Raw genomic sequence first — 114239 nt, 5'->3', positions numbered from 1 at the left:
GCCGCCAGCGCAGACGCCGCCGGCCAAGCCAAGCGCACACGCCACGGGCATCACCAGGGCCGACTTCGAGCTCAAGCCCTTCATGACGCCCTCCAACTGGATCGCCAGCTGGCAGATCCTCAACACCCTGGTGCCACTTGGCCTGCTCTGGTGGGTGGCGGTGTGGAGCCTGCAGCAGGCGCCGTTGCTGCTGCTGCCGGTGATCGCCCTGATGGTGCTGCTGCTGGCCCGCTGCTTCTCGCTGATGCACGACTGCGGCCACAACGCCCTGTTCCGCAGCCGCAGGGTGAACCGCGCCGTTGGTTTTCTGCTCGGCATCGTCTGCGGCATCCCGCAGCTGCCCTGGTCGCGCGGCCATGCCTTTCACCACCGGCACAACGGCAACTGGGAGCGCTATCAGGGGCCGTCGGCCCTGATCACCACCGAGGCCTACGGCGCGCTCAGTCCGTCGCAGCAGCGCTGGTATGGCCGGATTCGCCAGCCGCTGATGCTGTTTCCCGGCGGGTTCTTCTATCTGGTGATCAAGCCCCGCGTGGCCCTGCTGCTGGGTCTGCTGGATGTCGCCCGTCAGGGGTCGACCCGGCACTGGCACAGCCCCGAGGAATGCCGCGATCTGGCCCTCAACAACCTGGCGGTGGTCGGCCTGTGGGTCGGCATGGGCTGGTGGATCGGCGCCGGGCCCTTCTGGCTGATCTATTCACCGGTGATGGCCTGCGCCGCCGCCATCTTCATCTGCATCTTCTTCGTGCAGCACAACTTCCCGGGCTCCTATGCCCATGCCAGCGAGGGCTGGAGCGAAATGGCCGGCTGCCTGGAAGGCACGAGCGATCTGGACCTGCCGGCCCTGTTCAACTGGTTCTCGGCAGACATCGGCTGCCACGCCATCCACCACCTCAGCTCCGCCATCCCCAACTACCGGCTGCGGGCCTGCCAGCAACGCAATCAGCATCTGCTCAACGGCGTCAGGCGCCTGCGGCTGGGCGACATCCCCATCTGCTTCGACTACATCCTCTGGGATCCGGCTGCTGAGCGGCTGGCCACCGTGCCCGCCCCTGCCCAGTGAAGCCACGGCGCAGACGCGTTTTTGTGACAGCCCGATGCAGACCTCGATCGGCACCCACGATGCGTCCTCAGCGGTAGCAGGATGACCCCATAGAAAATCCCAGCGATTCCCGTCGGGTGTTAGGAGTTTACTGAAAAACCCCGCCGCCTCTGCGAAAATAGGGCAACTGCCCCAGGTTTGATGCGAGGTCAGCAGGAGCGCAGCGGCTCCTTGTTCTCCTACGTCTCGATCGAGGAGCGGATCCCGACCAGCCATCCACTCAGGCGGATTCGCAAGCTGGCGGATCAGGCCCTCGATCGACTCAATCCCACCTTCTGCAGGTTGTATGCCTCAGAAGGGAGACCATCGGTGCCGCCAGAGCAGCTGCTGCTGGCCTCGTTGTTGCAGGCGTTCTACGGCATCCGCTCCGAGAGGCTGCTGCTGGAGCAGGTCCACTACAACCTGCTGTTCCGCTGGTTTGTGGGCTTGAGCCCTGACGATGCGATCTGGCATCCGACCACATTCACCAAGAATCGTGATCGGCTCCTCACTGACGACGTCATGGGGCTGTTCCTGGAGAAGCTGATGGGAGCACCCGAGGTCAAACCGCTGCTCAGTGACGAGCACTTTTCGGTGGACGGCACGTTGCTCCAGGCCTGGGCGTCACACGCTTCCTTGGAGCGGATCGATGGCCAGGAGGATCCTCCGCCTCCGCCCACAGGTCCTGGCGAAGGATTCGGTGCTCCCAAAGAGGGAAAGAAGCGCGCCAAAGGGGACTTTCGCGGCATCAAGCTCAGCAACGAGACCCACCGCTCCAGCACCGATCCTGAGGCACGGCTGGCCCGGAAATCGAATGCCCATCCAGCGCAGCTGAGCTATCGGGGCCATGTCCTCATGGACAACCGCCACGACCTGATCGTCGATTGCCGCGTCACCCAGGCCACGGGCACCGGTGAGCGGGATGCCGCCAAAGAGATGGCAGCAGACCTCACCGGTGCCCACCAGAAGACCGTCGGCGCCGACAAGAACTACGACTGTGATGATCCTGGCAACCCCATCATCAGCAGATCTGACTCGAACTACGACCGGCCTGGCCAGCTCAGTGCCTTTCTGCGTGATCTGTCGATCTGCATTGATGGGGCCGATCAACGGAGAAGTGTCGTGACCTGATACGAGCCTGGTCAAGAGGCCCCATCACAGTCCTGTCCGACCTCCCCGCTGATCGCTTCTCCCCACCACCATCTGGCATCGATGGCATCAGCAACCCTGACACAGTCCGTTCATCAGCGGGCGCCTGATGTTGTGATCGGCGTCGACACCCACAAGGACATCCATGTGGCTGTGGCCCTGGCTCCCAACGGCGGCAGGCTCGGCGACTTCCGGATTCCCACAACCCGAAGGGGCTATGACGAGCTGATGACCTGGACTGAGCAATTCGGCTACACGCCGGTCTTTGCCGTCGAGGGCACCGGTTCTTTCGGAGCCGGGCTGTGCCGTGAGCTTGTCGATGCTGGCTACGAGGTCGTCGAGGTGAACCGCCCCGATCGCTCCACCAGGCGCCGCCTCGGCAAGAATGACGCCATCGATGCCGAGGCCGCTGCCCGAGCGTGGATCGCCGGCACGGCCACGGTGACACCCAAGGCAGGCGGCGAAAGGGTGGAAATGATCCGGATGCTCAAGTGCGCCAAGGATTCGGCCACCGGCAGCCGCACCCGGGCGATCAACCAGATCAAAGCGATTCTGGTGACCGCTCCGGCGGCCCTGCGCGAGCGGCTGGAGCCTCTGCACCGCAGCGCCCTGATCCGGGCCTGCTCGGCCCTGAGGCCAGGCCCGCTGGATGCTCCGCTGGCCGCCGCCAAACGGGCACTGCGAACCCTGGCTCGCCGGGTTCTGGCCCTGGAAGTGGAAATCGCAGGGTTGCGGGACGACCTTGATCAGCTCACCCAGGCTGTTTGTCCCGCTCTGCGCCAGACCTTTGGCGTGGGAGTCGACAACGCCGCCACTCTGCTCACCGCGACTGGGGATAACCCGGAGCGCCTGCGCAGCGACGCCAGTTTTGCAGCGCTCTGCGGCGTTAATCCCCTACCAGCAAGCTCTGGTAAGACCCACCGACATCGCCTGAATCGGGGCGGCAACCGTCAGGCCAATGCGGCACTGCACCGGATCGCGGTGGTGCGGCTGCGATGGGACGAGCAGACCCAGGCCTATGCCGAGCGTCGAACAGAGGAGGGGCTCTCGAAAGCGGAGATCCTCCGCTGCCTCAAGCGGTTCATTGCCCGCGAGGTGTTTCGAATCCTCATGGGTGGTCCAGCCGTGCGGTTGAAGAAGGCATGAGCCCCCAGGGGGCAACAGCCCAGGCTCCCGCCAACCAGCCCGCCCGCTCCTCCATTGCGGGCGGGCTGGTTGGCGGATGAAGAGCCGGCCGCCTCTCCGTCACGGCATTGGCGAAAAGCTGCGCCAGGGGGGTTGACGATCTATACGAGCATCACCCGGGGCTTTGTCGCCCAGATGCGGCGGCGTGGCGTGACACCGCACGTGGCGCAGAACACAGCTCGGCCTGGTGGTTCTGCGATCGATGTCCGCACCACTCGCCACAAGGGCTACGCCAAGTCGATCAACGCCCGCCGCGGCATCGAGAAGGTGTTTGGTTGGATCAAGCAGTGGGGCGGGCTGCGCCAATTCAAAGTGCGCGGCACTGAGAACGTCAATGCGGTGTTTGGCCTGCATGTGATCGCCTACAACCTGATCCGGCTGGGCAACCTGCTCAAGCCAGCGATGGCAGCGGCATGACCATGAAAAGGTCGTTGCCCCGAAGTGTGACCAGGCGGCAGGGATCAGACAGACCCAACAGAGCAAAACGCAAAACATCGTGCGTTCTGATCCGCTGATTTGCTGAACCCGGGCCCTTCCGGCGTGTGATCAGTTCTCCGGAAGGAAAAACGCGCCTCGTCAGACGGTTTTTCTGCAAACTCCTAAGAGATCAAAACGGCCCACACCTGGAACGTTCGGCCCCAGGCGCCAACGCCAGCAGCTTCGACCATCTACAGCCATTGGAATGTTGATTGGTTCAGGACCCTCGGGCACTGCTCGGGGGTTTTTGATTTCTCCCTATTGGCCATCCCCGCACCCCCGCTGCAGCACTTCCCGTCGCAGAGCATCAAGGTCGTTGGAGCGCGGATCCTGTGGAGCAAAGAGCAGCGCCCAGGCCAGAGGCACTTGCTGGCGATCAAGAGCCGAATCCACGGCACTCAACCAAGCCTTGGCATCACCACCGAGCCGAGTCACCAAGGACTGGTTGGCCTCCATCTCGCTGGCGCTGGCACCGGTGAGCTCGATCCGCGCAAAGTCACCGCCTGAGGCGCCGCGGGGCCGCAGCCTTGAGGTCCACATGGGCAACGACGCCCGCTTCATGACGCGCGACCTTGCCAGCGCCTTTGATGTAGCCAATGGGGTGACGCCCGCACCTATCTCTATAGGGGGTTGAGGTGATTTCGCCTAGGGTCGCTGCACTCTCAAAAGGTCGATGCGCCTGATTCAGCTGCTTACGATCGTACTGTTCGCTGCTCCTGCCTTCGCTCAGGACGGGCAGGTCTACTTCCGCAGGAAGGGCAATCAGCCGTTCATCGGACCTAATACCGAGCTGAAGCCAACCAACTGCAAGACCGCAGACGACGGGACCATCAGCTGTGACGTTCAAATCCAGAACCCCGCCGACCCAAGCACCCGCTACAGAATCCAGCAGCAGTAGACACCACCCTGGCGGAGGCCCTGGCCCGCAGCAGCGCGTCCGGTCCAGCGCCTTGCGCTCGATGAGTGAACGACGCCGGCGACTAGATGGGCTCGAGCGGTCATTGCTCTAGGGAAACTCTGATCAAGCCCCGCTCCTCAGTTCAGTGGTCTCAGTCTCGTCTATGAGACCTCTACACGTGATGATTCTGCATCGCTGGCGCTTTAGATCGCTTCATGCGGCCTGAATCATCGTCTTCTGTTCAGGATTTCTGGCTTTTAGGCACACTGAGCCTCTGCACTCATGCTGTTGCTGGTCTTCGTTGCCTGATCTTGTAGAGGTTGGCCAGGGCGAACAGCATCTTGAGCTTGTGATCGTTCTTCTTGATGCCTCGGTAGCGCGTCTTCTGGAAGCCGAATTGTCGTTTGATCACCCGAAAGGGATGTTCCACCTTGGCTCGCAGGTGAGCTTTGGCCGTCTCAAACAAATCCTCCAGCCTTCCCTCCGCCGTATCGGGTAGCGCACGGCGCTGGCCTGGCCTCATGGCGATCCGGAACTGGCACGGACTGTCTGCGAATTCCTCGCGCTTCTCAATGCCGAGATGGCCTGAATCTCCGTAGACCATCTTCTCCTCGCCGTGCAGCCGCTCGGTGGCGGTGTTCAGTTCATGCACATTGGCGGCGGTGCTGACCACGGAGTGGACCAAGCCTGAGGCCGCATCCACTCCGATATGGCAACGCATGCCGAAAAACCACTGGTTCCCCTTGGCCACCGAGTGCATCTCCGGGTCCCGTTCACACTTCTTGTTCTTGGTGGAACTGGGGGCGTGGATGATCGTGGCATCGAGGATCGTCCCCTCCTGCAGCAGGGCGCCTTGATCCTTGAGCGCCTGCTTGACCGCCTCGAAAATCTGCTCGCCGATTCCGTGCTCCTCGAGCAGATGACGAAAATTCAGAATCGTGGTCTCATCTGGAATCCGCTCAGAGACCATGTCGATCCCCACAAAGCGCCTGAAACAGGGGGTGTCGATCAGCATCTCCTCCATCAACGGATCCGACAGCGTGAACCACTGCTGCAGCAAGTGAATGCGCAGCATCACCTCCAACGGAAACGGCGGCCTGCCTCCCTTGGCAGATGGCTGGTGGTAAACCGGACGGATCAGTGCATGGAAGTTATTCCAGGGGATCGTCGCTTCCATCTCGTCGAGGAAGATCTGCCGCCGCGTCTTCTTCTTGGCGTAGACCTGCTCGTAATCGCTGAACCCCAGCTGAAGTGATCCGCTCACCCGGCGCCTATCAGCAAAGATGTCCGCTCAGGGTACTGATCTGAGTACCTCAGAAAGCCTACTCCGGATGGAGGATCATGGGCTTCGAGATCGGATGTTGATCGTCATCGCGCGTTGATCAGGAGCGCAGGCTTGAGCGGCCGGCCCCCGGTCGGAGGCTGAGGCCGGCCCGCCTCTTGCGGGCGGTCCAACCACAACCCCCTGGGGCCTGGGTTTCTGATCTTCAAGCAGCGACAGTGTCCTGCGGTCTGGGATGGTTGACCCGCACGACTGTTGGCTGAGCCCAATCGCGAGGTGGCCTGGCCCAGCGGCGTGGATGTTGCGCACGCGCCTGCTCATAGGTCTGCTGACGGACTCTGCAGATCGCGTCAGCTTCTCCGTAGTGACGTTGATTGGGCGTCACATACTTGATGCCGCTGTGACGATGCTCAGCGTTGTACCAGTCAACAAAACCATCGACCCAGGCACGCACTGAGAGAAGATCCCGGAAACGACGCACTGGATAGCTCTGGTGATATTTCATGGTTCGGAACCATGACTCAACGTAGGCGTTGTCATTGCTCACCCGCGGCCGCGAGAATGACAGGGAGATGCCGAGCTCGGCCAGCTTGGCGGCCAAGGTGTAGGAGCGCATGGGTGCTCCGTTATCGGCGTGCAGGATCGTGGTCGACCCCGAGCTGATCCCTTCATCACGGCAGACACGATCAAAGAAGTGCTTGGCCAGTTCGCCGCATTCACGATCGTGCACCTCAACGCCAAGGATGCGCCGGCTCCACACATCCATCACCATATAAAGGTAGTAGAACTGACCCTTCGCAGGCCCCGGCAACAGGGTGATATCCCAGGCCAGCACTTGATGGATGCCCGTTGCCTCCAGCACGGGTGGCTCTCTTGGCTCCCGCGGTGGGCGGCTCCTGCCGCGATGATTTAACAGGCCTTCCTGGCGCATGATGCGGTAAATCGTTGACTCCGATCCCACGTAGACTCCCTCCTCGGCAAGGATCGCCACGATCTGACCAGGCGTGAGATCGGCAAAGCGTGGATCGTTGACAGTGGACAACACCTGTTGGCGCTCCTCCTCGCTGAAACGATGCATGACATGCCTGGACGCTCCCTTGCGTTGATCGCAGCTGAATCCCTGGGTCCGAATCATCAAGCCCCATCGCCTCAGCGTGCGTGTCGCCAGGCCGAAAAGATCAGCAATGGCCTTGGCCGAAAGGCCACGACTGATGCCTTCCTGTAGAAGCGCGACGATCGCACCGCGATCGCCAGACGGAATCAAGGATCCTCGTCCGGTTGAAAGATCTGGTTGAACTTTTTTGAGAGCATCAACAACGTCGCCGCTTCTGTCAGTGCTTTTTCTTTCTTCTGCAATTCACGCTCCAGCTGGCGATTCCGCCGGACCAGTTCCTGATTCTTGCGTTGCAGTTCCCGCTGATCAGCCATGCTCGGCGCGCTGGGGCCATTGGCATCCTCGGCGGCCTGGCGCCAACGGGCAACCTGCTTGGGGTACAGCCCCCGCTCCCTGCAGAACGACCCGAGCTCGCTTCCGTTCAGTCCTGCGGCCTGGATCACGGCTGCCAGCTTGTCGGCAGCGCTCCACTGCTCCGGCGGCCGGTTCGTGGCAGGCACCAGCTGGCCCTGCTTCTGCCACTGGCTCCGCCAGTTGTAGATGGTCTGCGCCGTGATCCCGGTGTCGCGGGCGATCTCAGCCACGCTCTCAAGGTTCGGAGGGCTCATCCGCAGGCGGACGGCTTCCCGCAGAGCGGCGTCATAGGGCGGTTGCATAGTCGTCGGTTGGGCCCCCAGGTGGACGGGTCAAACCGAGCGGACTTCTTCCTAAGAAACACCAACGGCCAACAGGGATCTCGGCTGACTGACCACACCTCAAGCAGAGGCAACAAGTTGAAAACCAAGGGCAATGGCGCGTCGCTGGAGACCACGAATCTGACGATCCCTTGATTCCTCCTGATATGCGGCAGCACCGGGATCCTGATATACCAAACCATCACGGAGCGTCTTGTAGTAAAGAATGGCAAGCTTTCGGGCAGTAGCAATTAATGCTTTACTCTTTCCGGCACGTGCTGCCAGACGACGTTGAAAAGCACCCAGTGCAGTATTCGTTCTTCCCAGCGGTACGGCAGCCATCCAAAAGGCACTACCTGCTCGCGTAGTGCCCTGTCGTGTTCGTGAAGAAAGTACCTTTCCCCCTGAGATCCTGTTCTGAGGACTGAGTCCCAGCCATGACACAAAATGCTGGGCACTGGGCCAGCGCTTCATGTCCAACCCACACTCACTAATGAGCGTGAGAACTGTTGTTGGTCCTAATCCCGGAAGCCTTAGAAGATTGTGGCCTGACAAGGCTTGAATTAGGTGGGTTGGGTTAAATGCAAAGCCATGTCCGCATATCTTCCAATCCCCAGGTTGACTGCCTGGATCTTGATAGTCCGAGCCGGCAAGCTCTGTCATCAATGATTGTGCCGCAAGCTCGCAGGCCCTGATCTTCTCTGAATAGGTGTCAAAGAGCTCAACTGCGATCTTCAAAGAGAACAAGTGATCGTCTTGGTAGTTCCCCTCAAGAGCAGCCGCAATTGTTGCCGCGCTCTCCTTGCAGCGTCTGTCTCGGAGAGAAGCGAGTCTTTCGGGGTCCCTCTCACCTGAAAGTATGGCATCGATGATTCGCCTACCGGTTAGTCCGCTGATATCTCTGACAACATGATGAAGCTGAAGATTCATAAGCATCAGCGCCTTCTGGATGTGTTGCTGATGAGACGAGCGGTATCGAACAAGTTGATCACGCTGCCGCAGATATGAGCGTAGTTCTGTGATTTTTTGGTCTGGACGAAAGCTTGCTCTCACCAGGCCGTAGCTGTGGAGCTGCTGAAGCCATTGTGCATCGTTGATATCCGTCTTGCGGCCCGGAACATTCTTGGCGTGCCTGGCATTAACAAGAAAGACGTCAATGCCTTTGCCAGAGAGAATCTCGTAAAGCGGAACCCAGTAGATTCCAGTGGACTCCATGGCAATGGTGCTAATTCCAACTGCCAGCAGCCATTCGGCGAGTGCGATTAGATCCTTTGTGAAGCTTGAAAACTTGCGGACGGGATTCGGATCAAGCTCGACAGGAACAGCAACAACGTGGAATCTACTGCCGACATCAATTCCAGCGGAACGAGGGTTAATGACTTTCAGACGAGCTCGGCGCTTGCCTGCTGAAATTGGTTCTCCCATGGCTTAAGGACTCACTAGGTGATCGGGAGGGCATCAGGCAGGATTCGCGCACTAAAATCAGCAAATTCCTAATCGGGATCGGCCGACTAACTCATTGGTCAGTCGAGCCGTCGCCAGGGCAGGGAGCGCAATTCGAATCCCAGGCCACGTTTGCTTTCGGGGTCAGGCCTCCAAAGATGTCATCGGCCATGGCCCGATGTCCTCATGACCAGAGTGGCAAGGGCGCTCTGGCTTGGCCGTGGGTGTTTCGGGCGCGAGGGCGTACGCGCGTACTGGTTCGTTTGCTGACACTGGGGGTGCGCCGTGATCCCGGTGTCGCGGGCGATCTCAGCCACGCTCTCAAGGTTCGGAGGGCTCATCCGCAGGCGGACGGCTTCCCGCAGAGCGGCGTCATAGGGCGGTTGCATAGTCGTCGGTTGGGCCCCCAGGTGGACGGGTCAAACCGAGCGGACTTCTTTGCTGACACTAGGGGGGCAGGACAGTCTCAAGCTTGGACTTGAGGGCAGTTTACTGGGTTTTTCAGGGATTCCTTGACCCTTGAAGTGCGCTCGCCTATCTTTGAGAAATGATTGTGGAGTGCGGCTGGCTGTGTGCTGTTGTCGTTGCAGTCGTTCCGCTAGCCAAGGTCTACCGCACGTGCCCCAAGTCGTCCGTTGGTCATCCCTGTTCGTCGCCGTTACCAGGCTGGTCATCGTCTTGATCCTCTGCCTATGCAGTGTTCCTCTGGCGGCCACTGCAGCCGTTGTTGAACCGATCCCTCCCGACGCCTCGTTGTTGCAGCTGGGTCAGAACCGCAAGCTCGTTGCTCTCGGGAAGTCGATCTTCGAGGATGAGAATCTGTCTTTGAAGCGAAATATGTCGTGTGCCACCTGTCACGCCATTGCCGCAGGGGGGACAGCAGGCTCCGATCTTGGTAATCGACTAGCTGGTGTGCATCAAGGTTCAGCCTTTCAGGGCTTTGAATTCAAGCCTTCGGCCGAGAATGCACTTGGTTTTCGCAATGTGCAGACCAGTGCCTACTCCGCTTTGAGTCCGCCATTGTCACGGTTCTATGAAGGCGGCTCAGCTATTTTCGTTGGGGGCAATTTCTGGGATGGACGCGCCACCGGTTTCATGACTGGACGCGCCAGTCAGGAGCAGGCGACACAACCAGCGATTGGCACCCTGGAAGGTCAGCTACCTGCTCCTGCCTGCATTGTTTACCGCGTTGTGCATCCACCACGCAAGGAACAGTATCCAACCACTTATCAGTCGATCTTTGGTTCGCGCATAGATCTCATCCGCTGGCCCAAGGATATTGAAAGTCAGTGTGAATCAGTCACGGGGAGTGTTCGACTAGATCAAGCGACACGGCACTTTTCGGACGACTCATTGATCCAGGTGGCTTACACCAACATTGCATTGGCGTTGATGGCTTATGAGGGCTCCAGTGAGATGAGCCCATTCAGTTCTCGCTACGATGCTTACATCCAACATAGAGCTTCGCTTTCTGCTAGCGAGAAGCGAGGTCTATCTCTTTTTAATGGCAAGGCAAAGTGTGCCTTGTGCCATTCAGCCCAGACCAATATTAATGGTGTCAAGCCTCTGTTTACAGATTATACGTATGACAATCTCGGAATTCCTCGTAACCCTTCCAATCCGATTTATCGCTCTTCTTGGATTAATAGCCAAGGTGAGGATTGGGTTGACTTAGGACTGGGAGGATTTCTTCTCACGCAGGATAGCTACCGTGAATCCGCTTCTGAAGAGATGGGTAAATTCAAGGTTCCAACTGTCCGTAATGTGGCACGAAAACCGGATCCTCAATTTGTTAGGGCCTACATGCATAATGGTTACTTCAAAACACTAGGGCAGGTTATTGATTTCTACAACACACGCGATGTTAAGCCGCGTTGTGAAAGTTCCTGGACGCCCGTAGAGGATGCAGAAAGGCAGGGTTGCTGGCCAGAGCCGGAATACCCAGAAACAGTCAACAAAACTGAGCTCGGCAACTTGAAGCTCAGTTCTGCTGAACAGACTGATCTCGTTGCTTTCCTTGCAGCACTGTCAGACCAACAGCGTTGATTGATTTTTTTCCTTGGGATCATGCAGTAGGCATTGCTCGTCTGTCCTCAGTATGGAATGGAGCATTGCCAATTGCCCTAGGAGTTTGTTGCCAATAGAGCAGCGAGCCCCTGGTCACGACGAATCCCGGTGAGGTGAGCTCTGAGGTCTACCTCTCCCGCTGAGCTGGTTCATTGGGGCGAGGTTGACTCAGCCCTGGCGGCATTGCCAGGGTCTCTACCCCTCATCCCGTCGCTGCTGCCCAGAGCTGCTGCTGTGATCGCCTGTACCGGAACAACTTGAGCAGGTTGTGGGTGGCAGCGATCAGATGCCATTCACCATCGACCTTCTCCAGGCCCCGCAAGAGAAACCGCCGCAGGCCCCGGCCTTCCTTGATCTGGCCGTTCACCGGCTCCACGATCGCTTTGCGCTGGGCGTAGATCCTGGATCCCTTCTTGCTTCTGATCTTGCGGGCCATGCGGGTTCTGGCGTCGGCATCTCTGGGCAGCGGTCCTCGCTGTGGCGGTGGCGGCTTCCCATGCGGCAGACGGCCGGTGGCGATGTAGGCGTCAATGCCAAGGTCCTCACAGTGACCTGCGTTGTCGTCGCTCCAGTAGCCCGCATCCATCGTCATCACGTCCGGCAGTTCACCGGCGCTGGCGGCGATCCGCTCCAGCATGGGCTCCAGGTGCTCCACGTCCGGTGGCTGGTTGCTGACGCCCACCGCCACGATCACCTGGTGGTCACTGTCGACCGCCAGCTGGCAGTTGTAGCCCTGCAGGTAGGTGCCGCCGGACTGCATGAGGTGGCTGTCGGAATCTGTGAAATTCCGTTGGGTCTTGGCCGTCGGTGTGCCGTCAGCCTTTCTCGCCAGACCACGCCTGGGCATCGCGTCAGAGGCGAGTGGCTCCAGATCTGGTGGCTCGAGGCCAGCGCTCTCGGCGGCCTCGATGGCTTTGTCCCCCGCCGCTGCTGCCTTTGCCGCTGCGGCTTCCGCTTTCCTGTTCAGCTCGGCCTGCTCAGGGGCCGATCCATCCGATTCCTCGGCTGCGGTCGCTTTGGCTCTGGCCTTCTCGGCTTCCTCCTGCCGCTGCCGCGCTGCAGCTGCAGCGGTTTCCGCCTCCATCTCCTTGCGGGCCTGACGGATTTTTGCGAGGCGGCCCTGCTTGTGGCGCAGCTCATCGGGAAGTTCACTGCCCAGGTTTCCTTTGCCGTAGCGCCGGTCTTCCTGGGCATCCAGGATCTCGGCCTTGCGGATCAAGGCGTTGATTTCCTTCTGGAGCTCCTTCTCCGCCCTGAGCATCCGCTCGTGGCTCATCGCCTTGTGCTTGGAGGCATTGGCCTGCACCTTGGTGCCATCGAGGGCCACATGGCCCAGGCTCACCATCCCCGCCTTCTGGCACAGGCGCAGGATCTGAATAAACAGGCCCTTGAGGGCATCAAGGTTGCGCCGGCGGAACTCGCTGATTCGGCTGTGGTCCGGCTGCTGGTTGCCGGTCAGCACGCGGAATGCCAGATCCTCGTAGCAGGCCCGCTCGATCTTCCTGGAGGAGACGATGCCCACGCAGTAGGCGTAAAGCAGCAGCATCGTCATCATGCGTGGATCGAATCCCTTCTCTCCGCGGGGGTCCTTGGCCTGAGCGGGTACGAGGATCGCGGAGAGATCCAGCTCATCCACCAGGTCCAGCAGGAAATACACCTGGTGGTCTTCTGAGAGCCACTCACGCGGTGACGGCGGCAGCAGGGTGGCCTGCTGCGGCTGCCAGGGGCGAAAGGTCTTGCGCTTCTGCATGCCCGAGTGTATCGCCCAGATCCATTGCAGTCACTGGGATCTGGGCAGATTGATGGGCGGCTGTGGAGAGACTGGGTGCTGATCTATGCGCGACAGGCTCCTAGTTATTGCGATATCCTGATGCAAGCAGGCGCATGACGATGATTGGAATGTTTCTATCACAGACTTTGGTGCATTACAAGTTTTTGCTTGCCACGACAGCCTCCAGTCCTCATCTGCAGGGCACGCTTCTTCCTCGTGGCTTTTTTCTCGGCCTTGGGGCGATCTACATGCTGGCACTTGCTGTGGATCGGCTTGCCGCTAACTTGCGCTTACCCGGTGCCGCTGCCATTTTGCTGCTGGGGCTGGTCATCCCCAGTGATTGGTTGACTCAATCTCAGTGGCTTGACGCAGTGCATGTCGAGACCTTGCACAGGGTCAGCCTTGCCCTATTGATTTTTTACGCCGGTCTGAAGACCGACCTGCGCCGGATCCGCGGTCAAGCCAGTACTGGTCTCGCGCTTGGTTGTGGTGGCGTCGCGCTGACTGTTGCTATCACCGCCTTAACGCTACTGATGTTAACCCCGTTGTTGGCCCCTGGCTTGCCCCCAGCCGTTGCCGTGCTTGCGATGACATGCCTTGGAGCAACCGACAGCGGAGCGATCGACGATCTGTTTGTGGCGTTGGCTCATCCCATTCGTGCACGCTTGACTCATCTTTTGCAATTTGAAGTTGCGGTGAGCACCATCGTTACCTTGCTGGGCTTTGGATTCCTGGCTGGTTTGCTGAAAGACCAATCACATGGGGATCACCATGCCGTTCAAGGGCTCTTGGCAATTGGCGCGATGGATCAGTTTGGAGCTGTTGGCCTTCATGTAGTCGCCGGTCTGCTTGCTGGCTTGTTGGTCGGTGCATTAGCACCGCGATTCATCGATGCGATTGTGCGTTCTGAGCCGATGTTGTTGTTGGTTGCAGTTGCGCTTGCCTTCGTTAGTTATGGCTTAGGTCAGATCCTCGGAGGCGGGGGACTAGTGGCGGTATTTGTGGCTGGTGTAATGCTCTCAAATGGTCGTTATCGAATCAATCGTTTTGAGCAGCAGGCTCTAGGAAGGGTGATGCATCCCTTTAATACTGCCGCCGAAATCACTGTTCTACTTTTGCTCGGTTTCTTAGTCAGACCTGAGGCGATTGTTTCGGTGTTGCCGCTTGGCTTTCTCCTTGCGATTGTGGTTCCCATTGCACGACTGCTGACGCTTACCGTGCTGCTACCTTCCAAAGTATTCTCATGGCCCGATCGCTTCGTAGTTGCCGGTTTTGGATTGCGGGCTGCAGTACCTTTAGCAATGGCGCTGTCATTGACTGAAGAGCTCCCGCATATCAGTGGTGTGACAGCCACGATTGCCAATCAGTTGGGTGAGCAAATCCTTGCGATGCTGTATATCGTGGTTCTTTTGGATCTCTTGTTGCAGCCACTGCTGATTCGAATGGGACTAAGATCAGGCTTGAAATTGGATGCTACGAGTTCTCAGTTGTAATTCGGTGATATTAGTCAGTTGCTCTATGAAGTCATATTTTCCACGCATTTGCTTGTATTGCTGTCAGGCCATTGAAAGCTCCTCCTTGCTCACGGTCTACATAGATTACCTCTCTCAAGGTTGTATTAGGATTTCATTTCATGGCAATTCTTACCTGTTGCGTTTTGTGGTAAGCTGCACTCTCTCGTTCACACTGGAAGGATCAACGTCGGCATGGTTCCTCTAACTGCACCCAATGCCAATATTCAGGTCAGAAGATCCAAGCAAGGTTTAGATCTTGTATATCAACAGTCTGCCAAGAATCCATAACCGAGCTGAGAGTAACATCTGGAGCTGGCCCGTAACGATAGTGACATTGCTGGCTGCCGAGAGGATCCCTATAAGTGAGTGCTTACATATATCTGTCGAGCTAGACAGCACAAATGCCCGTGCTCAATGCTGACCACCGCATAATGTCGCTCTAGCACAATGGTTGGAATCCCAAAAGCCACTACCCATCTTGATGGCGTCCAACACCTGTTGTTAGCCCATGTATTACTGCTAGAATGGGTTGAAGCTCGGCTAGTACTACTTTGACAAACCTGATTGCATTATTTAGGACGTGCAGAGCTTTTCTATCATTCATAGGCAACCCTTCAGATACTACAAGCATAATACGAATGTATGAAGGTCTAAAAGATAGCGAGATATCATTGCAGTACTTTCAGCAATTACTTTCTAACCCCGGTGTAAAATCAATGGCCAGTGAGCGATGGACGTATCCTGAAGTGGACGTAGATGAGTTGCTTCAGTTAGGTGATGAAACCTTTGGAAGGCAGTACGCTACTTTCATTTCTGAAAACGGTCTTGATCCAGCGGCAATTGATGAGCTTGGTCAAGTTGATAGCGAAATTGACTATATAACACATCGGCTTAGGCATGTTCATGACATGATGCATGTGATTCTTGGTTTTGCACGAACTGATCTCGCATCGGAAGCTGGGGTCGCCAGCTTTAATATGTCACACATACGAAGCTTCTTTGGAGCAATACTAGCTTTTGGTGGCCTGTTACATTCGCTTAGATGCAAAGACTACTGTGCGTTTGATGACATCCTGCTTGCAACAGCAGCAGGTATTTCAATGGGAATGCAAGCGCGTATGTGCAGTACAGGTTCAATCTATGCCTACAAGTTTGAGGACTATTGGGACAGACCTATTGCAGAGTTACGGCGAGATCTAAACATTACACCTTTCAGTAATCCAACTAGGTCAGAGCCAACCAATGGAGAGTGCCGGCATTTCTAGACTCCAAACCGAAGCAGCAGTATTAGGTTCCGATCAAACCATTACCTCTCCAGAGAGCTCCAATATGCCTGGATACTTGCATCACATCCTTAGAATTCTATCAGCCTGCAGTCGACGGAGTTAGAGGCCCGCCGTGATATAGGAGTTCTTATCTCTGAATAATGCTTGCCATAGATTGGATAAAATGATTATCTGTGCTTTGTTAGTATTGAGACAGGGAGCTCATTGCCATCGAAATATGCATTTATATGCACTCTATTGTAACCCAAGTGCAACGAAATACTGTATGATTGTCATCTCTCCATACTGTTACTATCAATCGCAATTGGTGGGCCGTCAGTCATTTGTTGCAATGTCGATTCTCTGGGCTGCAGCCTATTGAATGATGCACTTCGACTACCGCGTACATGGGGACTCCTGAACAATCCAGATCCATTGCGCCGCAGCTGGTCTCAAGCATGAGAAACCGCTAAAGTGGCCGTGAATCAGGCAATCCGTGATTGCCTTTACTCCTGATCGTTCCATATGTACCGGAGGCACAATAACGGTCAGATCTCAATCAAGGAGTTCCACCTGCCATTTGGCGGCACACTTGATCCCGAGAATCGCTGGGTTCAACTGGAGGGGCTGATCCCATGGGATGAGCTGGAAGAAACCTATGCCCCTCAATTCAGCGCCACAATTGGCGCTCCAGCCAAATCAGTGAGAATGGCCTTTGGTGCTCTCTACATCAAACAGAAGTTAGGGCTCACCGACGAAGAGACAGTCCATCAGATCAGAGAGAACGCCTATATTCAGTTCTTTCTCGGCTTTGCGGGCTACACAGCCAAGGCACCGTTTGATGCCTCGATGATGGTGCACTTTCGCAAGCGTTTCTCTGACGAGGATCTGCGCCTTATCAACGAGCTGGTGGTGCAGCGCGGCAAAGAGATCCTTCTGGAAGCACTTGCTCAGGCAGCAGACGATGACGACCATGATGATCGTGATTCCAGTGGAGGAGGCGCTCAGCTAGAACTTGATGCGTTGATCAAGCCTGCTGACTGGCCAGAAGGAAAGAATTGGGGCACTCTCACGATTGATGCCAGTTGCACTCCAGCCGACATCACCTATCCCAGAGACCTCAAGCTCCTCAACGAGGCTCGCACAACGACCGAGCGAGTCATTGATGATCTGTGCAGTCAGTCATCGGGATTCAGGAGACATCGACCTCGCTACGACCGTGGCCTTGCTCGTGCTCATTTCCTGAGAGTGGCGAAGCAAAAACGACCACGTCGCCGCAAAGTGAAGGCTGCCATTAAACATCAGCTTGGCTATGTGCGGCAGAATCTCAAGGCCATTGATGCTCTGATCGGCTGCGGGGCAAGGCTTTCCGAGCTTAAGAGGCATTGGTGGCAGAAGTTGTTGGCCTGCAGCGAGTTGGAGCGGCAACAGGGCCTTCTGCTCGCCTCTCAGACCAACAGCATTCCAGACCGCCTGGTGAATCTTGTGCAGACCCATATCCGCCCAATGGTGCGAGGCAAAGCACGTGCTGCGGTGGAGTTTGGAGCCAAAATCAGTGTTTCGGTTCAAAACGGCTTTCCGTTCTTGCACCGCATAAGCTGGAACCCCTACAACGAAGGAGAAGACCTTATCGCTCAGGCGGAAAAATACAAGCTGGATACAGGATCTTACCCAGAGCGAATCTGCGCCGACCGGATTTATATCACGGCCAAGAATAGGCATTTCTGCACGAGGAACGGTATTCGCCTCTCCGGCAAGCGATTGGGTCGCCCGCCCAAGGATCCTGATGTCACCACTGCACACAAGCACCAGCTCCGATCTGATCAAGCTCGACGCAATGAAGTGGAAGGCGTCTTTGGCTCTGGAAAGCGCAAGTATTCCCTGGATCTGATCATGGCTCGTCTACCAGCTGGTGCCGAATCCTCCATCTCGATGGCCTTTGTCGTGATGTGCGCGGAAAAGGTCTTGAGGCTGCTGCGCCTCTTTTTTGTCCTTCTTTTTGGGTGGATCTACAGCTTTTTTATGGCCTGGTCAGCGATCAGAGCGCCTGAGGGCATCTGCAGGCCAGGCTTTTGAGATCTGGCCGACTTGATGTCACCGCGCTTGCCAGCCTGATTAACGCGAAGCAAACGGACGAATCCGGCGCCGATGGGCCGAGAATCTTTTTCAGGAGTCCCTACATGCTTTCAGCATTCGAGGCTTACATTCTGGGACCAACAAGGTGCTCACCCTTGCTTCATCTGTGAATTCCAAATGGATCGAATACTACTATGACTCTATAGTTTGATTGTTGACATATGAGCACTTAAATAGATTACGGGTGAGGTATTCCCACTCACACCAGAAATCTCTCCCATCAATCGAGGACGGCTATCCGCTTGAAAGTGCCAGGATAGGTTTATTTTGCTTTCCTTTATTGCTTCGCGAAGCATTTCTGTGGCTCAAACACGAGAACGCAATGCGTGCGTGTGCCAGTTATAGAATGTACGCTAATTGCTGAATCTTCAGAGCCTAAACAATGCTGGACGCCTTACACACATCCATTTATAGCATCAGCGTGTGTATACAACTAGATTCATTGGCACAAGCCGAAGAATCCTGGCTATCAAGGACTCTCCTGCGAAAGCAAGGCTCATCTGTTAGGCCTGAATAGTCGGACGTCACATCATTGCAATATAGAGGGACTCCTGAACAATCCAGATCCATTGCGCCGCAGCTGGTCTCAAGCATGAGAAACCGCTAAAGTGGCCGTGAATCAGGCAATCCGTGATTGCCTTTACTCCTGATCGTTCCATATGTACCGGAGGCACAATAACGGTCAGATCTCAATCAAGGAGTTCCACCTGCCATTTGGCGGCACACTTGATCCCGAGAATTGAGGTGGGTGCCTTTTATTGGACAGTTCCGGCCCCTGACATCGTTAACCCAGGACGGGTGGAACATGGTTCGGCCTCAGTGTAGACCGCGTGGGGAGTTTTGCCTCCAAGGGAACTGTGAGGTCTTACATGGCAATACCGCCACAGGAAGCGGGCCAGGCTGATTTCAGCGTCCCAGCCATCGCTGTATGCCCGTAGGTAGACCTCCTCGTACTTGACAGTCCTCCACAGCCGTTCAACAAGGATGTTGTCGTAGCACCGCTTTCTGCCGGACCAGCTGATCTGGATCCGCTCCCCTTTGAGTCTGGCCACAAAGTCAGCGGACGTGAACTGACAGCCTTGATCGGAGTGGAAGATCTCTGGCCTACGGCCGCCTCCCAAGGCCATCTCCAGGGCCTCCAGACAGAACTTCGTGTCAAGGCTGTTGGAGAGCCTCCAGCTGAGCACATGCCTGGAATGGAGATCCATGATCGCCACCAGATAGAGGAACCCTTTCTGCAGAGGGATGTAGGTGATGTCGGTCGCCCAGACCTGATCCACCGACGTGACCTGCGTGAGGTCCACCAGGCAGGGGAACCGCACGGACGGATCACCTGGAACCGTCGTCCGGGGCTTCTGGTAGATCGCCCGTAATCCCATGCGCCGCATGAGGTTTCGCACTCGATCTCGGCTGATCGGGATACCATCTTGGGCCAGATAGTCCACCATCCGGCGGCTGCCGCTGCAGGGATCCTCCAGGTAGAGAGCATCGATCCTGGCCATGATCCGCAGCGTCGATACACGGACCGGTGTCGGCCGGTAGTACAGCGTGGATCGAGGCAGCCCCAGCAGCGCACACTGCCTGCTGATGCCAGGGCTGCCTAAAAGTGTGATCAGCCCAAGCTCCCTCGGCTGGCCACGCCGCCAAGTGCCAGCATTCCCTTGATGTCGTAGGCCAACTCCCGCAGGCCTTGGCGGATCGAGCGGTAGCCGCCCCGCCGCAGCAAGTTCATCACGATGGTTCGCAGGAAGGCGAACACCGGGGCCCCGATCCGGTTGGCGTAGCGATGAGCGTCCTCACCCAGCTGGACGTCACGGGCCCAGTGCCATTCGTTCTCAATGCTCCAGCGCTGACGGATCAGGCGCAGCAGGGCTTGTGGCGTGGTGCGCACGCTGGTGAGGAACAGGTGGTGCCTGATCTTGCGCTTGCCCTTGCGGGTGAGGGTGCCTGTGATCACCTCAACGATCCAGGCGCTGCCGGGCCAGTTGGCTTTGATGTGCTCCGGTGCCTCTCTGGCTCGCAGTTCCCAGACGGTGTCGCGCCCGTGGCGCTTCTCGTGATCTGTTGCAGTGAAAGGGATGTGACGCTTTCCCTGGAACTGGCAGCCGATCTGGCGGTAGAGGGTCTTCTGGTTCGATTTGACGGTCAGGAGCACGTCGGCCCCCTGGGAGAGGCACCAGCGAAAAACGCCTGCGTCGTGTGCAGGGCATCCGCCTGGATCAACACGCCATCGAGATCCAGGCTGCTGAGCAGCTCTTTCAGCGCCGCACGCTCACTGGATTCGTGGGTGTCATAGGTCGTCTGGGCCAGGGCGACGCCAAGGGCCCGGGCGTACACCGTGACCTGGGCGACAAACCGGTGACTGCCGTCTTCTGTCTCCACGGCAGAGCCGCGCAGGGTCTTGCCATCACACACCAGCTGATCCAGACCCGTTGCCCCGCTTGGGACCTGGCTGATCATCCAGGCCTGCAGCACCTGGCCAAACTCCTGCAGGTGGGCCTTGTTGAACAGGTAGAGGAAGGTGGCATCGGAGGGCCAGCGCTTGAAATTCAGGCCCAGCGCCTGGTTGAGTGCCTCACGGTGCCGCCGGGCAAAGGCCTCCAGATCACGGGAGCTGCGGCAGCCGCTCAGGATCCCGAGCACAGCCACCAGCAGCAGGAACCACTGCGGGTAACGCACCCCGCGGCGGTAACGCCCATCCGGGATGGCCTTGAGGAAGCTGATCAGGTCATCCGGTGCGGGCTGATCGACTCCGGTGGAGCGGGTTTCGGGCATTGGGGGCACTGAGACCCGCCGACCAAACCCAATGCTGGCAGACCTGCCAAGAGCTACCAGGACAGACTTTTAGGCGACCCTGCTGCTGATGCTGAGCTCGGGGTGGTCGTGATCGACCAGCTTGCGCAGTTCACGGGCATCAGAGCAGTTGAGACTTTTTTTTGAGCCACTCCAGCTCCATCTGCAGCCGTCCGATCTGCTGGAACAGCTCCGCCTCCTTGGCCTGCCCCTCCTCCTTGTCCTTGGTCTTCTTGCCTCGGGTGAAGAGCTCGCTGGCACCGTCCAGGAGCTGCCGCTTCCACTGGCTCACCTGGATCGGGTGGATGGCGTGGTCGGCGGCGATCTCCTGGATCGTCTTGCGGCCACTGATCGCCTCCATGGCGACCCTGGCCTTGAACTCGGGGCTGTGGGCGCGGCGCTTGCTCATCGGTGGGAGCCCCTTTCAGGGGCGGTACCCCGCCTCAGAGGTTAACGATGGGGCCTGTCCAGAAAAGCCAGACCACCTCAAATCGCTGGGTTCAACTGGAGGGGCTGATCCCATGGCGGCGCCTATCAGCAAAGATGTCCGCTCAGGGTACTGATCTGAGTACCTCAGAAAGCCTACTCCGGATGGAGGATCATGGGCTTCGAGATCGGATGTTGATCGTCATCGCGCGTTGATCAGGAGCGCAGGCTTGAGCGGCCGGCCCCCGGTCGGAGGCTGAGGCCGGCCCGCCTCTTGCGGGCGGTCCAACCACAACCCCCTGGGGCCTGGGTTTCTGATCTTCAAGCAGCGACAGTGTCCTGCGGTCTGGGATGGTTGACCCGCACGACTGTTGGCTGAGCCCAATCGCGAGGTGGCCTGGCCCAGCGGCGTGGATGTTGCGCACGCGCCTGCTCATAGGTCTGCTGACGGACTCTGCAGATCGCGTCAGCTTCTCCGTAGTGACGTTGATTGGGCGTCACATACTTGATGCCGCTGTGACGATGCTCAGCGTTGTACCAGTCAACAAAACCATCGACCCAGGCACGCACTGAGAGAAGATCCCGGAAACGACGCACTGGATAGCTCTGGTGATATTTCATGGTTCGGAACCATGACTCAACGTAGGCGTTGTCATTGCTCACCCGCGGCCGCGAGAATGACAGGGAGATGCCGAGCTCGGCCAGCTTGGCGGCCAAGGTGTAGGAGCGCATGGGTGCTCCGTTATCGGCGTGCAGGATCGTGGTCGACCCCGAGCTGATCCCTTCATCACGGCAGACACGATCAAAGAAGTGCTTGGCCAGTTCGCCGCATTCACGATCGTGCACCTCAACGCCAAGGATGCGCCGGCTCCACACATCCATCGTATCCGTTCAGGGGCCGTGACGCAGCCGCGCAGCATTCACCGCCCTTGATCGCTGATCACCAAGCGACCACAGACACCACGATCGATGACGGCCGGCTCAGGGATTCGGCAACAGCGATGGCATCTCACCGCCACGATGATGGGCGATCAAGGCCTGCTCCAGGAACTGCCAGATATCACGGCCCTGTTGCCGCAGGCTGGTGGTGACCGTGAGCAACCTGCTGCGGCAGATTGCACCCTGGCGGGATTGGACGCCATGGCTGATCTTGCGCTGAATCACCGAATGGCGCAGGGCACGCTCGGCTGCGTTGTTGGTGGGCTCGATCCCTTCAATCTCCAGGAAGGTCCAGAGGCCATCGCTCACTTGCAGCAACTGATGGCAGGTACGCACCGTCTTGGCCCACGGCGTTCGCTCGCCGCGCTGGCAGCCCAGCTCCACAACCCGCTGCAGCGTGCCCACAAACGCCTGGCGGATCGGCCGACAGCCCTGCTGCAACGTGGACCAGTCGATCGTTCCGTCTTTGTAGCGGTGCCACTGGGCAAACAGCTGCTGCTGCAGGCCCAGCAGCTCCGCTCCAATCTCACCGCTGGCGCCCTGACGGTCAGCGATGGCAGTGAGATCGCGGATCACGTGCGCCCAGCACAGCTGGCGCTGCTCCAGCGGGAGATGGTTGTAGGCGGAGAAGCGATCGCTCACCACAATTCCGCCAAAGGCATTCCCGAGCAGGTCGATCGCGGCGGCAGCCGAGCGGCTCAGGCTCTGCAAGAACACTGTCACCCCCATGGCGGTCACCATGACCCACTCCCAGCCGCGCCGGCCATCGGGGTTGCCCCCATCGGCATTACCGGTGGGGGCACCGGTTTCATCGACATAGACCACCGACTGCTGACGGGCAAACGCAAGGGCCTCCTGCATGGGCTGCTCCAGTGCTGCACTCAAGCGCTGGCGGATAGTGGCCATCGCTCCCCGGCTGATCTGTACCCCCAGCAGCTGATCCAGCAGCGCCTGGGTCTTGCTGAAACTCAACGGGAAGGCACTACCCAGCAGACCCACCAGAGCACTGAGCCGGGGACCGTAATGGCTTACTTCCACCTCCGCCGGTAACGAGGCACAGGTGCTGGTGGAACAGCAGGGGCAGACCAGGCGGTGCAGCCGGTGCTCGATCACCAGAGGCGTGATCGGTGGAATCTCGATCACCTGGTGCCTCAAGGGCTCGGGATCCTGACCCTGTAGCAACGTGCCGCAGCGGCGGCAGGCCTGGGGGTGGTGCTCGACCACCTCATCCACCCGCTCGATCGGCAGCAGCTCCGGCCCAGATCCGGGATGGCCCGGCTGGCCGCCGCGCTTGCGGCCACTGCCCTTGCGTCGTTCGGGCGGCCTAAACCCCTGGCCATCACTGGAGGGAGGCTTGGAAGAATTGCGGGAGCTGCGGCCGATCCGCTCGCGCAGATGGGCCAGTTCGGTCGCCAGGGCGGTGAGCTGGACGCGGAGCTGCACCATCTCCTCCTGTTGAGCCAGGATGAACTCCCTGGCACCAGCTGGCCACGACAACCAGTCCACCTCGGAAATGCCAGCAGGAGGGGCGCCCATCTCAAGCAGTCTCTGCCTGAGATGCAAACGGGAATCAGGACGCCGTCAAGGGTTCAGCAGAGACGATGTTCGCCGCGTGCTGTCCCGACCCCTGAATGCTTACCATCCATCACCATATAAAGGTAGTAGAATTGACCCTTCACAGGCCCCGGCAACAGGGTGATATCCCAGGCCAGCACTTGATGGATGCCCGTTGCCTCCAGCACGGGTGGCTCTCTTGGCTCCCGCGGTGGGCGGCTCCTGCCGCGATGATTTAACAGGCCTTCCTGGCGCATGATGCGGTAAATCGTTGACTCCGATCCCACGTAGACTCCCTCCTCGGCAAGGATCGCCACGATCTGACCAGGCGTGAGATCGGCAAAGCGTGGATCGTTGACAGTGGACAACACCTGTTGGCGCTCCTCCTCGCTGAAACGATGCATGACATGCCTGGACGCTCCCTTGCGTTGATCGCAGCTGAATCCCTGGGTCCGAATCATCAAGCCCCATCGCCTCAGCGTGCGTGTCGCCAGGCCGAAAAGATCAGCAATGGCCTTGGCCGAAAGGCCACGACTGATGCCTTCCTGTAGAAGCGCGACGATCGCACCGCGATCGCCAGACGGAATCAAGGATCCTCGTCCGGTTGAAAGATCTGGTTGAACTTTTTTGAGAGCATCAACAACGTCGCCGCTTCTGTCAGTGCTTTTTCTTTCTTCTGCAATTCACGCTCCAGCTGGCGATTCCGCCGGACCAGTTCCTGATTCTTGCGTTGCAGTTCCCGCTGATCAGCCATGCTCGGCGCGCTGGGGCCATTGGCATCCTCGGCGGCCTGGCGCCAACGGGCAACCTGCTTGGGGTACAGCCCCCGCTCCCTGCAGAACGACCCGAGCTCGCTTCCGTTCAGTCCTGCGGCCTGGATCACGGCTGCCAGCTTGTCGGCAGCGCTCCACTGCTCCGGCGGCCGGTTCGTGGCAGGCACCAGCTGGCCCTGCTTCTGCCACTGGCTCCGCCAGTTGTAGATGGTCTGCGCCGTGATCCCGGTGTCGCGGGCGATCTCAGCCACGCTCTCAAGGTTCGGAGGGCTCATCCGCAGGCGGACGGCTTCCCGCAGAGCGGCGTCATAGGGCGGTTGCATAGTCGTCGGTTGGGCCCCCAGGTGGACGGGTCAAACCGAGCGGACTTCTTCCTAAGAAACACCAACGGCCAACAGGGATCTCGGCTGACTGACCACACCTCAAGCAGAGGCAACAAGTTGAAAACCAAGGGCAATGGCGCGTCGCTGGAGACCACGAATCTGACGATCCCTTGATTCCTCCTGATATGCGGCAGCACCGGGATCCTGATATACCAAACCATCACGGAGCGTCTTGTAGTAAAGAATGGCAAGCTTTCGGGCAGTAGCAATTAATGCTTTACTCTTTCCGGCACGTGCTGCCAGACGACGTTGAAAAGCACCCAGTGCAGTATTCGTTCTTCCCAGCGGTACGGCAGCCATCCAAAAGGCACTACCTGCTCGCGTAGTGCCCTGTCGTGTTCGTGAAGAAAGTACCTTTCCCCCTGAGATCCTGTTCTGAGGACTGAGTCCCAGCCATGACACAAAATGCTGGGCACTGGGCCAGCGCTTCATGTCCAACCCACACTCACTAATGAGCGTGAGAACTGTTGTTGGTCCTAATCCCGGAAGCCTTAGAAGATTGTGGCCTGACAAGGCTTGAATTAGGTGGGTTGGGTTAAATGCAAAGCCATGTCCGCATATCTTCCAATCCCCAGGTTGACTGCCTGGATCTTGATAGTCCGAGCCGGCAAGCTCTGTCATCAATGATTGTGCCGCAAGCTCGCAGGCCCTGATCTTCTCTGAATAGGTGTCAAAGAGCTCAACTGCGATCTTCAAAGAGAACAAGTGATCGTCTTGGTAGTTCCCCTCAAGAGCAGCCGCAATTGTTGCCGCGCTCTCCTTGCAGCGTCTGTCTCGGAGAGAAGCGAGTCTTTCGGGGTCCCTCTCACCTGAAAGTATGGCATCGATGATTCGCCTACCGGTTAGTCCGCTGATATCTCTGACAACATGATGAAGCTGAAGATTCATAAGCATCAGCGCCTTCTGGATGTGTTGCTGATGAGACGAGCGGTATCGAACAAGTTGATCACGCTGCCGCAGATATGAGCGTAGTTCTGTGATTTTTTGGTCTGGACGAAAGCTTGCTCTCACCAGGCCGTAGCTGTGGAGCTGCTGAAGCCATTGTGCATCGTTGATATCCGTCTTGCGGCCCGGAACATTCTTGGCGTGCCTGGCATTAACAAGAAAGACGTCAATGCCTTTGCCAGAGAGAATCTCGTAAAGCGGAACCCAGTAGATTCCAGTGGACTCCATGGCAATGGTGCTAATTCCAACTGCCAGCAGCCATTCGGCGAGTGCGATTAGATCCTTTGTGAAGCTTGAAAACTTGCGGACGGGATTCGGATCAAGCTCGACAGGAACAGCAACAACGTGGAATCTACTGCCGACATCAATTCCAGCGGAACGAGGGTTAATGACTTTCAGACGAGCTCGGCGCTTGCCTGCTGAAATTGGTTCTCCCATGGCTTAAGGACTCACTAGGTGATCGGGAGGGCATCAGGCAGGATTCGCGCACTAAAATCAGCAAATTCCTAATCGGGATCGGCCGACTAACTCATTGGTCAGTCGAGCCGTCGCCAGGGCAGGGAGCGCAATTCGAATCCCAGGCCACGTTTGCTTTCGGGGTCAGGCCTCCAAAGATGTCATCGGCCATGGCCCGATGTCCTCATGACCAGAGTGGCAAGGGCGCTCTGGCTTGGCCGTGGGTGTTTCGGGCGCGAGGGCGTACGCGCGTACTGGTTCGTTTGCTGACACTGGGGGTGGGATGAGCTGGAAGAAACCTATGCCCCTCAATTCAGCGCCACAATTGGCGCTCCAGCCAAATCAGTGAGAATGGCCTTTGGTGCTCTCTACATCAAACAGAAGTTAGGGCTCACCGACGAAGAGACAGTCCATCAGATCAGAGAGAACGCCTATATTCAGTTCTTTCTCGGCTTTGCGGGCTACACAGCTAAGGCACCGTTTGATGCCTCGATGATGGTGCACTTTCGCAAGCGTTTTTCTGACGAGGATCTGCGCCGTATCAACGAGCTGGTGGTGCAGCGCGGCAAAGAGATCCTTCTGGAAGCACTTGCTCAGGCAGCAGACGATGACGACCATGATGATCGTGATTCCAGTGGAGGAGGTGCTCAGCTAGAACTTGATGCGTTGATCAAGCCTGCTGACTGGCCAGAAGGAAAGAATTGGGGCACTCTCACGATTGATGCCAGTTGCACTCCAGCCGACATCACCTATCCCAGAGACCTCAAGCTCCTCAACGAGGCTCGCACAACGACCGAGCGAGTCATTGATGATCTGTGCAGTCAGTCATCGGGATTCAGGAGACATCGACCTCGCTACGACCGTGGCCTTGCTCGTGCTCATTTCCTGAGAGTGGCGAAGCAAAAACGACCACGTCGCCGCAAAGTGAAGGCTGCCATTAAACATCAGCTTGGCTATGTGCGGCAGAATCTCAAGGCCATTGATGCTCTGATCGGCTGCGGGGCAAGGCTTTCCGAGCTTAAGAGGCATTGGTGGCAGAAGTTGTTGGCCTGCAGCGAGTTGGAGCGGCAACAGGGCCTTCTGCTCGCCTCTCAGACCAACAGCATTCCAGACCGCCTGGTGAATCTTGTGCAGACCCATATCCGCCCAATGGTGCGAGGCAAAGCACGTGCTGCGGTGGAGTTTGGAGCCAAAATCAGTGTTTCGGTTCAAAACGGCTTTCCGTTCTTGCACCGCATAAGCTGGAACCCCTACAACGAAGGAGAAGACCTTATCGCTCAGGCGGAAAAATACAAGCTGGATACAGGATCTTACCCAGAGCGAATCTGCGCCGACCGGATTTATATCACGGCCAAGAATAGGCATTTCTGCACGAGGAACGGTATTCGCCTCTCCGGCAAGCGATTGGGTCGCCCGCCCAAGGATCCTGATGTCACCACTGCACACAAGCACCAGCTCCGATCTGATCAAGCTCGACGCAATGAAGTGGAAGGCGTCTTTGGCTCTGGAAAGCGCAAGTATTCCCTGGATCTGATCATGGCTCGTCTACCAGCTGGTGCCGAATCCTCCATCTCGATGGCCTTTGTCGTGATGTGCGCGGAAAAGGTCTTGAGGCTGCTGCGCCTCTTTTTTGTCCTTCTTTTTGGGTGGATCTACAGCTTTTTTATGGCCTGGTCAGCGATCAGAGCGCCTGAGGGCATCTGCAAGCCATGCTTTTGAGATCTGGCCGACTTGATGTCACCGCGCTTGCCAGCCTGATTAACGCGAAGCAAACGGACGAATCCGGCGTCGATGGGCCGAGAATCTTTTTCAGGAGTCCCTATAGAGATGATGACAATATGGAGACATAAAAGAGCATCATTTATGAATCTTACAATGCGAAAACAGGCAACTTGCAGAGTCTGCAGTGGTAACTATTTCGTAAGACGTGCGACTAACAAACTGAGGCTACGAATGTAGTCATAAGCAAGGCCAGGTGACCAAGTGAAAAGCTCTGAGCGTTGTTTTGCGATGATAGCACTCCAAAAATATGACGATAAGTACGTCCTAAGAATTCCGATAGTGAATGGTATCTCACTCAGTGAATCACGAATGCACTCTTCAAATAGTCTTACGGTAACAATTGCACAATTTCGACTATAGAGAGAATAGGAAGAGTCCTTCTTTAGAGTATGCCACACAGAGATGAGATGATCGGGGTTAAAGGCATCAACAACGCAGACGTTGTAAGCAGCCCCGCGTTGTTGAATATCATAATCAAGAGACTGCCATACTCCTGGATAAAACATGCGATGAGAGCTTCCTATAGTTTTACTAGTTGGTCTCTTCTCCTCTGCCAGCCATGAATTCTTATCAGGATAGATACTAGCATAAAAACTGTTGGTTTCGAAAGTTATATGTCCTACATGAAAGTCTCGCCTTCTGAGTGAATAGGCAAACGAATAACGTCCAATCACTGGAAGAACTATATGTGAGCAAGTATCTTCATTGTTCGGAAGCCAGGCACGGATCTTAACTATTTCACATGAACTGCCGTATTCCTCACGGTTGGCGACAAACTTAGAATCTATTGGCTTTTCCTTCCTATTTTGATGGCTCGCACCCACTACCAGAGAGATGCTAAACTGAATCATGCTAGCCCATATAATTAATGATATCTCATAAATCATGCTCTTATTGTGAATAGTAAGCAATATAATCGCCAGAATAAGCTCTACAGTTAGAACAAGGGCAACGCATCGGGTATTTCTTCTAATAACCGCCAAAGAATAGGCTAATAGGACGCAGTTGAGTAGTCGGCAGATTGCATATATAAGCGTGAATGAACCGCTAATATCTGTATTATAGCTAACCAGATCCAGTGAATAGATCACAAAAGCTATTGGTGTAAGAAGTAAAGGTGAGACGCTATAGATCGTGGCTTTGCTTCGCCTAACGTAGACGAGTGTACATAGAATAGCAAAACATGAGAGCAAGATCAGGGATGTAGCTACTGTATGGCGGAGGAGAAGATGAATGGGGTGACTATAATGCTGATCGAACCTAAGAATACCGAGGGCAACTGACGTTGAGAATATGAATACAATCGAACAAGCTACAGAGAAGGTCTTCTGAAATTTCTCTAACCGTTGCTCACCAAACAGTATCCCAATAGTTCTAGCGCTATAATAGCCTAGCATTGTCTAGTGATCCTAAAAATGGTCATTTAAAGTGAGCAAATAGATTAGCCCAAGCCATACGGCTGAGTATGACGCTTTCACGAATGTGAAGCACGTAGAATACACATACGATAGCATGACCTACGGGTGCCTCGCGCTGCAGACTGGCTGGAGAGTTTGCGAAACCATCGTCCCTCTATTAACGATGCACTAATTCCTTGAATACTTATCACTTAAGGAGCGTCTGGGAAGACCGAGCGATAAACGCGACAATGTCCCTGTGATGGCAGGCCGGGACAGAGTTGATGGGTGGCAAGCAGCTCAGCTTCTCGCATTGCGATCTGACCACGGCCAAGATGCAGCCCAGCGTGACAAGTTTCTCTCTGAGATGGAGCCGGTGGTGCCCTGGCAGGCACTGATCGATTTGATTGAGCCTCACTACCCCAAAGCGACAAGAAGGGCGGCCGCCCTCCTTACCCGCTGGCGACGATGCTGCACATTCACTTGCTGCAGCAGTGGTATTCCCTAAGCGATCCGGCGAATGAGGAGGCCCTGATCGAGGTACCCACCATGCGTCACATTGCCGGTATCGAGCTGATCAGCGATCGGATTCCGGATGAAACGACGATCCTGACCTTCCGCCATCTGCTGGAGAAGGATGGCCTAGGCGAGCAGGTTTTTGACACCGTGAAGGCCCACCTCGGTGCGCGTTGCATGACGAGGCGGCAAGGCACGATCGTCGATACCACCTCATCGGCGCGCCTAGTTCAACCAAGAATAAGGCAGGGAAGCCGGATCCGGAGATGCACCAGACGAATAACGCCAACCATTGGTATTTCGGGATGAAAGTCCACGCCAATGTGAACAAGGACTCGGGCCAGATAATCCACCATCCGACGGCTGCCGCTGCAGGGATCCTCCAGATACAAGGAATCGATCCTGGCCATGATCCGTAGCGTTGATTCCGGAACCGGAGTCGGTCGGTAGTAGAGCGTGGATCGCGGTAGGCCTAGCAGGGCACACTGGCGGCTGATGCTGAGCGCAGGATGGTCGTGATCGACCAGCTTTCGCAGTTCATGGGCGTCAGAGCAGCTGAGATTTTTTTTGAGCCACTCCAGCTCCATCTGCAGCCTGCCGATCTGCTGGAACAACTCAGCCTCCTTGGCCTGCCCTTCCTCCTTGTCCTTGCTCTTCCTGCCCCGGGTGAACAGCTCGCTGGCGCCATCGAGCAGCTGCCGCTTCCACTGGCTCACCTGGATCGGATGAACAGCGTGATCGGCAGCGATCTCTTGGATCGTCTTGCGTCCACTGATCGCCTCCATGGCGACCCGGGCCTTGAACTCTGGGCTATGGGTGCGTCGCTTGCTCATCGGTGGGAGCCCCATTCAGGGGCGGTACCCCGCCTCAGAGATTAACGATGGGACCTGTCCAGAAAAACCAGTCCACCTCACGCTCCTGACTCATTTTGTATTTGAGATTTAGGAATTCAGCACATTATCTCGTCAACAACGTTAGTCGGGGAAACAGTTGGTCTGTTGGATAAAATATGCTTAACAGTCCACAGCAGACGCTAATTGCAAAAATCATCGTGGAACGGAGAAGCGGCGACTATATCCGCAATGCCAAGTCGCTCTCGCCAAGCTTCAATAGATTCATCCCAGCCCTCCTCCCAGCGTTGTGCAAGTAGTGGTGCGCAGATCCGTCCGAGCTCAAGACCATAGCTTATTGCAAGACCGACATCAAGTTGACCCTGAACAGAGCCTGTCATGCAGTGTTGCATTAGGTGAGCGCCAATCACCATGGCGCTGCCTGGCCAGCGCAATTGAACAACGTTCACTGCACTTATCGCCGCTTCCCCAGCTACCGTGGGGGGGCAGCCGCAAACCACGTGCCAGACATCGTGTGAGTGTCTAATCCGTTGGTGAAGCCAAATATCATCGCCTTCACTCCCGTCTTGCAGAACAGGGTCGGGTAGAATGCTTCCGCCGGCACTGGCAAGACAGCTCGCATAAGAATATCCCAGGCTGCCCGAAGGTAGCGTCAAAAACTCAGATTGACTCGGCCAATGCCCCCAGTAGCGCTCTTTCATCAGCTCAGCTATTGCTGGATCGCTGCGAAGTGAGGCGCGCGCGGCGTCTGCCGCAGGTGTTTTGTAGCTGCGAGTCAATAGATCGATTCCGCGTTCAGGTTCAGAACGCTCTACCAGAGCTGCTAGATCAGTAGCAAAGTGCAACAGCTCGCGGCGAAGAGAATTACGCATGCGTCAAGGTAACGGATGAACTGGTGTAGCTTGTCCCTCTGAAGGCCATATCACATAATTGCGTGTCACCGGTGCTGGCTTCAAGATGATTCTAACCCAGGGATGGAGACTCATCAAGCATCAAGTCGGTGTTTCATCAGATGAGCCAGTAGACTTACACAGTTCGAGCTGTTAAATGGCTATGCAGCCCCAAGACCATGAGGCACGTGTGATGGAAGCACTTTATTGGTCAGTCATGGCGACAGAAGTTGAAAGTTTGGGTAGAAGTAAAATGCGGTATTTCTACCACATGGCCTTTGAACAATGCAAAACGCGATAACGCCATAAACCCTTATTCGGCCTGTTGGTATTCGCGAGTTCTTCACATCTTCTTCGCGTGAATGCGCTTCATTCTTGCTAGTGAATGATGTCAAGATAATTTCGATTCAGATCTGAAAAACTTGGCATCGGTTCGAATGCACTTATATGTACGAATACCTGCTCCTACCGGATGCGACAAAACAATTTATTTTAGTAATTCTTATTCTAATTCCAAAGGTGGCGTGTCTGTGAATGGTGCAAGCAAGCGCTTCTTTGGTTTGGAGCCGATATTATTACATTTTATCTTTGGTTCTATCAGCTCTGTCGGCACATGACTAGTCGTCACTATTGTAGAAATATTTGGCCTTGCTTGTGCACTCCTCATGGTTAAGCCTCATTACCCTTTAAGAGCGTCCGTCGCATTAAAGGTTTTAAAAACGATCCAATTTTGGTAATTCAGAATGTCCGAAGACAAGCACGCGCCCTCAATAAGCGCTGATATTCTGTTGATGACAGGACTGCATGAGGAGTTGCAATGGCTTAAGAAGGTATTTGACAGTGAATTCCAGCGCATTGCAATCCTTGGAACTTCATACCTTCTGACAAATGTTGCCCATGCTAATCGCAGTGTGACGATTGTTGCGCTCCGACAACAGGAAAAGGGGCTGACCAGTTCTGCGATCACTGCCACCAAGGCAATGTGTCTATGGAAGCCAAAGTTGGCTGTGATGACAGGTATCTGTGCAGGTGTCAAGGGTTCGGTCAACCTTGGTGATCTTGTGGTTGCCAGTCAGTGCTTCGAACACTCAAGTGGTCAGTTATCGGAGGGTGAATTCATTCCAGTACAGAACCGGGTTTCGCCACCTCCATGGGCACTGGATTTTTTGATTTCTCTTACTGATTCTAACGAGTTGCAAGAATTGGTTCGTGTTGGCTTTGGACATCCAATGCCTAGTGAGGCAGAGCCACGTATTCATTACGGCGCAATGGCATGTGGCCCGCAAGTAATTAAGGATCAGTCTTACATTGACAGACTAAAAGCCAAAGAGTATTCGCTTCTTGCTATCGACATGGAATCGTATGGGCTTGCACTTGCCGCATCTATGTGTAGTACCTATTTGCGCCCTGTAATTCCTTTGGTAGTCAAGGGTGTTTGTGATTTTGCCGATTCTGAAAAAACGGATGACTGGCATGATTATTGCTCCTATTCCAGTGCTGCCTTTATCCGTTCGCTCCTAGAGATTGCGATTGCTCGTGACAGGGTCTATAGTTGGATAAAAGACTAATCTACTGTTGAGAAATCCTGTGCAAGTCGATACTCTAATTCTAGGGGGTGTCATCGTCACTATGGACCATCATCGGCGCGTCATTCGAGATGGTGCTATTGCCATCAAGACTGGCCGTATAGTAGACGTGGGAGATCGTCAGGAGCTGCAGTCTTCCTATGAGGCCCTGAATCGTATCGATGCCAGTGGGCGTGCAGTGATACCTGGGCTGATTAATGGGCATGCTCATATTCCAATGACTCTGTTCCGTGGATTGGCGGATGATGAGGATCTTGATGACTGGCTACAACATACGATCTTTCCTGCAGAGGCAATGAATGTGGATGAAGCATTCGTGCGCTGCGGCACACGTCTTGGGCTCGCAGAGCTAATTCGAGGTGGTATCACCACCGTTTGCGATATGTACTACTACGAGTATGCAGTAGCCGAAGAGATAGCGGTCGCGGGATTACGTGGTCTACTTGGTCAGGTTCTTATCGATTTTCCTGCTCCGGATTGTACCGACTACACCGCGGCTATGGACACTCTGCATCGTTTTGTGGAACGTTGGCAAGGTCACCAGTTGATCATACCAGCAATTGCTCCGCATGCCCCTTACACCGGGACTCCTGAAAAAGATTCTCGGCCCATCGGCGCCGGATTCGTCCGTTTGCTTCGCGTTAATCAGGCTGGCAAGCGCGGTGACATCAAGTCGGCCAGATCTCAAAAGCATGGCTTGCAGATGCCCTCAGGCGCTCTGATCGCTGACCAGGCCATAAAAAAGCTGTAGATCCACCAGGGCTGCCTAAAAGTGTGATCAGCCCAAGCTCCCTCGGCTGGCCACGCCGCCAAGTGCCAGCATTCCCTTGATGTCGTAGGCCAACTCCCGCAGGCCTTGGCGGATCGAGCGGTAGCCGCCCCGCCGCAGCAAGTTCATCACGATGGTTCGCAGGAAGGCGAACACCGGGGCCCCGATCCGGTTGGCGTAGCGATGAGCGTCCTCACCCAGCTGGACGTCACGGGCCCAGTGCCATTCGTTCTCAATGCTCCAGCGCTGACGGATCAGGCGCAGCAGGGCTTGTGGCGTGGTGCGCACGCTGGTGAGGAACAGGTGGTGCCTGATCTTGCGCTTGCCCTTGCGGGTGAGGGTGCCTGTGATCACCTCAACGATCCAGGCGCTGCCGGGCCAGTTGGCTTTGATGTGCTCCGGTGCCTCTCTGGCTCGCAGTTCCCAGACGGTGTCGCGCCCGTGGCGCTTCTCGTGATCTGTTGCAGTGAAAGGGATGTGACGCTTTCCCTGGAACTGGCAGCCGATCTGGCGGTAGAGGGTCTTCTGGTTCGATTTGACGGTCAGGAGCACGTCGGCCCCCTGGGAGAGGCACCAGCGAAAAACGCCTGCGTCGTGTGCAGGGCATCCGCCTGGATCAACACGCCATCGAGATCCAGGCTGCTGAGCAGCTCTTTCAGCGCCGCACGCTCACTGGATTCGTGGGTGTCATAGGTCGTCTGGGCCAGGGCGACGCCAAGGGCCCGGGCGTACACCGTGACCTGGGCGACAAACCGGTGACTGCCGTCTTCTGTCTCCACGGCAGAGCCGCGCAGGGTCTTGCCATCACACACCAGCTGATCCAGACCCGTTGCCCCGCTTGGGACCTGGCTGATCATCCAGGCCTGCAGCACCTGGCCAAACTCCTGCAGGTGGGCCTTGTTGAACAGGTAGAGGAAGGTGGCATCGGAGGGCCAGCGCTTGAAATTCAGGCCCAGCGCCTGGTTGAGTGCCTCACGGTGCCGCCGGGCAAAGGCCTCCAGATCACGGGAGCTGCGGCAGCCGCTCAGGATCCCGAGCACAGCCACCAGCAGCAGGAACCACTGCGGGTAACGCACCCCGCGGCGGTAACGCCCATCCGGGATGGCCTTGAGGAAGCTGATCAGGTCATCCGGTGCGGGCTGATCGACTCCGGTGGAGCGGGTTTCGGGCATTGGGGGCACTGAGACCCGCCGACCAAACCCAATGCTGGCAGACCTGCCAAGAGCTACCAGGACAGACTTTTAGGCGACCCTGGTAGATCCACCCAAAAAGAAGGACAAAAAAGAGGCGCAGCAGCCTCAAGACCTTTTCCGCGCACATCACGACAAAGGCCATCGAGATGGAGGATTCGGCACCAGCTGGTAGACGAGCCATGATCAGATCCAGGGAATACTTGCGCTTTCCAGAGCCAAAGACGCCTTCCACTTCATTGCGTCGAGCTTGATCAGATCGGAGCTGGTGCTTGTGTGCAGTGGTGACATCAGGATCCTTGGGCGGGCGACCCAATCGCTTGCCGGAGAGGCGAATACCGTTCCTCGTGCAGAAATGCCTATTCTTGGCCGTGATATAAATCCGGTCGGCGCAGATTCGCTCTGGGTAAGATCCTGTATCCAGCTTGTATTTTTCCGCCTGAGCGATAAGGTCTTCTCCTTCGTTGTAGGGGTTCCAGCTTATGCGGTGCAAGAACGGAAAGCCGTTTTGAACCGAAACACTGATTTTGGCTCCAAACTCCACCGCAGCACGTGCTTTGCCTCGCACCATTGGGCGGATATGGGTCTGCACAAGATTCACCAGGCGGTCTGGAATGCTGTTGGTCTGAGAGGCGAGCAGAAGGCCCTGTTGCCGCTCCAACTCGCTGCAGGCCAACAACTTCTGCCACCAATGCCTCTTAAGCTCGGAAAGCCTTGCCCCGCAGCCGATCAGAGCATCAATGGCCTTGAGATTCTGCCGCACATAGCCAAGCTGATGTTTAATGGCAGCCTTCACTTTGCGGCGACGTGGTCGTTTTTGCTTCGCCACTCTCAGGAAATGAGCACGAGCAAGGCCACGGTCGTAGCGAGGTCGATGTCTCCTGAATCCCGATGACTGACTGCACAGATCATCAATGACTCGCTCGGTCGTTGTGCGAGCCTCGTTGAGGAGCTTGAGGTCTCTGGGATAGGTGATGTCGGCTGGAGTGCAACTGGCATCAATCGTGAGAGTGCCCCAATTCTTTCCTTCTGGCCAGTCAGCAGGCTTGATCAACGCATCAAGTTCTAGCTGAGCGCCTCCTCCACTGGAATCACGATCATCATGGTCGTCATCGTCTGCTGCCTGAGCAAGTGCTTCCAGAAGGATCTCTTTGCCGCGCTGCACCACCAGCTCGTTGATACGGCGCAGATCCTCGTCAGAAAAACGCTTGCGAAAGTGCACCATCATCGAGGCATCAAACGGTGCCTTAGCTGTGTAGCCCGCAAAGCCGAGAAAGAACTGAATATAGGCGTTCTCTCTGATCTGATGGACTGTCTCTTCGTCGGTGAGCCCTAACTTCTGTTTGATGTAGAGAGCGCCAAAGGCCATTCTCACTGATTTGGCTGGAGCGCCAATTGTGGCGCTGAATTGAGGGGCATAGGTTTCTTCCAGCTCATCCCATGGGATCAGCCCCTCCAGTTGAACCCAGCGATTCTCGGGATCAAGTGTGCCGCCAAATGGCAGGTGGAACTCCTTGATTGAGATCTGACCGTTATTGTGCCTCCGGTACATATGGAACGATCAGGAGTAAAGGCAATCACGGATTGCCTGATTCACGGCCACTTTAGCGGTTTCTCATGCTTGAGACCAGCTGCGGCGCAATGGATCTGGATTGTTCAGGAGTCCCTACACCGTTGGGGATGACCATCTGATTGCAGCACACCGTTTCTCTATTGAACACAATTGTCCGCTGATCACCCACCTTGCAGAGAGTCGGCATGAGGTGTTGGAGAGTATCCGACTTAAAGGTCTAAGACCTGTGGAACATCTAGCGCGCCTTGGGGTACTCAGCGAGAACATGGTTGCGGCGCATGTTGTGTGGGCTGAAGACCATGAACTCGATCTATTGGCACACTATGGCGTTGGTGTAGTGCACAACCCTCAATCGAATATGAAACTCGCATCGGGGGTAGCACCGCTGCCGCAGATGTTGTCGCGCAATATGGGTGTCGGTATCGGCACCGACGGATCAGCCTCAAACAACGACCTAAGCCTCTGGGAGGAAATCGACACCGCTGCCAAGTTGCATAAGCTATTCACTTACGACCCCAAGGTGGTTTCAGCCCAGGAAGCGTTTGAGCTCGCCACGATTCGAGGTGCAAGAGCCTTACATATGGATCATATGATTGGCTCTCTGGAGGTGGGTAAGCGTGCAGATCTTGTCGTGCTGCAGATGGATCCCATCGACCAGATTCCCCTTCGAAGCATCTATTCGGCACTGGTCTATGCTACGAAGGCCAACGATGTCTGCGATTTGATGGTCGATGGACGTGTCCTCTTGCGCGATCGCCAGTTAACCACCCTCGATGAGGATCTGATAAGAGAACAAGGGCTTGTGCTTCGACGACAGATTATTGAACGACTTCAGCTCTCTGTCTGACTGCCCAATCTGAGGTGGTCTGGCTTTTCTGGACAGGCCCCATCGTTAACCTCTGAGGCGGGGTACCGCCCCTGAAAGGGGCTCCCACCGATGAGCAAGCGCCGCACCCACAGCCCCGAGTTCAAGGCCAGGGTCGCCATGGAGGCGATCAGTGGCCGCAAGACGATCCAGGAGATCGCCGCCGACCACGCCATCCACCCGATCCAGGTGAGCCAGTGGAAGCGGCAGCTCCTGGACGGTGCCAGCGAGCTCTTCACCCGAGGCAAGAAGACCAAGGACAAGGAGGAGGGGCAGGCCAAGGAGGCGGAGCTGTTCCAGCAGATCGGACGGCTGCAGATGGAGCTGGAGTGGCTCAAAAAAAAGTCTCAACTGCTCTGATGCCCGTGAACTGCGCAAGCTGGTCGATCACGACCACCCCGAGCTCAGCATCAGCAGGCAGTGTGCGCTGCTGGGGCTGCCTCGATCCACGCTGTACTACCGGCCGACACCGGTCCGTGTATCGACGCTGCGGATCATGGCCAGGATCGATGCTCTCTACCTGGAGGATCCCTGCAGCGGCAGCCGCCGGATGGTGGACTATCTGGCCCAAGATGGTATCCCGATCAGCCGAGATCGAGTGCGAAACCTCATGCGGCGCATGGGATTACGGGCGATCTACCAGAAGCCCCGGACGACGGTTCCAGGTGATCCGTCCGTGCGGTTCCCCTACCTGGTGGACCTCACGCAGGTCACGTCGGTGGATCAGGTCTGGGCGACCGACATCACCTACATCCCTCTGCAGAAAGGGTTCCTCTATCTGGTGGCGATCATGGATCTCCATTCCAGGCATGTGCTCAGCTGGAGGCTCTCCAACAGCCTTGACACGAAGTTCTGTCTGGAGGCCCTGGAGATGGCCTTGGGAGGCGGCCGTAGGCCAGAGATCTTCCACTCCGATCAAGGCTGTCAGTTCACGTCCGCTGACTTTGTGGCCAGACTCAAAGGGGAGCGGATCCAGATCAGCTGGTCCGGCAGAAAGCGGTGCTACGACAACATCCTTGTTGAACGGCTGTGGAGGACTGTCAAGTACGAGGAGGTCTACCTACGGGCATACAGCGATGGCTGGGACGCTGAAATCAGCCTGGCCCGCTTCCTGTGGCGGTATTGCCATGTAAGACCTCACAGTTCCCTTGGAGGCAAAACTCCCCACGCGGTCTACACTGAGGCCGAACCATGTTCCACCCGTCCTGGGTTAACGATGTCAGGGGCCGGAACTGTCCAATAAAAGGCACCCACCTCAATCCACACCACACGACTGCTCACCATAGGTGTCCAGACTCAATACTCGCATGACAACAGCTAGTCCTAGACAAGTGTTAGTAATGGGACGTTAGCACTTGTCTTTGCTGACATACTCAAAGTTATTCTGATGCGTCTACGTATAGCCACTCCTTGCTATTCGTGGCGGTAATCCTCGATTAGAACAGACCGTAAGGTCTGCACATCTCACCGGTGGTCTTCCGTTGGATTGTTCGGCCAGGATTCGATTTTGCCGTGGTCTGATCTGGGAATCGTGAGTGTAAGCATTCAGGGGTCGGGACAGCACGCGGCGAACATCGTCTCTGCTGAACCCTTGACGGCGTCCTGATTCCCGTTTGCATCTCAGGCAGAGACTGCTTGAGATGGGCGCCCCTCCTGCTGGCATTTCCGAGGTGGACTGGTTGTCGTGGCCAGCTGGTGCCAGGGAGTTCATTCTGGCTCAACAGGAGGAGATGGTGCAGCTCCGCGTCCAGCTCACCGCCCTGGCGACCGAACTGGCCCATCTGCGCGAGCGGATCGGCCGCAGCTCCCGCAATTCTTCCAAGCCTCCCTCCAGTGATGGCCAGGGGTTTAGGCCGCCCGAACGACGCAAGGGCAGTGGCCGCAAGCGCGGCGGCCAGCCGGGCCATCCCGGATCTGGGCCGGAGCTGCTGCCGATCGAGCGGGTGGATGAGGTGGTCGAGCACCACCCCCAGGCCTGCCGCCGCTGCGGCACGTTGCTACAGGGTCAGGATCCCGAGCCCTTGAGGCACCAGGTGATCGAGATTCCACCGATCACGCCTCTGGTGATCGAGCACCGGCTGCACCGCCTGGTCTGCCCCTGCTGTTCCACCAGCACCTGTGCCTCGTTACCGGCGGAGGTGGAAGTAAGCCATTACGGTCCCCGGCTCAGTGCTCTGGTGGGTCTGCTGGGTAGTGCCTTCCCGTTGAGTTTCAGCAAGACCCAGGCGCTGCTGGATCAGCTGCTGGGGGTACAGATCAGCCGGGGAGCGATGGCCACTATCCGCCAGCGCTTGAGTGCAGCACTGGAGCAGCCCATGCAGGAGGCCCTTGCGTTTGCCCGTCAGCAGTCGGTGGTCTATGTCGATGAAACCGGTGCCCCCACCGGTAATGCCGATGGGGGCAACCCCGATGGCCGGCGCGGCTGGGAGTGGGTCATGGTGACCGCCATGGGGGTGACAGTGTTCTTGCAGAGCCTGAGCCGCTCGGCTGCCGCCGCGATCGACCTGCTCGGGAATGCCTTTGGCGGAATTGTGGTGAGCGATCGCTTCTCCGCCTACAACCATCTCCCGCTGGAGCAGCGCCAGCTGTGCTGGGCGCACGTGATCCGCGATCTCACCGCCATCGCTGACCGTCAGGGCGCCAGCGGTGAGATTGGAGCGGAGCTGCTGGGCCTGCAGCAGCAGCTGTTTGCCCAGTGGCACCGCTACAAAGACGGAACGATCGACTGGTCCACGTTGCAGCAGGGCTGTCGGCCGATCCGCCAGGCGTTTGTGGGCACGCTGCAGCGGGTTGTGGAGCTGGGCTGCCAGCGCGGCGAGCGAACGCCGTGGGCCAAGACGGTGCGTACCTGCCATCAGTTGCTGCAAGTGAGCGATGGCCTCTGGACCTTCCTGGAGATTGAAGGGATCGAGCCCACCAACAACGCAGCCGAGCGTGCCCTGCGCCATTCGGTGATTCAGCGCAAGATCAGCCATGGCGTCCAATCCCGCCAGGGTGCAATCTGCCGCAGCAGGTTGCTCACGGTCACCACCAGCCTGCGGCAACAGGGCCGTGATATCTGGCAGTTCCTGGAGCAGGCCTTGATCGCCCATCATCGTGGCGGTGAGATGCCATCGCTGTTGCCGAATCCCTGAGCCGGCCGTCATCGATCGTGGTGTCTGTGGTCGCTTGGTGATCAGCGATCAAGGGCGGTGAATGCTGCGCGGCTGCGTCACGGCCCCTGAACGGATACTCGTGAGTTAACTGTGGTCAGAGCTTGTGCCTCAATTGGGGTGCAAGAAAGATCTTCATTTTGACCCAGTAATTGGTGTTCCCCTTGGAACGAAGCTTTGACAACTATAGGGTGTCACCGAGACTGGCATTTGAGTATGATGAATACACAGTATCTTGATTTAAGCTCATGGGGGGGCTTAAGTTGATAGACTGGTTCTTGAGACTTGGAATGGGATCAGTGCACGTTGTTGATTTGGTGCAATCCTAAGTCTCTACTTGTTGAGCAGGTGATTGTCTGTCTCGGGGTGTCAAAGATCTGTTGAGTGCACATCAGTCGCCAGCATGATATCAACGGGTTTGTTGCTGTACTGACGCCCCCCTATCCGGCGACAATCTGGTTGAGGGGCGCGCCAAACAGGTTGACCGCTCCTGAGGGGCTCTGCTGAATCCGGTTGCCATGCGCAGGGCACCGGCTCATGCCTGCTCCCCTCACCGCTCAACAGATTGCGCTGTACATGTCCAAACGACGAGCCGGCAGCCGCCAGGAGGTGGCTGCCGCAGCGGCGGGCATTTCGGTGAGCAGTGCCCACCGCATTGATGCTGGCCGCCTCCAACCCAAAGCCGCCAAGCCCCGTGGCCGGCGGCGGCCCGATCCATTGGCTGAGGTCTGGGAGCCCCTGTTGCTGCCGCTTCTGGAGCGCCATCCAGCCCTGACGCCCACCACCCTGCTGGAGCACCTGCAGGAGCAGAAGCCAGATCAAGACTGGAGTTCGCTCAAACGCACCCTGCAGCGGCGGGTGCAGCAGTGGAAGGCCTTGCACGGTCCAGCGCCGGAGGTGATGTTCCCGCTGGCCTACCAGCCTGGAGAGATCGGCTTCTGCGATTTCACCCGGCTGAAACGGGTGGCGATCACCCTGCGCGGCGAACCATTTCCCCACCTGCTGTTCCACTACCGCCTGGCCTGGAGCGGCTGGGCTTATGGGCAACTCATCCATGGTGGCGAGAGCTTTGTCGCCCTTTCAGAAGGGCTGCAGAACGCCCTGGCCGCCTGCGGTGGGGTGCCCAAGGAGCTGCGCACCGATCGACTGTCGGCCGCCAGCCGCAATCGGGATGGCAGCTACGCCCTCGACATCACCCCCCGCCACCAGGCGCTCTGCGCCCACTACGGCCTCAGTGCCAGCCGCAATAACCGCGGCGTGGCTCACGAGAACGGCATCGTCGAGGCGCCCCACGGCCATGTGAAACGTCGGCTGGAGCAGAAGCTGATCCTGCGCGGCAGCTCCGATTTCGAGGAGCCCGCCGAATACGCCCAGCTGCTCGCTGAGGTGTTCCGTGCCCTCAACGCCCCCCGCCAGTGGCGTTACGAGCAGGAGCTGGAGCACCTGGGGCCCCTGCCGGCCTTCCGCTTTGCCGACTACGAGCTGCTCACAGTGCGGGTGCGCAGCACCAGCACGATCGAGGTGCGGCAGGTGATCTACTCCGTGCCGCCCACCCTGATCGGCCGCCAGGTCATGGTGCGGCTGCACCACGACCGGCTGGTGGTGTTCCTGGACAGCGACTGGGTCTGCCAGCTCCCCCGCCTCTATGGCGCCTCTGGTGGCAAGCGGGCCTGGTGCATCGATCTGGAGCACCTGATCGACGCCCTGCGGGCCAAGCCCCGGGCCCTGCTCCATTGCCGCTACCAGCGCTACCTCTTTCCTGATTCCCGCTGGTGGGACTTCTGGCAGCAACTCCTGGTCGGCGGTGACCGTGACGCCGCTGCCCGGCTGATGGTCGAGGCCCTGTATGTGGCGGTGCGGGTGGCCTCCTATGCGCTGGTGCTCGCCTTCCTGGAGCAGGCCCAACGCCGCCAGACCCTTTCGCTGTCGGCTCTGCAGCAGCGATTCCGCGTTCCTCCCCGTTGCCAGAGCCTCCCCGATCCCGCCATCCCCCAACACCTGCTGGCTACCTATGACCACCTCGTCCCCATGCCCGCGCTCTGCGGCGGTGGAAGCGGCGCTGCCGCTCCTGCTCAAACAGCTGAAACTGGCGCGCTTCCGCAGTCACTGGCAGCCGCTGGCCGATCAGGCTGATGCCCAGGGCTGGAGCCCGGGCCAGTTCCTCTACGCCCTCTGTGAGCAGGAACTGGAACAACGGCAGATTGCCCGCCAGCAACGCCTGCTGCGCGGTGCCCATCTCCCGTGGCAGAAAGGTCTCGATGGCTTTGACCACCAGCACCTCGAGCCCCACCACTGGCAGGAGCTCCAAGGCCTGACGCGGCAGACCACCTGGCTCCTGCAGGCGGAGAACCTGCTGCTGTTTGGTCCCAGCGGTGTGGGCAAGACCCACCTGGCCATTGCCATCACGATGGCAATGGCGGCGCAGGACCAGGCCTGCCGCTTCTTCCCGGCCACCACGCTGGTGCAGCTGCTGCAGAAGGCCAAGGCGGCCTACGACCTGCCGGCGATGCTCCAGAAGCTCGATCGCTATGCCCTGCTGGTGATCGACGACATCTCCTACGTGCGCCGCAGCGAACTGGAGACCTCGGTGCTGTTTGAGCTGATCTGCCACCGCTACGAGCGGAAATCCCTGCTGGTGACCAGCAACCAGCCGTTCCGGGAGTGGGACGACATCTTCCCGAGCGGATCGATGACCGTGGCCGCGGTGGACCGGTTGGTGCACCACTGCCACATCATCGGGATCAAGGGCGAGAGCTACCGGCAGAAGGCAGCTGCCGCAAGGGTTTCCAAGGATTCCAGCAACCCGCCAACGTAATTGACGCGGACGTCATGGCCGCCACGATCAACGGCAACACCGGCCCAGCCCGGCAAAACCAAGGCGGCGACACGAAAACTGGCCCTCTCGCCATGAGATTGAGGCCAGAACCACAACTTGATTGACGCGCCACGACAGCCATGGGCACGATCGAGGCCCCATCAGGATTTCAGGCCTGGTGCCGCAGCAAAATTCAACCGGCTCACCGGTCAACCTGATTGGCACAAGCCATCAACCTGATTGACACGGGACACCCCCCCCCCCCTCCCCCCCCGCCTCTGCCAGGAAGTTGTCACCCTTGTGATCAGTACACCCGGGGGCTTGAGGACATGACCAATGCGTCGTTACAGCGAGGCCGTTAAAGCTGATGTGAGGAGGCGGATGAGTCCGCCTCACAGGCAGAGCGTGGCTCAGATCTCAGTGGCGCTGGGCATCCATGTCGTCACCCTCTACAACTGGAGGAAGGCCTGGCGGTTGCAGGGAGAGGTGGTGCCGGCATCCGAGAAGGAACCAGAGGGCTGGAGCGCTGCCGACAAGTTCACGGTGGTGATGGAGACGGCTGGCTTGAACGCCACAAAACTCAGCGCTTACTGCCGAGAGCGAGGACTGTTTCCTGAGCAGGTGGAGCGTTGGCGGCAGGCCGCCCAGGATGCCAATGACAAGCCAGTGCTCACCTTGAAAGAGCAGAAGGAGCTGGAAAAGCTCCGAGCCCAGGATCAACGGGAGATCAAAGCCCTCAAGAAAGAGCTCCAGCGCAAGGAGAAGGCCATGGCGGAGATGGCGGCCTTGCTGGTGCTGCGAAAAAAGTGGGAAGCCTTCTGTTCGGAGGACGCGGAAGGCTGACCAGTGAGGTGGGTGCCTTTTATTGGACAGTTCCGGCCCCTGACATCGTTAACCCAGGACGGGTGGAACATGGTTCGGCCTCAGTGTAGACCGCGTGGGGAGTTTTGCCTCCAAGGGAACTGTGAGGTCTTACATGGCAATACCGCCACAGGAAGCGGGCCAGGCTGATTTCAGCGTCCCAGCCATCGCTGTATGCCCGTAGGTAGACCTCCTCGTACTTGACAGTCCTCCACAGCCGTTCAACAAGGATGTTGTCGTAGCACCGCTTTCTGCCGGACCAGCTGATCTGGATCCGCTCCCCTTTGAGTCTGGCCACAAAGTCAGCGGACGTGAACTGACAGCCTTGATCGGAGTGGAAGATCTCTGGCCTACGGCCGCCTCCCAAGGCCATCTCCAGGGCCTCCAGACAGAACTTCGTGTCAAGGCTGTTGGAGAGCCTCCAGCTGAGCACATGCCTGGAATGGAGATCCATGATCGCCACCAGATAGAGGAACCCTTTCTGCAGAGGGATGTAGGTGATGTCGGTCGCCCAGACCTGATCCACCGACGTGACCTGCGTGAGGTCCACCAGGCAGGGGAACCGCACGGACGGATCACCTGGAACCGTCGTCCGGGGCTTCTGGTAGATCGCCCGTAATCCCATGCGCCGCATGAGGTTTCGCACTCGATCTCGGCTGATCGGGATACCATCTTGGGCCAGATAGTCCACCATCCGGCGGCTGCCGCTGCAGGGATCCTCCAGGTAGAGAGCATCGATCCTGGCCATGATCCGCAGCGTCGATACACGGACCGGTGTCGGCCGGTAGTACAGCGTGGATCGAGGCAGCCCCAGCAGCGCACACTGCCTGCTGATGCTGAGCTCGGGGTGGTCGTGATCGACCAGCTTGCGCAGTTCACGGGCATCAGAGCAGTTGAGACTTTTTTTTGAGCCACTCCAGCTCCATCTGCAGCCGTCCGATCTGCTGGAACAGCTCCGCCTCCTTGGCCTGCCCCTCCTCCTTGTCCTTGGTCTTCTTGCCTCGGGTGAAGAGCTCGCTGGCACCGTCCAGGAGCTGCCGCTTCCACTGGCTCACCTGGATCGGGTGGATGGCGTGGTCGGCGGCGATCTCCTGGATCGTCTTGCGGCCACTGATCGCCTCCATGGCGACCCTGGCCTTGAACTCGGGGCTGTGGGTGCGGCGCTTGCTCATCGGTGGGAGCCCCTTTCAGGGGCGGTACCCCGCCTCAGAGGTTAACGATGGGGCCTGTCCAGAAAAGCCAGACCACCTCAGTGTCGGCCGGTAGTACAGCGTGGATCGAGGCAGCCCCAGCAGCGCACACTGCCTGCTGATGCTGAGCTCGGGGTGGTCGTGATCGACCAGCTTGCGCAGTTCACGGGCATCAGAGCAGTTGAGACTTTTTTTTGAGCCACTCCAGCTCCATCTGCAGCCGTCCGATCTGCTGGAACAGCTCCGCCTCCTTGGCCTGCCCCTCCTCCTTGTCCTTGGTCTTCTTGCCTCGGGTGAAGAGCTCGCTGGCACCGTCCAGGAGCTGCCGCTTCCACTGGCTCACCTGGATCGGGTGGATGGCGTGGTCGGCGGCGATCTCCTGGATCGTCTTGCGGCCACTGATCGCCTCCATGGCGACCCTGGCCTTGAACTCGGGGCTGTGGGTGCGGCGCTTGCTCATCGGTGGGAGCCCCTTTCAGGGGCGGTACCCCGCCTCAGAGGTTAACGATGGGGCCTGTCCAGAAAAGCCAGACCACCTCAGCCATCAGGGCCTTCCGCGTGGAATCCCACCTTGCTGAGTACCGACCCAAAGGGCGCTACCGCTGGCTGGCGGAAGAGGCGCCCTACCTCGCCCACCATCGTCACTACCGACGCGGTCGTCGTCCAGTCCGGCTACGTGTTCGTCGTGAGGCAGCCCTGTCTTTGATGGACCGGGACGATCGGCACTCGGGCGGGAGCGACAGACCTCAGCTGACGACCGGACGCACTGCTGAAACCGCAGGGGATTCGACGATGGTTATCTCAGCCGGCCCAATCTCTCGAGCCCTCTGGATTCAACTTTCAGACCTTGCTTCTACCTCCCGGCCTTTGCAAAGGAATGCCCTAGACGAAGGATTGCTGGCCATGCGCAAAGAGAATGCCATTCACAGACCCGCCCACGCCTCTCAGCCCTACTTCCGCCGGCTCCAACCTGCGCCTTCTCACAACAAGGGAGAAGGACCAAACCTTCTCACAGACCTTCTCACATCCAAGCCTGAGGGCACATGAGACTCACTGCAGTGCAGGCAGTTTGACACATCAATCGAGAAGCTTCCCAAGCTGAACGTCGCCGGTTCGAGTCCGGTCACCCGCTTCTGGTCCAGGCCTGAGATTTGCTGACCCGCCGACGATCATCTTGCTTGGTATTGGCTGGCAGCATGCCAGATCTTGACTGCGGATGACATGGGATGCCCGCCATTGGCGAAACCTTCTCACAGGGTTTCTCACCGCTGGGTCATTTCATGGCCTGATCGACCGTCCTTGATCGGTCAGAATCGCAGCAGTGGGTCGACCGAACCGGTAGCGCCCCTGCGAGTGGTGTAACTCAGGAGGTCCTGTGACCCTTTCAGGAGGGTGATCAGGAGCAGTCAGGGGATGACTGCTTGGGAGCTGATTGCGCAGCTCCATCGTTCCACTATGAACCCTGATCGCTGAATGTGCAACTCAGCGATCGAGGGGATTCGTGTAGATCGAGGAAGGAGTTGGTGCGTTTCAGCTCATGGCTACTGCCGCCCGCTTGGCCGGATCACCATCGGTGGGCTTCAACATTTCCTCGAGCTCGGGGATTTTGGCCATGGTGGCCTCGGAGAAGAAGCGGCGGCGCTCCAGCTGCCATTCCTCCTGCTGCTCCAGCAGCTGACTGCCCACCAACCGCACGATCGCGGCGTCATTGGGGAAGATGCCGACCACGTTGGTGCGGCGTTTGATCTCCTTGTTGAGGCGCTCGAGCGGGTTGGTACTCCAGATCTTGCGCCAGTGCTCCTGGGGGAAGTGCAGGAAGGCCAGCACGTCGTCCCGGGCGGCTTCCATCACGGGCACGGCGCCGGGGAACTGCTTGCGCAGCATCTCGGTGACCTGCTGCCAGTGGGCTCTGACCTGCTCAGGCTTCTGGATCACGAACACCGCTTTCATCGCCGCCGCCACCATGTCCTGGCCAACCTTTGGGACATGACTCAGGAGGTTGCGCAGGAAGTGCACTCGGCACCGCTGCCAGCTGCTGCCCTGGAACATGCGCTTGATCGCGGCTGTCAGCCCCAGGTGGGCATCCGAAATCACCAGCCGCGTGCCAGTCAGGCCACGCTCTTTGAGTGAGCCCAGGAACTGGCGCCAGAAGCCCTCGGCTTCGCTGTCGCCCACGGCGATTCCCAGTACCTCGCGGTAGCCGAGGGCATTGATCCCGATCGCCACCACCACCGCCCGGGAGACCACCTGCAGGTTGCGGCCCAGACGGCCGTGAAGGTAGGTCGCGTCGAGGTAGACGTAGGGGAAGCTGGCATGCTCCAGTGGCCGGCCCAGAAAGGCTTTGACCTGCTCATCAAGGCCCTGGCAGATGCGACTCACTTCCGATTTGGAGATGCCGCAAAGTCGCCGCCCAGAGCCTCCACCAGGGCGTCGACTTTGCGGGTGGAGATTCCGCCGGTGTAGGCCTCCATCACCACGGCGTAGAGGGCCTTGTCGATCCGCCGTCGGGGCGCCAGCCAGTCGGGCAAGAAGCTGCCCTGCCTCAGCTTTGGGATGGCCAGGGTCAGGTCGCCCACCTGGGTGGTGAGCAGTCGCCTGCGGTAGCCGTTGCGGTGCGTAGAGCGCTGATCGGGGCAACGCTCGTGGAGTTGGGCTCCGGTGAGCGCGGAAACCTCGGCCTCCAGCAGGTCCTGAAAGCCCCGACGCACGATCTCCGGGATCAACGCGCCAGCGGTGGTGCCCTCCATGAGCTGTCTCAGCTCGGAGGCGCCACTATGGGAAAGGGTCATGGTCTGTGTTCGGTTTGGTGGTAGTGCTCCGAACAGGGTCACAGACCGGCCCACCCATTGCCATAACAGAGAACTGAGGGAGGCGAGCCGTCAGCCCCGGCTACGCAGGGGCTGCTCCTCCTGAGTTACACCACTCCACGGGACGCTGCTACCGAACCCGAGGTCTGGTAAGCGACCTAAGTTGAGGTAACGCTCTCCGCGTAGCGGTTGGCCCCCGGCATGCCCCAGACCATGTCGGAGATGATTAACCCCTCGAGCGGCTGCTGGTGCTGCTGCTTATGTTCGATGGCCAGGATGCCGACCCAGGAGTGGCTGAGCAGGAGGAAGTTGCTTGCATCGAGGGCAAGGGCCTGGCGCACCTGCTCCACACCTCATCAACGAAGCGCTCGCTCTTTCAGAGATCGGGATGGTTGAGGTGGGTGCTGTGATGCGAACCCAGCTGGTCGTAGCAATGGAGCTCAATGCCCGCCTGAGGCAGAACACTGTCGAACACCTCGAAAGTCTCACAGGTGCAGCCCGGTCCGCCATCGAGCAGCAACAGCTTGATGGTGGGACTGGTGCCGCTGCGCCGCATCCACACCTCAAAGGTGCCGGGGGCGGTGCACACCGGAATCCGGAGCACGCCAGCAGGACTCGGATCGGCATCAAAAGCCATGGACACTCCCGGGGATAGGCAGTGGTTCGGGAAAAGTCTGCGCCTCAACCCTCGAGGCGGAAACCGGCGGGATCCGGCAGGGCTTGCCAGGCCTCGATCTCCAGGGCGTAGGCGGCATGACGCTGGATCGCATCGTCCATGAGCAGCGCCGCCCGGATCAGCATCTCCGGGTTCAAGGAGAAGCCATGCATCGCCAGGCCGGCGGTGATGCTGTGCAGCGCCGCCAGCTGCAGGTCATGGCGTGCCTCGCTGAGCGGATAGTCGCGCACGCCACGCTGCACCAGCTCCCGGTGCCAGGCGAGAAGCAGCTCCTCGTGGTGGCTGCCCAGCCGCTGCACCTAGGGGGGCGGTTTGGCGTTCACGAATGCTCAGGTAGGCCGTGCCTGCTGGCCGTGGCGAATGGCCACGGCCCGATACTCCGACTTGGGGGCATCGGCTCGCAAGGTCGCCAGGTCCCGGTACATGGCCGCAGCCTGCCTGCCAGAGGTGAACGAAAGGAATTCTCCTTCCACCTCGAAGCGCCACCAGTGCCGCTCACCCCCCGGCACATGCAGAAGCGTGCCTGCTTCGATCGGCTGCTCCTGATGCCCCAGGCCGAACACCACCGGCCCCCTGATGACGAAGAACGTTTCATCCCAGGGATGGCAATGGGGTGCCGGTCCGGTGCCATTGTTGCCGCTGGTGTAAAAGGCCTCGAACGCCTGGGCCTCGTCTCCCGAAATCAGGGCCTGGATGTCAAATCCTGCAACCCGGTTGGGCGCTGGCCGTTGCGAGGGCGTAACGATGCGCGCACAGGTCATGGTGATCAGCCCTCTGGTCCGTTGAACCTGGTGCAGCCGGCAGCTGCCGTCAAGCGGATCGGCAGAACGACTCAGGGCGGCATCAGCGTGACGGCCTGGCCGTGACGGCGGTCCGAAGGCACTCGCTGATTTCTAGGGTTCCCGGCGACGAGCCTGGAGCCTGGGTCAATGACCGAACTGCACGCCCGGCTCAGGGCCTTCCTGCGCCACCGGCGGATTCAGCTGAACGTGGTGGCCTCCAACCCCCGCCAGGGGGGCACGATGCTGCTGATCGCCCTGGGCTGCGCCCACTTGGCCGAAGGACACCAGGCGATCGGCCTGGTGAATGAGCCCGGCAATCTCGGGGTGCTGCCCGGCTGTCGTCACGACCAGGCGGATAATCCGCGCCGCGACGTGGATATGGAGCGGCTGTTGCTGATCACAGCCCAGCTGGCCTGGCTGCAGTGGCGCCTGCGGCAGCAGATGCGCACCGGCGGCTGTGAGGTCGGCTGGATCGAACGGCAGCGCGAACTGGCCCAGCGCCTGTGCCAGCCCAGGATCCATGACGCCGAGGGCCGCTACGACCCCGGCTTCGATACGAGGCTGCTGGCCGATGTGGAAGCTCTGCTGCAGAGCCTGGATGGAGGGGATGGCGGCCACCGGATCCCAGCCACCGAGCAACCGCCCCTGATCCTCACGGTCAAGGAGCACACCTACAACCGCAACGAAGCTGAGTTTCTGCGTCTGCTGACGCTGGTGCAGGAGAGCGGCGGCAGCCTGCTGTTCACCACAAGGCGGCCCAGCGACTGTTTCCACTCGTTTCTGCTGCGCCGCACCGTTCACTTTCTGAGCGCGGCCGGCACCATCACCAACCGGGAGATCGCCGCGGTGGTGAGGAGGCTGCTGCCCGCAGGGCCCGAGGCCGCTGATCCGGGGCCCGCGCTGGAGGATCTGGAGCGCTGGGCAACCGCCGGCTTCAGCAGCAGCGGCGACCGGATCGATCGGCAGCGCCTGCTCGCCTTTGTGGGCAAGGCGCCCGGCGACAGCATCGCTGCGGACGATCTCCAGCAGGCGGGCCAGCGGATCTGGGCGCACGGCCTGGACATCATCCAGATCAGCTACGCCAACACGGAGCGCTACCTGCGGCTTGCCCGCGAACGGCTGCCCGCTTCCACCAATCTGGTGGATTTCGACGCGCTGCTGGAGCAGCCGGATGCCACGCTCAGCGCGCTGGCGCGGACGATCCCCTGGATTCAGGCTTTTCGCAGCCGCGACTGGGATCCCGAATGCCTGAGGAACGTCGTGAACATCCCTGAAGCCTTCGTGCTGCCGGGCAGTGAGATCGAGCGCAACGTGTGGTTCAAGGACACTCTCTGCGCCACGGGCATCCGCCCCCGGACGGATCGGCAAGACGGGCTTGAGCTGCTGCAGGTCCTTGACCCTCAGGCCGCGGCCGACCTGGAGCGCGCCCATCAAGCCGTGCTGGCCCTTGGCTGAGGCCCCCGGCTTCCGGACGCTCAGCGCGGCATCAGGGTGACCGTCTGGCCGGTGCGTACCGACTCCACGATCGCCTCGGCGATGCGCAGACCCTCGATTGCCTGGCTCAGGGAAGCGGTGGCCGAGGGGATGCCCGAGCGGGCTGCGGTCACGAAATCGCGCAGTTCCTCCCGCAGGGCGCCCAGCACCCGGCCCTGCCGCTGGGGCCAGAGCAGCCCGTCGGGGCAGTGCTGCCGCTGCTCGCCCCAGATCTGCAGGGGACCATCCAGCAGGCGCAGCTGAGCGGTGCGGCGCGTTCCCACCACGGCCAGCTCGGCATCGATCGTGCCCTGCCACGTCTCCGTGATCACGTTGGCCGGGGCCTGGGCAGGCACGAACCAGCTGGTTTCCACAATCCCCACGCAGCCGCTGGCGAACTGGATCAGCGCGAAGCAGCCCTCAGGGGAAAGGTGGCTCCCGAAGCGCCGCTCCATCGCCATCACGCGGCTGGCCTGGCTGCCGCTGAACCAGAGCAGCAGGTCGATGTCGTGGATCAAGGTTTCAAACACGGTGTGGGCCCGATCGGCCACACCCTCAAACCAGGCGGCGCTGCAGTTGCGCTTCGCCCGCAGCGACACCAGCTCACCGAAGCCCCCCGTCGCCAGCTGCTCCTGCAGCAGGGCATGCTGCAGCTCGTAGCGCAGGATCAGGCCGGTCTGCAGCAGGCTGCCGGAAGCAGTCGCTGCCTGCCGCAGCTGCTCGGCCTCCTGCCAGGAGGCCGCCAGGGGTTTTTCGATGAACACCGGCCGGCCAGTGGCCACGGCCTGAAGGCCCTGGCTGCTGTGCTGTTCATCGGGGGTGACGATCACGAAGGCATCCAGATCCGGATCAGCGAGGAGCTCTTCGGCTGCGCTGTAGCGCCTGGGCACCCGATGCCGATCGGCCACTTCGCACCGCCGTTCGACGTTGGTATCGGCGATGGCCGCCAGTTGCACCTCTGGGAGAGCAGCCAACACCGCCGCGTGGAGCTGGCCGAAGCGGCCGACACCGAGCAGTCCGACCCGCAAGGGCGCAGAAGCGTCGATCACAGAGAGCCGCGGAGATCCGGCACCATCCATCAGCGCCATGCTCCTGGCATTCGCCGGTTGGTGCCCCTGCCGCCTCAGGGTGCGGAGACCGGAACGATGTCGACCACCAGAGCCCGGGCTGGGGTGGTGCCCTGATTGCGCCACCAATGGCTGACACCGGTGGCTTCGAAGACCGCCTCTCCAGGGCCGATCACCCTGGGGGTGAACCCGGGGCCACGCCATTCCGTCATCTGGCCCGCGAGGATGTAGGCCACCCCGGGGCGCTGGTCATGGCGGTGCAGGGTGATGCTGCCTCCTGGGGCAATGGTCAGTTCCCGCAGGCGCAGCTCCCGCCCCAGCAGGGCGCGGAAGTCGTGATCGAGCGGCTGGCCGCCGAGGCGCCTGACCGCCACCCCCACCTGGGCAGTCGGAGCTCCCGGCGCCGGTGCCAGCTGTTCGTGACCTGGAGCCACAACGGGAACCTGCTGGCTGAGGGCCGGAGCGCCGCTGACGACCAGGGCTGCAACGGGCAGAAGCGCGGCGTAGAAGCCGAGCGGGCATGCTGGTTGGATCATCGAACCTGCTTCCAGGCAAAGGGCCGCAATGCCCACTGTGCCGGGACCCGGCAGCCTCGGGACGCAGGCTGCGCCGCCGCTGCGAGTGCCATGACTCCGGGATGCTCTCGTCAGGCCGTATGGAAGCTGGGGGCCAGGCCGTACACCGGCGTATCGATCCCAGCCAGCCGCGCCTTGAGCTGCAGGGCCAGATAGAGGGAGTAGTGACGGCATTGGTGCAGGTTGCCGCCGTGGATCCAGAGGTTCTCCACCTGGGTGGGCTTCCACATGTTGCGCAGTTCCCCCTCCCAGGGGCCCGGATCCTTGGGCGTCTCAGAGCCCAGCCCCCACACCTTGCCCACCTTGTCGGCGACCTCCGGTGAGATCAGCTCCGCCAGGTAGCGGTTCATCGAGCCATAGCCGGTGGCATACTACACCACCAGATCGGCCTCCAGCTCACTGCCGTCATTGAGCACCACCGTCTGGGGCGTGAGCCGTTCGATCTGCACGCCACTGCGCAGCTGGATGCGACCATCGGCCACCAGCTCCGAGGCGCCCACATCGAGGTAGTAACCCGAACCCCGCCGCAGGAACTTCATGAACACACCGGAGTCGTCGGCACCGAAATCGAGCAGGAACCCGGCCTTCTCCAGGCGCGCATAGAGATCGGCGTACTCGACGCGCATCGCGTCGTAGATCGGCTTCTGCCACTGGGGCAGCAGCTTGTAGGGAATGGACGCGATCGTCATGTCCGATTGCTCGGCGGTGATGCCCTGGGCCACGGTGCGCTCCGAATAGACATCGGCGAAGCCGTACTTCTCCAGCGCAGGCACCGGCGCGATCAGCGTCGAGCTGCGCTGCAGCATCGTCACCTGGGCGGCTCCGGCTTCCCAGAGGGCGGCGGCGATGTCGTGGGCGGAGTTGTTGGAGCCCACCACCACGCAGCGCTTACCGCGGTAGGCATCGGGGCCGGGATGGGCATTGGAGTGGTGCTGATCACCGGCGAAGCTCTCCGCCCCCGGCAGCGACGGCATCAGCGGATAGCCCGACACACCCATAGCGAACACCAAGTGGCGGGGGCGAAGCACCACCGGCTGGCCATCGCGCTCGGTGCTCACCTGCCAGCGACCTTCAGCCGGATCGAAGCGGGCACTGCGGACCGGCGAACCACCCCAGACGTTCAGCCCCATCACGCTCACGTAAGCCTCCATCCAGTCGGCCAGCTGATCCTTGGGGGTGTAGAGGGGCCAGCCCTCGGGGAAAGGGAGATAGGGGAAATGGCAGTAGTGAACGGGATCGTGCAGACAGAGGCTCTTGTAACGGCGTCGCCAGTGGTCACCCGGGCGGGGCTGCTTCTCCAGCACCAGGGCCGACACCTCCAGGTGACGGAGACGGGCGGCGAGGCTCAGGCCGGCCTGGCCGCCGCCCACGATCACCACATCCGGTTGCTCCGTCACTCCCAGGGCCTGCCGCTCCCCCTCGCGGCGCTCAGCCCACGACTGCCGCCCGGGATGGACGCCGTGCTGGGCGCCGGCCGGCCGCCGCTCGCGCACCCGCTCCTCGTGGCCCTTCAGTTCATCGAGGGCGGTGAACAGGGTCCAGGCGCGGCCATCGCGCAGGCGCAAGTGGCCGCTGCAGCGCCCCACCCGCGTTTCGAAACCGAACCAGGCCTCCACCCGGCCGCCGGCCTCGCTGGCCTCGCCCCTGAGCTGGAAGCCATGGGGCGCCACATCCGCCAGGCGGGCCGCCAGCATGGCCGCGATGGCCTCGGGCCCCTCCTCGGTGCGGAGGTTCCAGGTGAACGCCACCAGATCGCGCCAGAAGCATTCCGGGCCAAACAGCGCCACCACGGCCTGGGGGTCGCCACCCGCCAAAGCAGCCGCGAACGAACTCAGCCACGCTTCGGCAGTGGTCGTGGGAGACGGGATCGGCGCCATTGAGAACGGAAGCGGGATGGACCAAGCCTGAACCGCCCCGCTGGTGAGATCGCCCGATGCAACCGTTCCACACAGTGGGGAAGGCGACGGATACCGGCTCCATGCCGCGGATACCCTGGCAGGCCTGAGGCCGGGGATCTGGGCACCATCGCCAGCCGCGCCCGATCGAGCATCGCAGGCTTCGGCATTGGCCCTGAGCCCACTCCCCGCACGGTGGCCACGCCGCCGCCGGGGCCGGAGGAGCAGCTGGTGGCCGAAACCCGACGGATCGAGGCGCTCTTCGCCCGAGAGAAACCCTTGGCAGCGGAGACGAGCATGGCGAAACGCCACCGCCCGGACAACCTGGCGCTCAGCCCCACAGCTGCACCAGTACCTCCCGCTGGCGCGGGCCATCAAGCCCCACCAACAGCACCGCCTGGTAACCCCCCAGCCCCAGCCGACCCGCCACCACCGGCAGGCTGAGGTGGTTGCCCAACAGCAGGGCGATCAGGTGGCTGTGGGCGTTGCGCGGCTCATCCGGGGCGATGTCGGGCCGCAGGTGCAGATCGTTGTGCAGCCAGGGCCGATCGGCCGGAACCAGCTCCAGGAAGAAGCGTTCGATATCGGCCAGCAGCCGCTCCTCGTTCTCGTTCACCACCAGTGCCGCCGAAACCCGACGGGTGGTGGTGTGCTGCCCGGCCGCCACCAGCAGGCCGTCACCCAAATCGGCGCGCTCCACCAAGGGCCTGAAGCGCGGCGGTGATGTCGTGGCAGCGGAACGGGCCGGCGGTGACCAGCTGCAGCCGGTGGGTGAGCAGGGTGGCCATGGGATGTCGCTGGTAGGCGGCATCCTCACCGGGGGAAGGCCGCGGCATCGCCGGCACGACGAGCATGGACCAGGGTTATCACAGAGAAACCGGAGAACCGCACGATGTCGCAGACCGTTCGCGTTCCTGGTCGTGCCTGCCTGCTGGGTGAACACTGCGACTGGTGGGGAGGAGCCAGCCTGACGGTGCCCCTGGAGCAGGGCATCCGGGTGAACGCCAATCCCGCCGAACGCGGCCTGCACCTGAAGACAACGCTTGAGGGCCAGACACTGGAGGGGCACTGGCCCATCGATGGCGGCGTCGATCCCGCAGGAGGTGCCCTGCGGTTCGTACCGGCAGCCGCCGCAGCGCTGCGAGCAAGGCAGATTGCCATCCCTGCCGTGCAGCTCACGGTGGAAGCCGATCTCCCCGCCGGGAGGGGGTTGTCGTCATCGGCGGCGTTCTGTGTGGCCGTGCTGGATGCCCTGGTCCGGCACGCCGGCTGCCGCCTGGAGGGTCGGGAGCTGGCGGCGCTGGCCACCCATGTGGAACGGGATCTGCTCGGCGTGGCCTGTGGCCCCCTCGATCCGATCGCCTGCGTGTCGCGCGAACCGATCCTGCTGCGCTGGGGGAACGACGGAGCCGTGTCGATCACAACGATCCAGCCGGCGCAGACCCTGCATCTGGTTGTGGCCTCTTTTGCAGCACCGCGAAACACAGACGCCATCCTGCAGGCGTTGCAAGACCACGCACGCGGCCAGGCAGCGTCAGACCTGGATCCCCAGGCGGTTGCGGCCGTGCGGGCAGCCTTGGCCACCTTTGCCGCTGAAGCCGAACAAGGAGCGGTGGCCCTGCGTGGCGGCGAGGCCACGGGCCTCGGGCGGGCGATGGATCGCTGTCAGCAGGCCTATGACCACATGGCTGCGCTGCTGCCAGCCCTTGCACGCCCCGGCCCTGGCGCGGGCCGTGCAAGGGTTGAAGGCGGGCGGAGCGCTGGGGGCGAAGTTCAGCGGAGCGGGCGGCGATGGCAGCGTGATCGCCCTCTATCAGGACCCCCACGCAGCCCGAGAGGGGCAGGCGTGGATGGGTGGGCTGGAGGGCGTGCAGGCCTGGATCTGCAGGATCCAACGCCGGCCTGGGGCTCATGCAGCGGCAGCAGGCTGACAAAACCAGCGCGCGCATCATCGGCTGGCTCGATCTCAGCCACCCCGTGCCGCAACGGATGTGGGAGCGACGGCTGCGGGGCCATCGGGCCATGGACTATGCGCAGCTTGCAGATCAGCTATCGATGGCAAGAGCCTGGTCGAAACCTTCTCACAGACCTTCTCACATCCAAGGATGAAGGAGCATGAGACTGACTGCGGCACAGTCAGTTCAGCCCATCAATCGAGAAGCTTCCCAAGCTGAACGTCGCCGGTTCGAATCCGGTCACCCGCTTCTAGTCCAGGCCTTGAAAATCTCCCGAGAAGCCAGTCAGGCACTGGCTTTAGGAATTCCAGCGGCTGACCGCGCCTGACAGGCCGTGCCAGGGTGTAGGCCCAAACATCTCACCAAACGTCTCACATGGCGCCGACCCGTGAATGGGAGGGGACGTTCCGAACCGTGCTCCCCATTCCATGGCAATGCGATCAGGTCGATGAAATTCGGGATGCAGTTGTCTATGTGTTTAATGAATTTCAGAAGGGCGTTGATCCGGATCTCTGCGTAACTCGCATCCACCGGCCGCACCATGCTGGAACCGGTGCGAGATCAGCTGCAGAAGCTCTAGTGTGCCGTCCCGGAGATCTGCGAGCAAAGTCGCTGGAGCTTCTCCAGGATTGAATCCGCTGTGGCCGTCCAGTTGAACGGCGCCTTGGTCTTGTTGTAGGCCGCCACGAATTGCTCGATCTTGGAGATCAACTCCTTGACGCTGGAGAAGCTGCCGCGTCGGATCGCCCGCTGGGTGATGATCCCAAACCAACGCTCCACCTGGTTGATCCAGGAGGCGTAGGTCGGTGTGTAGTGCACGTGGAAGCGGGGCCGCTGCGCCAGCCAGGCCCTCACCTTGGCGTGCTTGTGGGTGCAGTAGTTGTCGACGATCAAGTGGACATCAAGCTCCTCGGGGACCGACTTCTCGATCTGGCGCAGGAACCCCAGGAACTCCTGATGCCTATGGCGGGGCTTGCATTGGGTGATCACCTCGCCTGTTGCCACATCCAGAGCAGCGAACAGCGTGGTGGTGCCGTGGCGGATGTAGTCGTGGGTGACGCCCTCCACGTAACCCAGGCCCATGGGCAACAGCGGCTGGGTGCGGTCCAGTGCCTGGATCTGCGTCTTCTCGTCGACGCAGAGCACCATCGCCTTATCCGGAGGGTTCAGGTACAGGCCGACGATGTCGCGGACCTTCTCCACAAAGAACGGGTCGGTGGAGAGCTTGAACGACTTCTGCCGGTGGGGCTGGACCGAGAAAGTCTGCAGCCAGCGGTGAACGGTGGTTTTGGAGATGCCGGTGGCAGCCGCGAGGGAGCGCGCAGACCACTGGGTGCTGCCATCGGTGGGCTTGGTCTGCAGTGCCCGGTTGATCACCTCCGCCACCGTGTCGTCCTCGTAGGTGCGAGGCCTACCCGGCCGCAGCTCGTCATGCAGGCCCTCCAGGCCCAGCTCCCGGTACCGCTTGCGCCACTTGCCAACGGTCATCCCCGTCAGCCCCATCCGTTTGGCGATGGCGGTGTTGGTCTCGCCGGCACCGCAGGCCAGCACGATCTGAGCGCGCTGCACGATCGAATGCGGCAACGACCGGGAATTTGCAAGGGCCCGCAACTGCTGAACCTCGTCCTCGCTGAGGACCAGCGGAGGCATCGGACGACCAAGCGCCACAAGGCACCTCGGGTGACACTCTCGATTCTAGCTGTTATTTCCGGGACGGCATACTAGGAGTTCGCTGAAAAACCCGGCCACCTCTGCGAGAATGGGCCAGCTGTCCAGCCCAGATGCGAGGTCAACGGGAGCGCAGCGGCTCCCTGTTCTCCTACGTGTCGATTGAGGATCGGATCCCGGCCGGCCATCCGCTGCGGCGGATCCGCAAGCTGGCCGATCAGGCCCTCGATCGCCTCAATCCCACCTTCTGTGATCTGTACGCCGCAGAAGGCCGGCCATCAGTGCCGCCGGAGCAACTGCTGCTGGCCTCGTTGCTGCAGGCGTTCTACGGCATCCGCTCGGAGCGGTTGCTGCTCGAGCAGCTCCACTACAACCTGCTGTTCCGCTGGTTTGTGGGGCTGAGCCCAGATGATCCGATCTGGCATCCCACCACATTCACAAAAAACCGGGAGCGGCTGCTGAACGAGCAGGTGATGGGGAAGTTCCTGGAGAAGCTGATGGGTGCTCCGGAGGTCAAGCCGCTGCTCAGTGACGAGCACTTCTCCGTCGATGGCACCTTGCTGCAGGCCTGGGCCTCCCATGCCTCACTGGAGCGGATCGATGGGCAGGACGATCCGCCGCCACCGCCGTCAGGCCCTGGCGAGGGTTTTGGCGCTCCAAAGCCCGGCAAGAAGCGAGCGAAAGGGGATTTCCGCGGCATCAAGCTCAGCAACAAGACCCATCGCTCCAGCGTCGATCCAGACGCGCTGCTGTGCCGGAAGTCCAAGGCCCACCCCGCACTCCCCAGCTACCGGGGGCACGTGCTCATGGACAACCGCCATGCCCTGATCGTCGACTGCCGCGTCACACAAGCGACGGGCACCGGGGAGAGGGATGCCGCCAAAGCGATGGCGGCTGCCGTCCCCGGTGCCCACCAGAAGACCATCGGCGCCGACAAGAACTACGACACCAAGGGCTTTGTCGCCGAGATGCGCCGCATCGCCGTGACACCGCATGTCGCTCAGAACACCAGCCGCCCTGGTGGTTCCGCCATCGATGGGCGCACCACCCGCCACGTGGGCTACGCCAAGTCGATCCATGCCCGCCGCGGCATCGAGAAGGTGTTTGGCTGGATCAAACAGTGGGGAGGTCTGCGCCAGTTCAAGCTGCGCGGCACCGAGAAGGTGAGTGCGGTGTTCGGCCTGAATGTGATCGCCTACAACCTGATCCGCCTGGGCAACCTGCTCAAACCGGCGATGGCGGCGGCGTGACCAGCGGGTTGCCCAGAGGTGTGGTCAGGCGGCCGCGCTCAGAGAGCCCCAATGCGGCAAAACACACCAAAAGGGGAGCTCTGAGCCGCTGAAACCCTGAAAACCAGCCCGATAGGAGCTCCGGCCCAGGTCTCAGGAGGGAAAAACGCGACTTCTCAGGCGGTTTTTCCGCAAACTCCTAGGCTTGTCCACCAGCACTGGTGGTGGCTCAAAGCTCAGCGCTCCTGCCGCAGCCCTCTCGATCGAGGACTGGTCCGAGCTGATCGAAGCCTTTCGCGACTACAAGCTGATCAGCGGTGAGATCAAGGGCTCGACCTGGGAACGGGTCTATCGCCACCACATGAAGCACGTGCTGGGAGCCATGGCGATGCCCGCTCCACCGCAGAACGCCAAGCAGTTGCTTGAGGGGCTGGCAAAGATCTGGGCGGACAAACCGGGAGGCCGCACCCGCCAGATCCAGATGCAATGCACCACTGCCCTGCTGCGCTGGGCCCGTGAGGAGGAGCGGCTGGGCGAGGAATGGGATCCCCCGCAGAATCTTGCGACCTATGTGGGGCGCTCCAGGACCCCACAAGCCATCACAACACCCCTGCAGGTGGAGGACATCCTGGCTCTGGTGGATGCACTCCCTGATCCTCGCTGGCGTTTTGACTTCCAGTTGATGGCGGCCTACGGATTGCGCCCTGAGGAACTGCACCACCTTCAGCTCCGTGATGGCCGCCTCTGGTGCACCTATGAAAAGGTGGCCTCACGCGGCAAGACCAAGCCCCGCACCCCGCGCCCTGAGGCTGCTGCCCTGTGATGACTGGGCTACCCAGTGGCAACTCGCCGAGCAGTACGCCCCCGACCGGCTTCCACCCATGCGAGTGGGCTTCGCAGGAAACGACATCAGGCAGTATCTGCACCGACGCCCTCTCTGGAACAAGCTCCGTCAGGACTACGAGGCCAAGGGCGAGAAACTCCTTCCTTACTCCTGCCGTCACGGCTACGCCCACCGGGCGCACGTGATCTGCGACCTGCCACCCAAGGTCGTGGCCGCGGCGATGGGCCACAGCGTGCAGACCCACCTGGCGGCTTACAGCCGCTGGTGCGGAGATGACGTGGTCGATGACGCCTTCGCCAAGGCGGAGCAGCGTTTTCTGGCGGCATGAGGATCACTGCCTCCGCCTTCTCGAACGCCTGGGCCCAGTCCGGCCCAGCCCCTGAGGGTTGCTCAGGGCCCCATACCGCGATTCAGACTGGACCGAAGAGCTGAGCTGGGTTGTCCATGGCGCATCGCGTGTTGACCGAGATCGCCGTGAGCATCTCGGCGCACAAGAAGAACCCCATGGCCACCGTGGCAGCGGGAGATGGGATGGCCGTGGCTGTGCTCAACCGCAACGAACCAGCGTTCTACTGCGGGACTCCTGAAAAAGATTCTCGGCCCATCGGCGCCGGATTCGTCCGTTTGCTTCGCGTTAATCAGGCTGGCAAGCGCGGTGACATCAAGTCGGCCAGATCTCAAAAGCATGGCTTGCAGATGCCCTCAGGCGCTCTGATCGCTGACCAGGCCATAAAAAAGCTGTAGATCCACCCAAAAAGAAGGACAAAAAAGAGGCGCAGCAGCCTCAAGACCTTTTCCGCGCACATCACGACAAAGGCCATCGAGATGGAGGATTCGGCACCAGCTGGTAGACGAGCCATGATCAGATCCAGGGAATACTTGCGCTTTCCAGAGCCAAAGACGCCTTCCACTTCATTGCGTCGAGCTTGATCAGATCGGAGCTGGTGCTTGTGTGCAGTGGTGACATCAGGATCCTTGGGCGGGCGACCCAATCGCTTGCCGGAGAGGCGAATACCGTTCCTCGTGCAGAAATGCCTATTCTTGGCCGTGATATAAATCCGGTCGGCGCAGATTCGCTCTGGGTAAGATCCTGTATCCAGCTTGTATTTTTCCGCCTGAGCGATAAGGTCTTCTCCTTCGTTGTAGGGGTTCCAGCTTATGCGGTGCAAGAACGGAAAGCCGTTTTGAACCGAAACACTGATTTTGGCTCCAAACTCCACCGCAGCACGTGCTTTGCCTCGCACCATTGGGCGGATATGGGTCTGCACAAGATTCACCAGGCGGTCTGGAATGCTGTTGGTCTGAGAGGCGAGCAGAAGGCCCTGTTGCCGCTCCAACTCGCTGCAGGCCAACAACTTCTGCCACCAATGCCTCTTAAGCTCGGAAAGCCTTGCCCCGCAGCCGATCAGAGCATCAATGGCCTTGAGATTCTGCCGCACATAGCCAAGCTGATGTTTAATGGCAGCCTTCACTTTGCGGCGACGTGGTCGTTTTTGCTTCGCCACTCTCAGGAAATGAGCACGAGCAAGGCCACGGTCGTAGCGAGGTCGATGTCTCCTGAATCCCGATGACTGACTGCACAGATCATCAATGACTCGCTCGGTCGTTGTGCGAGCCTCGTTGAGGAGCTTGAGGTCTCTGGGATAGGTGATGTCGGCTGGAGTGCAACTGGCATCAATCGTGAGAGTGCCCCAATTCTTTCCTTCTGGCCAGTCAGCAGGCTTGATCAACGCATCAAGTTCTAGCTGAGCGCCTCCTCCACTGGAATCACGATCATCATGGTCGTCATCGTCTGCTGCCTGAGCAAGTGCTTCCAGAAGGATCTCTTTGCCGCGCTGCACCACCAGCTCGTTGATACGGCGCAGATCCTCGTCAGAAAAACGCTTGCGAAAGTGCACCATCATCGAGGCATCAAACGGTGCCTTAGCTGTGTAGCCCGCAAAGCCGAGAAAGAACTGAATATAGGCGTTCTCTCTGATCTGATGGACTGTCTCTTCGTCGGTGAGCCCTAACTTCTGTTTGATGTAGAGAGCACCAAAGGCCATTCTCACTGATTTGGCTGGAGCGCCAATTGTGGCGCTGAATTGAGGGGCATAGGTTTCTTCCAGCTCATCCCATGGGATCAGCCCCTCCAGTTGAACCCAGCGATTCTCGGGATCAAGTGTGCCGCCAAATGGCAGGTGGAACTCCTTGATTGAGATCTGACCGTTATTGTGCCTCCGGTACATATGGAACGATCAGGAGTAAAGGCAATCACGGATTGCCTGATTCACGGCCACTTTAGCGGTTTCTCATGCTTGAGACCAGCTGCGGCGCAATGGATCTGGATTGTTCAGGAGTCCCTACTGCGTGCCGGCCAAGACCTACGAGGAACTGATGGACCTGGTGGAAGAGCTGAAGCTGAATCGCCTCGCTGATGCTCGCCTGGCGGATGGGCACGAGCCGGTGCAGGTCAGCCTTGATGCCCTCTGACGTCGGCTTTCCTCTGCAGGCCCTGCCTCGGATTGTTGGCTTACTCCAGTGCCGGCCTCATCCCGAGGGCAGTCGCGGCTTGCTGCATCCGACTATCGAAGCTGGCCAGATGGGTGCAACGGCTGTGCAGCGCCACCGCCAGATGCAAGGCGTCACCCGGGCGCAGGCCGAGCCCCGGATCCTGGAGCAGATCCGCTGCCTGGCGAAAGCGGTCGCGATCGAGGGAGCGAAGTTCCACACCGCCCTGCAGCAGGCGCTCGAACTGCTCCCCAGCGGCCTGGCGTACTTCAGAACTGAGGCCGTGATGGCGCTGCTTGATCCCCAGGGCGCTGTGGGTCTCGGTGATCAGCCAGTCGCTGCTGATCAGGAAGTCGCGGGATTCCGCAAACCAGTCGAGCGCTTGGGCACTGCGTTCTTCCGGGGTCAGCAGAGCCACCACCACGCTGGTGTCGAGATAGATCATCGAGGGCTCAGCGTCACCAGCGTTCACCGCCGCGGCATTCCTCGATCACCGAAGGGGTGAGAGGCATGGTGGCCTGAAGCTGGCGCAGATCAGCGGCCAGGACAGAGCGATCCAGCTTGCGCAGAGGCTCCAGGCTCAGTCGGCCATCAGGGCCAACCACGATCTCGATCTGATCGCCTTCCCGCAGGCCGGCCTGACGCAGGCAATCCGTGGGGAGCCGAACGGCCAGGCTGTTGCCCCAGCGGCGGATCGCCTGCTGGAAGTGCCTACCTGGATCCGGGGAAGAGCCCTGAGGCCCGGAAGAAGTCACAGAATCCCCTCGCTGTAGATACACAGCTCTACATCTGGTGGGTGCTTCCGTTGATGCAGTGGCTCATCGCAGAGGCCGGCCCGCCGAGCCACGGCACAGCTGAGCGGCAGATCGACATCCGCCAGACGATGGAGGGCCATGGCGTAATTCTCAACGACGGAACGGGCGTGTTGCAGTTTTCCCAGCCTGCACTTGGTCGCGATCTCCCAGGCGAAGGCGGTGCTGACGACGAGCGTGTTGTCACTGTCCTCCAGGGAGTTGCGCAACTCCAAGGAGAGCTTCTGAGGCTCCAACAGAGCCCAGAGCAGCACATGGGTGTCGAGCAGCAGCTTCATGAGCCCCAGCGCTCCAGCTCGTCGTCGGGCAGGGGGCCCGAGAACGCCTCATCCACGCTTCCCTGCAGGAATCCGAGTTGCCGGCGCGGGCTGGGATCGAGGGGCACCAGCTGGGCGATGGGCTTGCCATGACGGGCCAGAACGATGCGCTCACCGGCCGCGACCCTGGCAGCAAGTGCTCGAGGGACTGGCGAAGATCTGGGCAGACAAACCCGGGGGACGCACCCGCCAGATCCAGAGGCCCAAGGCCAGCAGCAACTGCTCCGGCGTCTCCGAGGGCCATCCCTCGTAGGTATACAACTGGCAGAAGGTGGAAATATGCCGATCAAGGGCTTGATCAGCCAGCATGCAAATCAGCCACAGCGGATGACTGGCCGAGATCCGCCATGCTCGGGGTACCGCGTGTTATCAGGAAGGCCTCCAGCCAGGAGACTGAAGCACCCACTAGAGGCTACTGACAACCTGATTGGCAAGAAGCAAGTGTGAAGCCTCCTACCCGGCATGTGAACACAAAACCTGGGAAAACACAAAGTAGACTCATAACTTCATCAAGCATATCTTGGAAATGATGACAGAAAACCGTCGCCCAACATCGTGACGGCTCCATCGTTAGAGGCACCATGCCATTAGCGAGCCGCACAATTTCCGGGCTCCCGATCAAACCCTTCGGTTCATGGAGCTGCATAGGGAAAGTCTGCTCCCTCAGCCAGCCAAAGCGGCTGATACTCTCTCTCGTAGATGCACCATGGCTGGGCTCGGTTGAACGCTTCTGCTGTGGTCTGAGTCAACACCCAATAGCAGAACTGTGCCGCCACATCACTTGGAATCAGGTTGATGCGGTTGCCTCGAAAGAAGGGAGCGAGGGGGAACTCTTCAGGATCCGGATCGCGCAGGCTAGCCTGCATGCCAGTGTCCACCTCACCAGGAATCAACTCAGCCACCACGATCCCCGGACCCAGATCATGCCGCAGGCTTTCTGTGACTGCATGCAGCGCCTGCTTACTCATGCAGTAGGCACCCAGACCCGGCAAGGTGGACTGCGCTGATCGACTGGACAAGTTGAGAATCCGGCCGCCTGAAGACATCAGAGGCGCAATAGCGGCAGCCAACTGCGCCGGAGCCACGGCCATAAGGCAGAGCGCCCGCAGCAAATCAGACGCGGACTGGCGTACAAGAGCTCCAAGCGGCTCAACAACTCCTGCTCCATTCACAAGAGCCGCCACCGGTCGGCCATCAAGAGCGAGATTCAGCTGCTCTACAGCAGCGCCAAGCCCTGCCTCGTGGCTGAGGTCCACGCCCAGTGGAATGAGATTCTCGGCATCGGCGCAAGGCTGTCGCGAGAGCGCAACCACCCCCCGTCCGGAGCCAAGGAAAAGCTTAACGAGCTCATGACCGATTCCACGGCTGCCGCCGGTCAGCACAACAATTCCCTCCGGTAGCTGCTTGGGATGATTCAAACGCATCACTGCCAGGAATAAAATTGAGTGTATCGGGAATCTGGAGGAACTTAGTGCTCTGTCTCAGCAGGTTGTTCAGCTGACACAGGGGGGGGGGTGAGGCCGCAAGCGCAGCAGAGGCGCCTGATCACACCGGTTAAACAGGGGCCCACAAGAAGTCCATAGAAATTACATCAAGCCAGCGTATTAATTGCCCTGGCCAGAATCACAATAAACACGACAATCATAGCAATGCCATGCGCAATTTGGAGTAGCTTGATTGACCGTCCCACCAGCAGATGCCCCTCTGGAGGCCCAAAGCAATTGCTTCTCAAGATGGCGAAATAGGCGTAGTCCACGAAGCCCGGCTGCCACCGATCCGACTGCGATAGCTCGCGCTCCAGAGTTTCCTCTGGAAACACGATTCCGTAAGGCATGCTGAGTGTCCCTGACTCAGCATGCCGCTGCTCCCAAAGCAGACCGCGACGACGCGGCAGATTATCGACGAACCAGTACCAGAACAGAAAAATGAGGCAGATGCTCAAATAGAGCATCAACGAATCCATCAGCAACGTATAGGAAGACAGATTGACCCGATAGATCGCCAGATTCTCGGAAAGCAGATTAGCAACAGCCATTCCGGAGGCCAACTGCACCATCCGGCCCAGCTGACGCCTGGCAAGAGCAGCTCCCCGGCGCCAGACTGGGAGCACACGCAGCAGCACTAGACCACAGAACGCCAGAAAAAAGGCTGAAAACACCATCAACAGGCTGCGCTGGATGAGCAGCAGCAACCAGTGGCTATTGTCTTGAACCCGCAGCACATGCTCGATGATGCGCAGCCGCAGCCCCAGGTTGAGGACCACCGCCACCAACAGGGAGATCAGATACGGCAAAGATGAATGAAAGCTAGCGCGCACCCGGACATTAAACGCACCCACCATCCGGCACGGACACCGCTGAATGAGTCAAGTCTAGTTGACTGATCGCGATGCGGCCGCGGTAGTGCATGATCTCAGTTGGCTTCTGCTCAGCCGCCCGGATCTCAACGTCTCAGAACGCGTACCTCTCGGGTCGACAGCCAACCGAATGGCGTCGTCGGCGGCTACATGGACTTTGTCGAAGCCGACGCCATACCTACGCAGCTGACAGCAGACGAATTCTCGGCAAGACTTGCCAAGATGAACACCGTAAATTTTAAGATTGCCGCAATGCATATCCTTTAGGCGTTACAACCACAATCCTGTGCTCTCATCAAAGCAAAACAATGTCACCCGCGAAGCAAGTAGATTCACAACTGGATTACGATCCTTCGCAAGAATGTGCCGACATCCTGATAATGACTGGCCTGCATGAAGAGCTAAAGTGGCTCCAGAGAATATTCGGAGTTGAGTTTACACGCCAAGCACGTCACGGGACATCCTACATGGTCTGCGATGTGAAGCGAGCCCTGCGAAAGGTAAGGATTGTTGCACTCCGTCAGCAAGAAAAAGGGCTGACCAGCGCGGCCATCACCGCCACCAAGGCTATGTGCATTTGGAAGCCGAGATTGGCTTTGATGACCGGCATCTGTGCTGGCGTCAGAGGATCCGTGAATCTGGGAGATCTGGTCATAGTCAGCCAATGTTTTGAGCACTCCAGTGGCCAGCTCAGGGATGGGGAACTGATTCCGGTGCAGAATCGCATCTCAACACCGCCATGGGTTCTTGATTTTCTGACGTCGGTCACGGATACTCACGTTCTGCAGGAGCAGATTCCGGTAGACTTTGGCCACCCGATGCCATCTGATTCGAAACCAATCATTCATTATGGTTCGATGGCTTGCGGCCCACAGGTGATCAAAGACAAATCCTATATCGACCAGCTTAAATGCAAGGAGCATTCTCTGCTGGCCATCGACATGGAGTCTTATGGTCTTGCACTCGCCGCCTCGATGTGTAGCACGTATTCACGCTCCATTATTCCACTGGTCGTAAAAGGCGTCTGCGATTTCGCTGATTCAGAAAAAAAGATGACTGGCATGATTATTGCTCTTATGCCAGCGCTGCGTTTGTGCGTGCTTTGCTAGAACAAGCCATGGGTCGCGATAAGGTCTATAATTGGATTAAAGGTGCTCCTGATCATGAGTAATCAGCAATCCGTCGACACCCTCATTTCAGGTGGCATCGTCGTCACCATGGATATTCATCGACGCGTCATTGCCGATGGGGCCGTGGCCATTAAGGCAGGCAGAATCGTTGCCGTCGGGGAGCGTGCATCCGTCGAAGCGAGCTGCAGCCCCCAGCAGCGCATCGATGCCATCGGGCGCGCCGTCATTCCAGGGCTGATCAATGGCCATGCCCATCTGCCGATGACTCTGTTCCGTGGCCTGGCGGATGACCAGGACCTCGACGACTGGCTGCAACACACGATCTTCCCTGCCGAAGCGATGAACGTGGATGAAGCCTTCGTGCGCTGCGGCACACGCCTCGGACTCGCTGAGCTGATTCGCGGCGGTATCACCACCGTCTGCGACATGTATTACTACGAAATGGCCGTAGCCGAGGAGGTGGCAGCCGCCGGGCTGCGCGGTCTGCTTGGGCAAGCTCTGATTGACTTCCCAGCTCCCGACGCCGCCGACCATGCCACGGCGCTCAACACCATCCATCGCTTCGTGGAGCGCTGGCAGGGTCATGCCCTGATCACTCCGGCGATCGCCCCGCATGCCCCCTACACCGTGGGAGATGAGCATCTGATCGAGGCTCACCGATTCGCCCTTGAACGCGATTGCCCGCTGATCATTCACCTGGCGGAAAGCCGCCATGAGGTTTCAGAGAGCCTGCGGCTCAAGGGGGCCAGACCCGTGGAACATCTGGCGCGCCTCGGGGTGCTCAGCGAGCACATGGTGGCGGCTCATGTCGTCTGGGCAGAAGCCCATGAACTCGATATGCTGGCCCACCATGGCGTCGGCGTGGTGCATAACCCTCAGTCGAACATGAAGCTCGCCTCCGGTGTAGCACCGCTACCGCAGATGCTGTCGCGGGATATGGCGGTTGGACTAGGCACTGATGGCTCGGCCTCCAATAATGATCTTAGCCTCTGGGAGGAAATTGACACGGCAGCCAAGCTGCACAAGTTGATCACGGCTGATCCCAAGGTGGTCTCCGCACAGCAAGCGTTTGAGCTCGCTACGATCCGCGGGGCGAGAGCCCTGCATCTGGAAGCCCAGATCGGCTCTCTGGAAGTGGGCAAGCGGGCGGATGTCGTTGTGCTGGAAATGGAAGCGATCGACCAGGTTCCTCTAAGTAGTATCTATTCGGCTCTGGTCTATGCCACCAAGGCCAATGATGTCTGCGATTTATTAGTGAATGGCCGTGTGTTGATGCGTGATCGCCAGTTAATCACCATCGACGAAGCACAGGTCAGAAATGCTAGCCTTGTTCTTAGACATCAGATCATCGAACGGCTTCAAGCCGTTGCTTGACTGCCCTCTCACAGCCTGTTGATCCTGAAAGTCACTTAGGCGGCCTGAGCCGCCTTATTGCTTCCTTGGCCGGCGATCACATTGGAGCCTTTAATGAATCGAAGGGGTTGCTTCTGAATCAAGCCGTGAAGACTCGCTTCCTAGGTGTTACCAATCGGCTGGAGCCATCGCTGGGGGTGAAAGGTTTGGCCTAAGATCGACACAAAAAGCCAATCTATTCAGGATGTGGGTATCCGCCAAAGACCCACATCGACAAGCGGCAAGAGAATGAAGAGGAAGTGTGCTGGGGAGAACTGCCCGTCTTGTACCCATCGAGCTCATCGAAGCCATCGGCTGGATCGTCCTGCTCGTAGGGCACGAACTCAAACACCTGAACGACGCGTAGCTGGAAGGTCATGCCACAGCCTTTCTCTCCGTCCCAACCGTAGATGTTGAATATGACGACCACGTTGGAGCCGTTGCCGATGGCCGCGCCATCCAAGTGCTGCTTTTTCTGATCGACGATGCGGGGACCCTCGGACAGGGAGCCATGGCGCCGCTGAAACTGAGGCACCTTGACTCGAGACGAACGGTGATCTCGCTCGGCTTCTCCTTGTCGGGCTTCCAGGGGAAGCCCAAGTTTCATTGCCGAGATGCAGAGTGGCCCGAAGAGCTGGGCTGGTTGAAGACGTGGAGCTGAATCGCCTCGCTGATGCTCGCCTGGCGGACGGGCAAGAGCCGTTGCAGGTCAGTCTTGCTGCCCTCTGACTTCGAGTTTCCTCTGGAGGCTCCGCTTCGTATTGTTGATTTACTCCAGTGCTGACATCATCCCGAGGGCAGCTGCAGCCTGCTGCATCCAGCTATCGAAGCTGGGCAGATGGGTGCAGCGGCTGCGCGAGGCCACCGACTGATGAAAGCGGTCGCGATCGAGGGAGCGAAGTTCCACACCGCCCTGCAGCAGGCGCTCGAACTGCTCCCCAGCGGCCTGGCGTACTTCAGAACTGAGGCCGTGATGGCGCTGCTTGATCCCCAGGGCGCTGTGGGTCTCGGTGATCAGCCAGTCGCTGCTGATCAGGAAGTCGCGGGATTCCGCAAACCAGTCGAGCGCTTGGGCACTGCGTTCTTCCGGGGTCAGCAGAGCCACCACCACGCTGGTGTCGAGATAGATCATCGAGGGCTCAGCGTCACCAGCGTTCACCGCCGCGGCATTCCTCGATCACCGAAGGGGTGAGAGGCATGGTGGCCTGAAGCTGGCGCAGATCAGCGGCCAGGACAGAGCGATCCAGCTTGCGCAGAGGCTCCAGGCTCAGGCGGCCATCAGCTCCAACGACGATGTCGATCTGATCGCCTTCCTGCAGTCCGGCCTGACGCAGGCAATCGGCCGGGAGCCTGACCGCCAGGCTGTTCCCCCAGCGGCGGATCGCCTGCGGGAAGTGCTGGCCAGCATCAGCTGAGCGATCCTGAGGCCTGGACTGTGTCAAGGAGCATCTGCGGCCGATCACGGCCGCCTGTAGAGACATGACTCTACGTCCGACTTGTGGCATTCTGGGCTGTAGATGCCGCCGGCTCCAGCCGGTGATCCTGGCTTCCACGTTCTCGAGTTGCCACTGCAGGGGCCCCCGGCCTTGGGTGCAGCCGCAGCTGGCGGAGTGTTTCGCGGCTTATGCCCAGGGCAGCGCATGCCTCGGCGGTCGTCACCCAGACCCGGTGACGACCAGACGGGGTGGGGTCGTCTGGTTCTCCATCAGCCCAGCTCCCGCACCACGTCGACAACGGCCGGGTTCCAGAGGATCTGCTAGCCGCTATGTCCATGCCGCCAGGTGCCAGGGCTGACTGAGCCCAGGATCCCCGCGAGCAAATTGCGTAGATCCTCCAACCGCTACAACATCAAATGTCGTGCCTCCGGGTACTGCCTCGTCTACGAGGTGCGTGAGCACGAGCTGCTGGTGCTGGTTGTGGCGGTTGGCAAGCGGGAGCGTAATGCTGTCTACCGACAAACTGCCCAGCGCTGAGGCCCTGCCTCATGGCCGACTCGATGCACCCCGAGCCGGATCAGCTGCGCCGGGAGAACGCCCGCTTGATTGGGCTTCTGGAGGCCCACGGCATCGCCTGGCGATCCGGCGGCCCTGCCCCAACGGAACCCGCGCCGATTTCGCAGGCAGCACCTGCCAACGGCCCCAGTTCCACGCGGGAGAAGGTGGCGCTGTTCCGGCGCCTGTTCCGCGGTCGCGACGACGTGCATGCCCTGCGCTGGCAGAGCAACAGCAGCGGGCGCTCGGGGTATGGGCCGGCCTGTGCGAATGAATGGAAGCCGGGGATCTGCGAGAAGCCTCGTGTGGCGTGCCGCGACTGCAGCCACCGGGAGCTATTGCCGCTCAGCGATGCGGCGATCTACGGCCATCTGGCCGGAGACCACACCATCGGCCTCTACCCCCTGCTGGAGAACGACCACTGCCACCTGCTGGCCGTCGACTTTGACGAGCAGGACTGGCGTGATGACGCCCGGGCCTTTCTGGGCTCCTGCCGGCAGCTGGGCGTGCCAGCGGCCCTGGAGATCTCCCGTTCCGGAGAGGGCGCCCACGTGTGGGTGTTCTTCGAGGAGGCGGTACCGGCCCGAGAGGCCCGTCAACTCGGGGCAGCCCTGATCAGCCACACCTGCGCTGCGTCATATCAATTGCAGCTGAGCTCCTACGACCGGCTCTTCCCCAATCAGGACAGCATGCCCAAGGGGGGCTTCGGCAACCTGATCGCCCTGCCGCTGCAGAAGGAAGCCCGGCAGCGGGGTTGCAGCGTGTTCGTGAATGACGACCTGCATCCCTATCCCGATCAGTGGGCCTATCTGGCAACCCTGCAGAGGTTGCCTGTGGCGGGGCTGCAGACCTTGATCCAGAGCGCCACGTGCGGTGCCCATCCTCTCGATCTGGCGTTCATCGACGAGGAGGACATGGCGACTCCATGGAAGGCAGCGGTGCCGCTTTCGCGGCTCAGGGGACCGCTGCCCACCTCCCTCACGCTCACCCTGGCTGATCGCCTCTATGTGGAGCGCTTGGGCCTACCGCAGCCACTACTCAATCGCCTGATTCGCCTCGCCGCCTTCGCCAACCCGGCCTTCTTCAAGGCCCAGGCGATGCGACTGTCGGTGTGGGACAAACCGCGGGTGATCGGCTGCGCCGAGAACTTTCCTCAGCACATTGCCCTGCCTCGGGGCTGCCTGGAACCCGTGCAGACCCTGCTGCAGGAGCAGGGGATCAGCTGGGAGCTGGTGGATGAACGTCAGAACGGCTCACCGCTGGAGATGGCGTTCACGGGCCAGCTGCGCGCTGACCAGGAGGCCGCCGTCGAAGCGATGCTGCGCCATGACATCGGCGTGCTGCAGGCACCGACGGCCTTCGGGAAAACGGTGGTGGCGGCAGCGATCCTGGCCCGGCGGGGTGTGAACACCCTGGTGCTGGTGCATCGGGCGGATCTGCTGCGCCAATGGCAGGAGCGGCTCCACACCTTTCTGGATGTCGCTCCCGAGGCGATCGGTTGCATCGGTGGAGGCAAAGCCAAGCCCACCGGCCAACTCGACATCGCCGTGATGCAGTCGCTGGTGCGCAAGGGCGAGGTGAATCCCTTGGTGCAGAGCTACGGGCAGGTGATTGTCGACGAATGCCACCACATCGCGGCGGCGTCCTTTGAGGCCATCCTGCGCCAGGTGAAGGCCCGCTACGTGCTGGGGCTGTCGGCCACCCTGGTGCGCCGCGACGGTCTGCAGCCGATCCTGTTCATGCAGTGCGGCCCCATTCGCCACACCGCCCAGCGGCCTGCCGGAGCGCCCCAGACCCTGGAACTGGTGAGCCGCACCCATCAGCTCGAGGGGCTGCCAACCGATCTGCCGATCCAGGAGCTGATGCGCCGATTAGCGGAGGACCCACGCCGCACCGAGCGGATCGTGGAGGAGGCTCTCGCCTGCTGGGGTGACGGCCGCAATCTGTTGCTCCTGAGCGAGCGCACCGATCACATCACGACGATCGCCGCCGCTCTGGCTGACAGGGTGGCAAACCTGTTCCTGTTGCATGGGCGGCTGAGCGCACGCCAGCGCAGCGCCACCCTGGCCGCGCTGGAAGCGTTACCTCCTGATGCACCCCGCATCGTGCTGGCCACCGGCCGTCTGGTGGGTGAAGGTTTCGACCATCCGCCGCTCAACACGCTGCTGCTGGCCATGCCCGTGTCGTGGCAGGGCACATTGCAGCAATACGCCGGCCGCCTGCATCGGCAGCAGGCTGGCAAAACCAGCGTGCGCATCATCGACTGGCTTGATCTCGGCCATCCGGTACCGCAACGGATGTGGGAGCGGCGGCTGCGGGGCTATCGGGCCATGGGCTATGCGCTGCGTGCAGATCAGCTATCAATGGCAATCACCTCATCGAAAGCTTCTCACGGACCTTCTCACATCCAAGCCTGAGGGCTTGCGAGACTCACCGCAGCGCAGGCAGTTCGGCCAATCCATCGAGAAGCTTCCCAAGCTGAACGTCGCCGGTTCGAGTCCGGTCACCCGCTTACCAGTTCAGGCCTGAAAATTTGTTGTTCCTCAATCGATCATCTCGATTGGCACTCGCTGGCAGCACGCCAGAAGCTGACTGTGAATGACAGGTAATAGCCGCGATTGGTTCAACCTTCTCACAGGGCTTCTCACCTCCGGGTCGTTTCATGGCCTGATTTGACCGTCCTTGATCGCCCCGGGTTGTCGCCGTGGATCGACCGAACCTGAGACCTGACTGGCGACCCAAGATGCGGTTCTGACCCGGACTGACCCTGTGATGGCCCACCGCGTACTCACCGAGACAGCGGTGAGCATCTCGGAACACAAGAAAAACCCCATGGCCACCGTGGCGGCAGGAGAGGGAATGGCCGTCGCGGTGCTCAACCGCAACGAGCCGGCCTTCTACTGCGTGCCGGCCAGGGCTTACGAAGAACTGATGGATCTGGTGGACGACCTGGAGCTGGGCCGCATCGCCGATGCCCGGCTGACGGACGGCCAGGAGCCTGTGCGGGTCAGCCTCGATGCTCTTTGAGCTGGCCTTTCACCCGGAAGCCCTTCGGGAGTGGCGGAAGCTGACGCCAGGAATCCGGGAGCAGTTCATGAACAAGTTGGCCGGGCGGCTGACTGAGCCCAGGATCCCCGCGAGCAAATTGCGTGGATCCTCCAACCGCTACAAGATCAAGTTGCGGGCCGCCGGGTACCGTCTGGTCTACGAGGTGCGTGACCATGAGCTCCTCGTCCTTGTCGTGGCGGTGGGCAAGCGGGAGCACAATGTTGTCGACCAGCGTGCCGATCAGCGCTGAAGCCGACCGACGGACCCGGCCGCGCGCATCACGCCGTGCATGACAGAATGGATGACAGATCATCTGTTCATGTTGCATGCCGGCCTTCAGTCTTCGGCTCCCCCAGGACCTGGAGCGCAGACTGGGCGAGGAAGCCCTCCACTGCGGCCAGCCCCGCTCGGAGCTGATCCGCGAGGCACTGGAGGAGCTGCTGCGCCGCCGGGAGCAGCAGCGCTTCATGGCCGGGCTCGTCGCCGCCGCCGAAGCGCTGGTGAGGGATCCTTCAGCCCGCGCTGAAAGCCTGGATGTGGCGGCAGATTTCCTGCCGGCCGACTGCGAGGCTCTGGCGTTGGCGGAGGAGACGACCTCCCGGGAGCTGACCGGCCAACCGAGCCCCCAACCGTGGTGGCGCTGATGCGTCGGGGTGAGATCTGGGTGGCGCGTCTGAATCCCAACCAGGGCGCGGAGGTGGGAAAGCTGCGTCCCGTCGTGATCCTTCAGGCCGATCCGATCACCCAGGCCGGCCTGGCCACGGTGATCGTGGTGCCGCTCACCACCCAGGACCGGCCTGGCACCCGGGCGCTGCGGGTCCCGATCCGTGCCCGCGACCGCCTGCTCTGCGACTCCTTCGCCATGGCGGATCAGCTCCGCTCCCTGGATCGCTCCCGCCTTGGCGACGGCCCCCTCACCACCCTCGGCGGGGACGAACTGGCGGAGCTGGAGCGAGCGCTACTGGGGGTGCTGGGCATTGGGTTCGCCTGAGTGAGCGCATGCCGTGGCTGACTCCAGTCCCTCCGAGCTGAACCAGCTGCGCCGGGAGAACGCCTTCTTGATTGGGCTTCTGGAGGCCCACGGCATCGCCTGGCGATCCGGCGGCCCTGACCCAACGGAACCCGCGCCGATTTCGCAGGCAGCACCTGCCAACGGCCCCAGTTCTACGCAGGAGAAGGTGGCGCTGTTCCGGCGCCTGTTCCGCGGTCGCGACGACGTGCATGCCCTGCGCTGGCAGAGCAACAGCAGCGGGCGCTCGGGGTATGGGCCGGCCTGTGCGAATGAATGGAAGCCGGGGATCTGCGAGAAGCCTCGTGTGGCGTGCCGCGACTGCAGCCACCGGGAGCTATTGCCGCTCAGCGATGCGGCGATCTACGGCCATCTGGCCGGAGACCACACCATCGGCCTCTACCCCCTGCTGGAGAACGACCACTGCCACCTGCTGGCCGTCGACTTTGACGAGCAGGACTGGCGTGATGACGCCCGGGCCTTTCTGGGCTCCTGCCGGCAGCTGGGCGTGCCAGCGGCCCTGGAGATCTCCCGTTCCGGAGAGGGCGCCCACGTGTGGGTGTTCTTCGAGGAGGCGGTACCGGCCCGAGAGGCCCGTCAACTCGGGGCAGCCCTGATCAGCCACACCTGCGCTGCGTCATATCAATTGCAGCTGAGCTCCTACGACCGGCTCTTCCCCAATCAGGACAGCATGCCCAAGGGGGGCTTCGGCAACCTGATCGCCCTGCCGCTGCAGAAGGAAGCCCGGCAGCGGGGTTGCAGCGTGTTCGTGAATGACGACCTGCATCCCTATCCCGATCAGTGGGCCTATCTGGCAACCCTGCAGAGGTTGCCTGTGGCGGGGCTGCAGACCTTGATCCAGAGCGCCACGTGCGGTGCCCATCCTCTCGATCTGGCGTTCATCGACGAGGAGGACATGGCGACTCCATGGAAGGCAGCGGTGCCGCTTTCGCGGCTCAGGGGACCGCTGCCCACCTCCCTCACGCTCACCCTGGCTGATCGCCTCTATGTGGAGCGCTTGGGCCTACCGCAGCCACTACTCAATCGCCTGATTCGCCTCGCCGCCTTCGCCAACCCGGCCTTCTTCAAGGCCCAGGCGATGCGACTGTCGGTGTGGGACAAACCGCGGGTGATCGGCTGCGCCGAGAACTTTCCTCAGCACATTGCCCTGCCTCGGGGCTGCCTGGAACCCGTGCAGACCCTGCTGCAGGAGCAGGGGATCAGCTGGGAGCTGGTGGATGAACGTCAGAACGGCTCACCGCTGGAGATGGCGTTCACGGGCCAGCTGCGCGCTGACCAGGAGGCCGCCGTCGAAGCGATGCTGCGCCATGACATCGGCGTGCTGCAGGCACCGACGGCCTTCGGGAAAACGGTGGTGGCGGCAGCGATCCTGGCCCGGCGGGGTGTGAACACCCTGGTGCTGGTGCATCGGGCGGATCTGCTGCGCCAATGGCAGGAGCGGCTCCACACCTTTCTGGATGTCGCTCCCGAGGCGATCGGTTGCATCGGTGGAGGCAAAGCCAAGCCCACCGGCCAACTCGACATCGCCGTGATGCAGTCGCTGGTGCGCAAGGGCGAGGTGAATCCCTTGGTGCAGAGCTACGGGCAGGTGATTGTCGACGAATGCCACCACATCGCGGCGGCGTCCTTTGAGGCCATCCTGCGCCAGGTGAAGGCCCGCTACGTGCTGGGGCTGTCGGCCACCCTGGTGCGCCGCGACGGTCTGCAGCCGATCCTGTTCATGCAGTGCGGCCCCATTCGCCACACCGCCCAGCGGCCTGCCGGAGCGCCCCAGACCCTGGAACTGGTGAGCCGCACCCATCAGCTCGAGGGGCTGCCAACCGATCTGCCGATCCAGGAGCTGATGCGCCGCTTGGCGGAAGACCCACGCCGCACCGAGCGGATCGTGGAGGAGGCTCTCGCCTGCTGGGGTGACGGCCACCGTTTGTTGCTCCTGAGCGAGCGCACCGATCACATCACGACGATCGCCACCGCTCTGGCTGGGGAGGTGCCGAACCTATTCCTTTTGCATGGCCGGCTGAGTGCACGCCAGCGCAGCACCACCCTTGCCGCGCTGGAGGCGTTGCCTCTCAACGAACCCCGCATCGTCCTGGCCACAGGCCGTCTGGTGGGAGAAGGATTCGACCATCCGCCACTCAACACTCTGCTGCTGGCGATGCCCGTGTCCTGGAAAGGCACACTGCAGCAATACGCCGGCCGCCTGCATCGGCAACAGAGCGGCAAGACAAGCGTGCGAATCATCGACTGGGTCGATCTCGGCCATCCGATCACGCAACGGATGTGGGAGCGACGGCTGCGGGGCTATCGGGCCATGGGCTACGCGCTGCTTGCAGATCAGCTATCGATGGCAGGCGTCTGAGCGAAAGCTTCTCACAGACCTTCTCACGTCCAAGCCTGAAGGCATAGGAGACCCACAGCGGCGCAAGCGGTTCGGCCGATCAATCGAGAAGCTTCCCAAGCTGAACGTCGCCGGTTCGAGTCCGGTCACCCGCTTTTAGTCAAGAACTGAAAAGCGCCGAAGATCAAGCGTGCGGCCTCTCTCCCATCGGCTGGCAGGAGTCCAGTCGGAGCTTGGCAATGACCGGCAGTGCCAAGGGGTGACATCGACCTTCTCACAAAGCTTCTCTCGCGACTGCGCCATTGATTGGTCAGGCATTCATCTGCGCGGGGTGAACTCATGGTCCGCCCAGCACTGGATCGTCCGGAATCACGACTGGGCGGAGGTTGCCAACTGAATTCGGCCCAACATCATGCCCGGAGGTGATCAGGGCAAGCCGCTTCAGCATCAACGACCGATCGCCTGACGCTGCAATAACAGGGAAAAAATGTCCCAGGACGGTCTCCAGAATCGCTGGAGATCAGCCGGGCGCCACCCATTCGATCCAGACCCGCCTAGCGACCTGTCCAGAGACCTGACTGGAGACCTAGAATGTGGTGCATTGCCTTCCTGCTCCGCTGATGGTCCACCGCGTTCTCGCTGAGACAGCAGTAAGCATCTCGGAGCACAAGAAAAACCCCATGGCCACCGTGGCAGCCGGAGAGGGGATGGCCGTCGCAGTGCTGAACCGCAACGAGCCGGCCTTCTACTGCGTGCCGGCCAGGGCCTACGAAGAGCTGATGGATCTGGTGGACGACCTGGAGCTGGGTCGCCTCGCCGATGCCCGGCTGACGGACGGCCAGGAGCCGGTGCGGGTCAGCCTCGATGCCCTTTGAACTGGCGTTTCATCCCGAGGATCTGCGTGAATGGCGACAGCTGAGCGCGGGGATTCGCGAGCAGTTCAAAAAGAAGCTGGCTGAGCGGCTGGTTGTCCCGCGAATTCCCGCCAGCAAGCTGCGGGACTCCAGTGATCGGTACAAGATCAAGCTCCGCTCCGCCGGCTTCCGCCTGGTCTACGAGGTGCGTGACCACGAGGTGCTGGTGCTGGTTGTGGCGGTGGGCAAGCGGGAGCGCAATGCTGTCTACCGCCAGGCCGATCAGCGCTGAAGCCCTATGGCTGGCTCCATGCCCTCTGATCTGGATCAGCTGCGCCGGGAGAACGCTCGCTTGATTGAGCTGCTGGAGGCCCACGGCATCGCCTGGAGATCCGGCGGACCTGCCCCAACAGAACCCGTGCCGATTTTGGAGGCAGCACCTGCCAACGGTCCCGGTTCCACGCAGGAGAAGGTGGCGCTGTTCCGGCGCCTGTTCCGCGGTCGCGACGACGTGCATGCCCTGCGCTGGAAGAGCAACAGCAGCGGGCGCTCGGGCTATGCACCGGCCTGCGCCAATGAGTGGCGGCCAGGCATCTGCGAGAAGCCACGGATCTCCTGCCGCGACTGCAACCACCGCGAGCTGCTGCCCCTGAGCGATGCAGCGATCTACGGCCATCTGGCCGGAGACCACACCATCGGCCTCTACCCCCTGCTGGACAACGACCATTGCCACCTGCTGGCCGTCGACTTTGACGAGCAGGACTGGCGTGACGACGCCCGGGCCTTTCTGCGCTCGTGCCGGGAGCTGGCGGTGCCGGCAGCGCTGGAGACTCGCCAGCCGGGGGCGGCCCTGATCAGCCACACCTGCAATGCCACGCGTCAGCTGTAGTTGAGCTCCTACGACCGGTTGTTCCCCAACCAGGACACCCTGCCGAAAGGCGGCTTCGGCAACCTGATCGCCCTGCCGCTGCAGAAGGATCCCAGGCAGCGGGGCTGCAGACCGTGATTCAGACCGCCACCAGCGGCGCCCATCCGCTCGATCTCAGCTTCATCGACGAGGAGGACCTGGCGACCCGTCAACCAGGTTGTCGCCGGATAGCCTTGGCAAACCCGGCCTTTTACAAGGCCCAGGCGATGCAGCTCTCGGCGTGGACAAGCCGCGGGTGATCGGCTGTGCGGAGAACTTTCCCCAGCACACACCGGGCCAGACTCAAGGGCAGAGGCAGGACGATCCCATGGCATGGGCCAACCGAACGGGCAGTTTGATCGCCGCTTTCGCACTGTTCTCAGGACTGGCTGGGTGGGCGCAACCGCTCACCACGCCGCAGCAGAAGGAGACGCTGCAGCAGGAGACCCTGCAGCAATCCATCCAGCGGCGCCAGGCCTTCCCCTTCCGTCCCGACTGCAACGGCAACACCCAGGAGATGGCAGCCTGTCTCTGGCAGGAGCGGGACCAGGCCGATCAACGTCTGTTGCCCCTGCTGGGCGGCAGCCTGCCGCTGGAGCGCTGGAGAAGCGTCCGCCATTCAGTGTGTGAGCGCTCGGCCCAGCGGAGTCAGGGGGGCAGCATCCTGCCGATCCTCTGGCTCACGTGTGAAAACGAGCTCAACGCATCCCTGCTCCAACAGCTGACCACCCCCCTCGGCCGCTGATACCGGCCCCGGTTCTTGCCTCCACCACCTGCGCGTACGCAACACCATGGATGAAGCCAGCCTGCGAGCCCTGTTCACCAAGCCCTACGGCACACCAGCCCCGGCAGAAGATCAATGGCGCGCCCTCTATGACGATGATGTGCACTTTCAGGACCCCACCCAGGAGCGCCAGGGGATCGCGTCGTATATCGAGGCTCAGCAGGGTCTGGTGAAACGCTGCGATGACGTTTACCTCACAGCAGGGGCGATCGCGATTCAGGGCAAGACCGCGTTCATCGAATGGGAGATGGGCCTGATGATCAAGGGCATCGAATTCATCTATCCCGGCACAACCCGCCTGTACCTGAACGACGCCGGCAAGATCATCGACCACCGTGACTACTTCGACTTCGTGGGGCCGACCTTTGCGCCGGTGCCTGTGGTGGGCGGCTTCGTCCGCTGGCTGTACCAACGCTTCGTCGACTGAGGGTGGCGCTCAGGCTGCGGCTCCGTCCGGTCCCACGGTGGCTGGCAGGTGGCCTGTCTTCACCCAGATGGTGCAGCCCGAGTCACTCCAGGGCCGATGCGCACTGCCCGGTGGATTGCGCAGCCAGCTGCCGGCCGGATAGGTGCCCTGTTCGTCCTGAAACACGCCCTCCAGCACCAGGATTTCCTCGCCACCAGGATGGCCGTGCGGTTGGAACACCGTGCCGGGCGCCCAGCGAACCAGGGCCACATGCTCCGAGCCGTAGGCGTGCAAGGGCATCACCTCCAGCCCCGGCACCAGGCCAGGCAGCCAGTCGCGGCTGGGGGTGGCGATCCCCACGGTCTGCTGATCGGCCGGGTGCATCTGGTGCAGCTTGACCAGCAGCGTGCAGCCCTCTGCGCTGAAGGGCGCATGGCTGGAGCCGGCGGGGTTGCGCAGGTACGTGCCGACCGGATGGTCGCCGGCCTCGTCGGAGAAGGTACCCTGCAGCACCAGAATCTCCTCGCCACCGCCGTGGCTGTGGCGATCGAAGTGGCTGCCGGGGGCGTAGCGCACGATTGAGGTGGCGCGGGCCACCTCGCCGCCAAGGCGATCGAGCAGGCGCCGCTCGACTCCGGCCAGGGGTGATGGTGTCCAGGGGAGGCTGGTGGTGTCCAGCATCACCCGTTGGCTCAGATCGGCACGGAGCTCCATGGGGTGATTCTGCTCAACGGCGGATCCGCAGCAACTGAATGTGAGGAGGCAACCGCGTCACACCGCCTGGGCTTGCCGCCGGCTGAAGGCAACGACTCCAGCAGCAAGGGCTGCCACCCCCAGGGCGCCACTGGCGACCAGGAACACCAGCGTCTGCAGGGCCAGCAGGAACACCCCCAGAGCCGACGCCGCCTTGATCTGAATCCTGGCCTTGATCAGCAGGGTGAGCAGCAGCAGCACCGTGGCCCGCAGCCCGGCGATCCTGGCGGCAGACAGGGGACAGAGAGGGCAGGGCAGCAGCATGGTGGAAGTGCGATGCTTCAATCCTGGCGAAGCGGTGGATGGGGTGTGGATTCGCTGCTGCCCTACGACGTGCAGTAACTGTCACTTGTATTCGTGATGGCTGAGCCCCATAGCTTCCGATGTCCCCGTTGCGGTGGTCATGACCATGGCTTGGTCTATGGGCGCCTGCTCCAGCGTTACCAGTGCCGATTCGACGGAGCATGACGTTGCAGTTTGAGGTGGTCTGGCTTTTCTGGACAGGTCCCATCGTTAACCTCTGAGGCGGGGCACCGCCCCTGAAAGGGGCTCCCACCGATGAGCAAGCGCCGTACCCACAGCCCCGAGTTCAAGGCCAGGGTCGCCATGGAGGCGATCAGTGGCCTCTATCTGAATCCACCTGACAAGGCGATGGTGCTCTGCGTTGACGAGAAGACGCAGATCCAGGCTCTGGACAGGACTCAGCCGCTGCTGCCCATGGGCCTCGGTTACGTCGAGGGCGTCACCCATGACTACATCCGCCACGGCACCACCACCCTGTTCGCCGCCTTGGACGTGGCCACCGGTGAGGTGATCAGCCAGTGCACGCCCCGGCACCGGCATCAGGAGTTCCTGGGCTTCCTGCGGCAGATCGAGACGTCCGTCCCCGAGGACCTTGATGTCCACCTGATCGTGGACAACTACTGCACGCAGAAGCACACCAAGGTGAGGGCCTGGCTGGCACAACGGCCCCGCTTCCACGTTCACTACACACCCACCTACGCCTCCTGGCTGAACCAGGTGGAGCGCTGGTTCGGGATCATCACCCAGCGGGCGATCCGGCGCGGCAGCTTCTCCAGCGTCAAGGAGCTGATCGCCAAGATCGAGCAGTTCGTGGCGGCCTACAACAAGACCAAGGCCCCGTTCAACTGGACGGCGACAGCAGATTCAATCCTGGAGAAGCTCAAGCGACTTTGCTCGCAAATCTCCGGGACGGCACACTAGGCGTAAGTAAGCATAATTGCAACAATCAACGAGCGAGGGAAGCGCAAAACCGATCAGGCGAGATAGTATAGGCAACAGCATATTTTTCGTCGGCTCATGGAGCGGGTTACATTGATTATGACTGTAAGAGAGCGCTATGAAACCACGCTCAGATCAATCATCGAGACATTGAAGACGCTGCCCCCAGGCTGCAAGCTGATTTTTGCAGATGGTGCAACGCCCAAATATGTTCGGGAGCAGATAAAACCGTACAATAAAGAGGGAGTTCTCGAGGCAATCTACTTCAAGACAAGAAAGTGGCCCAATCAGATCAGGAAAAGAGTAATAGGAAGAATCAAATCAAAGTATGTGATATTTATTGACAATGATGTTATTCCTTCAGAGGGATGGATTGAACATCTGATTGATTGCGCTGAGGTCACAAGTGCAGCAATAGTTGCCCCGCTTTATTTAATTGGCAGAGACCCATCCACCGATACTATTCATATGGCAGGAGGAAGGCTGTCGTATCAAGGATTGGGTCACACAAGATCCCTGTACGAGGAGCATAGGCTCTCAAACTCTTCGTTTTCAAAGCATGCGCCTCATCTTTTGAGAGAAGAGGTTGACTTTGGCGAGCATCACTGCCTCTTTATGCGCACTAAGTTTGCAAAGACTGTTGATGTCTTTTTTGATGGAATTTACGCTGTGCATGAGCATATACATGCATCATTGATGGCCAAAAAGCATGGCATGGCGACATATTTTGAGCCAAAGTCAGTTGTCACTTACTGTGCTTATCAACCTCTTCGAATTCAGGATAGAAAATATTTTGTTGAACGATGGGACCCAGCCAAGGCCGATCACTCACTGGTCAAGTTTTGTGAATATTGGCATCTCGTCGATGATGGACACTGCTTTGAGGGTATCCGTGGCTTTGTCAAGCGCCATCAGCGAATGGGACAGATTTTGAATACAGAGGGCGTAGTACCTGAGTCAAGGGCATTCGTCGCTAAGATCAAGGCAAGTGATGTGGCCAATTCAAGAAGCGAACTTTTTGCTCTTGCTATGAGTTTAGGCCTCACGGAAATTGAGAGACTAAGAATTGATAGGTGTTGTGAGCTGTCTACTGTATTTATGAATGGTGGGTACAGACCATGTGGTCGACCATTCGTGAATCATCTTATTGGTGCGGCCTCAATTCTTGCTTGGCACGGAGTGAGTACTGAAATAATCTGCGCAGGGCTAATGCATTCTTTGTTGCAAGCCTCTCCCCTTAGAGGAGACAATGAGTTCAGCAAGACTGTTGCCGCAAGTATTAGTAGACTTGCGCCGGACTCCGCCCATATAGTTGCTATTTATTCGCAATGGCAGCGCCGACTAAAGAGATATCCCTACAAAGATCCTTTAGAGGTAAAGCGAATTGTAGATGGATTGACTGTTCTGGAGGCCAAGGCGACGATTGTTTTGGCCGCAGACTTTCTGGAGATGTGTTTAAGCGGAGAGTATCTCTATAGTCGCAGAATCAACGAATTTCCCGACGAAGGATTTATTTTGTTTCTTGTTGAAACCTTGAAAGCTCTAGAGATGTTTCAATTTGCCCAGAGTTTAATCGAGATTCGTGCTGATACTGCGAGAACGCTGCGCAAGGCTAGCCCTATTCATTGCGATGCTCGCAATCTTGATCAATTGTATTCGTATAGATATGATGGTGCTACGAAGTCGCCTATGATCGCGCTGGATGTTTAGAATTTAAATTGGGTGCCTACTTAGGGCCTCCTGAGAAAGTAAGAACCAGCCCCAGGTCAGCAAAGTGGGGAGGCCCCGGCCCAACACTGAGTGTTGCTCAGGCTGCAGCCGGTTGATTGCTCAGGAGCCGCTCCTCGCCTCTTCGGATGGATTCAGTGCCGATCAGTAGCTGAAACAAGAAGGCCGGCGCCTATCAGCAAAGATGTCCGCTCAGGGTACTGATCTGAGTACCTCAGAAAGCCTACTCCGGATGGAGGATCATGGGCTTCGAGATCGGATGTTGATCGTCATCGCGCGTTGATCAGGAGCGCAGGCTTGAGCGGCCGGCCCCCGGTCGGAGGCTGAGGCCGGCCCGCCTCTTGCGGGCGGTCCAACCACAACCCCCTGGGGCCTGGGTTTCTGATCTTCAAGCAGCGACAGTGTCCTGCGGTCTGGGATGGTTGACCCGCACGACTGTTGGCTGAGCCCAATCGCGAGGTGGCCTGGCCCAGCGGCGTGGATGTTGCGCACGCGCCTGCTCATAGGTCTGCTGACGGACTCTGCAGATCGCGTCAGCTTCTCCGTAGTGACGTTGATTGGGCGTCACATACTTGATGCCGCTGTGACGATGCTCAGCGTTGTACCAGTCAACAAAACCATCGACCCAGGCACGCACTGAGAGAAGATCCCGGAAACGACGCACTGGATAGCTCTGGTGATATTTCATGGTTCGGAACCATGACTCAACGTAGGCGTTGTCATTGCTCACCCGCGGCCGCGAGAATGACAGGGAGATGCCGAGCTCGGCCAGCTTGGCGGCCAAGGTGTAGGAGCGCATGGGTGCTCCGTTATCGGCGTGCAGGATCGTGGTCGACCCCGAGCTGATCCCTTCATCACGGCAGACACGATCAAAGAAGTGCTTGGCCAGTTCGCCGCATTCACGATCGTGCACCTCAACGCCAAGGATGCGCCGGCTCCACACATCCATCACCATATAAAGGTAGTAGAATTGACCCTTCACAGGCCCCGGCAACAGGGTGATATCCCAGGCCAGCACTTGATGGATGCCCGTTGCCTCCAGCACGGGTGGCTCTCTTGGCTCCCGCGGTGGGCGGCTCCTGCCGCGATGATTTAACAGGCCTTCCTGGCGCATGATGCGGTAAATCGTTGACTCCGATCCCACGTAGACTCCCTCCTCGGCAAGGATCGCCACGATCTGACCAGGCGTGAGATCGGCAAAGCGTGGATCGTTGACAGTGGACAACACCTGTTGGCGCTCCTCCTCGCTGAAACGATGCATGACATGCCTGGACGCTCCCTTGCGTTGATCGCAGCTGAATCCCTGGGTCCGAATCATCAAGCCCCATCGCCTCAGCGTGCGTGTCGCCAGGCCGAAAAGATCAGCAATGGCCTTGGCCGAAAGGCCACGACTGATGCCTTCCTGTAGAAGCGCGACGATCGCACCGCGATCGCCAGACGGAATCAAGGATCCTCGTCCGGTTGAAAGATCTGGTTGAACTTTTTTGAGAGCATCAACAACGTCGCCGCTTCTGTCAGTGCTTTTTCTTTCTTCTGCAATTCACGCTCCAGCTGGCGATTCCGCCGGACCAGTTCCTGATTCTTGCGTTGCAGTTCCCGCTGATCAGCCATGCTCGGCGCGCTGGGGCCATTGGCATCCTCGGCGGCCTGGCGCCAACGGGCAACCTGCTTGGGGTACAGCCCCCGCTCCCTGCAGAACGACCCGAGCTCGCTTCCGTTCAGTCCTGCGGCCTGGATCACGGCTGCCAGCTTGTCGGCAGCGCTCCACTGCTCCGGCGGCCGGTTCGTGGCAGGCACCAGCTGGCCCTGCTTCTGCCACTGGCTCCGCCAGTTGTAGATGGTCTGCGCCGTGATCCCGGTGTCGCGGGCGATCTCAGCCACGCTCTCAAGGTTCGGAGGGCTCATCCGCAGGCGGACGGCTTCCCGCAGAGCGGCGTCATAGGGCGGTTGCATAGTCGTCGGTTGGGCCCCCAGGTGGACGGGTCAAACCGAGCGGACTTCTTTGCTGACACTGGGGGGGCAAAAAGAACCAAAAGAAGCCCCAGCAGCTTCTCGAGGTTCATTACCAGTACAGCCAATGCAATGGCTGATCCTTGGGTGGCAGCGAGCTTCTCACGAATCAAACCCAATCCAAATCGCCGCTTCCCCTGTCCGATTTTGCCTTCTACCGCGTTACGTTGCCGTTGATCATCAAGACACTGTCTCTTCTCTTCTGCCACAAGCTTAGGATCGCTCTTGGGCCGACCAAGGCGAGGTCCACTCAGGCGAATCCCATGACGCTGACAGAAAGCGCGGTTCGCTCGAGTCCGATAGATCTGATCGGCACAGATCACTTCTGGATAATGACCATGACGACGGCGATAGGCTCTTGCTTGAGCCTTTAGATCTTCTCCTTCATTGTAGGGATCGTAGCTCAGGCGATCTAGGTAGGTGAATCCATCACCCGTAACTGAAATTGAGATCTTGGCTCCGAATTCGACATTACATCTGGCTTTGCCACGAACTATGGGCCTGATGTGTGAGGTGGTCTGGCTTTTCTGGACAGGCCCCATCGTTAACCTCTGAGGCGGGGTACCGCCCCTGAAAGGGGCTCCCACCGATGAGCAAGCGCCGCACCCACAGCCCCGAGTTCAAGGCCAGGGTCGCCATGGAGGCGATCAGTGGCCGCAAGACGATCCAGGAGATCGCCGCCGACCACGCCATCCACCCGATCCAGGTGAGCCAGTGGAAGCGGCAGCTCCTGGACGGTGCCAGCGAGCTCTTCACCCGAGGCAAGAAGACCAAGGACAAGGAGGAGGGGCAGGCCAAGGAGGCGGAGCTGTTCCAGCAGATCGGACGGCTGCAGATGGAGCTGGAGTGGCTCAAAAAAAAGTCTCAACTGCTCTGATGCCCGTGAACTGCGCAAGCTGGTCGATCACGACCACCCCGAGCTCAGCATCAGCAGGCAGTGTGCGCTGCTGGGGCTGCCTCGATCCACGCTGTACTACCGGCCGACACCGGTCCGTGTATCGACGCTGCGGATCATGGCCAGGATCGATGCTCTCTACCTGGAGGATCCCTGCAGCGGCAGCCGCCGGATGGTGGACTATCTGGCCCAAGATGGTATCCCGATCAGCCGAGATCGAGTGCGAAACCTCATGCGGCGCATGGGATTACGGGCGATCTACCAGAAGCCCCGGACGACGGTTCCAGGTGATCCGTCCGTGCGGTTCCCCTGCCTGGTGGACCTCACGCAGGTCACGTCGGTGGATCAGGTCTGGGCGACCGACATCACCTACATCCCTCTGCAGAAAGGGTTCCTCTATCTGGTGGCGATCATGGATCTCCATTCCAGGCATGTGCTCAGCTGGAGGCTCTCCAACAGCCTTGACACGAAGTTCTGTCTGGAGGCCCTGGAGATGGCCTTGGGAGGCGGCCGTAGGCCAGAGATCTTCCACTCCGATCAAGGCTGTCAGTTCACGTCCGCTGACTTTGTGGCCAGACTCAAAGGGGAGCGGATCCAGATCAGCTGGTCCGGCAGAAAGCGGTGCTACGACAACATCCTTGTTGAACGGCTGTGGAGGACTGTCAAGTACGAGGAGGTCTACCTACGGGCATACAGCGATGGCTGGGACGCTGAAATCAGCCTGGCCCGCTTCCTGTGGCGGTATTGCCATGTAAGACCTCACAGTTCCCTTGGAGGCAAAACTCCCCACGCGGTCTACACTGAGGCCGAACCATGTTCCACCCGTCCTGGGTTAACGATGTCAGGGGCCGGAACTGTCCAATAAAAGGCACCCACCTCAGTTTCGCACTCGATCTCGGCTGATCGGGATACCATCTTGGGCCAGATAGTCCACCATCCGGCGGCTGCCGCTGCAGGGATCCTCCAGGTAGAGAGCATCGATCCTGGCCATGATCCGCAGCGTCGATACACGGACCGGTGTCGGCCGGTAGTACAGCGTGGATCGAGGCAGCCCCAGCAGCGCACACTGCCTGCTGATGCTGAGCTCGGGGTGGTCGTGATCGACCAGCTTGCGCAGTTCACGGGCATCAGAGCAGTTGAGACTTTTTTTTGAGCCACTCCAGCTCCATCTGCAGCCGTCCGATCTGCTGGAACAGCTCCGCCTCCTTGGCCTGCCCCTCCTCCTTGTCCTTGGTCTTCTTGCCTCGGGTGAAGAGCTCGCTGGCACCGTCCAGGAGCTGCCGCTTCCACTGGCTCACCTGGATCGGGTGGATGGCGTGGTCGGCGGCGATCTCCTGGATCGTCTTGCGGCCACTGATCGCCTCCATGGCGACCCTGGCCTTGAACTCGGGGCTGTGGGTGCGGCGCTTGCTCATCGGTGGGAGCCCCTTTCAGGGGCGGTACCCCGCCTCAGAGGTTAACGATGGGGCCTGTCCAGAAAAGCCAGACCACCTCACCCCACTTTGCTGACCTGGGGCTGGTTCTTACTTTCTCAGGAGGCCCCAGGTAGAGGTACAGCCACACACCCCGCACTGTGGTCGGCAGATAGGTGATGTCCCAGCTCCAAACCTGGTTTTGTCCCGTGTCAATCAGGTTGATGGCCGCTTCAACCAGATTGTCGCCGGATACCTTCCGCCGGTGCGCGGCGCTGGTCAGCCTTCCTCGTCCTCCGAGCAGAAGGCCTCCCACTTTTTTCGCAGCATCAGCAAGGCCGCCGCCTCCGCCAGGGCCTTCTCCTTGCGCTGCAGCTCCATTTTGAGAGCTTTGATCTCCCGCTGGTCCTGGGCTCGGAGCTTTTCGAGCTCCTTCTGCTCGGCCGGCCCGGCCTCCCCAGTAGGGACTCCTGAAAAAGATTCTCGGCCCATCGGCGCCGGATTCGTCCGTTTGCTTCGCGTTAATCAGGCTGGCAAGCGCGGTGACATCAAGTCGGCCAGATCTCAAAAGCATGGCTTGCAGATGCCCTCAGGCGCTCTGATCGCTGACCAGGCCATAAAAAAGCTGTAGATCCACCCAAAAAGAAGGACAAAAAAGAGGCGCAGCAGCCTCAAGACCTTTTCCGCGCACATCACGACAAAGGCCATCGAGATGGAGGATTCGGCACCAGCTGGTAGACGAGCCATGATCAGATCCAGGGAATACTTGCGCTTTCCAGAGCCAAAGACGCCTTCCACTTCATTGCGTCGAGCTTGATCAGATCGGAGCTGGTGCTTGTGTGCAGTGGTGACATCAGGATCCTTGGGCGGGCGACCCAATCGCTTGCCGGAGAGGCGAATACCGTTCCTCGTGCAGAAATGCCTATTCTTGGCCGTGATATAAATCCGGTCGGCGCAGATTCGCTCTGGGTAAGATCCTGTATCCAGCTTGTATTTTTCCGCCTGAGCGATAAGGTCTTCTCCTTCGTTGTAGGGGTTCCAGCTTATGCGGTGCAAGAACGGAAAGCCGTTTTGAACCGAAACACTGATTTTGGCTCCAAACTCCACCGCAGCACGTGCTTTGCCTCGCACCATTGGGCGGATATGGGTCTGCACAAGATTCACCAGGCGGTCTGGAATGCTGTTGGTCTGAGAGGCGAGCAGAAGGCCCTGTTGCCGCTCCAACTCGCTGCAGGCCAACAACTTCTGCCACCAATGCCTCTTAAGCTCGGAAAGCCTTGCCCCGCAGCCGATCAGAGCATCAATGGCCTTGAGATTCTGCCGCACATAGCCAAGCTGATGTTTAATGGCAGCCTTCACTTTGCGGCGACGTGGTCGTTTTTGCTTCGCCACTCTCAGGAAATGAGCACGAGCAAGGCCACGGTCGTAGCGAGGTCGATGTCTCCTGAATCCCGATGACTGACTGCACAGATCATCAATGACTCGCTCGGTCGTTGTGCGAGCCTCGTTGAGGAGCTTGAGGTCTCTGGGATAGGTGATGTCGGCTGGAGTGCAACTGGCATCAATCGTGAGAGTGCCCCAATTCTTTCCTTCTGGCCAGTCAGCAGGCTTGATCAACGCATCAAGTTCTAGCTGAGCGCCTCCTCCACTGGAATCACGATCATCATGGTCGTCATCGTCTGCTGCCTGAGCAAGTGCTTCCAGAAGGATCTCTTTGCCGCGCTGCACCACCAGCTCGTTGATACGGCGCAGATCCTCGTCAGAAAAACGCTTGCGAAAGTGCACCATCATCGAGGCATCAAACGGTGCCTTAGCTGTGTAGCCCGCAAAGCCGAGAAAGAACTGAATATAGGCGTTCTCTCTGATCTGATGGACTGTCTCTTCGTCGGTGAGCCCTAACTTCTGTTTGATGTAGAGAGCACCAAAGGCCATTCTCACTGATTTGGCTGGAGCGCCAATTGTGGCGCTGAATTGAGGGGCATAGGTTTCTTCCAGCTCATCCCATGGGATCAGCCCCTCCAGTTGAACCCAGCGATTCTCGGGATCAAGTGTGCCGCCAAATGGCAGGTGGAACTCCTTGATTGAGATCTGACCGTTATTGTGCCTCCGGTACATATGGAACGATCAGGAGTAAAGGCAATCACGGATTGCCTGATTCACGGCCACTTTAGCGGTTTCTCATGCTTGAGACCAGCTGCGGCGCAATGGATCTGGATTTTTCAGGAGTCCCCCAGTACCAGTGTGGCTAAGGGCTTTGGCATTGGCCATGGGTGTTTCGGCCGCGAGGGCGTGCAGAGCTGTACTGGTTCGTTTCCTGAAACCGGGGGGCCGTCGCCAGGGCAGGGAACGCAATTCGAATCCCAGGCTACGTTTGCTTTCGGGGTCAGGCCTCCAAAGATGTCATCGGCCATGGCCCGATGTCCTCATGACCAGAGTGGCAAGGGCGCTCTGGCCTGGCCGTGGGTGTTTCGGGCGCGAGGGCGTACGCGCGTACTGGTTCGTTTGCTGGGGATTGAATCTGCCGCGTAGCAGCTTCACCCAACATACGGAATAACTAGCCCTCAGATTTCTCTAGACATATTAAAAAATATGATCAACATTATCCCTTACTCGTTCTTCTAGCGAAGAACAAAGAGCGGCCACCCATGCCTGGTGCTCTCTTGCCAGATCAGGGACTCTGACGCCAATCCCTCCTTTGTGGCTAGGGCCAACTATCTTCCAGTACCGCTCATGCAAAGGCTGAAAAAGGGCGTATAGATAGGCGTATTCATCGGCCGTCATGAAGTCAGTTAGATTATAGGAATGTGCACTATGGCTGATGGCTTTTTGAAGGCTATTCTTCTTCCATGGCTCATCATTTACTGTCAACTCAAAAGCAAGGCTGTCATCTATCGACCTCAGCTCATCCTCATAGATAGTAGTCTTGGCATCGCCTAAGCACTCCAGTAGCATAGCCGCTTGATTCTCGTTTCTATTGTTTGCGAATTGTCGAGAATCCAGAAGAAATCTGGCAATCTTAAGAATTGATTCCTCTCGATTACGAACAAATCCTTCGTGACTCACGATAATAAGTCGATTAGGCGGAGCTGCAATTAGGGGATTAAGAATTCGTATTATATATTGAAATGCTAGGGTGTCAATTGTGCGATGCGGCTCTTGCCATGAGCCTGGCTTTTCTTGTGAGATCTTTCTCATCGCACAAATTTGGTCAATAGGGTTGCGCATAGAGAGAATGCACTTAACACTTGGAACGGCCTTGAGCAAGTGATGTGCATATTCGCTTGACGTTATTGTCTTGTCTATGACAAATCCCGATCCCGTGCGGGCAATGAACTCCTTAGCCCTTCTCGATAGAGTTGATTCGACAACCGCGATATATAACTCAGCCAGATTATAGTTCTTTTGCGGGGAGACTATGGGCCGGAGATCTACAACGTGCTTACGGACCCATTCAAACCTTGGATCACTCTTTCCAATGCTGTCAAATCTTTCGAGGAGGTAGCTTCCTTCATGCCTGACCTCTGGATCATGCCCAACTAACTCTGCATACTGACTAATTAAAGAGTGCTCCGGTATGCCTACGAATGGATAGTGAAGGCAAAGACTTCGCTGCAGCACTGAAGTTCCGGATCTTGCTGGGCCCATGATTGCTGCAATACCTATGCTTGGCGCCTCATGAATGATGGGCCCAGCAAATGAAGCTGCTCCGCGTGATTGTTGTTTATATTGCCTAATTATAGCTTCCCACTCTAGTGCTGAGCGCCTCGGCACGATCTTGGCGTTGATTGGCGGACAGCGACCTATCAGATAAAAATGGCCGAGGTACCAGCTTTCAAATAGAACTGTCGCATCTTCTAGCCATGCACAGGAATGATTATGAATTAGATGGTGAAACATAACGCGATCGCAGATCGGCCCATATTTCGATGGCATCTCGCTCCAAATAGAAAGTGCGGAGAAAGCAGGTCGAAAGAGTACCATGCAACTGGTGTCGACATGCGCCTTGTTTGTATCTTCTTCTAGCAGAGTTGGGATTACTTGCCCGTCTGGAAAAAATACATGTCGATAGGTAAATATAACATCCGCTTGTGTTTCTTCTCTGCGCGCAAGTGCTAGCCTGATATGGTCATCTTTGTATAGATTGTCGACATCGAGGTAAGCGATGGCATCATAGCCCTCGTTCATTGCGCAGAGGCTGCCTATCCCTCGAGGAGTATTGCCATTATCGCGATGTCCTTTGCCAAGAATGATGTGCCGGCAGTCCCAGCTATCAAGCTCTGGATTGCCAGGGCCATCGGCAATGAAAAAGTGACTACAAGAACTACTCTGTCTCAGCACGCTTTCATGACAGCGTCGCAAGATTGGTGTTGGCTCGTTGTGATAGGGAGTGATAACTGCAACTCTTGTAGACCGTTGTGATGAGCTATATCCTCTCGCAGGCTGAATAGTTCTCTCTGCAAGAGTCTTCCTAGGACTCAATAGTTGATCCATGCCTTGACTCTTGGCGAATTGTCGGCTCGTCGCTAGTGAGATCTGGTACTCTTCAAGTCTGGCGCTTGAAATAATTTCTTTCAAAAGGCTATCATCTGCTTTCTTCGGCTTGAGACTATATCTAGCATGAGTCAGTTCTCCATTTGGGAATATACTCGATTGATATTCAACGCAGGCAATGGTCTTGATCGGATCAAGCTGCGCCAACGGAAATGAGTGATTCTGCAAAATATACTCTTCTTCATTAGTCGCAGAATCCTGCTGGTCCCCGCGGATTTTGTTTAGGGCAGCCCGTTTGAAGGCTAGTGTATTGGCAGTGACCTGGTTGTGGTTGAAGGGGCCTAGTAGCCAAAGTTCTCGCTTCGGCATATTGATGATGGGTAAAGTGTCTGCGCCAGCTACGTCGTGGTCAGTGTCCATGAGGCGCTTGACTGCGTGCTCAACTCGTGATGGTGGATAATATGCAGTTTCATCCATATGAATAATGATATCTCCATCGCAATGATCGTAACTAATACTTCTTTCCCTGCCTTGGGGCTGCTTGTTTTTGGGTCGGATCAACTTTGTCTTGAGACCCGTATTTGGAGTTGGCGAAAAGATGGGCCCATCAAGATCTGAGTCATCAATGATTACCCATTCTGTAAGGAGTCGTGAATATGTCTGACTGAGAATGCATTTTTCAAGAAGCGGCAATAGGGTCGATCGATTGTGTGCTACAGTAAATAGACTAACTTTGATTTCCTCGCTTCCTTCGTCTGGAAAATTCTTCATTGTCTTATTGTGCCGAAGTCGTTCCGCTGACTGCATTGGCTCGTGTGATCTACCTGTGTAGGCGAAGCCCTTGCTACTGGAGCCAACTCGATTTTCTGATTTGTGCGTGACTGTCTTCTGTTGTTGTCTTGTAGTGCCTGCTGCAGAAACAGGTGTTGAATGGCCGATGATACTGTCTTCTCGGACATCCTGCTTTCGTGTCTTTTCTGATGTTAGAATGTATCCTTGGAAGATGTGCCTCAGTTCTTTTTCGGATATAAGGCGATTAGGGAAGCATCGAGAAGCAGTGTTCGCGCGGATGATATGCAAGCAGATTCCAATATCATCTTGGACAAAGCTGACTGATCCTTTTCTCTGTAAGACTCTTTCGACGAAATGCGAATCCTCTTCCAATTCTTGGTCTGGAAATCGAGTTTGTTCCCAGCATGACTTTCTGTACATGCATGAAAAACCATGCCCTGTTTGGAATGAACGATAGGCTGCAGCTGTAAATCTTTCAAGTCTCTTGCCAACTGGCTCGGTGCCACAGAAATTAAAATGATCGGATTCATGATCTGCTGTATCCCAGTAGCCAAGTCTCCCGCTCGGCTCATGCAGACAAAACCAGCCGGCTAACTTCACGACATCACAGCCACTGGTGCTCATCGCCTTCCACATCATCTCAAGATAATTCGCCGCGTAATAATTGTCTTCATCGAAGTGCGCAATTATATCGCCGTTGCTTCGACTGGCAAGCAGGTTGCGCTTCTCACCGATGCTTAGTCTCCTACTCGTATGCCAATAAAATGCATCACTTCGATGCTCAGTCTTGTCACGAAAAGCAGAGTCAGGGTTGTCGCTGTCATCTAGAACTAGAATCTCCTTATTGGACCAGCTTTGTCGGTCATAAAGCATTAGAAGCTGAGGCAGAGAGTGGGCTCTGTGTCTTGTTGGAACAATGACGGAGATCTTTGGTATTTCTTCGACATTTGTTGCGGGGTCGATTGGCTGCCTGCTGGGGCTGAGGTGCGATGTTTGCTGGTGTGATCTATCCCTACTCATGATCTTCCATTACGATGTCCGGACATTCGCCAGTCTGCCTTGTCGTGGCTGTGGTGTCTTCTGGGCTCGAGAAAGGCTCATTTGCCTCTGACACTCTGAGAGGTCGAATCAGTCTAAATTGTCTCGGTGTGCCACGGCGGCTATCAGGGTGCATCGACACTTCTTCGGCCAAAATGGAAAGAGACTAGCATAGATAAGTTGATTTATACTCTTGTGCAGTGCGTCGTTAGAATGCTCAAGCGGCATGGAAAGCCAAGCTAGTGTCTCAGCTTCGCCATTAGAGGACCAGGAGCCTGTCGCGCATAGATCAGCACCCAGTCTCTCCACAGCCGCCCATCAATCTGCCCTGATCCCAGTGACTGCAATGGATCTGGGCGATACACTCGGGCATGCAGAAGCGCAAGACCTTTCGCCCCTGGCCGCAGAGTCGCCTAAAAGTCTGTCCTGGTAGCTCTTGGCAGGTCTGCCAGCATTGGGTTTGGTCGGCGGGTCTCAGTGCCCCCAATGCCCGAAACCCGCTCCACCGGAGTCGATCAGCCCGCACCGGATGACCTGATCAGCTTCCTCAAGGCCATCCCGGATGGGCGTTACCGCCGCGGGGTGCGTTACCCGCAGTGGTTCCTGCTGCTGGTGGCTGTGCTCGGGATCCTGAGCGGCTGCCGCAGCTCCCGTGATCTGGAGGCCTTTGCCCGGCGGCACCGTGAGGCACTCAACCAGGCGCTGGGCCTGAATTTCAAGCGCTGGCCCTCCGATGCCACCTTCCTCTACCTGTTCAACAAGGCCCACCTGCAGGAGTTTGGCCAGGTGCTGCAGGCCTGGATGATCAGCCAGGTCCCAAGCGGGGCAACGGGTCTGGATCAGCTGGTGTGTGATGGCAAGACCCTGCGCGGCTCTGCCGTGGAGACAGAAGACGGCAGTCACCGGTTTGTCGCCCAGGTCACGGTGTACGCCCGGGCCCTTGGCGTCGCCCTGGCCCAGACGACCTATGACACCCACGAATCCAGTGAGCGTGCGGCGCTGAAAGAGCTGCTCAGCAGCCTGGATCTCGATGGCGTGTTGATCCAGGCGGATGCCCTGCACACGACGCAGGCGTTTTTCGCTGGTGCCTCTCCCAGGGGGCCGACGTGCTCCTGACCGTCAAATCGAACCAGAAGACCCTCTACCGCCAGATCGGCTGCCAGTTCCAGGGAAAGCGTCACATCCCTTTCACTGCAACAGATCACGAGAAGAGCCACGGGCGCGACACCGTCTGGGAACTGCGAGCCAGAGAGGCACCGGAGCACATCAAAGCCAACTGGCCCGGCAGCGCCTGGATCGTTGAGGTGATCACAGGCACCCTCACCCGCAAGGGCAAGCGCAAGATCAGGCACCACCTGTTCCTCACCAGCGTGCGCACCACGCCACAAGCCCTGCTGCGCCTGATCCGTCAGCGCTGGAGCATTGAGAACGAATGGCACTGGGCCCGTGACGTCCAGCTGGGTGAGGACGCTCATCGCTACGCCAACCGGATCGGGGCCCCGGTGTTCGCCTTCCTGCGAACCATCGTGATGAACTTGCTGCGGCGGGGCGGCTACCGCTCGATCCGCCAAGGCCTGCGGGAGTTGGCCTACGACATCAAGGGAATGCTGGCACTTGGCGGCGTGGCCAGCCGAGGGAGCTTGGGCTGATCACACTTTTAGGCAGCCCTGCCCCTGGCCGCGGTAGCGCCCCTTCGAGTGGTGTAACTCAGGAGGTCCTGTGACCCTTTCAGGAGGGTGATCAGGAGCAGTCAGGGGATGACTGCTTGGGAGCTGATTGCGCAGCTCCATCGTTCCACTATGAACCCTGATCGCTGAATGTGCAACTCAGCGATCGAGGGGATTCGTGTAGATCGAGGAAGGAGTTGGTGCGTTTCAGCTCATGGCTACTGCCGCCCGCTTGGCCGGATCACCATCGGTGGGCTCCAACATTGCCTCGAGCTCGGGGATTTTGGCCATGGTGGCCTCGGAGAAGAAGCGGCGGCGCTCCAGCTGCCATTCCTCCTGCTGCTCCAGCAGCTGACTGCCCACCAACCGCACGATCGCGGCATCTTCCCCAATGACGGTGACTTTCAGGGAAGGTGTCACTCCTTGGCTGCCATTCAGGCGGCCTCGATTAAGGGTAGCGCGAGGATCGGATCTGGTTCCTCTGGTGGCTTGTTGATCCACACGTCTTCGGGTTGGCGCCAGCAGCGAGTGGATCGGCTCCAGCGTCTTGGATGAGCCTGGCCCCCCAGTGTCAGCAAACGAACCAGTACGCGCGTACGCCCTCGCGCCCGAAACACCCACGGCCAAGCCAGAGCGCCCTTGCCACTCTGGTCATGAGGACATCGGGCCATGGCCGATGACATCTTTGGAGGCCTGACCCCGAAAGCAAACGTGGCCTGGGATTCGAATTGCGCTCCCTGCCCTGGCGACGGCTCGACTGACCAATGAGTTAGTCGGCCGATCCCGATTAGGAATTTGCTGATTTTAGTGCGCGAATCCTGCCTGATGCCCTCCCGATCACCTAGTGAGTCCTTAAGCCATGGGAGAACCAATTTCAGCAGGCAAGCGCCGAGCTCGTCTGAAAGTCATTAACCCTCGTTCCGCTGGAATTGATGTCGGCAGTAGATTCCACGTTGTTGCTGTTCCTGTCGAGCTTGATCCGAATCCCGTCCGCAAGTTTTCAAGCTTCACAAAGGATCTAATCGCACTCGCCGAATGGCTGCTGGCAGTTGGAATTAGCACCATTGCCATGGAGTCCACTGGAATCTACTGGGTTCCGCTTTACGAGATTCTCTCTGGCAAAGGCATTGACGTCTTTCTTGTTAATGCCAGGCACGCCAAGAATGTTCCGGGCCGCAAGACGGATATCAACGATGCACAATGGCTTCAGCAGCTCCACAGCTACGGCCTGGTGAGAGCAAGCTTTCGTCCAGACCAAAAAATCACAGAACTACGCTCATATCTGCGGCAGCGTGATCAACTTGTTCGATACCGCTCGTCTCATCAGCAACACATCCAGAAGGCGCTGATGCTTATGAATCTTCAGCTTCATCATGTTGTCAGAGATATCAGCGGACTAACCGGTAGGCGAATCATCGATGCCATACTTTCAGGTGAGAGGGACCCCGAAAGACTCGCTTCTCTCCGAGACAGACGCTGCAAGGAGAGCGCGGCAACAATTGCGGCTGCTCTTGAGGGGAACTACCAAGACGATCACTTGTTCTCTTTGAAGATCGCAGTTGAGCTCTTTGACACCTATTCAGAGAAGATCAGGGCCTGCGAGCTTGCGGCACAATCATTGATGACAGAGCTTGCCGGCTCGGACTATCAAGATCCAGGCAGTCAACCTGGGGATTGGAAGATATGCGGACATGGCTTTGCATTTAACCCAACCCACCTAATTCAAGCCTTGTCAGGCCACAATCTTCTAAGGCTTCCGGGATTAGGACCAACAACAGTTCTCACGCTCATTAGTGAGTGTGGGTTGGACATGAAGCGCTGGCCCAGTGCCCAGCATTTTGTGTCATGGCTGGGACTCAGTCCTCAGAACAGGATCTCAGGGGGAAAGGTACTTTCTTCACGAACACGACAGGGCACTACGCGAGCAGGTAGTGCCTTTTGGATGGCTGCCGTACCGCTGGGAAGAACGAATACTGCACTGGGTGCTTTTCAACGTCGTCTGGCAGCACGTGCCGGAAAGAGTAAAGCATTAATTGCTACTGCCCGAAAGCTTGCCATTCTTTACTACAAGACGCTCCGTGATGGTTTGGTATATCAGGATCCCGGTGCTGCCGCATATCAGGAGGAATCAAGGGATCGTCAGATTCGTGGTCTCCAGCGACGCGCCATTGCCCTTGGTTTTCAACTTGTTGCCTCTGCTTGAGGTGTGGTCAGTCAGCCGAGATCCCTGTTGGCCGTTGGTGTTTCTTAGGAAGAAGTCCGCTCGGTTTGACCCGTCCACCTGGGGGCCCAACCGACGACTATGCAACCGCCCTATGACGCCGCTCTGCGGGAAGCCGTCCGCCTGCGGATGAGCCCTCCGAACCTTGAGAGCGTGGCTGAGATCGCCCGCGACACCGGGATCACGGCGCAGACCATCTACAACTGGCGGAGCCAGTGGCAGAAGCAGGGCCAGCTGGTGCCTGCCACGAACCGGCCGCCGGAGCAGTGGAGCGCTGCCGACAAGCTGGCAGCCGTGATCCAGGCCGCAGGACTGAACGGAAGCGAGCTCGGGTCGTTCTGCAGGGAGCGGGGGCTGTACCCCAAGCAGGTTGCCCGTTGGCGCCAGGCCGCCGAGGATGCCAATGGCCCCAGCGCGCCGAGCATGGCTGATCAGCGGGAACTGCAACGCAAGAATCAGGAACTGGTCCGGCGGAATCGCCAGCTGGAGCGTGAATTGCAGAAGAAAGAAAAAGCACTGACAGAAGCGGCGACGTTGTTGATGCTCTCAAAAAAGTTCAACCAGATCTTTCAACCGGACGAGGATCCTTGATTCCGTCTGGCGATCGCGGTGCGATCGTCGCGCTTCTACAGGAAGGCATCAGTCGTGGCCTTTCGGCCAAGGCCATTGCTGATCTTTTCGGCCTGGCGACACGCACGCTGAGGCGATGGGGCTTGATGATTCGGACCCAGGGATTCAGCTGCGATCAACGCAAGGGAGCGTCCAGGCATGTCATGCATCGTTTCAGCGAGGAGGAGCGCCAACAGGTGTTGTCCACTGTCAACGATCCACGCTTTGCCGATCTCACGCCTGGTCAGATCGTGGCGATCCTTGCCGAGGAGGGAGTCTACGTGGGATCGGAGTCAACGATTTACCGCATCATGCGCCAGGAAGGCCTGTTAAATCATCGCGGCAGGAGCCGCCCACCGCGGGAGCCAAGAGAGCCACCCGTGCTGGAGGCAACGGGCATCCATCAAGTGCTGGCCTGGGATATCACCCTGTTGCCGGGGCCTGTGAAGGGTCAGTTCTACTACCTTTATATGGTGATGGATGTGTGGAGCCGGCGCATCCTTGGTGTTGAGGTGCACGATCGTGAATGCGGCGAACTGGCCAAGCACTTCTTTGATCGTGTCTGCCGTGATGAAGGGATCAGCTCGGGGTCGACCACGATCCTGCACGCCGATAACGGAGCACCCATGCGCTCCTACACCTTGGCCGCCAAGCTGGCCGAGCTCGGCATCTCCCTGTCATTCTCGCGGCCGCGGGTGAGCAATGACAACGCCTACGTTGAGTCATGGTTCCGAACCATGAAATATCACCAGAGCTATCCAGTGCGTCGTTTCCGGGATCTTCTCTCAGTGCGTGCCTGGGTCGATGGTTTTGTTGACTGGTACAACGCTGAGCATCGTCACAGCGGCATCAAGTATGTGACGCCCAATCAACGTCACTACGGAGAAGCTGACGCGATCTGCAGAGTCCGTCAGCAGACCTATGAGCAGGCGCGTGCGCAACATCCACGCCGCTGGGCCAGGCCACCTCGCGATTGGGCTCAGCCAACAGTCGTGCGGGTCAACCATCCCAGACCGCAGGACACTGTCGCTGCTTGAAGATCAGAAACCCAGGCCCCAGGGGGTTGTGGTTGGACCGCCCGCAAGAGGCGGGCCGGCCTCAGCCTCCGACCGGGGGCCGGCCGCTCAAGCCTGCGCTCCTGATCAACGCGCGATGACGATCAACATCCGATCTCGAAGCCCATGATCCTCCATCCGGAGTAGGCTTTCTGAGGTACTCAGATCAGTACCCTGAGCGGACATCTTTGCTGATAGGCGCCGGGCGGGCCTTCTCGTAGACATCGGCTCGCTGCTGGCACATTGCGGTGGCAGTACCGCTGTGACGCTGATGAGGCGTGACGAATTTGATGCCGCTGTGGCGGTGCCGGTGGTTGTACCAGTCGACAAACGCCGCCACCCACTCACACGCCCCCTCTTTGCTGGCAAGCGGCCTACTGGGGTAGTCGGGCCGGTACTTGACCGTGCGGAACAGGAATTCTGAGTAGGGATTGTCGTTTGAGACCCTTGGCCTGGAGAAGGATCTGAGCACACCCATCTCCCGATGGGACCTGTCCAGAAAACCAGACCACCTCAACGTGCCGCCAAATGGGACATGGAACTCTTCGATTGAGAGCTGCCCGTTATGGTGTTTTCGGTACATCTGAGGTGGTCTGGCTTTTCTGGACAGGCCCCATCGTTAACCTCTGAGGCGGGGTACCGCCCCTGAAAGGGGCTCCCACCGATGAGCAAGCGCCGCACCCACAGCCCCGAGTTCAAGGCCAGGGTCGCCATGGAGGCGATCAGTGGCCGCAAGACGATCCAGGAGATCGCCGCCGACCACGCCATCCACCCGATCCAGGTGAGCCAGTGGAAGCGGCAGCTCCTGGACGGTGCCAGCGAGCTCTTCACCCGAGGCAAGAAGACCAAGGACAAGGAGGAGGGGCAGGCCAAGGAGGCGGAGCTGTTCCAGCAGATCGGACGGCTGCAGATGGAGCTGGAGTGGCTCAAAAAAAAGTCTCAACTGCTCTGATGCCCGTGAACTGCGCAAGCTGGTCGATCACGACCACCCCGAGCTCAGCATCAGCAGGCAGTGTGCGCTGCTGGGGCTGCCTCGATCCACGCTGTACTACCGGCCGACACCGGTCCGTGTATCGACGCTGCGGATCATGGCCAGGATCGATGCTCTCTACCTGGAGGATCCCTGCAGCGGCAGCCGCCGGATGGTGGACTATCTGGCCCAAGATGGTATCCCGATCAGCCGAGATCGAGTGCGAAACCTCATGCGGCGCATGGGATTACGGGCGATCTACCAGAAGCCCCGGACGACGGTTCCAGGTGATCCGTCCGTGCGGTTCCCCTGCCTGGTGGACCTCACGCAGGTCACGTCGGTGGATCAGGTCTGGGCGACCGACATCACCTACATCCCTCTGCAGAAAGGGTTCCTCTATCTGGTGGCGATCATGGATCTCCATTCCAGGCATGTGCTCAGCTGGAGGCTCTCCAACAGCCTTGACACGAAGTTCTGTCTGGAGGCCCTGGAGATGGCCTTGGGAGGCGGCCGTAGGCCAGAGATCGGCGCCTATCAGCAAAGATGTCCGCTCAGGGTACTGATCTGAGTACCTCAGAAAGCCTACTCCGGATGGAGGATCATGGGCTTCGAGATCGGATGTTGATCGTCATCGCGCGTTGATCAGGAGCGCAGGCTTGAGCGGCCGGCCCCCGGTCGGAGGCTGAGGCCGGCCCGCCTCTTGCGGGCGGTCCAACCACAACCCCCTGGGGCCTGGGTTTCTGATCTTCAAGCAGCGACAGTGTCCTGCGGTCTGGGATGGTTGACCCGCACGACTGTTGGCTGAGCCCAATCGCGAGGTGGCCTGGCCCAGCGGCGTGGATGTTGCGCACGCGCCTGCTCATAGGTCTGCTGACGGACTCTGCAGATCGCGTCAGCTTCTCCGTAGTGACGTTGATTGGGCGTCACATACTTGATGCCGCTGTGACGATGCTCAGCGTTGTACCAGTCAACAAAACCATCGACCCAGGCACGCACTGAGAGAAGATCCCGGAAACGACGCACTGGATAGCTCTGGTGATATTTCATGGTTCGGAACCATGACTCAACGTAGGCGTTGTCATTGCTCACCCGCGGCCGCGAGAATGACAGGGAGATGCCGAGCTCGGCCAGCTTGGCGGCCAAGGTGTAGGAGCGCATGGGTGCTCCGTTATCGGCGTGCAGGATCGTGGTCGACCCCGAGCTGATCCCTTCATCACGGCAGACACGATCAAAGAAGTGCTTGGCCAGTTCGCCGCATTCACGATCGTGCACCTCAACGCCAAGGATGCGCCGGCTCCACACATCCATCACCATATAAAGGTAGTAGAATTGACCCTTCACAGGCCCCGGCAACAGGGTGATATCCCAGGCCAGCACTTGATGGATGCCCGTTGCCTCCAGCACGGGTGGCTCTCTTGGCTCCCGCGGTGGGCGGCTCCTGCCGCGATGATTTAACAGGCCTTCCTGGCGCATGATGCGGTAAATCGTTGACTCCGATCCCACGTAGACTCCCTCCTCGGCAAGGATCGCCACGATCTGACCAGGCGTGAGATCGGCAAAGCGTGGATCGTTGACAGTGGACAACACCTGTTGGCGCTCCTCCTCGCTGAAACGATGCATGACATGCCTGGACGCTCCCTTGCGTTGATCGCAGCTGAATCCCTGGGTCCGAATCATCAAGCCCCATCGCCTCAGCGTGCGTGTCGCCAGGCCGAAAAGATCAGCAATGGCCTTGGCCGAAAGGCCACGACTGATGCCTTCCTGTAGAAGCGCGACGATCGCACCGCGATCGCCAGACGGAATCAAGGATCCTCGTCCGGTTGAAAGATCTGGTTGAACTTTTTTGAGAGCATCAACAACGTCGCCGCTTCTGTCAGTGCTTTTTCTTTCTTCTGCAATTCACGCTCCAGCTGGCGATTCCGCCGGACCAGTTCCTGATTCTTGCGTTGCAGTTCCCGCTGATCAGCCATGCTCGGCGCGCTGGGGCCATTGGCATCCTCGGCGGCCTGGCGCCAACGGGCAACCTGCTTGGGGTACAGCCCCCGCTCCCTGCAGAACGACCCGAGCTCGCTTCCGTTCAGTCCTGCGGCCTGGATCACGGCTGCCAGCTTGTCGGCAGCGCTCCACTGCTCCGGCGGCCGGTTCGTGGCAGGCACCAGCTGGCCCTGCTTCTGCCACTGGCTCCGCCAGTTGTAGATGGTCTGCGCCGTGATCCCGGTGTCGCGGGCGATCTCAGCCACGCTCTCAAGGTTCGGAGGGCTCATCCGCAGGCGGACGGCTTCCCGCAGAGCGGCGTCATAGGGCGGTTGCATAGTCGTCGGTTGGGCCCCCAGGTGGACGGGTCAAACCGAGCGGACTTCTTCCTAAGAAACACCAACGGCCAACAGGGATCTCGGCTGACTGACCACACCTCAAGCAGAGGCAACAAGTTGAAAACCAAGGGCAATGGCGCGTCGCTGGAGACCACGAATCTGACGATCCCTTGATTCCTCCTGATATGCGGCAGCACCGGGATCCTGATATACCAAACCATCACGGAGCGTCTTGTAGTAAAGAATGGCAAGCTTTCGGGCAGTAGCAATTAATGCTTTACTCTTTCCGGCACGTGCTGCCAGACGACGTTGAAAAGCACCCAGTGCAGTATTCGTTCTTCCCAGCGGTACGGCAGCCATCCAAAAGGCACTACCTGCTCGCGTAGTGCCCTGTCGTGTTCGTGAAGAAAGTACCTTTCCCCCTGAGATCCTGTTCTGAGGACTGAGTCCCAGCCATGACACAAAATGCTGGGCACTGGGCCAGCGCTTCATGTCCAACCCACACTCACTAATGAGCGTGAGAACTGTTGTTGGTCCTAATCCCGGAAGCCTTAGAAGATTGTGGCCTGACAAGGCTTGAATTAGGTGGGTTGGGTTAAATGCAAAGCCATGTCCGCATATCTTCCAATCCCCAGGTTGACTGCCTGGATCTTGATAGTCCGAGCCGGCAAGCTCTGTCATCAATGATTGTGCCGCAAGCTCGCAGGCCCTGATCTTCTCTGAATAGGTGTCAAAGAGCTCAACTGCGATCTTCAAAGAGAACAAGTGATCGTCTTGGTAGTTCCCCTCAAGAGCAGCCGCAATTGTTGCCGCGCTCTCCTTGCAGCGTCTGTCTCGGAGAGAAGCGAGTCTTTCGGGGTCCCTCTCACCTGAAAGTATGGCATCGATGATTCGCCTACCGGTTAGTCCGCTGATATCTCTGACAACATGATGAAGCTGAAGATTCATAAGCATCAGCGCCTTCTGGATGTGTTGCTGATGAGACGAGCGGTATCGAACAAGTTGATCACGCTGCCGCAGATATGAGCGTAGTTCTGTGATTTTTTGGTCTGGACGAAAGCTTGCTCTCACCAGGCCGTAGCTGTGGAGCTGCTGAAGCCATTGTGCATCGTTGATATCCGTCTTGCGGCCCGGAACATTCTTGGCGTGCCTGGCATTAACAAGAAAGACGTCAATGCCTTTGCCAGAGAGAATCTCGTAAAGCGGAACCCAGTAGATTCCAGTGGACTCCATGGCAATGGTGCTAATTCCAACTGCCAGCAGCCATTCGGCGAGTGCGATTAGATCCTTTGTGAAGCTTGAAAACTTGCGGACGGGATTCGGATCAAGCTCGACAGGAACAGCAACAACGTGGAATCTACTGCCGACATCAATTCCAGCGGAACGAGGGTTAATGACTTTCAGACGAGCTCGGCGCTTGCCTGCTGAAATTGGTTCTCCCATGGCTTAAGGACTCACTAGGTGATCGGGAGGGCATCAGGCAGGATTCGCGCACTAAAATCAGCAAATTCCTAATCGGGATCGGCCGACTAACTCATTGGTCAGTCGAGCCGTCGCCAGGGCAGGGAGCGCAATTCGAATCCCAGGCCACGTTTGCTTTCGGGGTCAGGCCTCCAAAGATGTCATCGGCCATGGCCCGATGTCCTCATGACCAGAGTGGCAAGGGCGCTCTGGCTTGGCCGTGGGTGTTTCGGGCGCGAGGGCGTACGCGCGTACTGGTTCGTTTGCTGACACTGGGGGCCATGCCGATCACAAACGCTTCACCTGCCGCTGCTTCCTCTACCAGGCGAGAACGATGCGTTATGTCGTCGTGCATGGTCTCCGGACGCATGCGGAGTAGCGCAGCTCGGAGGGTGGTTCCACGATAATGGGAGCAACACGGTGAGCTTCTGATGTTCAGGATTCATACCCACGATTCCTGGGGGATCGTGAATGTCGGGACCTTTCAGTCCCAGGAAGAAGCACGTCAGGCTTTTGCGTCATTGTGCGAAGACCCCTGGTACAAGAGCGCTGGAACTGTCAAGGGTATTGAGCTGGTCCAGGCCTCCGCTGAAGGCGTTCAAAGGCTGGACTGGTACGCACTTAAAGACGTTCGTGATTTGGGAGTTCTTGGGCAACCACCTGCTGAACATCTGCCGTCAAGTCACAGGCATGAATGTCAAGACTCTGTTCAAGGAAGTTCATGGTTTGTCCAGGTCCGCCCTGGCGCAGCGACGAACACCTCGATGGAACACCTTGATGGAGCAGCCCGTGCAAGAGCTGGTGCAATCCTTCACCTCCTGCACCTTGCCCAGAAGCGAGTGGACCCACCACGCCCATCTGAAGATTGGACTGTGGCATGTGCTTCATGCGTCTCCAGTTGAGGCGCTCGAAAAACTCCGTGATGGAATCAGAATCTACAACGCAGCCACCGGCATAGAAAATACTGAAAGCCAGGGATACCACGAAACGATCACGCGGTTCTACGTGTGGATCATTCATGGCTTCCTGCAGAAAACAGATCGCACGCAACCGATCGAGGACCTGGCTGTGGAGCTGATCGCCCGCCATGGCGAACGGTCTTTGCCCTTGCAGTACTACAGCCGTGCTCTTCTCCATTCCACAGCTGCTCGGCTGCGCTGGCAGGCGCCAGACTTACGTCTATTGGAATGAGGTGGCAATTCAGGCTCTGCGCTGATCCTTCTTCTAGGCGCAGTTACTCCGCGTCGAGCAGCTCCGCCAGCGGCACGAACGTATACCCGAGCCGTTGCAGGTCGGGAATGATCCGGCGCAGGGCTCGGAGGGTTCGCCCACTCAGGGCCGGCGTGTCGTGCAGCACCAGGATTCCGCCGGGATGGGCGTTGATCCGCACGAACCAGCGCATGAAACCCAGCGGTGGCCGCAGGGTATCCCAGGGGAAGATCGAGGCCAGCACCAGGCGGTAGCGGCGGCCGCGCAGCCACTCCACCATCGGCCGGTGAAACCATCCCTGTCCGGGTCGGCACCAGCGCCAGGTGAGCCGTTCCGGCAGAGCGGCCCGCTCGATTGCCCGCTGGGTGTCGCGCAGTTGCTGCAGAAAGCCCGGCTCCTCCAGGGTGGCGGTCCGCTCATCCCGCCAGAGGTGGTTGCCGAGGTCGTGGCCCTCCTGCAGGGCCCGGCGCGGAAAGTGCGGATCGCGCTCCAGATGGGAGCCGACCAGGAAGAACGTGGCCGGCACATCCAGCTCCCGAAGCAGATCCAGCAAGGCCCCGGAACCTGGCCCGCTCGGCCCATCGTCGATGGTGAGGGCCAGCCGCCTGCGATCCGCCGCTCCGCAGAACACCACATCCGGATGGCGCCGGGCCAGAACCGTACGGATCAGCAGTGAAGGCAGCAGCAGCCCGAACGCCACCAGATCACTCAGCAGTATCAGGCCCAGGGCCAACAACAGCAGGGGGATCCCATCCATCGGGCATCTCTTCGATGGCCCCAATCTTGAGTCTGTGCGGCCACACCAGCAGTCCGCCAGATCAACGGCGTTTGGCAGCAGGAGATCCCTGCCTGCTCAAGCCGCTGGCGGGTGGGAGCTGGAGCCACACTCCACTCGCAAAGGCAATGCAACTGCATTACCTTTGTATTGGTTCCGCTGGGTGGCCCGATGGCTCCTCTTTCCTCGTCTGCAGCGGCCGCTTCCGCCGTGGACGCTCCCCAGCAGGAGGTGGAATCGACGCTCACCGATCGTTACCAGACCACCGTTCCGCAGCCGGTGCGGCGGGCCCTGGGGCTGCGCAAACGCGACCGCATCCGCTACACCTTCCGCTCCAACGGCGAGGTTGTCCTGGAGCGGGTCAGCCCAGAGCCCGACGACGATCCGGCCCTCGCTCCCTTCCTGGCGCTGTTGGAGCAGGACATCGCCAGCCATCCCGAGCGCCTCAAGCCCATCGCTACTGATCTGGTCGCCCGCCTGCAGGATCTGGTTGGAGGCATCGAGCTGGATCTCGATGCACCGCTGCCGGACGACGACGAGACCGGCGGCTGCGATACCGACTTCGGAAACATCGGCTGCGGCGACACCATCTGATCGTGGGCAAGGCCGATGCAGCGTCCCTGGTGGCCCATGGGTGGCTGGTGGTTGCACACCCGGTGTTCCTGGATCAGCTGGAGGCGCTGATCGCGGAGGTCGAGATGATGCGACGCAAGGACCCCCTCGGATATCGCAGTAAGAACACCAGCAAGCGCCTGGCTGCCATCGCACGGTTGATGCTCCAGGACATTCCTCAGGACCCCAGCCGCAAGGAGTACCAGCAGGGATCAACCCTGGGCGCTGGGCATCGGCACTGGCGCCGGGCCAAGTTCTTTCAGCAGTTCCGTCTGTTCTTTCGCTTTCACAATCGCTCGAAGGTGATCGTGCTGGGCTGGGTGAACGACACAGATACCAAGCGGGCCTACGGCAGCAAGACGGATGCCTACCGGGTGTTCCAGTCGATGGTGGACCGTGGCCATCCGCCAGACGACTGGGAGGAGCTCCTGGAGGAAGCGAGCCAGACCGGCGGGCGTCTGCAGCGGCTCAGCGAGCAGCTGCATTGATCGGACGGTGGAGTGTCAGTGAGGCTGAGCCTCGAGCCTGCGCCGACGCAACACACGGCTGTCATAACTGGTGAATGCAGCCATTCTGATCGGCAATCCATCGTTGAAGGCTTCATCGGCGGCGGAAGAAGGCCGGTCAATCTGGTTCACCTTCCCCAATTCCATCAACGGATTCAGACTGACAGTCATTCCCCCTACAGAGCCGATCAACATCGTTGCTGATTCCAAGCTAGTGGTGAGCAGCACGGGCGCTGTTCTTCGTTAACATCACCTCCTTGGTGTGGCCCTGTAGCGCCCGCCACTGCTCCACCCGCCGCTACAGGGTGCGCTTGCGCTGGTGCCACTCCTGGCCAGGGTGAATCCGCTCCAGATGGAGCAGCAGGGTCTGGGGCTCAAGTTGGGGCGCCTGCTCCAACATCGGCACCAAGACGCTGTCCCAGACGTCCGCGAGGGGATCGGCACGGGTGCGCCAGGTCCGACCCGGCTGCTGGTGGTGGCCTTGGGTGAGGTGGTCTGGCTTTTCTGGACAGGCCCCATCGTTAACCTCTGAGGCGGGGTACCGCCCCTGAAAGGGGCTCCCACCGATGAGCAAGCGCCGCACCCACAGCCCCGAGTTCAAGGCCAGGGTCGCCATGGAGGCGATCAGTGGCCGCAAGACGATCCAGGAGATCGCCGCCGACCACGCCATCCACCCGATCCAGGTGAGCCAGTGGAAGCGGCAGCTCCTGGACGGTGCCAGCGAGCTCTTCACCCGAGGCAAGAAGACCAAGGACAAGGAGGAGGGGCAGGCCAAGGAGGCGGAGCTGTTCCAGCAGATCGGACGGCTGCAGATGGAGCTGGAGTGGCTCAAAAAAAAGTCTCAACTGCTCTGATGCCCGTGAACTGCGCAAGCTGGTCGATCACGACCACCCCGAGCTCAGCATCAGCAGGCAGTGTGCGCTGCTGGGGCTGCCTCGATCCACGCTGTACTACCGGCCGACACCGGTCCGTGTATCGACGCTGCGGATCATGGCCAGGATCGATGCTCTCTACCTGGAGGATCCCTGCAGCGGCAGCCGCCGGATGGTGGACTATCTGGCCCAAGATGGTATCCCGATCAGCCGAGATCGAGTGCGAAACCTCATGCGGCGCATGGGATTACGGGCGATCTACCAGAAGCCCCGGACGACGGTTCCAGGTGATCCGTCCGTGCGGTTCCCCTGCCTGGTGGACCTCACGCAGGTCACGTCGGTGGATCAGGTCTGGGCGACCGACATCACCTACATCCCTCTGCAGAAAGGGTTCCTCTATCTGGTGGCGATCATGGATCTCCATTCCAGGCATGTGCTCAGCTGGAGGCTCTCCAACAGCCTTGACACGAAGTTCTGTCTGGAGGCCCTGGAGATGGCCTTGGGAGGCGGCCGTAGGCCAGAGATCTTCCACTCCGATCAAGGCTGTCAGTTCACGTCCGCTGACTTTGTGGCCAGACTCAAAGGGGAGCGGATCCAGATCAGCTGGTCCGGCAGAAAGCGGTGCTACGACAACATCCTTGTTGAACGGCTGTGGAGGACTGTCAAGTACGAGGAGGTCTACCTACGGGCATACAGCGATGGCTGGGACGCTGAAATCAGCCTGGCCCGCTTCCTGTGGCGGTATTGCCATGTAAGACCTCACAGTTCCCTTGGAGGCAAAACTCCCCACGCGGTCTACACTGAGGCCGAACCATGTTCCACCCGTCCTGGGTTAACGATGTCAGGGGCCGGAACTGTCCAATAAAAGGCACCCACCTCAGGGGTTGCAACTCACCTCGATCGATGCGCTGAGCGCTGCGAACCGAGATGCCAACGGCATCAGCAGCGATCTGCTGTCTGAGCCCCTGGGCTCGCTTGTCCATGTACCGCGCCTTGATCCGCAACGACAGTTGGGCGGGCACCGAGGGGCTCCGGCTGGCGATCGGAGCCCTGTTGTCGCGCCTTGAGACCCGCCGATGGAGTTGCGCGGACCCCCCGCCTACCTAATCGTCGCCGTGCACCGTGGCCTGGATTTAGGCATCGTGACTGATTGCCGCTTGGGGGTTGCATTCGCCGAAGCGAAGATGTCGTCGCCGTATCAGTCACCCCCCCCCTGAACGAGTACCCGAACCATAGATCCCGAGCAGGTTGAACTGAGTTCATCCGAAGATCAATACCTCAGAACTAAGACTTTCCGGGCTTGGCTGTGCCTACTGAGTCGATTAGAGTGTTGATCCTTCCAAGAAGACTGGGTGACCTGAAGTGCTCGTTGATCAGAACGAGGTAATCTCTAGTGGCCCCAATGAGTTGAAGTGCTTTACGGCCGACGCCCTCTGGCCTGCCACTCATTATGCTCTCTTCAACGTAGTCGGTAAGCTTGTGAAGCAATAGGTAAAAGTTCGTCGTGCCTGATCGTTCTGGAGGCAACAAGGAGTTGATTCGAGTGGTCAGAGATGAGATTTGCGACTTTCCATTGGCGATGATGGCCTTCGCGCTGGAAAAGGGAATGGTTCCGGATTCTGTCGCTATCAGAAGCTTGCAGCTCCAGTCTCTACAATCCTGTGGCCTCTGGCTATAAATTGAGCACTTGCATTCTGAGAGTGCACTGCATGGGTGCATAATGCTGAACTTGCTATGGCGATATGGCTTTGCTGGTACCGATAGAGATGTGAGGCAAGAGACCTCTTCCTCAGTTACTACAGTGCGATAGAAGAAAGCACCGCTGCAGCAAAAGCCACAAGTCGAGCAGAGTGATTCAGCCACATCAGTCTGCGATGTTTCAGAATTGGTGTCGATACCGGCCGTCGACCTGGTGTTCATTCTGTTCTGTCAGATCATGCACCCATGCATGCATCCTATGTAATTCTGGTTGGCACTCACTGAGGACCAGTAGATTCATCGGGAGGCCTAGTGCCACGGAGCACCTCTAGCGACACCCCGGATTCTAGTTGTTATTTGCGGGACGGCACACTAGGGCCCCAGGCGGTAACTTTCAGGGAAGGTGTCACTCCTTGGCTGCCATTTAGACGGCCTCGGTTAAGGGTAGCGCGAGGATCGGATCGGGTTCCTCTGGTGGCTTGTTGATCCACACTTCTTCGGGTTGACGCCAGCAGCGGGTGCTTCGGCTCCAGCGTCTTGGATGGGCCTGACGGGCCTTCTCGTAGACATTGGCTCGCTGCTGGCAAATTGCCTTCGCGGCACCGCTGTGACGCTGGTGAGGCGTCACGAATTTGATGCCGCTGTGGCGGTGTTGATGGTTGTACCAGTCGACAAACGCCGACACCCACTCACACGCCTCTTCTTTGCTGGTAAACGGCCGACTGGGGTAGTCGGGCCGGTACTTGAACGTGCGGAACAAGGCTTCCGAGAAGGGATTGTCATTCGAAACCCTGGGCCGAGAGAACGACCGCAGGACACCCAACTCCTCCAGCCGCGCCTCGAGTGTGGCGGCGCGCATGGCATTGCCGTTGTCGGCATGGAGGATCAGCGGCAGGGGGGTGGACTGGTTGGCGCCACATCCCCTTGGGCGGCGGTAACGCTCCTTGAGACAGGCTCGCTGCACCAGATCCGCCGCGATCTCAGCCGATTCCACCTCAGCCATATCCCAGGCCACCACCTTGCGGCTCCAGACGTCGACCACTAGGTAGAGGTAAAGCCACACACCCCGGACTGTGGTCGGCAGATAGGTGATGTCCCAGCTCCAAACCCGGTTTGGGCCATCCGCCCTGAGGCGCGGCACGGAGCGCGGTTCCTGCGGCAACCGGGCCCGCCCACGTCGGTGACACTGCCCTGCCTGGTGCAACACCCGGTAGAAACTGCTCTCGGAGGCGATATAGAGGCCCTGATCCGCCAGCGCTGGCACGATCTGCCCGGGCGGAAGCGAGGCGTACTCCGGTTGGTTGCACGTCAGCAGGATCCGCTGGCGCTCCTCCTCCGTCAGCCGGTGAACGACCAGGCGAGGACTTCCTTTACGGCGGTCCTCGCCGTCCCCATCACCCAGAAAGGCCTTCCGCCATCGTTTGAGGGTACGCAGGCAGATGCCGATCTCACCGCATGCGCTCACCAGGCCGGCTCCAGCCGCATGCGCCTCGCCGATCAGCTCGATCACCTTCCGCCGGTGCGCGGCGCTGGTCAACCTTCCGCGTCCTCCGAGCAGAAGGCATCCCACTTTTTTCGCAGCACCAGCAAGGCCGCCGCCTCCGCCAGGGCCTTCTCCTTGCGCTGCAGCTCCTTCTTGAGTGCTTTGATCTCTCGCTGGTCCTGGGCACGGAGCCTTTCGAGCTCCTTTTGCTCGGCCATCGTCAGCACCGGCTTGGCGTTGGCATCCTGAGCGGTCTGACGCCAGCGGCTCACCTGCTCAGGAAAGAGCCCCCGCTCGCGGCAATAGGCACTGAGCTCAGTGGCGTTCAACCCGGCCGTCTCCAGCACCACCGTGAACTTGTCGGCAGCACTCCAGCCATCTGGTTCCTTCTGAGATGCCGGCACCACCTCTCCCTGCAACCGCCACGTCTTCCTCCATTTGTAGAGGGTGATCACGTGGATGCCCAGCTCTTCTGAAATCCGGGCCACGCTCTGCCTGTGCGGCGGGCTCATCCGCCTTCTCACATCAGCCTTGACGGCCTCGCTGTAACGACGCATTGGTCATGTCCTCAAGCCCCCGGATGTACGGATGAGAGGGGTGACATCTTTCCTGAAACCGGGGGCAGGCCCTGGCCCTCGCCACCCTCACCAGGATGGAGCTGCGGAAGCTGGCCCAGTCCCGCGGGATCAGCAACGTGGCCGGAGCCCCCGCCTGGCTGCGGCCTGACTGAAACAGTCCCGTGCTGTCCATCACCCAGCCTATGGTCATGGTGCCTGCCAATGGTGGTCACCATGGCGGTTCGGAGCGTCGACGCGCCGGGGCTGCTGCACTGCCTCCCCGGAACCCTCTGGGGTAGCCGTTGCCAAGCGCCATGGAATCCCGCCGGTCGGCGCCCATCAGCAAAGATGTCCGCTCAGGGTACTGATCTGAGTACCTCAGAAAGCCTACTCCGGATGGAGGATCATGGGCTTCGAGATCGGATGTTGATCGTCATCGCGCGTTGATCAGGAGCGCAGGCTTGAGCGGCCGGCCCCCGGTCGGAGGCTGAGGCCGGCCCGCCTCTTGCGGGCGGTCCAACCACAACCCCCTGGGGCCTGGGTTTCTGATCTTCAAGCAGCGACAGTGTCCTGCGGTCTGGGATGGTTGACCCGCACGACTGTTGGCTGAGCCCAATCGCGAGGTGGCCTGGCCCAGCGGCGTGGATGTTGCGCACGCGCCTGCTCATAGGTCTGCTGACGGACTCTGCAGATCGCGTCAGCTTCTCCGTAGTGACGTTGATTGGGCGTCACATACTTGATGCCGCTGTGACGATGCTCAGCGTTGTACCAGTCAACAAAACCATCGACCCAGGCACGCACTGAGAGAAGATCCCGGAAACGACGCACTGGATAGCTCTGGTGATATTTCATGGTTCGGAACCATGACTCAACGTAGGCGTTGTCATTGCTCACCCGCGGCCGCGAGAATGACAGGGAGATGCCGAGCTCGGCCAGCTTGGCGGCCAAGGTGTAGGAGCGCATGGGTGCTCCGTTATCGGCGTGCAGGATCGTGGTCGACCCCGAGCTGATCCCTTCATCACGGCAGACACGATCAAAGAAGTGCTTGGCCAGTTCGCCGCATTCACGATCGTGCACCTCAACGCCAAGGATGCGCCGGCTCCACACATCCATCACCATATAAAGGTAGTAGAATTGACCCTTCACAGGCCCCGGCAACAGGGTGATATCCCAGGCCAGCACTTGATGGATGCCCGTTGCCTCCAGCACGGGTGGCTCTCTTGGCTCCCGCGGTGGGCGGCTCCTGCCGCGATGATTTAACAGGCCTTCCTGGCGCATGATGC

The 114239-nt window shown here is 59.3% G+C and carries 115 protein-coding genes and 7 pseudogenes (2 of these 122 only partly in view); 58 read left to right on the top strand and 64 right to left on the bottom strand.

Going from position 1 to position 114239, the window contains the following annotated elements; genetic code table 11:
* The 4 genes and pseudogenes from H8F24_RS07480 to H8F24_RS07465 form a co-directional block, all read left to right on the top strand.
* Nucleotides 1-1063, top strand: the 3' portion of a protein-coding gene (locus H8F24_RS07480) for a fatty acid desaturase (protein ID WP_231598171.1). Its footprint begins 44 nt before the window's first position; 1063 of the gene's 1107 nt are visible here — the last part of the coding sequence; its start codon lies beyond the left edge, outside the window; it ends in the stop codon at nt 1061-1063.
* Nucleotides 1064-1243: 180 nt separating this feature from the next.
* A pseudogene (locus tag H8F24_RS07475) lies at nt 1244-2077 on the top strand (IS5 family transposase); the annotation flags it as partial.
* A 267-nt stretch (nt 2078-2344) separates the two neighbouring features.
* Nucleotides 2345-3376 carry an IS110 family transposase gene (locus H8F24_RS07470; RefSeq protein WP_370594783.1) on the top strand — a complete coding sequence of 344 codons (1032 nt, stop codon included), beginning with the start codon at nt 2345-2347 and terminating at the stop codon, nt 3374-3376.
* Nucleotides 3377-3529: 153 nt separating this feature from the next.
* Nucleotides 3530-3832: pseudogene (locus tag H8F24_RS07465) on the top strand (transposase); the annotation flags it as partial.
* Between the two features lie 318 nt (nt 3833-4150).
* Here the strand turns inward: H8F24_RS07465 and H8F24_RS07460 are convergent.
* Nucleotides 4151-4432: a hypothetical protein gene (locus tag H8F24_RS07460; protein WP_197152796.1), complete on the bottom strand. Its 282-nt coding sequence runs from the start codon at nt 4430-4432 to the stop codon at nt 4151-4153.
* Between the two features lie 133 nt (nt 4433-4565).
* Between H8F24_RS07460 and H8F24_RS07455 the strand changes: the two genes are divergently transcribed.
* Entirely contained in the window at nt 4566-4790 is a 225-nt protein-coding gene (locus H8F24_RS07455) for a hypothetical protein (protein ID WP_197171608.1), read from the top strand.
* A 280-nt stretch (nt 4791-5070) separates the two neighbouring features.
* On the opposite strand, the gene H8F24_RS07450 is transcribed toward H8F24_RS07455, so the two are convergent.
* The 4 genes from H8F24_RS07450 to H8F24_RS07435 form a co-directional block, all read right to left on the bottom strand.
* Nucleotides 5071-6054 (bottom strand): IS5 family transposase, encoded by a 984-nt coding sequence (locus tag H8F24_RS07450; protein WP_197152793.1) that lies wholly within the window; start codon nt 6052-6054, stop codon nt 5071-5073.
* A gap of 223 nt (nt 6055-6277) precedes the next feature.
* Nucleotides 6278-7336, bottom strand: coding sequence for an IS3 family transposase (locus H8F24_RS07445; RefSeq protein ID WP_197169602.1), 1059 nt, complete (start codon nt 7334-7336; stop codon nt 6278-6280).
* Nucleotides 7333-7842: a transposase gene (locus H8F24_RS07440; protein WP_197157219.1), complete on the bottom strand. Its 510-nt coding sequence runs from the start codon at nt 7840-7842 to the stop codon at nt 7333-7335. Before H8F24_RS07440 ends, H8F24_RS07445 begins: the two co-directional genes overlap by 4 nt.
* A gap of 99 nt (nt 7843-7941) precedes the next feature.
* On the bottom strand, nt 7942-9285 hold the full coding sequence (locus H8F24_RS07435) for an IS110 family transposase (protein ID WP_231597702.1): 1344 nt from the start codon (nt 9283-9285) through the stop codon (nt 7942-7944).
* Between the two features lie 636 nt (nt 9286-9921).
* On the opposite strand from H8F24_RS07435, the gene H8F24_RS07430 reads away from it, so the two are divergent.
* Nucleotides 9922-11349 (top strand): cytochrome-c peroxidase, encoded by a 1428-nt coding sequence (locus tag H8F24_RS07430; RefSeq protein WP_197171606.1) that lies wholly within the window; start codon nt 9922-9924, stop codon nt 11347-11349.
* 223 nt (nt 11350-11572) lie between these two features.
* On the opposite strand, the gene H8F24_RS07425 is transcribed toward H8F24_RS07430, so the two are convergent.
* A complete protein-coding gene (locus H8F24_RS07425) occupies nt 11573-13120 on the bottom strand; it encodes an IS1182 family transposase (RefSeq protein ID WP_197169597.1) in 1548 nt (515 codons plus the stop codon).
* A 170-nt stretch (nt 13121-13290) separates the two neighbouring features.
* On the opposite strand from H8F24_RS07425, the gene H8F24_RS07420 reads away from it, so the two are divergent.
* The 3 genes from H8F24_RS07420 (at nt 13291) to H8F24_RS07410 (ending at nt 17996) form a co-directional block, all read left to right on the top strand.
* Nucleotides 13291-14634, top strand: a complete 1344-nt coding sequence (locus H8F24_RS07420) for a cation:proton antiporter (RefSeq protein WP_231598252.1) — start codon at nt 13291-13293, stop codon at nt 14632-14634.
* Nucleotides 14635-15293: 659 nt separating this feature from the next.
* Nucleotides 15294-15920 carry a Coq4 family protein gene (locus H8F24_RS07415; RefSeq protein ID WP_197171603.1) on the top strand — a complete coding sequence of 209 codons (627 nt, stop codon included), beginning with the start codon at nt 15294-15296 and terminating at the stop codon, nt 15918-15920.
* 525 nt (nt 15921-16445) lie between these two features.
* Nucleotides 16446-17996 (top strand): IS5 family transposase, encoded by a 1551-nt coding sequence (locus tag H8F24_RS07410; RefSeq protein ID WP_197171601.1) that lies wholly within the window; start codon nt 16446-16448, stop codon nt 17994-17996.
* 815 nt (nt 17997-18811) lie between these two features.
* Here the strand turns inward: H8F24_RS07410 and H8F24_RS07405 are convergent.
* The 9 genes from H8F24_RS07405 to H8F24_RS07365 form a co-directional block, all read right to left on the bottom strand.
* On the bottom strand, nt 18812-19603 hold the full coding sequence (locus H8F24_RS07405; RefSeq protein ID WP_231598251.1) for an IS3 family transposase: 792 nt from the start codon (nt 19601-19603) through the stop codon (nt 18812-18814).
* A gap of 65 nt (nt 19604-19668) precedes the next feature.
* Nucleotides 19669-20211, bottom strand: coding sequence for an ISAs1 family transposase (locus tag H8F24_RS19920; RefSeq protein ID WP_197158713.1), 543 nt, complete (start codon nt 20209-20211; stop codon nt 19669-19671).
* Nucleotides 20202-20831, bottom strand: a complete 630-nt coding sequence (locus H8F24_RS19915; protein WP_197158706.1) for an ISAs1 family transposase — start codon at nt 20829-20831, stop codon at nt 20202-20204. The genes H8F24_RS19920 and H8F24_RS19915 overlap by 10 nt, the downstream gene beginning before the upstream one ends.
* A gap of 139 nt (nt 20832-20970) precedes the next feature.
* Nucleotides 20971-21258, bottom strand: a complete 288-nt coding sequence (locus H8F24_RS07390) for a transposase (RefSeq protein ID WP_231598083.1) — start codon at nt 21256-21258, stop codon at nt 20971-20973.
* A 338-nt stretch (nt 21259-21596) separates the two neighbouring features.
* Nucleotides 21597-22157, bottom strand: coding sequence for an integrase core domain-containing protein (locus H8F24_RS07385; RefSeq protein WP_197171600.1), 561 nt, complete (start codon nt 22155-22157; stop codon nt 21597-21599).
* Nucleotides 22158-22256: 99 nt separating this feature from the next.
* Entirely contained in the window at nt 22257-23750 is a 1494-nt protein-coding gene (locus tag H8F24_RS07380) for an IS66 family transposase (RefSeq protein WP_197154297.1), read from the bottom strand.
* Between the two features lie 53 nt (nt 23751-23803).
* Entirely contained in the window at nt 23804-24358 is a 555-nt protein-coding gene (locus H8F24_RS07375; RefSeq protein WP_197171598.1) for a helix-turn-helix domain-containing protein, read from the bottom strand.
* The gene (locus H8F24_RS07370) at nt 24355-24864 is read right to left on the bottom strand and encodes a transposase (protein WP_197157219.1); all 510 of its coding nucleotides are present in this window, start codon (nt 24862-24864) and stop codon (nt 24355-24357) included. The genes H8F24_RS07375 and H8F24_RS07370 overlap by 4 nt, the downstream gene beginning before the upstream one ends.
* A 99-nt stretch (nt 24865-24963) precedes the next feature.
* A complete protein-coding gene (locus H8F24_RS07365) occupies nt 24964-26307 on the bottom strand; it encodes an IS110 family transposase (RefSeq protein ID WP_231597702.1) in 1344 nt (447 codons plus the stop codon).
* A 306-nt stretch (nt 26308-26613) separates the two neighbouring features.
* Here H8F24_RS07365 and H8F24_RS07360 point away from each other — a divergent pair, with 306 nt between their 5' ends.
* Complete coding sequence (locus H8F24_RS07360; RefSeq protein WP_197172093.1) at nt 26614-28044, top strand: IS5 family transposase; 1431 nt, start codon at nt 26614-26616, stop codon at nt 28042-28044.
* Between the two features lie 194 nt (nt 28045-28238).
* On the opposite strand, the gene H8F24_RS07355 is transcribed toward H8F24_RS07360, so the two are convergent.
* The gene (locus H8F24_RS07355; RefSeq protein WP_197171597.1) at nt 28239-29198 is read right to left on the bottom strand and encodes a hypothetical protein; all 960 of its coding nucleotides are present in this window, start codon (nt 29196-29198) and stop codon (nt 28239-28241) included.
* 774 nt (nt 29199-29972) lie between these two features.
* Between H8F24_RS07355 and H8F24_RS07350 the strand changes: the two genes are divergently transcribed.
* Complete coding sequence (locus H8F24_RS07350) at nt 29973-30329, top strand: transposase (protein ID WP_370594806.1); 357 nt, start codon at nt 29973-29975, stop codon at nt 30327-30329.
* Here the strand turns inward: H8F24_RS07350 and H8F24_RS20150 are convergent.
* Nucleotides 30251-30853, bottom strand: a complete 603-nt coding sequence (locus H8F24_RS20150; protein WP_370594805.1) for a transposase — start codon at nt 30851-30853, stop codon at nt 30251-30253. The two genes, H8F24_RS07350 and H8F24_RS20150, sit on opposite strands and share 79 nt — an antisense overlap.
* A 200-nt stretch (nt 30854-31053) precedes the next feature.
* A complete protein-coding gene (locus tag H8F24_RS07340) occupies nt 31054-31743 on the bottom strand; it encodes a Coq4 family protein (RefSeq protein ID WP_197171595.1) in 690 nt (229 codons plus the stop codon).
* 761 nt (nt 31744-32504) lie between these two features.
* Here H8F24_RS07340 and H8F24_RS07335 point away from each other — a divergent pair.
* Complete coding sequence (locus tag H8F24_RS07335; RefSeq protein WP_197171593.1) at nt 32505-33329, top strand: hypothetical protein; 825 nt, start codon at nt 32505-32507, stop codon at nt 33327-33329.
* A gap of 61 nt (nt 33330-33390) precedes the next feature.
* Nucleotides 33391-34098 carry an amidohydrolase family protein gene (locus H8F24_RS07330; protein ID WP_197171591.1) on the top strand — a complete coding sequence of 236 codons (708 nt, stop codon included), beginning with the start codon at nt 33391-33393 and terminating at the stop codon, nt 34096-34098.
* Between the two features lie 27 nt (nt 34099-34125).
* Here H8F24_RS07330 and H8F24_RS19910 read toward each other — a convergent pair whose 3' ends face one another.
* From H8F24_RS19910 to H8F24_RS07315, 3 genes are read right to left on the bottom strand one after another with little or no spacing between them, the layout of a single operon-like run.
* Nucleotides 34126-34668: an ISAs1 family transposase gene (locus H8F24_RS19910; RefSeq protein ID WP_197158713.1), complete on the bottom strand. Its 543-nt coding sequence runs from the start codon at nt 34666-34668 to the stop codon at nt 34126-34128.
* Nucleotides 34659-35288 (bottom strand): ISAs1 family transposase, encoded by a 630-nt coding sequence (locus H8F24_RS19905; protein ID WP_197158706.1) that lies wholly within the window; start codon nt 35286-35288, stop codon nt 34659-34661. The genes H8F24_RS19910 and H8F24_RS19905 overlap by 10 nt, the downstream gene beginning before the upstream one ends.
* A complete protein-coding gene (locus H8F24_RS07315; protein ID WP_197171589.1) occupies nt 35242-36858 on the bottom strand; it encodes an IS5 family transposase in 1617 nt (538 codons plus the stop codon). Before H8F24_RS07315 ends, H8F24_RS19905 begins: the two co-directional genes overlap by 47 nt.
* Before the next feature lie 100 nt (nt 36859-36958).
* On the opposite strand from H8F24_RS07315, the gene H8F24_RS07310 reads away from it, so the two are divergent.
* The 7 genes from H8F24_RS07310 (at nt 36959) to H8F24_RS07290 (ending at nt 44554) form a co-directional block, all read left to right on the top strand.
* The gene (locus H8F24_RS07310) at nt 36959-37726 is read left to right on the top strand and encodes an amidohydrolase family protein (protein WP_197171587.1); all 768 of its coding nucleotides are present in this window, start codon (nt 36959-36961) and stop codon (nt 37724-37726) included.
* Nucleotides 37727-37816: 90 nt separating this feature from the next.
* Nucleotides 37817-38104 (top strand): transposase, encoded by a 288-nt coding sequence (locus H8F24_RS19385; protein WP_231597691.1) that lies wholly within the window; start codon nt 37817-37819, stop codon nt 38102-38104.
* Nucleotides 38105-38114: 10 nt separating this feature from the next.
* Nucleotides 38115-38987 carry an IS3 family transposase gene (locus H8F24_RS07305; protein ID WP_231598249.1) on the top strand — a complete coding sequence of 291 codons (873 nt, stop codon included), beginning with the start codon at nt 38115-38117 and terminating at the stop codon, nt 38985-38987.
* A 397-nt stretch (nt 38988-39384) separates the two neighbouring features.
* Nucleotides 39385-40878: an IS66 family transposase gene (locus tag H8F24_RS07300; protein WP_197154297.1), complete on the top strand. Its 1494-nt coding sequence runs from the start codon at nt 39385-39387 to the stop codon at nt 40876-40878.
* Between the two features lie 555 nt (nt 40879-41433).
* Nucleotides 41434-43029, top strand: coding sequence for an IS21 family transposase (gene istA, locus H8F24_RS19380; RefSeq protein ID WP_231597800.1), 1596 nt, complete (start codon nt 41434-41436; stop codon nt 43027-43029).
* Nucleotides 42944-43711 carry an IS21-like element helper ATPase IstB gene (istB, locus tag H8F24_RS07295; RefSeq protein ID WP_231598236.1) on the top strand — a complete coding sequence of 256 codons (768 nt, stop codon included), beginning with the start codon at nt 42944-42946 and terminating at the stop codon, nt 43709-43711. The genes istA and istB overlap by 86 nt, the downstream gene beginning before the upstream one ends.
* Before the next feature lie 381 nt (nt 43712-44092).
* Entirely contained in the window at nt 44093-44554 is a 462-nt protein-coding gene (locus H8F24_RS07290; protein WP_231598170.1) for a hypothetical protein, read from the top strand.
* A 19-nt stretch (nt 44555-44573) separates the two neighbouring features.
* On the opposite strand, the gene H8F24_RS07285 is transcribed toward H8F24_RS07290, so the two are convergent.
* The 8 genes and pseudogenes from H8F24_RS07285 to H8F24_RS07255 all read right to left on the bottom strand — a co-directional run bounded on the left by H8F24_RS07285 (nt 44574) and on the right by H8F24_RS07255 (nt 50006).
* Nucleotides 44574-45407, bottom strand: a complete 834-nt coding sequence (locus H8F24_RS07285) for an IS3 family transposase (protein ID WP_231598221.1) — start codon at nt 45405-45407, stop codon at nt 44574-44576.
* A gap of 49 nt (nt 45408-45456) precedes the next feature.
* Nucleotides 45457-45744 (bottom strand): transposase, encoded by a 288-nt coding sequence (locus H8F24_RS19375; RefSeq protein WP_231597691.1) that lies wholly within the window; start codon nt 45742-45744, stop codon nt 45457-45459.
* Nucleotides 45745-45934: 190 nt separating this feature from the next.
* Nucleotides 45935-46222, bottom strand: coding sequence for a transposase (locus H8F24_RS07280; protein ID WP_231597691.1), 288 nt, complete (start codon nt 46220-46222; stop codon nt 45935-45937).
* A 1070-nt stretch (nt 46223-47292) separates the two neighbouring features.
* A pseudogene (locus H8F24_RS07275) lies at nt 47293-48551 on the bottom strand (IS256 family transposase).
* Between the two features lie 176 nt (nt 48552-48727).
* Nucleotides 48728-48919: a hypothetical protein gene (locus H8F24_RS07270; RefSeq protein ID WP_197171586.1), complete on the bottom strand. Its 192-nt coding sequence runs from the start codon at nt 48917-48919 to the stop codon at nt 48728-48730.
* A gap of 26 nt (nt 48920-48945) precedes the next feature.
* Complete coding sequence (locus H8F24_RS07265) at nt 48946-49206, bottom strand: hypothetical protein (protein ID WP_197157471.1); 261 nt, start codon at nt 49204-49206, stop codon at nt 48946-48948.
* Nucleotides 49207-49250: 44 nt separating this feature from the next.
* Nucleotides 49251-49544 carry a hypothetical protein gene (locus H8F24_RS07260; protein WP_197157469.1) on the bottom strand — a complete coding sequence of 98 codons (294 nt, stop codon included), beginning with the start codon at nt 49542-49544 and terminating at the stop codon, nt 49251-49253.
* 30 nt (nt 49545-49574) lie between these two features.
* The gene (locus H8F24_RS07255; RefSeq protein ID WP_197157467.1) at nt 49575-50006 is read right to left on the bottom strand and encodes a cupin domain-containing protein; all 432 of its coding nucleotides are present in this window, start codon (nt 50004-50006) and stop codon (nt 49575-49577) included.
* Nucleotides 50007-50174: 168 nt separating this feature from the next.
* On the opposite strand from H8F24_RS07255, the gene H8F24_RS07250 reads away from it, so the two are divergent.
* Complete coding sequence (locus tag H8F24_RS07250) at nt 50175-51482, top strand: hypothetical protein (protein WP_197171584.1); 1308 nt, start codon at nt 50175-50177, stop codon at nt 51480-51482.
* A gap of 20 nt (nt 51483-51502) precedes the next feature.
* On the opposite strand, the gene H8F24_RS07245 is transcribed toward H8F24_RS07250, so the two are convergent.
* The 6 genes from H8F24_RS07245 to H8F24_RS19370 all read right to left on the bottom strand — a co-directional run bounded on the left by H8F24_RS07245 (nt 51503) and on the right by H8F24_RS19370 (nt 55891).
* Nucleotides 51503-52549: a Gfo/Idh/MocA family protein gene (locus H8F24_RS07245; RefSeq protein WP_231598169.1), complete on the bottom strand. Its 1047-nt coding sequence runs from the start codon at nt 52547-52549 to the stop codon at nt 51503-51505.
* Nucleotides 52550-52623: 74 nt separating this feature from the next.
* The gene (locus tag H8F24_RS07240) at nt 52624-53103 is read right to left on the bottom strand and encodes a cupin domain-containing protein (RefSeq protein ID WP_197171580.1); all 480 of its coding nucleotides are present in this window, start codon (nt 53101-53103) and stop codon (nt 52624-52626) included.
* A gap of 110 nt (nt 53104-53213) precedes the next feature.
* Nucleotides 53214-53492 carry a hypothetical protein gene (locus tag H8F24_RS07235; RefSeq protein WP_197171578.1) on the bottom strand — a complete coding sequence of 93 codons (279 nt, stop codon included), beginning with the start codon at nt 53490-53492 and terminating at the stop codon, nt 53214-53216.
* A 21-nt stretch (nt 53493-53513) separates the two neighbouring features.
* Entirely contained in the window at nt 53514-55019 is a 1506-nt protein-coding gene (locus H8F24_RS07230) for an NAD(P)/FAD-dependent oxidoreductase (protein ID WP_197171576.1), read from the bottom strand.
* A 349-nt stretch (nt 55020-55368) separates the two neighbouring features.
* Nucleotides 55369-55737 (bottom strand): secondary thiamine-phosphate synthase enzyme YjbQ, encoded by a 369-nt coding sequence (locus tag H8F24_RS07225; protein WP_231598168.1) that lies wholly within the window; start codon nt 55735-55737, stop codon nt 55369-55371.
* The gene (locus tag H8F24_RS19370) at nt 55715-55891 is read right to left on the bottom strand and encodes a hypothetical protein (protein ID WP_231598167.1); all 177 of its coding nucleotides are present in this window, start codon (nt 55889-55891) and stop codon (nt 55715-55717) included. The genes H8F24_RS07225 and H8F24_RS19370 overlap by 23 nt, the downstream gene beginning before the upstream one ends.
* A gap of 38 nt (nt 55892-55929) precedes the next feature.
* Between H8F24_RS19370 and H8F24_RS20145 the strand changes: the two are divergent.
* Together H8F24_RS20145 and H8F24_RS20140 are read left to right on the top strand one after the other, a co-directional pair.
* Nucleotides 55930-56349, top strand: a pseudogene (locus H8F24_RS20145) (galactokinase family protein); the annotation flags it as partial.
* Nucleotides 56285-56968, top strand: a complete 684-nt coding sequence (locus tag H8F24_RS20140; protein ID WP_370594731.1) for a hypothetical protein — start codon at nt 56285-56287, stop codon at nt 56966-56968. The pseudogene H8F24_RS20145 and the gene H8F24_RS20140, both read left to right, overlap by 65 nt.
* A gap of 600 nt (nt 56969-57568) precedes the next feature.
* Here the strand turns inward: H8F24_RS20140 and H8F24_RS07215 are convergent.
* Nucleotides 57569-58660: an IS630 family transposase gene (locus H8F24_RS07215; RefSeq protein ID WP_197169690.1), complete on the bottom strand. Its 1092-nt coding sequence runs from the start codon at nt 58658-58660 to the stop codon at nt 57569-57571.
* A gap of 113 nt (nt 58661-58773) precedes the next feature.
* Between H8F24_RS07215 and H8F24_RS07210 the strand changes: the two genes are divergently transcribed.
* The 4 genes from H8F24_RS07210 to H8F24_RS07195 all read left to right on the top strand — a co-directional run bounded on the left by H8F24_RS07210 (nt 58774) and on the right by H8F24_RS07195 (nt 61477).
* Nucleotides 58774-59910, top strand: coding sequence for an IS5 family transposase (locus H8F24_RS07210; RefSeq protein ID WP_197171572.1), 1137 nt, complete (start codon nt 58774-58776; stop codon nt 59908-59910).
* A 184-nt stretch (nt 59911-60094) separates the two neighbouring features.
* Complete coding sequence (locus tag H8F24_RS07205) at nt 60095-60712, top strand: hypothetical protein (protein ID WP_197157455.1); 618 nt, start codon at nt 60095-60097, stop codon at nt 60710-60712.
* A 58-nt stretch (nt 60713-60770) separates the two neighbouring features.
* Nucleotides 60771-61061: a hypothetical protein gene (locus H8F24_RS07200; protein ID WP_197171571.1), complete on the top strand. Its 291-nt coding sequence runs from the start codon at nt 60771-60773 to the stop codon at nt 61059-61061.
* 116 nt (nt 61062-61177) lie between these two features.
* Complete coding sequence (locus H8F24_RS07195) at nt 61178-61477, top strand: hypothetical protein (RefSeq protein ID WP_197171570.1); 300 nt, start codon at nt 61178-61180, stop codon at nt 61475-61477.
* On the opposite strand, the gene H8F24_RS07190 is transcribed toward H8F24_RS07195, so the two are convergent.
* Nucleotides 61411-62961 carry an IS5 family transposase gene (locus H8F24_RS07190; RefSeq protein ID WP_197155761.1) on the bottom strand — a complete coding sequence of 517 codons (1551 nt, stop codon included), beginning with the start codon at nt 62959-62961 and terminating at the stop codon, nt 61411-61413. The genes H8F24_RS07195 and H8F24_RS07190 overlap by 67 nt on opposite strands.
* Nucleotides 62962-63061: 100 nt before the next feature.
* On the opposite strand from H8F24_RS07190, the gene H8F24_RS07185 reads away from it, so the two are divergent.
* On the top strand, nt 63062-63205 hold the full coding sequence (locus tag H8F24_RS07185; protein WP_197171568.1) for a hypothetical protein: 144 nt from the start codon (nt 63062-63064) through the stop codon (nt 63203-63205).
* A gap of 40 nt (nt 63206-63245) precedes the next feature.
* Here the strand turns inward: H8F24_RS07185 and H8F24_RS07180 are convergent, their stop codons facing one another.
* From H8F24_RS07180 to H8F24_RS07155, 5 genes are all read right to left on the bottom strand, one after another.
* Nucleotides 63246-63668, bottom strand: a complete 423-nt coding sequence (locus H8F24_RS07180; RefSeq protein ID WP_197157450.1) for a type II toxin-antitoxin system VapC family toxin — start codon at nt 63666-63668, stop codon at nt 63246-63248.
* Between the two features lie 13 nt (nt 63669-63681).
* Nucleotides 63682-63978: an AbrB/MazE/SpoVT family DNA-binding domain-containing protein gene (locus H8F24_RS07175; RefSeq protein WP_197157448.1), complete on the bottom strand. Its 297-nt coding sequence runs from the start codon at nt 63976-63978 to the stop codon at nt 63682-63684.
* Nucleotides 63975-64313, bottom strand: coding sequence for a type II toxin-antitoxin system VapC family toxin (locus H8F24_RS07170; protein WP_197157447.1), 339 nt, complete (start codon nt 64311-64313; stop codon nt 63975-63977). The genes H8F24_RS07175 and H8F24_RS07170 overlap by 4 nt, the downstream gene beginning before the upstream one ends.
* 671 nt (nt 64314-64984) lie before the next feature.
* Nucleotides 64985-65770 (bottom strand): SDR family oxidoreductase, encoded by a 786-nt coding sequence (locus H8F24_RS07160; protein WP_197157445.1) that lies wholly within the window; start codon nt 65768-65770, stop codon nt 64985-64987.
* A gap of 173 nt (nt 65771-65943) precedes the next feature.
* Nucleotides 65944-66693, bottom strand: coding sequence for a hypothetical protein (locus H8F24_RS07155; RefSeq protein ID WP_197171566.1), 750 nt, complete (start codon nt 66691-66693; stop codon nt 65944-65946).
* Between the two features lie 323 nt (nt 66694-67016).
* Between H8F24_RS07155 and H8F24_RS07150 the strand changes: the two genes are divergently transcribed.
* Both H8F24_RS07150 and H8F24_RS07145 read left to right on the top strand, forming a co-directional pair.
* A complete protein-coding gene (locus H8F24_RS07150) occupies nt 67017-67817 on the top strand; it encodes a hypothetical protein (RefSeq protein ID WP_197157441.1) in 801 nt (266 codons plus the stop codon).
* A gap of 54 nt (nt 67818-67871) precedes the next feature.
* Nucleotides 67872-69212, top strand: a complete 1341-nt coding sequence (locus H8F24_RS07145) for an amidohydrolase family protein (RefSeq protein WP_197157439.1) — start codon at nt 67872-67874, stop codon at nt 69210-69212.
* 214 nt (nt 69213-69426) lie between these two features.
* On the opposite strand, the gene H8F24_RS07140 is transcribed toward H8F24_RS07145, so the two are convergent.
* The 3 genes from H8F24_RS07140 to H8F24_RS07130 all read right to left on the bottom strand — a co-directional run bounded on the left by H8F24_RS07140 (nt 69427) and on the right by H8F24_RS07130 (nt 70672).
* The gene (locus H8F24_RS07140) at nt 69427-69837 is read right to left on the bottom strand and encodes a hypothetical protein (protein ID WP_197157437.1); all 411 of its coding nucleotides are present in this window, start codon (nt 69835-69837) and stop codon (nt 69427-69429) included.
* A gap of 162 nt (nt 69838-69999) precedes the next feature.
* Complete coding sequence (locus H8F24_RS07135; protein WP_197157435.1) at nt 70000-70362, bottom strand: type II toxin-antitoxin system VapC family toxin; 363 nt, start codon at nt 70360-70362, stop codon at nt 70000-70002.
* Between the two features lie 13 nt (nt 70363-70375).
* Nucleotides 70376-70672 (bottom strand): AbrB/MazE/SpoVT family DNA-binding domain-containing protein, encoded by a 297-nt coding sequence (locus H8F24_RS07130; protein WP_231594931.1) that lies wholly within the window; start codon nt 70670-70672, stop codon nt 70376-70378.
* A 542-nt stretch (nt 70673-71214) separates the two neighbouring features.
* Here H8F24_RS07130 and H8F24_RS07120 point away from each other — a divergent pair.
* The 12 genes from H8F24_RS07120 to H8F24_RS07065 all read left to right on the top strand — a co-directional run bounded on the left by H8F24_RS07120 (nt 71215) and on the right by H8F24_RS07065 (nt 80609).
* The gene (locus H8F24_RS07120) at nt 71215-73638 is read left to right on the top strand and encodes a DEAD/DEAH box helicase family protein (RefSeq protein ID WP_231598166.1); all 2424 of its coding nucleotides are present in this window, start codon (nt 71215-71217) and stop codon (nt 73636-73638) included.
* A 355-nt stretch (nt 73639-73993) separates the two neighbouring features.
* Nucleotides 73994-74248, top strand: coding sequence for a type II toxin-antitoxin system Phd/YefM family antitoxin (locus tag H8F24_RS07115; protein WP_197157429.1), 255 nt, complete (start codon nt 73994-73996; stop codon nt 74246-74248).
* Nucleotides 74238-74519, top strand: coding sequence for a type II toxin-antitoxin system RelE/ParE family toxin (locus tag H8F24_RS07110; protein ID WP_197171564.1), 282 nt, complete (start codon nt 74238-74240; stop codon nt 74517-74519). The genes H8F24_RS07115 and H8F24_RS07110 overlap by 11 nt, the downstream gene beginning before the upstream one ends.
* 76 nt (nt 74520-74595) lie before the next feature.
* Nucleotides 74596-74913, top strand: a complete 318-nt coding sequence (locus tag H8F24_RS07105) for a ribbon-helix-helix protein, CopG family (RefSeq protein WP_197157425.1) — start codon at nt 74596-74598, stop codon at nt 74911-74913.
* Nucleotides 74913-75260, top strand: coding sequence for a type II toxin-antitoxin system PemK/MazF family toxin (locus H8F24_RS07100; protein WP_197157423.1), 348 nt, complete (start codon nt 74913-74915; stop codon nt 75258-75260). Before H8F24_RS07105 ends, H8F24_RS07100 begins: the two co-directional genes overlap by 1 nt.
* A gap of 13 nt (nt 75261-75273) precedes the next feature.
* Entirely contained in the window at nt 75274-77658 is a 2385-nt protein-coding gene (locus H8F24_RS07095) for a DEAD/DEAH box helicase family protein (RefSeq protein ID WP_231598165.1), read from the top strand.
* A gap of 599 nt (nt 77659-78257) precedes the next feature.
* A complete protein-coding gene (locus tag H8F24_RS07090) occupies nt 78258-78512 on the top strand; it encodes a type II toxin-antitoxin system Phd/YefM family antitoxin (RefSeq protein ID WP_197157421.1) in 255 nt (84 codons plus the stop codon).
* On the top strand, nt 78502-78783 hold the full coding sequence (locus tag H8F24_RS07085; RefSeq protein WP_197157419.1) for a type II toxin-antitoxin system RelE/ParE family toxin: 282 nt from the start codon (nt 78502-78504) through the stop codon (nt 78781-78783). The genes H8F24_RS07090 and H8F24_RS07085 overlap by 11 nt, the downstream gene beginning before the upstream one ends.
* An 18-nt stretch (nt 78784-78801) precedes the next feature.
* Nucleotides 78802-79380: a hypothetical protein gene (locus H8F24_RS07080; RefSeq protein WP_197171562.1), complete on the top strand. Its 579-nt coding sequence runs from the start codon at nt 78802-78804 to the stop codon at nt 79378-79380.
* A gap of 113 nt (nt 79381-79493) precedes the next feature.
* A complete protein-coding gene (locus H8F24_RS07075) occupies nt 79494-79658 on the top strand; it encodes a hypothetical protein (protein WP_197157415.1) in 165 nt (54 codons plus the stop codon).
* A 68-nt stretch (nt 79659-79726) separates the two neighbouring features.
* Nucleotides 79727-80143, top strand: coding sequence for a lysozyme inhibitor LprI family protein (locus tag H8F24_RS07070; RefSeq protein WP_197157413.1), 417 nt, complete (start codon nt 79727-79729; stop codon nt 80141-80143).
* A 46-nt stretch (nt 80144-80189) separates the two neighbouring features.
* Nucleotides 80190-80609 carry a nuclear transport factor 2 family protein gene (locus H8F24_RS07065; protein ID WP_197157412.1) on the top strand — a complete coding sequence of 140 codons (420 nt, stop codon included), beginning with the start codon at nt 80190-80192 and terminating at the stop codon, nt 80607-80609.
* A 9-nt stretch (nt 80610-80618) separates the two neighbouring features.
* On the opposite strand, the gene H8F24_RS07060 is transcribed toward H8F24_RS07065, so the two are convergent.
* Nucleotides 80619-81302, bottom strand: coding sequence for a cupin domain-containing protein (locus H8F24_RS07060; RefSeq protein ID WP_197157410.1), 684 nt, complete (start codon nt 81300-81302; stop codon nt 80619-80621).
* A gap of 57 nt (nt 81303-81359) precedes the next feature.
* Nucleotides 81360-81605, bottom strand: a complete 246-nt coding sequence (locus H8F24_RS07055) for a hypothetical protein (protein ID WP_197157408.1) — start codon at nt 81603-81605, stop codon at nt 81360-81362.
* A gap of 351 nt (nt 81606-81956) precedes the next feature.
* Between H8F24_RS07055 and H8F24_RS07050 the strand changes: the two are divergent.
* Nucleotides 81957-82565, top strand: a pseudogene (locus H8F24_RS07050) (IS630 family transposase); the annotation flags it as partial.
* A gap of 168 nt (nt 82566-82733) precedes the next feature.
* Nucleotides 82734-84293: a glycosyltransferase gene (locus tag H8F24_RS07045; protein WP_231598163.1), complete on the top strand. Its 1560-nt coding sequence runs from the start codon at nt 82734-82736 to the stop codon at nt 84291-84293.
* A gap of 406 nt (nt 84294-84699) precedes the next feature.
* Here H8F24_RS07045 and H8F24_RS07040 read toward each other — a convergent pair whose 3' ends face one another.
* From H8F24_RS07040 to H8F24_RS07035, 3 genes and pseudogenes are all read right to left on the bottom strand, one after another.
* Nucleotides 84700-85758: an IS3 family transposase gene (locus tag H8F24_RS07040; protein WP_231597781.1), complete on the bottom strand. Its 1059-nt coding sequence runs from the start codon at nt 85756-85758 to the stop codon at nt 84700-84702.
* On the bottom strand, nt 85755-86264 hold the full coding sequence (locus H8F24_RS19355; RefSeq protein WP_197157219.1) for a transposase: 510 nt from the start codon (nt 86262-86264) through the stop codon (nt 85755-85757). The genes H8F24_RS07040 and H8F24_RS19355 overlap by 4 nt, the downstream gene beginning before the upstream one ends.
* Nucleotides 86265-86329: 65 nt before the next feature.
* Nucleotides 86330-86845, bottom strand: a pseudogene (locus tag H8F24_RS07035) (transposase); the annotation flags it as partial.
* 65 nt (nt 86846-86910) lie between these two features.
* Between H8F24_RS07035 and H8F24_RS19350 the strand changes: the two are divergent.
* Together H8F24_RS19350 and H8F24_RS07030 are read left to right on the top strand one after the other, a co-directional pair.
* Nucleotides 86911-87198: a transposase gene (locus H8F24_RS19350; protein ID WP_231597691.1), complete on the top strand. Its 288-nt coding sequence runs from the start codon at nt 86911-86913 to the stop codon at nt 87196-87198.
* 10 nt (nt 87199-87208) lie between these two features.
* Entirely contained in the window at nt 87209-88081 is an 873-nt protein-coding gene (locus H8F24_RS07030; protein ID WP_231598222.1) for an IS3 family transposase, read from the top strand.
* Nucleotides 88082-88343: 262 nt separating this feature from the next.
* Here H8F24_RS07030 and H8F24_RS19345 read toward each other — a convergent pair whose 3' ends face one another.
* The 4 genes from H8F24_RS19345 to H8F24_RS07010 all read right to left on the bottom strand — a co-directional run bounded on the left by H8F24_RS19345 (nt 88344) and on the right by H8F24_RS07010 (nt 94784).
* Nucleotides 88344-88631, bottom strand: a complete 288-nt coding sequence (locus tag H8F24_RS19345) for a transposase (protein WP_231597691.1) — start codon at nt 88629-88631, stop codon at nt 88344-88346.
* A gap of 276 nt (nt 88632-88907) precedes the next feature.
* The gene (locus H8F24_RS07020) at nt 88908-89120 is read right to left on the bottom strand and encodes a hypothetical protein (RefSeq protein WP_197172589.1); all 213 of its coding nucleotides are present in this window, start codon (nt 89118-89120) and stop codon (nt 88908-88910) included.
* Between the two features lie 72 nt (nt 89121-89192).
* On the bottom strand, nt 89193-90743 hold the full coding sequence (locus tag H8F24_RS07015; protein WP_197155761.1) for an IS5 family transposase: 1551 nt from the start codon (nt 90741-90743) through the stop codon (nt 89193-89195).
* A 465-nt stretch (nt 90744-91208) separates the two neighbouring features.
* Complete coding sequence (locus tag H8F24_RS07010; RefSeq protein ID WP_231598162.1) at nt 91209-94784, bottom strand: glycosyltransferase; 3576 nt, start codon at nt 94782-94784, stop codon at nt 91209-91211.
* 651 nt (nt 94785-95435) lie between these two features.
* Here H8F24_RS07010 and H8F24_RS19900 point away from each other — a divergent pair.
* Complete coding sequence (locus tag H8F24_RS19900; protein ID WP_197158706.1) at nt 95436-96065, top strand: ISAs1 family transposase; 630 nt, start codon at nt 95436-95438, stop codon at nt 96063-96065.
* A complete protein-coding gene (locus tag H8F24_RS19895) occupies nt 96056-96598 on the top strand; it encodes an ISAs1 family transposase (protein WP_197171556.1) in 543 nt (180 codons plus the stop codon). Before H8F24_RS19900 ends, H8F24_RS19895 begins: the two co-directional genes overlap by 10 nt.
* Before the next feature lie 225 nt (nt 96599-96823).
* Here the strand turns inward: H8F24_RS19895 and H8F24_RS06995 are convergent, their stop codons facing one another.
* A complete protein-coding gene (locus H8F24_RS06995) occupies nt 96824-97036 on the bottom strand; it encodes a hypothetical protein (RefSeq protein ID WP_197157394.1) in 213 nt (70 codons plus the stop codon).
* Nucleotides 97037-97475: 439 nt separating this feature from the next.
* Here H8F24_RS06995 and H8F24_RS06990 point away from each other — a divergent pair, with 439 nt between their 5' ends.
* The 3 genes from H8F24_RS06990 to H8F24_RS06985 all read left to right on the top strand — a co-directional run bounded on the left by H8F24_RS06990 (nt 97476) and on the right by H8F24_RS06985 (nt 100483).
* Nucleotides 97476-98819 (top strand): IS110 family transposase, encoded by a 1344-nt coding sequence (locus H8F24_RS06990; protein WP_231597702.1) that lies wholly within the window; start codon nt 97476-97478, stop codon nt 98817-98819.
* A 99-nt stretch (nt 98820-98918) separates the two neighbouring features.
* Nucleotides 98919-99428 carry a transposase gene (locus H8F24_RS19335; protein WP_197157219.1) on the top strand — a complete coding sequence of 170 codons (510 nt, stop codon included), beginning with the start codon at nt 98919-98921 and terminating at the stop codon, nt 99426-99428.
* Nucleotides 99425-100483, top strand: a complete 1059-nt coding sequence (locus tag H8F24_RS06985) for an IS3 family transposase (protein ID WP_231597781.1) — start codon at nt 99425-99427, stop codon at nt 100481-100483. The genes H8F24_RS19335 and H8F24_RS06985 overlap by 4 nt, the downstream gene beginning before the upstream one ends.
* Nucleotides 100484-100667: 184 nt before the next feature.
* Here the strand turns inward: H8F24_RS06985 and H8F24_RS06980 are convergent, their stop codons facing one another.
* Nucleotides 100668-100979, bottom strand: a complete 312-nt coding sequence (locus H8F24_RS06980) for an integrase core domain-containing protein (RefSeq protein WP_370594804.1) — start codon at nt 100977-100979, stop codon at nt 100668-100670.
* A gap of 186 nt (nt 100980-101165) precedes the next feature.
* On the opposite strand from H8F24_RS06980, the gene H8F24_RS19330 reads away from it, so the two are divergent.
* Together H8F24_RS19330 and H8F24_RS19325 are read left to right on the top strand one after the other, a co-directional pair.
* Complete coding sequence (locus tag H8F24_RS19330; RefSeq protein WP_231597691.1) at nt 101166-101453, top strand: transposase; 288 nt, start codon at nt 101166-101168, stop codon at nt 101451-101453.
* Nucleotides 101454-101589: 136 nt separating this feature from the next.
* Complete coding sequence (locus H8F24_RS19325; protein WP_231598084.1) at nt 101590-102039, top strand: IS3 family transposase; 450 nt, start codon at nt 101590-101592, stop codon at nt 102037-102039.
* A gap of 179 nt (nt 102040-102218) precedes the next feature.
* On the opposite strand, the gene H8F24_RS06970 is transcribed toward H8F24_RS19325, so the two are convergent.
* The 3 genes from H8F24_RS06970 to H8F24_RS06965 form a co-directional block, all read right to left on the bottom strand.
* Nucleotides 102219-103277, bottom strand: a complete 1059-nt coding sequence (locus H8F24_RS06970; RefSeq protein ID WP_231597781.1) for an IS3 family transposase — start codon at nt 103275-103277, stop codon at nt 102219-102221.
* Nucleotides 103274-103783, bottom strand: coding sequence for a transposase (locus H8F24_RS19320; RefSeq protein WP_197157219.1), 510 nt, complete (start codon nt 103781-103783; stop codon nt 103274-103276). The genes H8F24_RS06970 and H8F24_RS19320 overlap by 4 nt, the downstream gene beginning before the upstream one ends.
* Nucleotides 103784-103882: 99 nt before the next feature.
* Nucleotides 103883-105226: an IS110 family transposase gene (locus H8F24_RS06965; RefSeq protein ID WP_231597702.1), complete on the bottom strand. Its 1344-nt coding sequence runs from the start codon at nt 105224-105226 to the stop codon at nt 103883-103885.
* A gap of 666 nt (nt 105227-105892) precedes the next feature.
* Here H8F24_RS06965 and H8F24_RS06960 point away from each other — a divergent pair.
* Nucleotides 105893-106435 (top strand): hypothetical protein, encoded by a 543-nt coding sequence (locus H8F24_RS06960; protein WP_197171554.1) that lies wholly within the window; start codon nt 105893-105895, stop codon nt 106433-106435.
* 43 nt (nt 106436-106478) lie between these two features.
* Here H8F24_RS06960 and H8F24_RS06955 read toward each other — a convergent pair whose 3' ends face one another.
* Nucleotides 106479-107210 (bottom strand): chitin deacetylase family protein, encoded by a 732-nt coding sequence (locus H8F24_RS06955; protein ID WP_231598161.1) that lies wholly within the window; start codon nt 107208-107210, stop codon nt 106479-106481.
* A 189-nt stretch (nt 107211-107399) separates the two neighbouring features.
* Here H8F24_RS06955 and H8F24_RS06950 point away from each other — a divergent pair, with 189 nt between their 5' ends.
* Both H8F24_RS06950 and H8F24_RS06945 read left to right on the top strand, forming a co-directional pair.
* Complete coding sequence (locus H8F24_RS06950) at nt 107400-107822, top strand: type II toxin-antitoxin system PrlF family antitoxin (RefSeq protein WP_197171552.1); 423 nt, start codon at nt 107400-107402, stop codon at nt 107820-107822.
* 2 nt (nt 107823-107824) lie between these two features.
* Entirely contained in the window at nt 107825-108328 is a 504-nt protein-coding gene (locus H8F24_RS06945) for a type II toxin-antitoxin system YhaV family toxin (RefSeq protein ID WP_231598160.1), read from the top strand.
* 15 nt (nt 108329-108343) lie between these two features.
* Here H8F24_RS06945 and H8F24_RS06940 read toward each other — a convergent pair whose 3' ends face one another.
* Entirely contained in the window at nt 108344-108574 is a 231-nt protein-coding gene (locus H8F24_RS06940; protein ID WP_197171550.1) for a hypothetical protein, read from the bottom strand.
* Between the two features lie 338 nt (nt 108575-108912).
* Between H8F24_RS06940 and H8F24_RS19315 the strand changes: the two genes are divergently transcribed.
* Both H8F24_RS19315 and H8F24_RS06935 read left to right on the top strand, forming a co-directional pair.
* The gene (locus tag H8F24_RS19315) at nt 108913-109200 is read left to right on the top strand and encodes a transposase (RefSeq protein ID WP_231597691.1); all 288 of its coding nucleotides are present in this window, start codon (nt 108913-108915) and stop codon (nt 109198-109200) included.
* Nucleotides 109201-109210: 10 nt separating this feature from the next.
* Nucleotides 109211-110083: an IS3 family transposase gene (locus H8F24_RS06935; protein ID WP_231598222.1), complete on the top strand. Its 873-nt coding sequence runs from the start codon at nt 109211-109213 to the stop codon at nt 110081-110083.
* Between the two features lie 419 nt (nt 110084-110502).
* Here the strand turns inward: H8F24_RS06935 and H8F24_RS20135 are convergent, their stop codons facing one another.
* From H8F24_RS20135 to H8F24_RS06920, 3 genes and pseudogenes are all read right to left on the bottom strand, one after another.
* A complete protein-coding gene (locus H8F24_RS20135) occupies nt 110503-111138 on the bottom strand; it encodes a YkgJ family cysteine cluster protein (protein WP_197171548.1) in 636 nt (211 codons plus the stop codon).
* 202 nt (nt 111139-111340) lie between these two features.
* Nucleotides 111341-112956: pseudogene (locus tag H8F24_RS06925) on the bottom strand (IS3 family transposase).
* Between the two features lie 552 nt (nt 112957-113508).
* A protein-coding gene (locus H8F24_RS06920) for an IS3 family transposase (RefSeq protein WP_231597781.1) crosses the window boundary here: on the bottom strand, nt 113509-114239 show its 3' portion. The gene runs 328 nt beyond the window's last position; 731 of the gene's 1059 nt are visible here — the last part of the coding sequence; its start codon lies off the right edge, out of view — the gene reads right to left on this strand; it ends in the stop codon at nt 113509-113511.

The organism is Synechococcus sp. CBW1002, from assembly GCF_015840915.1.
In the GTDB taxonomy this organism is placed as follows: domain Bacteria; phylum Cyanobacteriota; class Cyanobacteriia; order PCC-6307; family Cyanobiaceae; genus CBW1002.
Note: the sequence above shows the minus strand (reverse complement) of the source record. Positions and strands in the feature narration are given on the sequence as shown.

Coding starts and splice junctions, on each gene's coding strand:
- H8F24_RS07300 (WP_197154297.1), top strand. CDS start 39,385: ATGGGCGCCCCTCCTGCTGGCATTTCCGAGGTGGACTGGTTGTCGTGG.
- H8F24_RS19370 (WP_231598167.1), bottom strand. CDS start 55,891: ATGCTCGTCGTGCCGGCGATGCCGCGGCCTTCCCCCGGTGAGGATGCC.
- H8F24_RS07010 (WP_231598162.1), bottom strand. CDS start 94,784: ATGCTTTATGACCGACAAAGCTGGTCCAATAAGGAGATTCTAGTTCTA.
- H8F24_RS07085 (WP_197157419.1), top strand. CDS start 78,502: ATGCCCTTTGAACTGGCGTTTCATCCCGAGGATCTGCGTGAATGGCGA.
- H8F24_RS07455 (WP_197171608.1), top strand. CDS start 4,566: ATGCGCCTGATTCAGCTGCTTACGATCGTACTGTTCGCTGCTCCTGCC.
- H8F24_RS07350 (WP_370594806.1), top strand. CDS start 29,973: ATGCTGCACATTCACTTGCTGCAGCAGTGGTATTCCCTAAGCGATCCG.
- H8F24_RS07460 (WP_197152796.1), bottom strand. CDS start 4,432: ATGTGGACCTCAAGGCTGCGGCCCCGCGGCGCCTCAGGCGGTGACTTT.
- H8F24_RS19350 (WP_231597691.1), top strand. CDS start 86,911: ATGAGCAAGCGCCGCACCCACAGCCCCGAGTTCAAGGCCAGGGTCGCC.
- H8F24_RS07265 (WP_197157471.1), bottom strand. CDS start 49,206: ATGGCTTTTGATGCCGATCCGAGTCCTGCTGGCGTGCTCCGGATTCCG.
- H8F24_RS07385 (WP_197171600.1), bottom strand. CDS start 22,157: ATGGATGTGTGGAGCCGGCGCATCCTTGGCGTTGAGGTGCACGATCGT.
- H8F24_RS07190 (WP_197155761.1), bottom strand. CDS start 62,961: ATGTACCGGAGGCACAATAACGGTCAGATCTCAATCAAGGAGTTCCAC.
- H8F24_RS19355 (WP_197157219.1), bottom strand. CDS start 86,264: ATGCAACCGCCCTATGACGCCGCTCTGCGGGAAGCCGTCCGCCTGCGG.
- H8F24_RS19320 (WP_197157219.1), bottom strand. CDS start 103,783: ATGCAACCGCCCTATGACGCCGCTCTGCGGGAAGCCGTCCGCCTGCGG.
- H8F24_RS20140 (WP_370594731.1), top strand. CDS start 56,285: ATGCCCTGGTCCGGCACGCCGGCTGCCGCCTGGAGGGTCGGGAGCTGG.
- H8F24_RS07230 (WP_197171576.1), bottom strand. CDS start 55,019: ATGGCGCCGATCCCGTCTCCCACGACCACTGCCGAAGCGTGGCTGAGT.
- H8F24_RS07055 (WP_197157408.1), bottom strand. CDS start 81,605: ATGCTGCTGCCCTGCCCTCTCTGTCCCCTGTCTGCCGCCAGGATCGCC.
- H8F24_RS20150 (WP_370594805.1), bottom strand. CDS start 30,853: ATGAGCAAGCGACGCACCCATAGCCCAGAGTTCAAGGCCCGGGTCGCC.
- H8F24_RS07210 (WP_197171572.1), top strand. CDS start 58,774: ATGCGAGGTCAACGGGAGCGCAGCGGCTCCCTGTTCTCCTACGTGTCG.
- H8F24_RS07365 (WP_231597702.1), bottom strand. CDS start 26,307: ATGGGAGAACCAATTTCAGCAGGCAAGCGCCGAGCTCGTCTGAAAGTC.
- H8F24_RS07280 (WP_231597691.1), bottom strand. CDS start 46,222: ATGAGCAAGCGCCGCACCCACAGCCCCGAGTTCAAGGCCAGGGTCGCC.
- H8F24_RS19330 (WP_231597691.1), top strand. CDS start 101,166: ATGAGCAAGCGCCGCACCCACAGCCCCGAGTTCAAGGCCAGGGTCGCC.
- H8F24_RS07150 (WP_197157441.1), top strand. CDS start 67,017: ATGTCACCCGCGAAGCAAGTAGATTCACAACTGGATTACGATCCTTCG.
- H8F24_RS07105 (WP_197157425.1), top strand. CDS start 74,596: ATGCCGGCCTTCAGTCTTCGGCTCCCCCAGGACCTGGAGCGCAGACTG.
- H8F24_RS07425 (WP_197169597.1), bottom strand. CDS start 13,120: ATGCAGAAGCGCAAGACCTTTCGCCCCTGGCAGCCGCAGCAGGCCACC.
- H8F24_RS07080 (WP_197171562.1), top strand. CDS start 78,802: ATGCCCTCTGATCTGGATCAGCTGCGCCGGGAGAACGCTCGCTTGATT.
- H8F24_RS07410 (WP_197171601.1), top strand. CDS start 16,446: ATGTACCGGAGGCACAATAACGGTCAGATCTCAATCAAGGAGTTCCAC.
- H8F24_RS07145 (WP_197157439.1), top strand. CDS start 67,872: ATGAGTAATCAGCAATCCGTCGACACCCTCATTTCAGGTGGCATCGTC.
- H8F24_RS19900 (WP_197158706.1), top strand. CDS start 95,436: ATGCCCGAAACCCGCTCCACCGGAGTCGATCAGCCCGCACCGGATGAC.
- H8F24_RS06955 (WP_231598161.1), bottom strand. CDS start 107,210: ATGGATGGGATCCCCCTGCTGTTGTTGGCCCTGGGCCTGATACTGCTG.
- H8F24_RS07255 (WP_197157467.1), bottom strand. CDS start 50,006: ATGACCTGTGCGCGCATCGTTACGCCCTCGCAACGGCCAGCGCCCAAC.
- istA (WP_231597800.1), top strand. CDS start 41,434: ATGCCTGCTCCCCTCACCGCTCAACAGATTGCGCTGTACATGTCCAAA.
- H8F24_RS07170 (WP_197157447.1), bottom strand. CDS start 64,313: ATGAAGCTGCTGCTCGACACCCATGTGCTGCTCTGGGCTCTGTTGGAG.
- H8F24_RS07290 (WP_231598170.1), top strand. CDS start 44,093: ATGAGTCCGCCTCACAGGCAGAGCGTGGCTCAGATCTCAGTGGCGCTG.
- H8F24_RS07135 (WP_197157435.1), bottom strand. CDS start 70,362: ATGATCTATCTCGACACCAGCGTGGTGGTGGCTCTGCTGACCCCGGAA.
- H8F24_RS07390 (WP_231598083.1), bottom strand. CDS start 21,258: ATGAGCAAGCGCCGCGCCCACAGCCCCGAGTTCAAGGCCAGGGTCGCC.
- H8F24_RS07435 (WP_231597702.1), bottom strand. CDS start 9,285: ATGGGAGAACCAATTTCAGCAGGCAAGCGCCGAGCTCGTCTGAAAGTC.
- H8F24_RS07335 (WP_197171593.1), top strand. CDS start 32,505: ATGTCCGAAGACAAGCACGCGCCCTCAATAAGCGCTGATATTCTGTTG.
- H8F24_RS07440 (WP_197157219.1), bottom strand. CDS start 7,842: ATGCAACCGCCCTATGACGCCGCTCTGCGGGAAGCCGTCCGCCTGCGG.
- H8F24_RS07195 (WP_197171570.1), top strand. CDS start 61,178: ATGGCGCATCGCGTGTTGACCGAGATCGCCGTGAGCATCTCGGCGCAC.
- H8F24_RS07200 (WP_197171571.1), top strand. CDS start 60,771: ATGCGAGTGGGCTTCGCAGGAAACGACATCAGGCAGTATCTGCACCGA.
- H8F24_RS07090 (WP_197157421.1), top strand. CDS start 78,258: ATGGTCCACCGCGTTCTCGCTGAGACAGCAGTAAGCATCTCGGAGCAC.
- H8F24_RS06990 (WP_231597702.1), top strand. CDS start 97,476: ATGGGAGAACCAATTTCAGCAGGCAAGCGCCGAGCTCGTCTGAAAGTC.
- H8F24_RS19385 (WP_231597691.1), top strand. CDS start 37,817: ATGAGCAAGCGCCGCACCCACAGCCCCGAGTTCAAGGCCAGGGTCGCC.
- H8F24_RS07315 (WP_197171589.1), bottom strand. CDS start 36,858: ATGTACCGGAGGCACAATAACGGTCAGATCTCAATCAAGGAGTTCCAC.
- H8F24_RS07250 (WP_197171584.1), top strand. CDS start 50,175: ATGACCGAACTGCACGCCCGGCTCAGGGCCTTCCTGCGCCACCGGCGG.
- H8F24_RS07380 (WP_197154297.1), bottom strand. CDS start 23,750: ATGGGCGCCCCTCCTGCTGGCATTTCCGAGGTGGACTGGTTGTCGTGG.
- H8F24_RS07240 (WP_197171580.1), bottom strand. CDS start 53,103: ATGATCCAACCAGCATGCCCGCTCGGCTTCTACGCCGCGCTTCTGCCC.
- H8F24_RS07120 (WP_231598166.1), top strand. CDS start 71,215: ATGGCCGACTCGATGCACCCCGAGCCGGATCAGCTGCGCCGGGAGAAC.
- H8F24_RS19905 (WP_197158706.1), bottom strand. CDS start 35,288: ATGCCCGAAACCCGCTCCACCGGAGTCGATCAGCCCGCACCGGATGAC.
- H8F24_RS07180 (WP_197157450.1), bottom strand. CDS start 63,668: ATGATCTATCTCGACACCAGCGTGGTGGTGGCTCTGCTGACCCCGGAA.
- H8F24_RS07340 (WP_197171595.1), bottom strand. CDS start 31,743: ATGCGTAATTCTCTTCGCCGCGAGCTGTTGCACTTTGCTACTGATCTA.
- H8F24_RS07015 (WP_197155761.1), bottom strand. CDS start 90,743: ATGTACCGGAGGCACAATAACGGTCAGATCTCAATCAAGGAGTTCCAC.
- H8F24_RS07020 (WP_197172589.1), bottom strand. CDS start 89,120: ATGGGCCGAGAATCTTTTTCAGGAGTCCCTACTGGGGAGGCCGGGCCG.
- H8F24_RS07100 (WP_197157423.1), top strand. CDS start 74,913: ATGCGTCGGGGTGAGATCTGGGTGGCGCGTCTGAATCCCAACCAGGGC.
- H8F24_RS07415 (WP_197171603.1), top strand. CDS start 15,294: ATGTATGAAGGTCTAAAAGATAGCGAGATATCATTGCAGTACTTTCAG.
- H8F24_RS06965 (WP_231597702.1), bottom strand. CDS start 105,226: ATGGGAGAACCAATTTCAGCAGGCAAGCGCCGAGCTCGTCTGAAAGTC.
- H8F24_RS06980 (WP_370594804.1), bottom strand. CDS start 100,979: ATGGGTGTGCTCAGATCCTTCTCCAGGCCAAGGGTCTCAAACGACAAT.
- H8F24_RS19335 (WP_197157219.1), top strand. CDS start 98,919: ATGCAACCGCCCTATGACGCCGCTCTGCGGGAAGCCGTCCGCCTGCGG.
- H8F24_RS20135 (WP_197171548.1), bottom strand. CDS start 111,138: ATGAACACCAGGTCGACGGCCGGTATCGACACCAATTCTGAAACATCG.
- H8F24_RS19375 (WP_231597691.1), bottom strand. CDS start 45,744: ATGAGCAAGCGCCGCACCCACAGCCCCGAGTTCAAGGCCAGGGTCGCC.
- H8F24_RS07140 (WP_197157437.1), bottom strand. CDS start 69,837: ATGAAACTTGGGCTTCCCCTGGAAGCCCGACAAGGAGAAGCCGAGCGA.
- H8F24_RS19315 (WP_231597691.1), top strand. CDS start 108,913: ATGAGCAAGCGCCGCACCCACAGCCCCGAGTTCAAGGCCAGGGTCGCC.
- H8F24_RS07235 (WP_197171578.1), bottom strand. CDS start 53,492: ATGAACCGCTACCTGGCGGAGCTGATCTCACCGGAGGTCGCCGACAAG.
- H8F24_RS07155 (WP_197171566.1), bottom strand. CDS start 66,693: ATGGTGGGTGCGTTTAATGTCCGGGTGCGCGCTAGCTTTCATTCATCT.
- H8F24_RS07115 (WP_197157429.1), top strand. CDS start 73,994: ATGGCCCACCGCGTACTCACCGAGACAGCGGTGAGCATCTCGGAACAC.
- H8F24_RS07060 (WP_197157410.1), bottom strand. CDS start 81,302: ATGGAGCTCCGTGCCGATCTGAGCCAACGGGTGATGCTGGACACCACC.
- H8F24_RS07110 (WP_197171564.1), top strand. CDS start 74,238: ATGCTCTTTGAGCTGGCCTTTCACCCGGAAGCCCTTCGGGAGTGGCGG.
- H8F24_RS19345 (WP_231597691.1), bottom strand. CDS start 88,631: ATGAGCAAGCGCCGCACCCACAGCCCCGAGTTCAAGGCCAGGGTCGCC.
- H8F24_RS07070 (WP_197157413.1), top strand. CDS start 79,727: ATGGCATGGGCCAACCGAACGGGCAGTTTGATCGCCGCTTTCGCACTG.
- H8F24_RS19915 (WP_197158706.1), bottom strand. CDS start 20,831: ATGCCCGAAACCCGCTCCACCGGAGTCGATCAGCCCGCACCGGATGAC.
- H8F24_RS06950 (WP_197171552.1), top strand. CDS start 107,400: ATGGCTCCTCTTTCCTCGTCTGCAGCGGCCGCTTCCGCCGTGGACGCT.
- H8F24_RS19325 (WP_231598084.1), top strand. CDS start 101,590: ATGGCCAGGATCGATGCTCTCTACCTGGAGGATCCCTGCAGCGGCAGC.
- H8F24_RS07065 (WP_197157412.1), top strand. CDS start 80,190: ATGGATGAAGCCAGCCTGCGAGCCCTGTTCACCAAGCCCTACGGCACA.
- H8F24_RS07330 (WP_197171591.1), top strand. CDS start 33,391: ATGGACCATCATCGGCGCGTCATTCGAGATGGTGCTATTGCCATCAAG.
- H8F24_RS07370 (WP_197157219.1), bottom strand. CDS start 24,864: ATGCAACCGCCCTATGACGCCGCTCTGCGGGAAGCCGTCCGCCTGCGG.